The sequence below is a fragment of the Luteibacter sp. 3190 genome (assembly GCF_031456385.1).
Lineage (GTDB): Bacteria > Pseudomonadota > Gammaproteobacteria > Xanthomonadales > Rhodanobacteraceae > Luteibacter.
Map to the genome: position 1 here is coordinate 1 of NZ_JAVDUO010000004.1, position 112,865 is coordinate 112,865.

Sequence of the window (112,865 nt, forward strand, 5' to 3'; positions counted from 1 at the left end):
ATATAACCCCAAGACGCTTCACCGTCTTAATACAATCCTCCGGTCGACCCCGGACGCTTGTCACTCGTTTACAACCCTCTGTGGAGCCGGCGCACCTGCGCTGCTCCCACCCCTTCCCTGGCGGCCATAGCGGCGTGGTACCACCTGATCCCATCCCGAACTCAGAAGTGAAACGCGCATGCGCCGATGGTAGTGTGGCTCAAGCCATGCAAGAGTAGGTCACCGCCAGGGGCTTTATCCTAAAAACCCGGTCTCATTGAGGCCGGGTTTTTTCTTTTGCGCATCGCGCGACCCGCAACAGGTCACCGCCAGGGGCTTTATCCTAAAAACCCGGTCTCATTGAGGCCGGGTTTTTTCTTTTGCGCTGTGGGAGCGGACCTGGCCGCGACGGCTCCTCGCCGCACGCCACAGGTCCTGCAACACCTCGCGACAAGCCGTCGCGCCCCACAGGCCGCCGTGTCGCGCGCTTGTGTGGGAGCGGACCTGGCCGCGACCGCTTCTCGCCGCACGCCGCAGGTCCTGCAACACCTCGCGACAAGCCGTCGCGCCCAGGTGCGCTCCAACGGCCGCCGTGTCGCGCGCTTGTGTGGGAGCGGACCTGGCCGTGACGGCTCCTCGCCGCACGCCTCAGGCCCTGCGGCACCTCGCGACAAGCCGTCGCGCCCAGGTGCGCTCCCACAGGCCGCCGTGTCGCGCGCTCGTGTAGGAGCGGACCTGGCCGCGACCGCTTCTCGCCGCACGCCACAGGTCCTGCAACACCTCGCGACAAGCCGTCGCGCCCCGGTGCGCTCCAACGGCCGCCGTGTCGCGCGCTTGTGTGGGAGCGGACCTGGCCGCGACGGCTCCTCGCCGCACGCCTCAGGCCCTGCGGCACCTCGCGACAAGCCGTCGCGCCCCGGTGCGCTCCCACAGGCCGCCGTGTCGCGCGCTTGTGTGGGAGCGGACCTGGCCGCGACCGCTTCTCGCCGCACGCCACAGGTCCTGCGGTCACGGGTATCGCGACAGCCGTCGTACTCAACGCCGCGCCCACGGCGCTACCGTGCCGATCTTTCTCAGCGAATCCGCTACAGTAGGCCCATGTATCTACAGACATTCGGACTTCGCGAGCCGCCGTTCGGCGACGCACCGGATCCGCGCTTCGCGTGCCTGTTCGCACGTGAGCGGGAGATCCTGGCGCACGTGGAATACGAGGTGGGTGCGGGAGCCTCCAGTGTCACGCTGATCACCGGCGATGCTGGCGTGGGTAAGACGCTGTCGTGCCTGCTGATTGAAGCCGATGCGCCGAATCACGGTGTCCGCGCCGTGCGTCATGGCGCCGGCGACTATGCGCTCGAGACCGTCGCCTGGCTCCGTTCGCTGTACGCCGGTTTCGGGCTCCCGCTGCCCCTGAGCGCCGACGCCAACACGCGCGAGCATCTCGTCGATGGGCTCGCCGCGGGTCTGGCGCGCCTGTCAAACCACGTCAATCACCGCTACCTCTGGATTCTCGATGACGCCGAAGAACTTGGCGATGACGATCTGTCGCTGGTCGAGCGGATTCTCGTGGCCAGCGAGAAAGCGGGCGCTCCGTTCCATGTGGTTCTCGCAGGCGAGTCGACCCTGCTGGAGCGCTTGTCCACGGACGGCGCGCCCACGATTTCGGCGCACATCCAGCGTCGTCTGAGCCTGCCGCCCCTGACCGATGAGGAAAGCGAGCGCTACGTCCGGCACCGCCTGCATGTCGCTGGCACGACGCAGATGCCCTTCAGCCGCCTCGGGCTGCGTAGCCTGCGCGACGACGGCAGAGGTAATCCCCGTCGTCTGAATACCCTGGCTCAGCGCGCCCTCGAGCGAGCGGCCGAGCGGGGCGAACAATCGATCGGCGAGCGCGCGCTGGGGTTCGTCGTGCGCGAAGCGTTGCCCGAGCACGCGCTCTACTGGATCCGGCGCTATCGCAAGGCGTTGCTGGCGGCCGCCGTGCTGGTCGCGATCATCGTCATCGGCGGCGCGGCGACCTGGTTCTTCACGGGCCACAGTCCTTCGCGGCCGAAGAGTCTCGTGACCGCCACACCCGAGCAGGCACTCGCGAAGTTCCACGATGCGCTCCCCTTGCCCGACGTCGGCAAACTCCGTGTCTGGGGCGAGCTCCTCGCGCGCTGGCAGGTCTCGTCCAAGGAGACGTCCGTCGCCAACGCCATCAACTGCGACGCCGTGATCTTCCCGGGCTTCGCATGCGTCAGCGGTCGGGGCTCGCTCGACCAGCTTCGGCGATTCGACCGGCCGATCGTGCTGGAGCTCGACGACGCCAACGCGAAGCAACAGGTGTTGCTGGTAGGCGCGGGCGATGAGGCGGTCCGGCTCTACCTCGGCGGGAAGTACGTCGAACTGACGCGCGAGGCCTTCGAACAGGTCTGGAACGGCCGCTTCTACGCCGTTTTCCGGGTGGATCCCGACATGCCCGGCAAGCTGTCGCGCGGCAGCAGTGGCGACGGGCTGGCATGGGCACTCGAGCGTTTGCCTCCGGACCCGGCGGCGGCACCCGGCACATCGCCGACGACGTTCGACCGGTCCGTGGAAACGCGCGTGCTGACGCTGCAGCGCCGTTTCGGCATCGCCGCCGATGGCGTGATCGGGCCGGAAACCATGTTCGCGTTGTCGTCCCTCGACACGAACGGACCACACCTCGCGCGCGGCGTGCCCTGAGCATGTTCGTTCACGTCGACACGCGCCGGCGCTCGCGGTTGTGCTGGGCGACGATACTCGTGGTGATCGTCTGCGTGGTCAGCTTCGTCGCGCTCGCACTGAGCAGTCGCGACGAGCGAACCGCGTTCATGCTCCGATGGGGCACCGTGCCCGCCCATCTGTTCGGAACGGGCTTGCCTTTGTGGGAGCAGATCAGCGACCCAGCCCTGCTGCGGCTGTTCACGGCGACATTCATCCATGCCGGCTGGCTGCACCTGCTCAGCAACCTTCTCTTCCTCGTCATCTTCAGCCTTCCGGCCGAGCGTAGCCTCGGCTCGCCGCGCTTCCTGCTCCTGTTCCTGCTTGGCGGCGTGGTGGGCAACCTGATCGGTGCGATTTCCCTGACCGGCGCGCGCGTCGCGATCATCGGTTGCAGCGGCGCGGTGTCGGCGGTGGTCGGGGCCTACGTGACCCTGTTCCCACGCACGCGCCTCGGTCTCGTGCTGCCGCTCGGGTTGTATCTCGAGTTCGTGCGCGTCCCCGCCTTCGTACTCATCGGCATCTGGGCGCTGGTGCAGTTGCTCTTCAGCTACGCGGGAGCCAGCTATGGCGCCGTCGTCTGGTGGACGCACATCGGCGGCTTCGTCTTCGGCATCGTCTTCGCGTTGTTCTCGCGCGGGGCGATCGCCCGGCGGCTACGCGGCTGACGTCTCGCGCCGCGCGAGCAGGTGCTCGCGAACGAAAAAGCGCAGAAGGCTCGTCGCGACCGGCGTCGGCGTGACGCTCGCGAGCAAGGTATCGGGGCATTGGCCTTCGTCACGCAACGCATCGTGCTTGCGGCGGATGTATGCACGCATGACCTCGGCGGAAAACTCCGGATGAAACTGCGTGCTCAGCGCATGGTTCCCGTATCGCACGAGATGATGCGGATCGCGATCCGAGCCGGCGAGGGTGCGTGCGCCGGGAGGCAGTTCCAGCACGCTCTGCTCGTGCGTCGCGTGGGCAGCGAACGTCGCCGGCAGGCCGGCACCCAGCACATCCGAGCTGGCGGCATCCTGTGTCGTAAGTGTCACCGTACCCATCTCGCGGCCGCCGCTCAGGTAGTCGACGCGGCCACCGAGGGCGTGCGACATCAGCTGGTGGCCGTAGCAGACCCCCAGCATCGGCAGGTCGACGTCCATCGCGTCGCGGATCCATCCCGCGGTGCGCTCGCTCCATGGGAGCTTTTCCGTGACCATCGAGGCCGACCCCGTGATCACCGCGCCGGCGCATTCGTCCGGATCGGGGAGGGGGTCGCCGTGCTGCACATCCACCACGCGCAGGTGAACGTCGCGAAGGCGAAGGCCGAGCCGGAACCAGCGGGGAAAATCACCGTGGCGTCCCGCGATGACGTCGGGTGCGCGACCGGTGCGAACGATCAGGACGGGCTTCATGACGTACTGTTTTCTTCGATCTCGGTGGGCGGGAGCACGTTGAGGACTTCGCGCACGGTGGTCAGTCCGGCGGCGACCTGCATCGCCGCCGATATCCGCAGCGGCTTCATGCCTTCCTTCAGGGCGGCGGCACCAAAGCGTCCGAGGTCGAGGTCCGCGGCGATCAGCGCACGCAGACGTCCCGACATCGGCATCATCTCGTACACGCCCGTGCGGCCGAGGAAACCGGTCTTGCGACACTCCAGGCATCCGACGGCCTCGAACACGCGGTCGGGTACCGGCACGTCCCACCCATGCGTGAGCACGCGCCATGCCTCCGGGTCCTGCGTCGCTACCGTCTTGCAGTGCGGACACAGCGTGCGCACCAGGCGCTGGGCCACCACGCCGGTCAGCGTCGACTGGATGAGGTAATGCGGCACTCCCAGGTCGAGCAGGCGGGTGACCGCGCTCGGCGAATCGTTGGTGTGCAGCGTCGACAGCACGAGGTGACCGGTGAGCGACGCCTGGACCGCCATCTGCGCGGTCTCGAGATCGCGGATCTCGCCGATCATGATGATGTCCGGATCCTGGCGCAGAAGCGTGCGGACGCCCGCGGCGAAGTCGAGGTCGATCGCCGGCTGCACCTGCATCTGGTTGAGGTCCGGGGACACCATTTCGATGGGGTCTTCCACGGTGCAGACGTTGAGTTCCGGCCGCGCCAGGTGCTTCAGCGTGGAGTACAGCGTGGTCGTCTTACCGGAGCCTGTCGGCCCGGTGACCAGCACGATGCCGTGCGGCCGCTCGACCATGCCGCGCCAGACCGCATCCTCGTCGGGCGAGAAGCCGAGCTGGGCGAAATCCTTCATCACGAGGTCGGGATCGAAGATACGCATCACGACCTTCTCCCCGAACGCCGTCGGCATCGTGGAGATACGCAGCTCGACCTCGCGCCCGCCGGCCGAACGCGTCTTGATGCGGCCATCCTGCGGCCGGCGCTTCTCGGCGACGTCCATGCGCGCGAGGATCTTCACGCGCGCCGTGACCGCCGCCATCACCGGCGGCGGCAGTTCGAACACCTTCTGCATCACGCCGTCGATGCGGAAGCGCATCTGTCCGGCATCGCGGCGCGGTTCGAGGTGGATGTCCGACGCGCGCTGTTCGAACGCGTACTGCAGCAACCAGTCGACGATGTGGACGACATGGCGATCGTCCGCGCCGACTTCGCCGGTCTTGCCCAGTTCGACGAGCTGTTCGAAGTTGATGATCTTCGATGGTTCGTTGCCCTTCGCGTCCTGCGCGAGCTGGATCGATCGCTGCACCCCGTAGAACTCGAGCAGGTAGCGATTGATGTCGATCGGATTCGAGACCACGCGGCGGACGTCGCGGCGGAGCATGTGCGCGAGGTCGTTCGCCCAGCCGGTGTCGAAGGGCTCCGCGGTGGCGAAGGTGACCTCGGAGGGCGACGCCGCCACGGGCAGGATCCGGTGCCGCTGCGCGTATGCGCTGCTGACGGCCTGGGTCGCCTGCGCGACGTTCACCTTCATCGGGTCGATCTTCAGGTACGGCAGGCCGGCCTTGCCGGCGAGCCACTCCACGAGGGTCTCGAGGCTGAGCGGCCGGCCCGGATCGCGCCCGTTCTCCACCTTGCCGTTGGCGATGAGCACGAGGGGATGCAGCTCGATCGCCGATTTCCCGCTGCGCGAACCCAGGCGGACGCGCTTGGCGTCCTCGCCCGTGAGGTATCCGTCGACCACCAGCGAGGCAAGCACCTCGTCCAGTTCCAACCTGCCGCGGCGGCCCAGTAGCGCGCCGTTCTGCGGATTGACTGCCATTGACGTCCGACCCCGTGTGAATCCCACGCCGCTATACTAGCCCGCTTTCCAAAGGACCCGGGAACCATGTCCGCGCCCACTTTCCAAGACGTGATCCAGACCCTGAACCGCTACTGGGCGGAGCAGGGCTGCGTGCTGGTGCAGCCCCTCGACACCGAGGTCGGCGCGGGCACGTTCCACCCGGCAACCTTCCTGCGCGCTCTCGGACCGGAACCCTGGGCCGCCGCCTACGTGCAGCCCTGCCGCCGCCCGACCGACGGCCGCTACGGCGACAACCCCAACCGCCTGCAGCACTACTACCAGTACCAGGTGGTGCTGAAGCCGAACCCGGACGACATCCTGGAGCGCTACATCGGCTCCCTGAAGGCGCTCGGCATCGATCCGCTGGTGCACGACCTCCGCTTCGTGGAAGACAACTGGGAATCGCCGACGCTCGGCGCCTGGGGTCTCGGCTGGGAGGTCTGGCTCAACGGCATGGAGGTGACCCAGTTCACCTATTTCCAGCAGGCCGGCGGCCTGGAATGCCGGCCCGTCACGGGCGAGATCACGTACGGCCTCGAACGCCTCGTGATGTACCTGCAGAACGTCGACAGCATCTACGACATCGTCTGGACGCACGCGCCCCACGGCGTGGTGACCTATGGCGACGTGTTCCACCAGAACGAGGTGGAGCAGAGCACCTACAACTTCGAGTACGCCAACGTTCCGGAGCTCTTCCACTGGTTCGACGTGTGCGAAGGCGAGGCCGTGAAGCTCATCGGCGCGGGCCTGCCGCTTCCCGCGTACGAGCAGGTCTGCAAGGCCAGCCATGCGTTCAACCTGCTCGACGCGCGCCGCGCCATCAGCGTGACGGAGCGCCAGCGCTTCATCCTGCGCGTGCGCACCCTGGCGCGCAGCGTCGCGGAGGCCTACGTCGCCCAGCGCGAGAAACTCGGGTTCCCCGGCCTGAAGAAAGACAAGGAGGCCGTCCATGGCCGATAAGCGACTGCCGCTCGTCATCGAGCTCGGCACCGAAGAACTGCCGCCGAAGGCGCTCGACGATCTCGCCGCCGCGTTCGCGCGCGGCGTCGTGGAAGGGCTGGAAAAGCGCGGCGTGGCCGGCGATTTCGCGGCGGCGAAGGCGTATGCCTCGCCGCGTCGCCTCGCCGTGCACATTCCCGACGTCGCGACCGCGCAGCCCGAACAGACGGTCGAGCGTCGCGGCCCCGCCGTCGCCGCCAGCGTCGGTCCCGACGGTGAGCCGGGCAAGGCGCTCGTGGGCTTCGCGCAATCCTGCGGGGTCGACGTCGCGGCGCTCGAGACGCTGGAAACCGACAAGGGCGCGTGGTTCGTGTACCGCGCCGTGAAGGCGGGGCAGCCGACCGCCGCGTTGCTGCCCGAGATCGTCACCGAGTCCCTCAAGTCCCTGCCGATCCCGAAGGCCATGCGCTGGGGCGACCGCGACGACACCTTCGTGCGTCCGGTGCACACGCTCCTGATGCTCCACGGTGCCGACATCGTCGAGGGCGAGATCCTCGGCCTGAAGAGCGGCCGGATCAGCAACGGCCACCGCTTCCACCATCCGCAGCCGGTGCATGTCGCCGATGCCGACAGCTGGCTCGACGCGCTGCGTGGCGCGCACGTCATCGCCGATCCGGCGGAGCGGCGCCGGCGCGTGCGCGACGAGGTGGCCCGCGTGGCCACTGGCGGGGTGCCGCGACTGTCGGAAGCGCTGCTCGATGAAATCGCCAACCTCACCGAGTGGCCGGTCGCCATCGCCTGCACCTTCGAGCGCGAGTTCCTCGACGTGCCGCCGGAGGCGCTCGTGACCACGATGGAAACGAACCAGAAGTTCGTGCCCGTGTTCGATGCCGATGGCCGCCTGACGGAACATTTCATCGGTGTGGCCAACATCGAGAGCCGCGACCCGGCCGAGATCCGCAAGGGCTACGAGCGCGTGATCCGTCCGCGCTTCGCCGACGCGAAGTTCTTCTGGGACGCCGACCTCAAGACGCCGCTGGCCGACCTGCAGGAGGGCCTGAAGACGGTCACCTACCAGCAGTCGCTCGGCAGCCTGTGGGACAAGACCGTTCGCGTCGCCGAACTCGCGCGCGTGGTTGCCAACCGCGTGGGCGTCGACGCCGGGCAGGCCACTCACGCGGCCGCCCTCGCGAAGTGCGACCTGCTCACGCGCATGGTCGGTGAATTCCCGGAGCTGCAGGGCGTGATGGGTCGCTACTACGCGACGCGCCAGGGTATCGCGACGGAGGTCGCCGACGCCCTCGACAGCTTCTACCAGCCGCGCTTTGGTGGCGACGCGATCGCCGCGGGCAAGGTTGGCCAGGTGCTGGCCGTGGCCGAACGCCTCGACACGCTGGCAGGCATCTTCGCCGTGGGCCTGAAGCCCAGCGGCAACAAGGACCCCTTCGCGCTGCGCCGCGCCGCGCTCGGCCTGGCCCGCACGCTGATCGAGGGCGGCATCGACATCGACCTGCGCGCCGCACTCACCGAGGCCTTCGATCTCGTGCCGGAGGCCGCCCTCGTGGCCGGCGTGAAGCCGGGCAAGGACGGCAAGGCGCCGCCCGTCGACATCGGCGCCCGCCGCCGCGAACTGGGCGACGAAGTGCACGGTTTCGTGCTCGAGCGCCTGCGTGGTTATTACGCCGATCAGGGCTTCTCGCCCGATCAGTTCGAATCGGTGCTGGCCGTGGCGCCCGCTACGCTGCCCGACTTCGACCAGCGGCTTCGCGCCGTGGGCGAGTTCGCTCGCCGCCCGGAGGCGGCGAGCCTCGCGGCCGCGAACAAGCGCGTCGCCAACATCCTGCGCAAGCAGGCCGAGGAAGCCGGCGCGTCCGCCATTCCTGCCAACGTCGATCCGGCGCACTTCGAAGTCGAAGCCGAGCGCGAACTGCATGCCGCGCTGGACGCCGCCCGTGCGGAGACGCGGGCCCTGCTGGCCGCGCGCGACTACACCGGCACGCTGGCCCGTCTCGCGGCGCTACAGGCGCCCGTGGATCGCTTCTTCGACGACGTGCTGGTCAACGCGGAGAACCCGGCGGTGCGTTCGAACCGCCTGGCGCTGCTGGCGCAGCTGAAGGCCAGCTTCGGCGCCATCGCGGATATTTCGCGGCTTTGAAAGGCGAGCGGTGCCGGTTGTCCCGGCACCGCGGCTTCGCGGAAACCTTCAGGCCGCCGCCGCGCCCGGCTCGCTCTGGACGCGGCCGACGACCGTGCGCCGGAACGCGACAATGCGGTCCGCGTAGTCGGCGTCGCCCGAGCGCCCGAGGATCGCATACATCTCCGCCACGAGGTCCGCATGCCGGACGGGCGAGAACCGGCTTCCCGCCATCTCGATGTCGGACTGCAGCAGCTTCATCGCGGCCGCGAGACGCGACGCGTCGAGCGTGCCGGCCTGCGCCGGGCCGCCGCTACGGTCACGCGATTCGGACGTATCGGTACGCGCGACATCTTCGCTCGTACCATCGAGGATCATTGGCCCCTCGCCGGCGGCGAGCCAGACCAGCGACAGGCCCAGGGTCTTCGCCATCGTGACGCAACGGCCGCGCGACGGATCGGTGTTGCCGTCGCGCCAGCTGCGGACCACGCCCTCCGAGAAACCGCAGCGGCGGGCGATCTCGCTGACGCTGCCGGACATCTTGATCACCGCCCGTACGCGGGTCGCGAACGATGAAGGCTGGGCGGAGCCATCGTGGGGCCGGACGTCCATGCCGCCGCTGGCGGCGTCGGCCAGGATGGAGCCCCGTGAGTTGTCATTCATGCGATGGAACCTCGTCATTCGGAAAACCGCCCCCCGGCGTCTCGCGCACAACGCGCGACCCATGGCTTCGGTGTACAGGAATTTCCCTTCGAAAGCCTTTCGCTTGAGAAGTTTCGCAAACTTGCGGTGCGCCGCTTGCGATGAGGCTCGAAATTCATTCGATTGCGGCAGCTTCAGGGCTGATTTCGTTAGGAATGTTTCCTAGGTCGAATTCCCAGATGTGCCAGAAGTCATGGTGGGTCGCCGCATAAGTGGCTGCCCTGGCGCACAATTTTGCGCGGCGTCATGAACCTGCCGCGTAAGTCATTGCGAAAGCAGGTTATCGGGGCGTGAAATTCGTGGTTGCCGAACCGCGAAACCTTACGTATATGTGAAGGCATCCGCGCGCGATCGCGGTGTGAGGGGGTGTCGTCGTCCTGCCGGGACGGCGCATTGCAAGGGGGAAACGCAAAGACCGTTCACGCGAATCCTGGCTCTGCCGGGACGGGATCGGCTTGCCATAAAAGGCATCGCATTTTGTTGCGATTCGTGATTTTTTCTAGGGGAGAGGTATTTGATGAACTCGCGTAACCATCGGGCGACGACCTTCGGTCGCCGCACCGCACTGGCCCTCGCCATCAGCATGGGCGCCATGTCGGGCGGCGCGCTTGCCCAGTCGAACGTGACCGGTTCGATCTTCGGCCAGGCCAACCCGCAGCCGGGCACGACCGTCACCGTGACGAATCCGGAAACCGGCTTCTCGCGTTCGATTCCGGTCGATTCGAGCGGCCGCTATCGCTTCAGCTCGCTGCAGCCGGGCACCTACAAGGTGACGCTGGAAAACAACGGCACCGTCGTCAGCACGCGCGACAATGTCGCGGTCACCATTTCCCAGGGTTCCGAAGTCTCGTTCGCCGCGCCGGCGTCGGCGACGGAGGCCAGCACGCTCGAAGGCGTGTCGGTCAGCGCCACGGCCATGCCGTCGATCGACGTGTCGTCGGTCGATACGCGCACGGTGCTCACGGCCGAGCAGCTCAACAAGCTGCCGATCACGCGCGACGTGCTCGCCGCCGCGCTGCTGGCGCCGGGCGTCATCGCCAACTCGAGCTACAAGGATGCCCTCGGCAATCCCGTGCCGAGCTTCGGCGGCTCCGCGTCGTCGGAGAACGCGTACTTCATCAACGGTTACGCGGTGACGAACCCGCTCACGTCGATCGGCCTGACCCAGCTGCCGTTCGATGCGATCGACCAGCAGCAGGTGCTCACCGGCGGCTACGGCGCCGAATTCGGCCGTTCCACCGGCGGCGTCATCAACATCGTGACGAAGCGCGGTACGAACGAGTGGCACGGCGGCATCTACACGATCTGGGAGCCGTCGGGCACGCGTTCGGACCAGCGCAACTCGAACTACCCGAATACCGGGTTCTATCCGTCGACCGACGGCACCATCTACCAGTACTACAAGAAGAACAAGTTCTGGCGCTCCACCGTCGGCGCCTACGCCAGCGGTCCGCTGATCAAGGACAAGCTGTTCTTCTACGTCGACGCGGAAATGAATCGTCGCGAAGGCCAGGGCATCGCCAGCAGCACGGCGGCCGGTGCGGTCACCTCGGCGACGGTCGGCCGTAACGGCTGGAACGAGTACAAGTACAAGATTCCCCGCTGGTTGGCGAAGATCGACTGGAACATCACCGAGGACCACCACCTCGAGCTGACGGGCGTCTCGGACAAGACCGAGTACACGTCGGATACCTACGGCTTCAACTACAGCGACAAGACGCACGGCTCGACCAAGAACGGCGGCCTGTACCAGAAGGACGGCGGTGAGCTCTACGTCGGCAAGTACACCGGCTACATCACGGACAATCTGACGGTCTCGGCGTTGTACGGCGAACAAAAGCTGCAGCACGTGTACACCCCGGCCGGCTACAACGCGGCCTGCCCGCTCATCACCGTCGCCACCGCCCAGGCTCGCGCGCCGGGCCTGACCTACGGCAGCTGCCAGACGGCGGGTGCCGCCATCCGTCAGCCGGGTTCGTACGACAAGACGCATGGCTGGCGCCTCGACGTCGAGTACCGCCTCGGCGACCACGACATCGGCATCGGTGCCGATCGTCAGGAAGCCACGTCGTTCACCGGTTCGGTCCTGCCGGGCGGCTACAACTGGCAGTACAACTTCCAGAACGTGCCGACCGCCGCGATCGACGCGGGTCACGGCGTGGGCTCGCCGGCCGCCGCCGGCGGCCTCGGTAACCGTGGTTACTACGTCACCCGGATCACCACCACCACCTCGGCCAAGGTGAAGACGGTCCAGGAATCGCAGTACATCGAAGACCACTGGCAGGTCACCGACCGCTGGCTGGTCTACGCCGGCCTGCGCAACGAGCAGTTCAGCAACTACAACCGCAATGGCGACGTGTACGCCAAGCAGCGTCATCAGCTCGCGCCGCGCCTCGGCGTTTCGTGGGACGTGTATGGCGACTCGACGCTGAAGCTGTACGCCAACGCCGGTCGTTACCACCTGGCGATGCCCAACAACGTCGCCGTCCGCGCGGCCTCGGGTTCGCTGGGTACGAGCGAGTACTTCACCTACACCGGTGTGGATCCGGCGACGGGTGTGCCGACGGGCCTGTCCCCCGTCCCGGTCAGCCAGGCGGCGGGCTACACCTGTAACGGCTCGAACGCCGTGTCGGCCAACCTCGAGTGCGGCCAGGTGCCCAACCCGAAGACCGTGGCCGCGCGTGGCCTGAAGTCGCACTTCCAGGACGAGTACATCGCGGGTCTGGACCAGGCGATCACCCCGACCCTGAACTGGGGCGTCAAGCTGACGTGGCGTCAGCTGCGCAGCGCGATCGACGATACCTGCACCCCGGCACTCGGCGGCGCCTGCTACCTGTTCAACCCGGGTCGCGGCAACACCTTCCTGCAGGAGAACGAGGACGGTTCGCTCGAGGCAGTCCACTACTCGAAGGACGAGCTGCTCCTGCCGGACCTGAAGCGCAAGTACTACGCCGTCGACCTGTACCTCGAGCATCCGTTCGCCGACAAGTGGTACGGCCGCATCGACTACACCTGGTCGCGCAGCTACGGCAACACGGAAGGCCAGCTCGCCTCGGACCTCGATACGGGTAACGGCGGTCAGGCCGACGTGTCGGTCACGCAGGACTGGGATCTGCCGCAGCTCATGGTCGGTGCCAACGGCCGCCTGCCGAACGATCGTAAGCATCAGATCAAGGCGTTCGGCTACTACCAGCTGACCGACGACCTGCGCTTCGGTGCGAACCTCAACATTTCCTCGGGCCGCCCGAAGAACTGCACGAGCTTCTACCCGACCGCCGACCGCGGCCTGTACAACGGCTCGTTCTACTACTGGTGCGGCCTGCCGGGTACACCGGGTTACTCGTTCTCGCCGCGCGGTTCGCACGGTTCGACGCCCTGGACGTACATCGTCAACCTCAACGCCGCCTACACCCCGTCGTGGCTGGACAAGCACCTGACCTTCCAGCTCGACGTGCTGAACGTGTTCAACAAGCAGACGCCCACGTCGTACAACTTCCGTTACGCGCAGTCGCGCACGACGGTCAGCCCGCTGTATGACCGTGAGCTCAACTACCTCGATCCGCGTACGGTCCGCTTCACGGCCCGCTACGACTTCTGATCGGGCAAGAAAGACACGAAAGTTCGTAAAACAAGAAGAGTCCCGGGGTGGTGTTCCACCCCGCGGGCGACAAAAAAGCTCTCCCCAGATCGCCCTCGGCCGCCCGGCCGGGGGCTTTTTTTCTAGGAATGATTCCTAGGCCGAATTCACTCTCTCGTGCGGACCCGAAACGTGTCGCACGCCTAAGTGGTTGTGACGAGAGGCGATTCGAACGCGGCGTGACGATGCTGTCGCGCGAACAACTGCGTCGACAAGTAAAATTTCGGTGAAAAATGCGTATTGCGGAGACGCGACCGCCTTTCGTATATGTGATCCAGGCCACGTTACCCGTGGCATTTCGGGGGCGGGATCCTTTCGCGGATACCGTTGTTTTGAGGGACCTTTCAGTACCGAACCGTGCATAAACCTGGCGCAGGCCGGGGCGGGTTCGGCTTGCCGGAAATCGCTCGTTTGGCGATGCGGTATTTTTCTCGGGGAGAAGCAACATGAGTTCGCGTCAATATCGATCCGCGCTGGGGCGCCGGACTGCTCTGGCCATGGCCATCGGCCTCGTCACCATGTCGGGCGCGGTGTTCGCGCAGTCCACGGTCGGTCGCATCACCGGTCAGGCCCAGTCGGGCGACACCGTCACCGTGACGAGCAACACCGGCGTGACCCGCTCGACCACCGTCGATCCGTCGGGCAAGTACACGGTCGACAACCTGCAGACGGGTACCTACAAGGTTTCGGTCAGCCGCGGCGGCGCCGTGGTCGACTCGCGTGACAACGTCGGCATCGTCGTCGGCGCCGGTACCACCGTGAATTTCGCTGGCGCCACCACGGCCGCCGATACGTCCAATCTCGAAGGCGTGACCGTTTCGGCCAACGCGCTGCCGTCGATCGACGTGTCCACCGTCGATTCGCGCACCGTCATCACGTCCGAGCAGCTCGCCAAGCTGCCGCTGGCGCGCACTGCCGAAGCCATCGCGCTGCTGGCGCCGGGCGCCGTGGCCGGCAGCTCGTTCTTCGTCGGCCCGACCGGCAACCCGCTCGTTTCGATCGCGGGTAGCGCGGTGACCGAGAATGCTTACTACATCAACGGCTTCAACACGACCGATCCGCTCAGCGGTTTCGGCGGCATCACGCTGCCGTACGGCGCGATCGACCAGCAGGAAGTGCTGGCCGGCGGCTACGGCGCGGCGTACGGACGTTCATCGGGTGGCGTCATCAGCCAGGTGGGTAAGCGCGGCACGAACGAATGGCACTTCGGTGGCCAGGTGCTGTGGGAGCCGAAGGGCACGAAGGCCAGCCCGAACAATTTCTACCGTCGGATCGGACCGCTTGCTGGCCAGATCTATGACGACAACAAGGACGACAAGTTCTGGCGCACGACGTACTCGGCCTACGCCGGTGGTCCGCTGATCAAGGACACGTTGTACGTCTTCCTTGCCGCCGAGCAGGAACGCCGCCAGGGCGACGTGACCACCAGCGTCGCCGCGCCGTTCGTGTACAAGCAGAACTACCGCAATCCGAAGTACTACGGAAAGATCGACTGGAACATCACCGACAGTAATATCCTCGAACTGACCGGCGCGTCGAACAAGCAGAACTACGATGCATCGATCTACGATTTCGACTACGCCACGCACACCCGCGGCGATTATGTCGGCAAGGACACGGCGGGCGCTCCGCAGAACAAGTCCGGTGCGGACGTGTACAGCGCGAAGTTCACGAGCTACATCACCGACGACCTGACGCTGACCGCCCTCTACGGCAAGATGAAGGGCACCTACTACACTGCTCCTGCAGGCGAGACGGCGCTTCCCTCGATCCTCGGTTCAACGTTCCAGAATCCCGCCTATACCGGCGGCTCGCCCATCACGAATGCGAACCCGTCGGCGCAGGTCGCCGATCCGCGGCACAAGTCGACCAACACCAATCTGCGTATCGACCTTAGCTACCGCGCCGGTGATCACACGATCACGGCGGGTATCGACAACCAGAAGGTGCTCGACAAGAACGACGGTATTACAACGTCGGGTCCGGGCTACGCGTGGGAATACGATCAGATCGCTCCCGGCACGCCGATCATCGGCCGGTCGCCGACCGACGCCGCCTATGTCGCACCGCCCGGCGGCCAGGGCTATTACGTCGCCCGCTACGTCTACAGCACCGCGGCGTCGGTGCGCACGACGCAGCGCGCGCAGTACATTGAAGACTCCTGGCAGGTCAACGACCGCTGGTTGGTCAAGCTCGGTCTGCGCAACGACCAGTTCACGAACTACAACCAGAACGGTCAGGCTTACCTGCGTCTGACGACGCCGCAGTGGGCCCCGCGCCTCGGCGCGACCTGGGACGTCAATGGCGATTCCAGCCTGAAGATCTATGCCAACGCGGGTCGTTATTTCCTCGCGCTGCCGGCATCGGTCGCGCTCCGGTCGGCCGGCGCGTCGCTCTACACCCGCGAGTACTTCAACTACACGGGCATCGATGCCAACGGCGTGCCTCAGGGGCTGACGCCCATCTTCAGCAGCACGGGCGGCCCGATCTCGGCCAACCGCGAGTACGGCATCCCCCGCGATCCAAAGACCGCCGCCGGTACCAACATCAAGTCGCAGTACCAGGATGAGTTCATCCTCGGTTTCGACGCGGCGCTGACCGACAAGTGGACCTACGGCGCGAAGGCGACCGTGCGCAAGCTGCGCAACGCGATCGACGACGTCGGCGATGCCGGCGCCATCGAAGCGAAGATGATCCGTCAGGGTATCGATCCCGACACCATCGGCGACATCCAGGGCAGCTACCTGTTCAATCCGGGTCGCGCCAATACGTTCCTCGTCCCGAACACCAACGGCGGCTACTACAGCGTCGACATGAACAACGAGGACTTCGGGTTCCCGCACAGCAAGCGTAATTACTACGGCCTCGAGCTGTACCTCGATCACGCGTGGGACGGCAAGTACCAGGTCCGCTTCGACTACGTCTACTCGAAGAGCTACGGCAACTCGGAAGGCCAGGTCCGTTCGGACATCCGTCAGGACACGGTCTCGGCGACGGTCGACTGGGACTACGCGGAAGTCATGCAGTACGCCAACGGCGAACTGGCCAACAGCCGCAAGCACCAGTTCAAGGTCTACGGATCCTACCAGATCGCACCGGAGTGGCTGGCCTCGGCCAACATCCTGATCTCGTCGGGTGCGCCGAAGAGCTGCCTCGGTTTCTACGGGCCGGATCAGACGAATCCCAACCTGGGCTATGGCTCCTTCTACCACTGGTGCGAAGGCACGCCGTCGCCGCCGGGCAAAGCGGGCCACAACCCCTGGACCTACATCGCGACCGGCTCCATCGAGTACCGCCCGACGTGGGCCGACAGCAAGCTGGGCTTCAACGTCACGGTGTTCAACATCTTCAACCAGCGGAAAGCGACGCAGATCTATCCAATCCGCGGCAGTACGGACGAACCGAACGCGCGCTACGGAGTGCCCATCTATCAGACGACCCCGCGTTATGCCCGCGTCGGCATCACGTACGACTTCTGATCGAGAAGCGCACAGAGCGAAGGTAAGCAGCTACAAGAAGAAACGTCGGCGGCGGGGAAGGGAGGCCTCCCGCCGGCAAAGGCATCCATGCCTCCCCAGATCGCCCTCGCCCCTGCGGACGAGGGCGCTTTTTTGACGGAACTGTTTCAATTCTAAGTAAAAATCCCTGAGATTCAGGGAATTGCTCCCGCCGCTGGAGCCGATATGGCGTTAGAAAAAACGCCGATCCCGTGTAAATAATTTGTTGACACGGTGGTCGGCGTACGCCTATGTTCGGCGTCGACGATGCTGAGTTCCCCTTTCCTGCACCACTTGAAAGGCTGGCGTTCAGCGAGTCCAAGGCTTGTCGGGAGCGTTTCCTGAAGGGTGGTGCCGCGACTCTGGGAGGAGTCGGTCGCCGGTTGGTCCCCCAAGAACACGCGAACCGAGGAAGCCACTTTTTTTCCGGCCTCGGTCGGTTTTGCTTGTTTTTTTGGGCCCGGTTCGGGCCGATCTGGGGAGATTTGCATGAGTTCTCGCAGCATCCGGCAGGCATCCGTCCTGCGTCGTTCCTCGCTGGCGCTCGCGCTGGCGATGGGCATGGGCCTCACGGGTAACGTGTTCGCCCAGGCCACCACCGGTAGCCTGTTCGGCACGGCCGAACCGGGCGACACCGTTCAGATCCAGAGCTCCACCGGCGCGACCCGCTCGACGACTGTCGGCGAAAACGGCCGTTACTCGTTCGGCAACCTGCCGCTGGGTAGCTACAAGGTCAGCCTGATGAAGGGCGGCGCCGTCGTCGACTCGCGCGACAACGTCGAGCTGCGCGTCAACGCCGGTACGGACGTCTCGTTCTCCGCCGCGGCCAGCGCCTCCAGCGCGTCGAACCTCGAAGGCGTGACCGTCGTCGGTACCGCGCTGCCGCCGATCGACGTCTCTTCGGTCGACTCGCGCACCGTCATCACGCAGACCCAGCTCAAGCAGCTGCCGCTCGGCCGCAGCGCCGAAGCGATCGCGCTGCTCGCCCCGGGCGTGTCGCCGGGCGTGACGGGCACCGGCCTGCAGAGCCCGACGGGCCAGGCCCTCGTTTCGTTCGCCGGTTCGTCGGTCAACGAAAACGCTTACTACGTCAACGGCATGAACACCACCGACCCGATCAACGGTTACGGCGGTATCGTCCTGCCGTACGGCGCGATCGACCAGCAGGAAATCCTGACCGGTGGTTACGGCGCGCAGTACGGTCGCTCGGCCGGTGGCGTCATCAACGTCGTGGGTCGTCGCGGTACGAACGAATTCCACTTCGGCGGCCAGCTGCTCTTCACCCCGAAGTGGGCGAAGGCTGATCCGCGCAACATCAATTACGCGAAGGGTTCGCCGGACGAAGGCGAGCTGTACCAGTACCGTCGCGACAACAAGGACTGGGAAGCGATCGCTTCGGCCTATGCCGGCGGCCCGCTGATCAAGGACACGCTGTTCGCGTTCGTCGCCGTCGAAGGCGCGCGCCGCGAAGGCCGTAACGTCGGTTCCGTGTCGACGACCCGCGTGACGGATTACCGTTACGACGATCCGAAGCTGTACGGCAAGATCGACTGGAACATCAACGACAGCAACATCCTCGAGCTGACCGGTGCGTCCTACAAGGACGAGTACTCGGGTGGCATCTACGGCTACGACAACGACACGAACACCCGTGGCGCGTACCGTAACGCCGCGACGATCGCGAACACCAAGCAGACCATGTGGCTGGCGAAGTACACCAGCTACATCACCGACACCCTGACGTTGACGGCGCAGTACGGCAAGCAGAAGACCGCTTTCTACACCCAGCCGGCCGCGACCGATCCGAACCTGATCTACATCACGGGCGCGGGCAACCAGAATCCGGCACTCAACGGCGGCGTCGCCGGCGGTATCGCGAACGCGCAGAACCTGCGCGACATCGAAGATCCGCAGCACGAGAGCAAGGGCACGAACTACCGCGTCGACCTGGCGTGGACGCTCGGCGACCACACCCTTTCGTTCGGTATCGACAACCAGAACACCCGTGACAACAACGACGGCACGTACGTCTACGGCAACGCCGGTTACTCGTGGTCGTACGGCACCGTGCAGGAAGGCCGCACCACCATCGCGGGTGGCCAGGTCGCCGCGCCGGTCGGCACGCCGTACTACGTCTCGCAGTACCGCATGGTCACGGCGGCGAGCGTCCGCGTGAAGCAGCGCGCGCAGTACGTGGAAGACAAGTGGCAGGTCAGCGACAACATCCTGCTGTCGCTCGGCATCCGCAACGATCAGTTCACCAACTACAACAGCGGCGGTCAGGCCTACATTTCGCAGATCAAGCCGCAGTGGGCCCCGCGTCTGGGCGGTAGCTGGGACGTCTACGGCGACAGCACCTTCAAGGTGTACGCCAACGCCGGTCGTTACTACCTCGCGCTGCCGGCCGCCCCGGCCCTGCGCGGTGCCTCGGCTTCGTACTACACGAACACGTACTTCTCGTACACGGGCATCGATCCGGCCACGGGTTACCCGACCGGCCTGACCCCGCTCAACACCGTTCGCGGCGTGGGCGCTCCGATCTCGACCAACAACGAATACGGCCAGACGCCGGATCCGAAGGTCGTGACGGCGAAGGGCGTGAAGGCCGAGTACCAGGACGAGTTCATCGCCGGTTTCGACAAGGCGCTGGGCGCGAACTGGACCTACGGTGCGAAGCTGACCTTCCGCAAGCTCGGCAACGCGATCGACGACTATTGCGACACCGGCGTGGTGCAGGACGCGTTCGCGGCCAAGGGCTACGACGTCGATTCGCAGAACTGGGACGCCGTGGGCTGCTACCTGTTCAACCCGGGTCGCGCCAATACGTTCTCGGTCGGTAACGCCGCCGGCGGCTACGATTCGATCACGCTGTCGAACAAGGACCTCGGGTTCCCGCACCTGAAGCGCAAGTACTACTCCGCCGAGTTCCACCTCGAGCGTCAGAAGGGCGACGGCAACTGGTGGGGCAACATCAGCTACACCTACTCGAAGCTGTACGGCAACTCGGAAGGCCAGGTCGACACGGATGCCGGTACGCGCAGCGATCCGTCGGTCACCCAGGCGTGGGATAACGCCCCGCTGATGGTGTACTCGAACGGCAAGCTCGCCAACGACCACACCCATGCGCTGAAGGCGTACGGTGCCTACCAGATCACCCCGGAGTGGATGGTCGCGGGCAACATCGCCATCGTCTCGGGTGCGCCGCGTAACTGCTACGGCGGTTTCGGTCCGGAGCAGGAAGACGCGGGCTACGGTGTCGATTCGTACCACTGGTGCAACGGCCTGCCGTCGCCCCCGGGTTCGGGCAGCCGCCTGCCGTTCACGCACACGGTCTCGCTGAGCACGGAATACCGTCCGTCCTTCGCCGACCACAAGCTGGCCTTCAGCGTGGAAGTCTTCAACCTGCTCAACGAGCAGCAGAAGCTCCAGTCGTCGCCGTACTACGGTGTGTCGTCGGCTCCGGATCCGGAGTACCGCCGCGCCCTGCAGTACCAGACCCCGCGCTCGGTCCGCTTCGGTGTGACCTACGACTTCTGATCGAGGAAGTCGCGATCGATCGCCCGCGTAGGCGGGCGCATCGATCGGGTAAGAAAAACGCCACCTTCGGGTGGCGTTTTTTTTGCCCGCCGCCAAGGAACGCGTTTGGTGGCAAGAAGTTACGTGTATTCGGCAAACCTGAGCGGAAGCTTGCCGACCCGTTCGCGAAACGCGAGGTCTGTCCGGTCCGTCACTTGACTTTTACAGCGGCGCATTTGCCGGTATGCTCCAAGGTTCCCCCCGGAAGTCCTTGCGGCCATGCGCCGGCGTATCTTCCGTGACCCACGACCGTTCCGCTCCTTAACGAGGTTCGACCATGCGCAGGATTATCTTGTCGCTCGCATCCGTGGCCGCACTGGCGGCCCTCGCCGGCTGCAGCGGCTCCGACAACAATGGCCAGTCCACGGCCGCGTCCGCCAGCACCAGCGGCGGCGATGCCGCCCCGGCCGCGCCGGCCAATGCCGTCACCGGCACGGTGACGCTGCGCGACGCGGGCGCACAGCTCAGCCCGGACGCCAAGCTGGAGCTCAAGCTCCTCGACGTCTCGGCCGAAGGCTCGCAGCCGCTCGCCACCAAGACGTTCGCGCCGGTCACGATTCCGCAGCAGTTCCAGCTGGACTTCAACCCGTCGGACCTCAACCCGAACGACATGTACATCCTCGAGGCCTCGCTGCAGGACGGCGAGCGCCACTACTCCTCGCCGCTGAAGACCCCGGTCCTCACCAAGGGCGCGAAGAACGTCGCCAACATCCAGCTCGTCGGTGAAGCCACCCCGGGCGAGAAGGAACTGGCGGGCTTCAATAGCGTCAAGAAGAACATCGGCGGCATGAAGGTCACCCAGGGCACCGCGCTGAAGGAAGGCGAATCGCGCGGCTGGCAGATCTTCAAGAAGGGCAACGACGTCGTGTTCGTGATCGAGCTCGTCGACTACGGCGACAAGGGCTTCACCTCGACGAACTACGCCTACAAGGACGGCAAGGCCTGGGTGATCGTGCAGGAGAAGAAGTCCAGCAAGGACGCGAAGCCGAACTCGATCGAGCGCGCGGGCTGGAACGATGCCGGCGAACTCGTGCTGAAGCAGAACGAAGCGGGCGGCAAGGTCGACACGCTCTCCGACGACGACGCCAACAACCTGCGCAAGCAGGCCGAGGCGATGTACTCGAAGGCCGGCGGCAAGAAGTAAGCGCCATTCGCGGTGCAAGAAAAAGCCGGCCAAGTGCCGGCTTTTTTTGTGGGAGCCGATCGTATCGACGATCCCGCGGCAGTGGGCCATCTCGCCGCAAGCACCCATCGCGGATGCGATCCGTTCCCACCCTCCGGTAGGGGCGGAACGAAAAACGCCGGCACATGGCCGGCGTTTTTCATCGTGCGAAGCGCGTTGGATCAGAACGCCATCTTCAGCCCGAGGTTGAGGCCGTTGTAGCGCTGCGTGTCGTCCGCGAAGCGACCCGTGTAGCTGACCCAGCCGCTCCAGGTCTGGTTGAAGTCGGCCGTGACGCCCACGTCGGCGGTCGCCCAGGTCTTGTCCGGGGTGAAGCCCTGGATGCTGAAACGGCCCGCCATGTTGACCAGGCCGGCGGTGACGAAGCGATCGTCGGCGCGGCCGTCGTGGTTGTAGGCGACTTCGACGAACGGATGCAGCGTCGTGTTGCCCGACTGCCATGCACCCTGCAGGCGCCAGCCGGCGGTCTCGATGCGGGCATTGCGGGTCTGCTTGTCGAAACGCATCGCCGTGCTGGCGTTGCTGCGCTCCGTGTAGCCGAACACGCGCAGCTGCTCCCACTCGACCGACACGTACGGGCCGGTCTTCAGCGTGTCGCTGCCGAACCACCAGCCACCCGTGAGGCCCGCACCGACGTGCGAGCCGTCGGTCTTGCCGGTCTCGGTGCGGCGAGCGGCGCCGAGGTCGATGCGGCGATCGATGTCGGTGAAGCTCAGCTGGCCGAAGCTGACGTAGCTGCCGACGTAGCCGCCGCCCGCATGGTAGAACGCGTAGCCCGAGCCGGCGATGTCCTGCATCTTGTAGCCGCCGCCGCCCTGGAAGTCCGCCTTCGACTGGGCGATGCCCATCGCGACGCCCACGGAGACGTTGTCGTTGACGCGCGCGTCGGCGCCGATCGTCAGGTTGACGTTGTCGCTGTCGGTCTTGGGCGAGGTGTCGGTGGTCTTGAATTTCTGCTGGCCGTAGTCGACCGCCGCGAACACGCGCGACTCGGCGCCGAAGTTGTCGGCCATCATCTGGTTGCGCAGCGTGCGCACGTGCGCGGCGTTCGACGCCAGGCCGGCTTCGCCGAGCAGCGAGATCTGCTGCGGCGCCGTGATCACGGCGATCGCGTACTGGCCGAGCAGCGCGTGCGCCGCGTTGGTCGGATGGATGCCGTCGGCGAACAGGTAGGTCGCGGCCGCGTTCGGATCGCGCAGCGTGGCCGGCGAGCAGGTGATCGAGCTGGCCGTCGTGCACGCCGGGACGGTGACGTTGGTGAAGCCGTACGTGCTGGGGCTCGCGATCACTTCGTTGAGCAGGCCGTACGTGTCGATCGGCACGATGCCCTTGTTCGCCTGCGCGAGGCCACCCGACAGGACGCCGTTGTACACCTGCGCCAGCTGCGTGATGCCCGCCGACGCGGCGGCGCCCTGCGAGCGAGCCGCCGGGGTCTTGCCGACATCGGGCAGATTGAACACGACGATCGTCTTCGCGCCGGCGGCCTGCAGCGCCTTGATCTGGCCCACCTCGTTCGTCGCCGCGGTGGCGACGACGGTCTGCGCCGTGGCCGGGTTGCCGGCGGCGGCGAGCAGGTCGTTGGCGCCGATCCACATCGTGTACAGCGCGTTCGGGTTCGCCTTGCCACCGTTGGCGGCCAGGTACTGCTGGACCTGCGTGGAGGTCGCCGGCACCGGGTTGGCGATCGCCGCGCGGGCGCCGCCGAACGCGTAGTCGGTGCCGCCAGCGAGCGACGGGGTCAGCGTCAGGTTGAAGTGCTTCGCGATGTTCTCCACGGCGACGGTGCCGGGATTCGTGGTGAAGCGCGAGACGACCGGCGAACCGGACAGGATCGCGACGTTGCCGTTGTCGCTCAGGCTGTCGCCGAACGAGACGATCTGCTGATACCCGTCGGCGTGCGCCCCGGCACTGAAGAGAAGGGCGGCACCGATGGCACCGGCGAGATGGCGAATACGCATGTGTTTCACTCCGTGTGGGGCGTTAGAGAATCGTTACGGTAATGGAAAGCCATACGGCAGCGCATGCTGCGCCGCCGCAGGTCGTGCCTTGCGGTGTCGGATGGTGTCTTTGAGGCCTGTCGGCCCGGGCGGACTGCGTCGCCGCCGTGTCTGTCCCCTGAGGAAAATCGGGGGCTGCTCGCCCCCGATGGCCGGATCCGCTTATTTCTTCAGGGCGCGCGAGAACGCGTCGGCGAAGGCGCTGTTGGCGGGTGCCGGCGTCGCCTTGGGCGGCTGCGGACCGCGACCGCCCTGGCCGCCTCCGCGACGGTTGCCGCCGGGGGCGTCGTCGCGCTGTGCCGGGCGACCCGTGCGGGCTTCGCCGGGGACGTCGTCGAGGCGCATGCTGAGGGCGATGCGCTTGCGCGGCAGGTCGACCTCCATGACCTTCACCTTGACGATGTCGCCCGCCTTCACCGCGTCGCGCGGATCCTTGACGAACGTGTGCGAGAGCGCGGAGACGTGCACGAGGCCGTCCTGGTGCACGCCGATGTCGACGAACGCGCCGAAGGCGGCGACGTTGGTCACGCGGCCTTCCAGCACCATGCCCACGGTCAGGTCCTTCAGATCCTCGACGCCTTCGGCGAAGCTCGGCGCGACGAACTCGGGGCGCGGATCGCGGCCGGGCTTTTCCAGTTCCTTGAGGATGTCGCGTACGGTCGGCACGCCGAACGTCTCGTCGGTGAAGTCCTCGGGCTTGAGGGAGCGCAGGAACGCGGTGTCGCCGATGACCTGTTTCACCTCGCGGCCGCACTGCTTGAGGATGCGTTCGACGACGGGGTAGGCCTCGGGATGCACCGAGCTGGCATCGAGCGGGTTGCTGCCGTCGCGGATGCGCAGGAAGCCCGCGCACTGTTCGAACGCCTTGTCGCCGAGGCGCGGCACCTTGAGCAGGTCCTTGCGGCTGGGGAAGGGGCCGTTCGCGTCGCGATGCTTCACGACGTTTTCCGCCACGCCCGACGACAGGCCGGCGACGCGCGCGAGCAGCGGGGCGGACGCCGTGTTGACGTCGACGCCGACCGCGTTCACGCAGTCCTCGACGCGCGCGTCGAGCGCGCGGGCGAGCTTCACCTGGTTCACGTCGTGCTGGTACTGGCCCACGCCGATCGCCTTGGGCTCGATCTTCACCAGCTCGGCGAGCGGATCCTGCAGGCGTCGCGCGATGGACACCGCGCCGCGGATCGACACGTCGAGTTCGGGGAATTCCTTCGACGCCAGTTCGGAAGCCGAATACACCGATGCGCCCGCTTCGCTGACGACGACCTTCGACAGCTGGAGGTCCGGATGCTTGCGGATCACTTCACCGACGAGCTTGTCGGTCTCGCGCGAGGCGGTGCCGTTGCCGATCGCGACGAGATTGACGCCGTGCTGCTTCGACAGCTGCGCGAGGCGCGCGATGGACTGGTCCCACTGGTTGCGTGGCTCGTGCGGATAGATCGTGTCGTAGGCGAGCAGCTTGCCGGTGGCGTCGACGATCGCGAGCTTGCAGCCGGTGCGGATGCCCGGGTCGAGGCCCATGACCGTCTTGGTGCCGGCGGGCGCGGCGAGCAGCAGGTCCTTCAGGTTCTCGCCGAACACGCGGATCGCTTCGTCCTCCGCGCCTTCGCGCACGCGGCCGAACAGGTCGAGCGTGAGGTGCAGGTGCAGCTTGACGCGCCACGCGAGGCGCACCGTCTCGCGCAGCCAGGCATCGGCGGCGCGGCCGCGATCGTGGATGCCCGCGCGCGCCGCGACGCGGCCCTCGCCCTCGGCGTGGCCCTGTTCGGGATCGAGGCCGGGGTTGAGGTCGATCTCGAGCACGCCTTCGTTGCGCGCGCGCATCAGCGCGAGCAGGCGATGCGACGGAATCTTCGCCACCGGCTCCGCGTGGTCGAAGTAGTCGCGGAACTTCGCGCCTTCGTTCTCCTTGCCGGCGACGACCGTCGCGCGGATCTGCCCCTTCTCCCACAGCCAGTCGCGCAGCTCGCCCACGAGCGCGGCGTCCTCGGCGATGGTCTCCATCAGGATCGCGCGCGCGCCGTCCAGCGCGGCGCGCGTGTCGGCGACGCCCTTCTCCGTGTCGACGAAACCGGCGGCGAAGGCCTCGGGCTCGAGCGTCGGATCGTCGCGTAGACCCAGCGCGAGCGGCTCCAGGCCGGCTTCGCGCGCGATCTGCGCCTTGGTGCGGCGCTTGGGCTTGTACGGCAGGTAGAGGTCTTCCAGGCGCGCCTTGGTGTCGGCGGTGAGGATGTCGGCGCGCAGCGCATCGGTCATCTTGCCCTGCTCGACGATGCTGTCGAGGATCGCGGCGCGACGGTCTTCGAGTTCGCGCAGGTAGCGCAGGCGTTCTTCCAGCAGGCGAAGCTGCGTGTCGTCGAGACCGCCGGTAACTTCCTTGCGGTAGCGCGCGATGAACGGCACGGTGGCGCCGCCGTCGAGAAGCTCCACCGCCGCGCGCACCTGTTCGGTCTTCGCGGCGATGTCCTGGGCAATACGTTGTTCGATGCTCTGCATGTCGTTCCTGTGCGTTGCTCGGCCGGCCGGAGGTCGGGCCGGGCCGCCGATGATAGCAAGCACGGGTGACGCGCCGGCCGCGAGGCCGGCGCGCGCGTCGCCTCAGGCGTCGAACGAACCGCCCGGGCCGCCGCGCGGCGCGGGAGTGACTACCGGAGCCGCGTCGGCGCGGCCCATCAGCACATAGGTGCCCGCGAGGAGGTCGTGCACGCCCTGCTTGCGCTGGGTAAAGGCCGCGACGATGTAGAACACCATCGGAATGAGGAAGCTGAAGGCGTTCACGAGGCGCACCGCGTTGCGTCCCGCGGCGCGGCCCACGCTGATGCGCCGGCCGTCGCTGTCCGTGACGCGGATGCCGACGGCCATCTTGCCGGGCGTGGCCTGCCACTTCGAACTTTCGAAGAACGCGTAATAGATGAAGCCGAGCACGAGGAGCACGAGGGTGATCGGCTGCACCGCTTCGGCATACGCCGTGATCGCGGCGGAGCGATCGGTCTCCATCTGCTTGAAGAAGGTGTTCATCACCGCGCCAAGGCCCATGCTCAGGCTGATGATGGTGAACGGCACCATGAGGATCACGTAGTCGATCACCCAAGCGCCGAAGCGCAGCCAGAAACCCGCGTACTCCGGCTCCGCCACGTCGGTGATGCCCATGAACGGAGGCGACGCCGGCGGGACGGGCGGAATGCCGCCCGGTGCCGGCCGGTCGTCCGGAAACAGTTCGCCGAGCGGACGCCAGTCGGTCATGCCCTCGTACCAGCCGAGCTCTTCCGGGCGACACGTGCCGTCGCGCAGCCATTGCCGGATCTCGTCGTCCCGATAGGGGCCGAAGCGCTCGCCGTTTCGTCCGATCCAGACCTGCATGGTGTTCCTTCCGATAACCTGACTCGATGCCCGGCATGATGCCAGATGGCCCCGGCCGCCGCCGAGGGCAGGAAGGCAGGGGTTACGCCGCCCGGCGCTTCAGGTGCACCAGCAGGAGCGAGATCGCGGCCGGTGTCACGCCGCTGATGCGCGACGCCTGGCCGATCGTCGCGGGCAACGAGCGTTTCAGCTTGAGGAGCACCTCGGCCGACAGGCCGCGCACGCGGTCGTAGTCGAAGCCCTCGGGAATCGCCGTCGATTCGTGCCGGCGCTGGCGTTCGATCTCCTCGCGCTGGCGCTCGAGGTAGCCGGAATACTTCGCCTGCACCTCCACCTGCGTCGCGACCTCGGGATCGTCGACGGCCGGGCCGAGTTCCGGCATCGAGGTGAGCGTCGCGTAATCCATCTCGGGGCGGCGGAGCAGGTCGAGCGCATGGGTCTCGCGGCTGACGGCGATGCCGAGCGAGCGTTCGACGGCGGCGCCGAGCGCGTTCGTCGGCGCCGCCCATAGACCGCGCAGGCGCGCGGTCTCGCGCTCGCTGGCGTCGCGCTTCGCCTCGAGCCGGCGGAAGCGTTCGTCCGGCACGATGCCGCGCGCATGGCCCTGCGGCGTGAGACGGAGGTCCGCGTTGTCCTCGCGCAGGTGCAGCCGGAACTCGGCGCGCGAGGTGAACATGCGATACGGCTCGATCGTGCCGTTGGTGGTCAGGTCGTCGATCAGGACGCCGATGTAGGCCTCGTCGCGGCGCGGGCACCATGGCGCATCGCCGCGGACCGCCAGCGCGGCGTTCATGCCCGCGATAAGGCCCTGGGCGCCGGCTTCCTCGTAGCCCGTCGTGCCGTTGATCTGGCCCGCGAAATACAGCCCGGGGATGCCCTTGGTCTCCAGCGACGGATGCAGGCCGCGCGGGTCGAAGTAGTCGTATTCGATGGCATAACCGGGGCGCGTGATGTGCGCGCGTTCGAAGCCGGGAATGGAGCGCACCAGCGCGTACTGCACGTCGAAGGGGAGCGACGTCGAGATGCCGTTCGGGTAGATCTCGAAGGTGTCGAGCCCTTCGGGTTCGACGAAGATCTGATGAGAGGTCTTGTCGGCGAACCGCACCACCTTGTCTTCGATGGACGGGCAGTAGCGCGGCCCGACGCCTTCGATCTGGCCGCTGTAGAGCGGAGAGCGATCGAGGGCGCCACGGATCAGGTCGTGCGTCGCCTCGGTGGTCTGCGTGATCCAGCAACTGACCTGGCGCGGATGGTCCGCGGCCGATCCCATGAAGGAGAAATGCGGCATCGGATCGTCGCCCGGCTGCTCGTCGAGCACGGAGAAGTCGATCGTGCGGCTGTCGATGCGCGGCGGCGTGCCGGTCTTCAGCCGGTCGGCGGCGACGGGAAGCTCGCGCAGCTTCGCCGCGAGGGTGGACGCCGGCGGGTCGCCGGCACGGCCGCCCGCGTACTGGGCCTGTCCGATGTGGATCTTGCCGGCGAGGAAGGTGCCTGCCGTCAGCACGACGGCGGGCGCATGGAAATCGAGGCCCATCTGCGTCCGCACACCGGCGACGCGCCCATCGACGAGGATGAGGTCGTCCACCGCCTGCTGGAACAGCGACAGGTTGGCCTGCGTTTCGACGATCGAACGAATGGCCGCCTTGTAGAGGGCGCGGTCCGCCTGGCACCGCGTCGCCCGCACGGCCGGGCCCTTCGACGCGTTGAGCGTGCGCCATTGAATGCCCGCCCGGTCCGCCGCCATGCCCATGGCACCGCCCAGCGCATCGATCTCCTTGACCAGATGGCCCTTGCCGATCCCGCCGATCGCGGGATTGCAGCTCATCTGGCCGATCGTCTCGATGTTGTGGCTGAGCAGCAGCGTGCGTGCGCCCGCGCGGGCGGCGGCAAGCGCGGCCTCGGTGCCGGCGTGTCCGCCACCGACCACGATCACGTCGTAGGTTTCTTTATGCAGCATGGGAAGGGTGGGCTCGATGGGCCAGGATCGCGATTTTACGCCGGTCGGGCCGTGGCCGCTCGCGCCCGGATACGGCAACGGGAACCTCGGTGGCACGACTCATGCATCGGTATTCGTGCACTTCCACCGGGCAGACGCTGCGCGATCAGACGCGCGCCGAGGCCGAACGCAGGGGTTTGGCCGCGTGCCGGGGGAAGGAAGCGGGATGTGGGCAAGGATGCCCCATTCGGTTCGACGAATGAGATCTGGCGCCCGGCGGTCTCAGGAACAGGGGGAATCCAGGATGACCGTGCTGCCGGGCGCCAGAAACCGAGTGACTGGCACGAACAGCCGCGACCGATGTCGCGGCTTTTTTTCGTTGTGGCCAACATACACCGTTCGAATGAACCGTGTGTGACTTTTGCGTCAAAAAACTGCTCCGTTCCGGCAAACAGTGACGCAGTACGTCAGTTTCTAACGCTCGACGAGACCCGGCGTGACGCGCCGCACAATTTCAGCCGAGCGCGACGCGCGCCAGGATGTCGGTCAGGTCGCGCGAGAGGTCCTTCCGCGCAGCCAGTTCCGACACCACGGCGTGGGCGGCTTCGCGCCTCGCCGGTTCAAGGCGTTTCCAGCCGTTGAAGGCCGTGGCCACGCGGGCGGCGACCTGGGGATTCAGCCCGTCGATGGCGACGAGGCGGTCGGCGAGCCACCGGTACGCCGCGCCATCGGCGCGATGGAAGCCCGTGGGGTTCGCGCGGGCGAAGGTGCCGATGAGCGACTGCACCCGGTTCGGATTCTTCAGCGTGAAGGCATTGTCGGCCTCCAGCGCCTGGACCCGCGCCAGCGCGCCGTCGCCCGGCAGCGCCGCCTGCAGCGCGAACCACTTGTCCAGCGCGAGCGCGTTGCCGTCGTAGCGCTGGCGGAAGTGCGCGATGGTGGTGGCCGCGCGTGCCGGATCGTGCAGGGCGAGCGTGGACTGCGCCGCGAGGCGGTCGGTCATGCCCGGTGCCTCGGCGTACTGCGCGGCGGCGAGCGCGACGGCCGTGTCCTTGTCGACCAGCGCGATCAGGTCGAGGACGCGCCGCTTGAGCTGCCGGCGGGCCTGGCTCTTCGCGTCGAGCGCGGCGCTGGTGGCGGCGCGCAGCGTCTCGTAGCGGGCGCGGAGCGCGTCGGCGCCGATCCGCTGTGCGAGCGCGCGGAGCATCGCCTGGCGCGCCGCGCGGATGCGGTCCGGATCGCGCTCGGCCTGGCGCTCGACCAGCTCGATCTCGCCAGGCGGCGTCAGCAGTTCGGCAAGCAGCGCGTCGTCGAGCGACGGATCGGCGAAGAGGTCGGCGAGGGCCCGGGTCCACGCGTCCAGCGCGAGGCCGTCGGCGCGCCCGTCGCGGCAGTCGTCGTAGGCCAGGGCGGCGAGCTGCTGGCCGGCTTCCCAGCGATTGAAGCCGTCCGGATCGTGGCGAAGGAGCACCGCGAGCTCGGCCGGGGCGTAATCGCACTCGAGAATGACCGGCGCCGAGAAACCACGCAGCAGGGACGGCACCGGTACCGTATCGACGTCTTCGAACACGTAGCTGCGCTCGGCGGTGTCGAGCACGACGGTGCGTTCGGTTCCTTCCGCCGCCGGCTCGCCCTCGAGGCGCAGCGGCAACGCCCGGCCTTCGCGATCGAACAGCGAGAGGCGCACGGGGATCGGCAACGGCTGCTTGTTGACCTGACCCGCGGTGGCCGGCGTGCGCTGGCGCAACGTCAGCCGATAGCGCCGGGTCGCGGGATCGTGGCGGCCATCCGCCGTGAGGCGCGGGGTGCCGGCCTGGCCGTACCACGCGAGGTAGGGCGTGAGGTCGATGCCATTGGCTTCGCCGAGCGCGCCGAGGAAATCCTCGATCGTCGCGGCGCGACCGTCGTTGCGGTCGAAGTACAGGTCCATGCCCTTGCGAAAGCCTTCTTCCCCCAGCCGGCCGGCGAGCATCCGCACCAGCTCGGAGCCCTTCTCGTAGACGGTGGCGGTATAGAAGTTGTTGATCTCGCTGTACTGCGAGGGGCGCACCGGATGCGACAGCGGACCGGCGTCCTCGGGAAACTGCGCGCGGCGAAGCAGCGCGACGTCCTCGATGCGCTTGAGGGGCGCGGAATTCATGTCGGCCGAGAAGCTCTGCTCGCGGAAGACCGTGAGGCCTTCCTTCAGGCTGAGCTGGAACCAGTCGCGGCACGTGACGCGGTTGCCGCTCCAGTTGTGGAAATACTCATGGGCCACGACGGCCTCGACGTGACGGTACTCGTCGTCGGTGCTGGAGTCCGGATCGGCGAGCAGGTACTTCGCGTTGAAGATGTTGAGGCCCTTGTTCTCCATCGCGCCCATGTTGAAGTCGTGCGTGGCGACGACGTGGAACACGTCCAGGTCGTAGTTGCGTCCGTAGGTGCGCTCGTCCCACTGCATCGATCGGATCAGCGAGTCCATCGCGTAGCCGCAGCGGTCGATGACGTCGGCCTCCGCCCAGATGTGCAGGGCGACGGCACGCCCGTCGGCGGTGGTGTAGTCGTGGCTGATGCGCTCCAGGCGGCCGGCCACCAGCGCGAACAGGTAGCTCGGCTTCGGATGCGGATCGACGAAGCGGGCCCAGTGACGGCCGTCGGGAAGGTCGCCTTCGCCGTCAGGGTTGCCGCCGGCCAGCAGCACGGGAAAGCGCGCCTTGTCCGCGCGCAGCGTCACCGTGTAACGCGAAAGCACGTCCGGACGATCGGGGAAGAAGGTGATGTGACGGAAGCCCTCCGCCTCGCACTGCGTCAGCAGGAAACCTTTCTCGCGGCTGCCCGAAAGATAAAGCCCTTCGAACGCCGTGTTCTCAGCGGGCAGCAACGCCACGCGCGTGGTCACCGTGCATGCCGCGGCGGCGACGGCGAATTCGAGCGTCCCGTTGTTGAGGATGTACTCGCCTTCGGCCAGCGGTCGGCCGTCGACGTCGATCGACAGCAGTTCCATGCCCTCGCCCTGCAGGCGCACCGGTTCGTCGGCCTGGCGGACGAGATCGAGTGTCGCGAGTACCTCGGTGCGGTCGATGCCGAGGTCGAACTCGAGCGCGACGTGCTCGACGGTCCAGGCCGGAGGCCGATAGTCGGCGAGGCGGATGACGGCGGTGGGGGCGTCGGAACGATCGCTCATGGCGGCAGGCAACGTTTGTCTGGTGTGTCTGGCAGGCTAACATGCGGTCGAACCCGTCAAAAGGAAGTCCCACCATGTCCCGTTTCACCGTGACGCGCGCCTCGCTCGGGGCGCAGGAAATCGTGGTCCTGCGCGATCTCGACGACGACCGCGAGGTCCGCATCGCCCGAAGTGGCGCCACCGTGCTGTCGATCACCACCGAAACGGGCGGCAAAACGCACGACATCGTCGACGGATTCAGAAACGAGAAGGAACTCCTCGGCCACAAGGGCTCCCGTTTCGCCGTCATGACGCCCTTCGCCAACCGCGTCGACGATGCACGCTTTACCTTTGAAGGATCATCCTATGACTTGCAGCCGGGTGCCGTGGGCGCCGACCGCGCCGCGCGCCATGGTTTTCTTCGCGGTGTCATCTTCGATGTGACGGCCGAGCAAGGCGGCGAGAGCGCCGCGACGGTGACGTTCTCGACGAACATCGCTCCGGACGAGCATCCCGGTTATCCGTTCAGCCTCGCTTTCTCGATCTCCTACACGCTCGACGCCAACGGTCTCACGCTGGAAGCGACGACGACCAACACCGGTGACCGCGACGCCCCGACGTTCTTCGGCTGGCACCCGTACTTCCGGATCTCGTCCCATCCGATCGAAACATGGGAGCTGCATATCCCCGCCGACACGGTCATCGCCGCCCGGGAGGATTTCATCCCGCTGCCCGGGACGGCCGCGTGGATGTCGCTCGATCGCGCCGACCGCAAGCTCGACTTCCGGAAGCCAAGGCTCATCGGGGACACGGAACTCAACAACACCTACGCCGATCTCCGGTTCGATCCCGACGGGCGCGCGCGCACCCGCCTGCGCGATCCCGCGACGGGCCAGTGCATCGCCCTCTGGCAGGAGCGCGGCGTCATGCTTGCCTTCACGTCGGACACCGCCGAGCGCGACGCGCGCAAGTCGGTCGCCCTCGAGCCGATGGAATGCATGCCCAACGCCTTCAACCGCGAGGACTGCGCACCGCTGATCACGCTCAAGCCGCGCGAGAAGCGCAGCTTCGTCTGCGGCGTGGAGTTCGACGCATGACCCTGCCGACGTTCGCCGATGTGCGCGACGCGGCGGCGCGCATCGCACCCCATGCCCTGGTCACCCCGGTGCTGCGTAGCGACCGTATCGACGCGCTCCTCGGCGCCACCATCGTCTTCAAATGCGAGAACCTGCAGCGCGGCGGAGCGTTCAAGTTCCGCGGCGCGACGAACGCCGTATGGTCGCTCGGCGACGACGAGGCCGCGCGTGGCGTCGTCACGCATTCCTCGGGTAACCACGGCAACGCGCTGTCGATGGCCGCACGCACGCGTGGCATCCCCGCGCACGTCGTGATTCCGGAGGGCGCGGTCAAGGCGAAGGTCGATGCGATCGTCGCCGCTGGTGCGACGGTGCATCGTTGCGCCCCCACCACGGCCGCGCGCGAGGCCATGGCGGCGGAGGTGCAGGCGCGGACGGGCGCGCGACTCGTGCATCCCTACGCCGATCCCCTCGTCATGGCGGGGCAGGGCACGCTCGTGCCTGAACTCTTCCGCCAGGCGCCGGGACTCGACACGCTGCTGTTCCCGGTCGGTGGCGGCGGCCTCGGCTCGGGCTGTTCGATCGCCGCGCACGGCATCGACCCCGCGGTGAAGCTGTTCGGGGCGGAGCCCGAAGGGGCCGACGACGCGGCGCGCTCGCTCGAAGCCGACGCACGCGTCGGGCCCTTCACTCCCGACACCGTCTGCGACGGACTGCGCACGCTGATCGGCGAGCCGAACTTCCACGTGCTGCGCGAGCATGGTGTCCAGGTGCTGCGCATCAGCGATGCCGAGGCGATCGCCGCCATGCGCCTGCTCTGGAGCGAATTGCGGATCGTCGTCGAGGTGTCGAGCGCCACGGTGCTCGCGGCCGCGCTGCGTTATCCGGAGCACTTCGCCGGCCGTCGCATCGGCGCCGTTCTCACGGGCGGCAACGTCGATCTCGACGCGCTCCCCTGGTGACAGGAAAGCGTCGCTTATGTGAGCCGCGCCCATCGCGCTGACGGCAGGACACAGGTATCGCCGGTCGTGCGCACGGACAGCGCATCGCGAATTCAACGGACAGGCCGGCCGTTCCCGTAGCCCTATCCTCGCCGCTCCTACAGGACGACGGGGCGGGACATGCGTTGCAGCTGGGCAGAGCGAAGCGAAGTGGAGCGCGCTTACCACGATGACGAGTGGGGCGTGCCCGTGCATGACGACCGGACGCTGTTCGAGCGCCTGGCGCTGTCCACGGTGCAGGCGGGCCTCGCCCTGCGCACCGTGCTGGCGAAGCGGGCATCGTTGCGGGCGGCCTTTCACGAGTTCGACATCGACCGCGTGGCGGCGATGACCGATGCCGACATCGCCCTCGTCCTCGCCGATCGCGGTGTCATCCGGCACCGGCTGAAGGTGGAGTCGATCCGCAACAACGCCCGCGCCGCACGGCGGATCGTCGAAGCGACCGGCTCGTTTTCCGACTTCCTGTGGACGTTCGCGCGGCCCGACGAACCACCGAAGGCGCGTCCGGACAGCGAGCCGCTACCCGGTCGCAGCGACGCGTCGGATCTCATGAGCGAGGCCCTGCGGCAACGTGGCTTTCGCTTCGCGGGCACGGCGATCTGCCATGCCCTGATGCAGTCCGCGGGCATGGTGAACGATCACGCGGTCGAATGCTTCCGCTACCGATGACGCTCCGTTCACCGCCGATGCACCGTCACCGCGGTGCCATGGCCCGATGGCAAAGACGCGAATCGGCATTTCCGGCTGGCGCTACACGCCGTGGCGCGGCGTTTTCTATCCGAAGGATCTCGCGCAGCGGCGCGAGCTCGAGTTCGCATCGCGGCAGTTTCCGACGATCGAGCTCAATGGCTCGTTCTACTCGTTGCAACGACCGGAAAGCTACCAGGCGTGGTACGACGAGACGCCCAAGGGGTTCGTCTTCGCGGTGAAGGGGCCGCGATTCATCACGCACATGCTCCGGCTGAAGAACATCGACGCGCCACTGGCGAATTTCTTCGCCTCGGGCGTGCTCGCGCTGCGCGAGAAGCTCGGCCCGATGCTCTGGCAGTTTCCGCCGAATTTCCGTTTCGAGTCTGCCGCGTTCGAGGCGTTCCTCGCCATGTTGCCTTCTTCGATGGAGGCGGCCGCCAGGCTCGGGCGCGGCCACGACGCGCACCTGAAGCGCGAGCCCTGGTTGCAGGTGGAGACGAATCACCGCATGCGTCACGCGGTGGAGATCCGGCACGAGAGTTTCGTGGATCCGGCGTTCATCGCATTGCTGCGCAAGTATGGCGTGGGCTTCGTCGTCGCCGACACCGCCGGCAGATTTCCGCGCTACTTCGACGTCACCGCACCCTTCGTCTATGTGCGCCTGCACGGCGACAAGAAGCTGTACGCGAGCGGCTATGGCGATGCCGCGCTCGCCGACTGGGCACGCCGCATCCGCGCGTGGCGGCGTGGTGCGCAGCCATCGGGCGAGCCGCGCATCTCGCGCGTGGCTCCCGCGAAGCGTGCGAGTCGCGATGTCTATGTGTACTTCGATAACGACATGAAGGTGAAGGCGCCGCGCGATGCCCGGTCGCTCATCGCGTTGGTGTAGCGTTTTCGCGAGCACCCATTCGCGCGCGAGTGCGCTCCCACAGGCGAGCGGAGCGAAGGGTGCCGCGGCACCACGCTCATCAGAACGGTGTTTTCCGCCGCGAGCCGCGCAGGTTTTGGATCGGGAAGCTTGCGATTTCTCCGGCGCCTTCGCGCCGCGACTGTCCCGCAGGCGGGCCCCAGGCGTGACCCGTGACGACTTCCCACGTCGACGGAATGACACCGTCGCTGCGCATGGCCTCGTAGGCGTCGAGCATGCGCCGGTAATGCGTCTTGCCGGTGAGACCGCGCGGGCGCCCCGCATCGGCGTTGTTGGCGCCCAGGCCCTTCAACTCGTCGAGCAGCGCGCGCGGCGTCGGGTAGGTGAGGGTGTAGCGTTCGGCGAAGAGCACGGGATCCTTCAGGCCCTGTGCGAGCATCGCGTCGCCGACATCGTGCATGTCGAGAAAGCGCGCCACGTGCGCCTGCTGATCGGCCTCGGCCCAGGCGGCGCGAAGTTCTTTCAGCGTGTCCGGCCCGAAGGTGGAGAACAGCAGCAGGCCGCCGGGCTTCAGCACGCGGGCGCATTCGGCGAACAGGCGCGAGACGTCCTCGCACCACTGGAAGCAGAGGTTCGAGAACAGCACGTCGACGCTGCGATCGGGCACCGGCAGCGTATAGGCGTCGGCGACGACCCGGCTGAACGGCTTCAGCCAGCTCGCGTGCTGCTTCGCCTGTTTCAGCATGGGCAGCGCGAGATCCACGGCGATGACCTGCGCCTTCGGGTAACGCTTCTTCAGCGCGGCGCTGCCGCGGCCCGTGCCGGCGCCGACGTCCAGCACGACCTCGGGCACCTGCTCGTAGAGTTCGAGGCGCTCGACCAGCGTCGACTGCACTTCGCGCTGTAGCGCGTCGTGCTTTTCGTAGGTACCGGCCGCACGGCCGAAGTTGCGCCGCACCTGGCGCCGGTCGAAATGGAAGTCGCTCATGGGTTGCCGTCGGTGAACCGTGTCAGGACATCCGCCATGGCGGCGGCGTGTCCGATGAAGGGGGCATGCCCGGCGTGCGCGATCTCCTCGAAACGGCCGTGGGCGGCTTCGGCGGACCAGCGCATGGCCTCGGGATGGACAATGCGGTCGCGACGGCCGGCAATCCAGAGGCTGGGCTGACGGATGTCGTGCAGGCGCGGCCGCAGGTCGGCTGTCTCGAGCAGACGGATGCCTTCCATCAGCACGCGTGGATCGGGCTCGCCGCGCGAGAACGCGTCGGCCTTGAGCCGCCGCGTCTCCGCGACCGGATCGGGGCTGCCCATCGCTTCCAGCGCGATGAAGCGTTCCACCGTCGCCTTGTAGTCGGCTTCCAGATCGGCGGCGAGCTGGCGAACGACGGTGGCGTCGTTCCCCTGCGGCCAGTCGGCGGCACGGACGAAGCGCGGCGTGGAGCACACGGGAACCACGGCACCCACGGCCTCGGGGACGTCGAGCGCCGCGGTGAGGGCGACGAGCCCGCCGAGCGACCAGCCGAGCCATGTCGCGCGAGGCGTCGCGGCGGCGATGGCGCGGGCGCACGCGAGCGGGTCGAGTGGGATGTCGGACTGGCGGGAGTAGCCGTGACCCGGAAGGTCCACGACGTACATCGTGTAGCGCGAGGCGAGTTCGTCGACGAGCGGCTCGAGGATGCCGCCGTGCATGGCCCATCCATGGATCATGACGAGCGGTTCCGGCCCGTCGCCACGCGTTTCGATGTGCAGGCCCGTCATGCGGGCGTTCCCGGTGCGAGCGCGGGATCCACGGTCCCGCGACCGTCGAAGACGAAGCACTCGCCTCGCCAGTGCGCGCCACCCACTTCCTCGAAATACTTCAGGATGCCGCCTTCGAGCTGGAAGACGTTCTCGATGCCGATCTCGCGCATGTGGATGGCGGCCTTCTCGCAGCGGATGCCGCCCGTGCAGAACGACACGACGGTCTTGCCGTCGAAGCGCTCCCGGTCGGCGGCGACCGCCGCGGGGAATGCCGTGAAGCTGGTCAGGCCGTACTCCACCGTGCCCTCGAACGTGCCTTCGGCCACTTCGTAGTCGTTGCGGGTGTCCAGCAACACCACCGGCCGGCCGGCGTCGTCGTGGCCCTGATCCAGCCAGCGGCGCAGGTCGACGGGCAGCACGTGCGGCGCGCGTCCGTCGGCAGGACGGATCGCCGGCGCGTGCATCGTGATGATTTCCTTCTTCAGCCGCACGCGCATGCGTCCGAACGGTACGGTGTCGGACCAGCTCTCCTTCGGCGCGAGGTCCGCGAAGCGCGGGTCCTGTCGCAGCCAGGCGACGAACGTGTCGATCGCCTCCCGCGGCGCGGCCAGGAAGACGTTGATGCCTTCCGGAGCGAGCAGGATCGTGCCTTTCAGCGCCAGGGCCTCGCAGCGCTCCACGATCCGCGCGCGCAGGGCGTCCAGGTCGTCGAGGCCGACGAACTTGTAGGCGGAGATGTTGAGGATCGTCATGGCGGGGCCGGGGGAATGCGACCGCTCATTATACGACCGCGCCTTCCGCGGGGCGGGGCAGGCGGCCCAACGCATCCAGCAGGCCGTCGATCCGGTCGTCGGTGTGGACCGCCGACAGCGTGATGCGCAGGCGGGCGCCGCCCTGGGGGACGGTCGGTGGACGGATCGCGACGACCAGGTATCCCTCGGCCTCGAGGGCCGACGCGGCGGCGGCCGCCGCACGGGCGCCGACCATGGGCAGCGGCTGGATCGCCGTGGCCGAGGGAAGCAGCGGCAGGCCCAGCTGCGCCGCGCCCGCCCGGAAGCGGGCGATGTTGGCCGCGAGACGTTCCCGTCGACCTTCCGCATCCTTCCGTACCAGCCGGACGGCGGCACGCGTCGCCGCCGCGAGCGCGGCCGGCATCGCGGTGGTATAGATCGCCGTGCGCGCGAACTGGGCGATGGCGTCGATCACGCCGGCGTCGCCTGCGACGAAGGCGCCGGCGCAGCCCAGGGCTTTCCCCAGCGTACCCATCAGGACCGGCACGTCCGCGCTACCCAGTCCCGCTGCCGACACCGAGCCGGCGCCTTCCGGCCCCAGCACCCCCAGTCCGTGAGCGTCGTCGACATACAGGGTCGCGCGGTGGGTACGGCAGACGGCGGCGAGGTCCCGCAGCGGCGCCACGTCGCCGTCCATGCTGAAGACGCCATCGGTCGCCAGCAGGGCCGGCAGCGCCGGCCGCGTGTCGAGTTGCCGCCCCGCGGCCTCCACGTCGCCGTGTGGGTAGCGGCGCAGGTCCGCGCCCGCGAGTTGCGCACCGTCGATGAGGCTCGCGTGGTTGAGCTTGTCCTGCACGCACAGCGCCGTGGCGACGCCGCCGGCGGGCGGGGTGCCCGCGGCGAGCAGTGCCTGCAGCGCGCCCAGGTTGGCCATCACGCCGGTCGAGAACAGGAGCGCCCGCTCCCGGCCGGTCCATGCGGCTAGCTCTTCTTCTAGCGCGGCGTGTTCGCCGCGATGGCCGGAGACCAGGTGCGCGGCACCGCTGCCGACGCCTTCGGCGGCCGCGGCGCGCGTGAGCGCGCGGACGAGGTCCGGGTGGCTCGCCAGCCCAAGGTAGTCGTTGCCGCAGAAGTCGACGAGGGCGCGGCCCTGTACGAGGCGCTTCCCGTCGGCCAGCACGTCGCACGTCCGCGCTCGCCGGAGCAGGCCGGCGCGTTCACGCCCGGCCCGCGCCTGCTCCGCGCGGGCCAGCAGGTCCGGCCGGGTCACGCCGCAGCGTGCTCGACGATGTCCGCGTGGACCGTACCGGGCTCGATCTCGACCTCCATCGGCTTCAGGCCAAGGCGCGCGAAGAGCTGGCGGTCGTGCTCGACATCGGGATTGCCGGTCGTGAGCAGCTTCTCGCCGTAGAAGATCGAATTGGCACCGGCGGCGAAGCACAGCGCCTGCAGCGCGTCGTCCATCGTCTCGCGCCCGGCCGAGAGGCGCACGACCGAGGCCGGCATGAGGATGCGGGCGACCGCGATGCTGCGCACGAATTCGAACGGGTCGAGTGCCTCGGTGCCGGCGAGCGGCGTGCCGGCCACCTGGACCAGCCGGTTGATCGGCACGGACTCCGGATGCTCCGGCAGGTTCGCCAGCGTGGCCAGCAGGCCCGCGCGCTGGGCGCGGGATTCGCCCATGCCCACGATGCCGCCGCAGCAGGTCTTCAGGCCCGCCTCGCGCACGTGCTCCAGCGTGTCCAGGCGATCCTGGTACTCGCGGGTGTGGATGATCTCGCCATAGAAATCCGGCGAGGTGTCGAGGTTGTGGTTGTAGAAGTCGAGTCCCGCGGCCTTGAGCGTGTCGGCCTGCGGCTGGGAAAGCATGCCGAGCGTCGCGCAGGTCTGCAGGCCGAGCGACTTCACGGCGGTCACGATCTCGGCGACCTTCGCCACGTCGCGGTCTTTCGGCGAGCGCCAGGCCGCGCCCATGCAGAACCGGCTCGCACCGGCGTCCTTCGCGGCCTGCGCCTTCGCGAGCACGGCCTCGACGCTCATGAGCTTTTCGGCCTTGACGCCCGTGGCGTAGCGCGCCGCCTGCGGGCAGTAGGCGCAGTCCTCGGGGCAGCCACCGGTCTTGATGGACAGCAGCGTCGACACCTGCACGGCGTTCGGATCGTGGTGCGCGCGATGGACGGTCTGCGCCTGGAAGAGCAGGTCGTTGAAAGGCAGGGCGAAAAGGCTCTCGACCTCCTCGCGGGACCAGTCGTGGCGGATGGCTGCGGTCATGGTGGCGTTCCCGGGGCGAAGGCGCGCAGTGTGGAAACGACCGGCGCCACTGTCAACCTTAACGGCACTACGCAAGTTGACGGCTGCCTCGCGCTCCCTGCCGTAGGATGAAATCGTCCCCCAGCGGAGAAATCGCATGTCTACCGGACAAGGCAGTGCCGGCAACGTTCTTGCCGCGATCTGCAGCCTCTTCATCCCGGGCCTCGGCCAGCTCGTGCAGGGTCGCGTGTTCAAGGCCCTGATCATGTTCGTCCTGGCCGCGGTGCTGTGGATCATCTGGCTCGGCTGGATCATCCACCTGTGGTCGATCATCGACGCCGCGATGTTCCGTCGCGACTGACGCGAGCGCACGCATGGACGCGTTCGACCTCCGGCGGATGGCCGCCGCTGCAAGGGCATTCGCCCTCCCGTCCCGCTGCCTCGTCTGCGGTGGAGACGGGCAGGGCGATGTGGAACTCTGCGACGGCTGCCGGTCGTCGCTGGTGAGCAACCCCTCGCGATGCTCGCGTTGCGCGATCCCGCTGCCCCTGCCGGCGGCGGCCTGCGGGACGTGCCAGCGGCGGCCGCCGCCATGGCACGACATCTGGGTGCCGCTCGTCTACGCATGGCCGCTCGACCGGCTCGAGGCGCGCTTCAAGTTCTCGGGAAGCCTCGCCGCCGGACGCGCCCTGTCATCGTGCTGGATCGACGCGGGCCCACCACCGGCTATACCCGATGCCATCGTGCCGGTGCCGCTGCATCCGGCGCGACTGCGTGCGCGCGGATACAACCAGGCACTGGAGCTCGTGCGCCCGCTGGCGCGGCACCTCGGCGTGGCGGTGGCGCACGACGCGTTGCGGCGCGTCCGAGTCACCGAGGCGCAGTCGGACCTCGACGCGGTCGAGCGGCGGAAGAACGTGCGCGGCGCGTTCGCGATGCATCGTTCAACGGGAGCCGCGCACGTCGCGGTCGTCGACGACGTGATGACGACGGGTTCCACCCTGGCCGAGTGCGCGCGCGTGCTGCTCGCGTCGGGCGTGCGGCGCGTCGATGTCTGGGCGCTGGCGCGGACGCCGCGGTCGGGCTGACCGGCCGGGCGTCCGTTCGCGCTCAGTGGTTGACGTACAAGGGATTGCCGAGCACGAGCAGTCCTCCGTCCGGCGCGCGGACATCCACGCGGAGCCAGTGCCGGCCGCCGTCGCCCGGCCAGTCGAACGACGCCGCGCCATCGACGGGAATCGCCTTGCCGAACTGATCCATGCGCTTCCCGTCGACCGTCACCGTCAGGACGGCGCCGATGACGCCCGCCGTCTTCACGTCCACGTGCAGCGGCGCGCCCGCGGGCACCGCGATCGCATCGCCCATGGACGCACGTGCGCCGCCCGCCGTCGCGACGACATCGAGCAGGCGGTCACGCGTGCCTTCGGCGTCCACGAAGACGTGGCCAGCGCGGATGCCGTCGAGGATGCCTTCCATCGACTGTTCGCGGGCATGCACCACCGTCGTCGGCGTGCCGATCGCGCCGGCGTAGGCGTCGCGCGGATCGTCGCTGCCGTCATGGCTGTCGCTGCCGCCGATGGCCGTGATGCGCAGGCCCTCGTTGAGCTGCGCCTCCCAGAACGGCAGTCCCGAGTCGGCACGCTGCGCATCGCGGCCGTTCACGACTTCGATCGCCTGGAAGCCGCGCATGTCGACGGGGCGACGCGGCGTGAAACCGCAGCCCATGCAGGTCTCGTCGTTCGGTCGGCGCGGATGGTTGATCGAGATCACGCCTTGGGCACGCGCCACGTCCGCGAGCAGCGCGTTCCAGTCCGGGACGGCCTTGCCGCCGAGACGGAAGTCCACCGTGCGCGACACGCCGAACAGGTTGGCGTGCCCCTCGAAGGTCGTCACCTCGCGCGCGGGGATGAGTAGCATCGTATCGAAGTAGGGCTGCAGCTCGCGCAGCTCGGACACGTGCGACATCGTGTTGTGCTCCGACACCGCGATGAAGTCGAGCCCGCGCTTCGCCGCCGAGGCCACGGTGAGGAACAGCGGGCAACCGACCTTCCGCGTGCCCGAGGCGCTCGTGCAGTTACCGTCGCTGTGCGCGGAGTGCATGTGCAGGTCGCCGCGGTACCAACGATCCTGCGACGACAGCGCGGCGGTGAGTCCGTGCTCCGGACCGAACCCCTCGTCGTCCTTCGACAGCCACACTTTCGCCGTGAACGTGGCATTCGACGCGGGCCGGATGTTGGGGATGCCGAGAAGGATGCGCCATCGGCCGGGTTCGATCGCGCCCGGCAGATAGGACGCGGTGGCGTCGGTGGCGGACACGGTGAAGCGGTGCTTGCCGCCGCCGCTCCAGCCGCGGAAGCCATCCTGCGCCTCGAACCCGCCCGGGCCGAGGAGGCCCAGGTCGATCGTGGTCTTCTCGGCGCGGCCCGTGTAGTCGACATCGACCGTGATGCGCGACGTGCCCTTCGGCACGTCGAACGGCAGCTCGCGATACGTGTGCTGGTCGCGCCCGGACAGCGCACCCGTGAGCACGAGGTCCGGAGCGCGCTCCGCCGACACCGGGGCGGCGGCGAGGCAGGCCAGCGCGATGGCGATCAGCGCGCGCATCAGAAACGGTACATCGCGGCGGCGCGGAACGAGCGGCCGAGCAGCGGACGCGCGATGAACGTGTTCGCGCCGGCATCGGCACTGGCGATCTCGCCGGCACGCGGGTTGCCTTCCGTCAGGCCCAGCGAGTTGGTCAGGTTGTCCGCGTAGAGGAACAGGGACAGCTGGCGCGTCGCGTCGAAGCGTGCGCTGGCGCCGACGACGTGGTACGACGGCAGCATCACCGAGTTCGCGGTGTCGACGTAACGCTTGCCCTCGTGCTCGTACGACACCTGCAGGCGGAGGCGGCCGTCGAGCAGGTTCACGCCCGGCACCACGCGGTAGCTGACCTTGGGCACGCGGATGAGCTGGTTGCCGTCGTAGTCGCGCAGCACCGGCGCACCGGCCACCACGTCGGTGTAGCTAAGGCCCTTGTACTTCGGGTCCTGCAGCGTGGCGTTGAACTGCACGTCGAACCAGCGGCTCGGGTAGAGCGTGCCTTCGAGTTCGAGGCCGTAGGTCTTCGTGTTCGCGTAGCCGGTCTGCGGGGTGGACGTGTTGCCGTTGCGATCGAAGACGTTGTTGGTGAAGCTCACGTTGTCGTACTTCGTGTAGAACGCCGTCGCGTACAGGTCCATCGTGCGGTCGCTGTACTTCCAGCCGGCTTCCGCGAGGTCCATCGTCTGCAACAGCGGCGTCGCGCTCGGGTTGGTGATGTAGGTGCTCAGGTTGGGCAGCCGGAACGCCGAGGTCCAGCGCGCGAACACGCCCTGCCGCGGCGAGAACTGCCAGTTCGCGCCGAGCGTCCAGCCGGTCTTGTCGAACGACTGGTCGTAGTGCGTGAACTGGCCGTTGCCGGTCAGCACCTGCGCGGCCGCGGGCGAGCCGCCGAGGTTCACGGTCTGCTTGCCTTCGGTGTAGCCCTCCACGTTCACCTTTTCCCAGCGCACACCGCCGTCGATGCGAAGCTCCGGTGTGATCTGCCACTCGTCCGAGGCGTAGAAGGCGTTCGTTTTCGACTTGCCGCTCGCGTGCTCCCACTCGTAGCCGTAGCGGTAGAAGCCATGGTCGGTCAGCGAGCCGCGGACGTTGCCATTGGCGTCGACGCCGACGAGGTCGATCAGCCGTGCGTTGTCGCGCACGTCGGTGAGCACGGTGGAGGAGTAACGGTCGAAATCCTGTTCGAAGTTCGCGTGGTAGTAGCCGAACGTGACATCGTGCGTCTGGTCGCCGAACTCGAACTTGCGCAGGACGCGCGTGTCGTTGATGAATTCGTCCACCGGGGCCGTCACGCCGCGCAGGCCACCCGTCACGACGAGGCCGTTGCCGTTCTGGTTGGCCACGTCGTAGACCTGCGACGGGTTGTCGACGTAGCGGAACTGCAGCGCGGTGGCGCCGGGAATCAGGCCAAGTCGCTTGCTGTCCTGCGCGAGGAACGAGCTGGCGCTCTGCAGCGAGTTCGGGAAAACGCCATTGCGCTGCGTGTCGGTGGTGTCGTAACGCATCGACTCGGCGAGCTTCCAGTCGTCGCCGAGGTCGTGGTCGAACTTGAACGTCGCCTGCGTGCGCTTGACGTGCGTGCCTTCGGTGTTGTCGAAGTCGTAGAGGCCACCGCCGGCCTCGCGCATGTTCAGGTGCTGCGTCTCCGGTCCCGCCAGCGTGCCGTAATTTCCGTTGAAGCCGGGGACGGGGCGGATGTCGCCGTTGGCGTTGGTGCGCATCGGGATGCCGAGGTAGAGCGCGACCTTGTCGTCGAGGTGCTTCACGTCGAAGCTGATGTCGCCGTGCTCCAGGTCCTTCGACAGCGTGGCGCGCAGCTGCCCGCCATCGTCCGCATGGAAGCCCGGACGACGCACGCCGTCGTCGACGCGCCAGAAACCGCCGACGCCGAGCTTCCAGCCGCCGCCGACCGGCGTGCCGTACCAGAAGTCGAGCCGGTTAAGCGAGTAATTGCCGACGGTGTACTTGATCAGTCCCTCCGGCGTGTCGCCGGCCTTGCGCGGGATGAAGTTGATGGCGCCCGCCGGTGCGTTCGAATAGAACACCGACGACGGGCCGCCGCGCACCACTTCCACGCGCTCGATCGTTTCATCCAGGCGGAAGGCCTGGTCGGCGTTGAGGTAGCCCAGCGCCGGATCGTGCTGCACGGGGACGCCGTCCTCGAGCAGCGTGACCGAGCCGTAGCCGTCCACGGGAATGCCGCGCGCGCGAATATTGCCCGAGGCCTCGCCGCCCGACGATTCGACCCAGAAGCCGGGCACGGACTTCACGGCCTCCGTCACGCTCGTCGGCGCCTGCATGCGCAGGCGATCCTCGTCGATGGTGGTGATCGAATAGCTGGTCTCGGCCTTCGTGCGCGATTCGACGCCCGAGCGGGCCGTCACCACCACGTTGTCGAGGTCGGTGGTTTTCTTCTCGGGGGCGCTGTCCTGGCCATGGGCGGCGGCGGAAACGAGCAGCGCGCCGACGAGCGCCGCGCGCACGGCGCGGCTGAGCTGGGTATTTCGCATCGTTGTGTCATCCGGGGAAGGGGCCGCGCGAACCCTCCCCCCGGACCGTACGTGTGCGTCGGTCCGCGGCCTCTCCGTGGGTCCGCGACCCCCGAACGTTATGCGTCACCGATGACGGATCGACTCAACTTACGTTACGACCGCATTTCAATCGAGACAAATGGTCATCGACCGCTCACGGCGTGATCACGATCACAGTGCGGATGCGATCACGATGCCGAGCCACAACGCGAGCCCGACCCAGTTGTTGTGACGGAACGCGGTCAGGCAGGCGGCACGATCGTGGTGGCGGATGAGCCACTGCTGGTACGCGAACAGGCCCGCCGTGACGACGAGCGCGATCCAGTAAGGCCAGGCCAGCGCCGCGCGCGTGCCCACCAGGAGCATCGTGAGCAGGAAGGTCGCCATCAGGATGCCGAGGATCGGTAGGTCGGCGTCGCCGAACAGGATCGCGGTGGATTTCGCGCCGGCCCTGATGTCCTCCTCGCGATCGATGATGGCGTATTCGGTATCGTAGATGACCGACCACAGCACGTTGCCGATGAAGAGCAGCCAGGCGATGGGCGGCACCTCGTTCGTCACCGCCGCGAAGGCCATCGGGATCGACCAGCCGAACGCCGCGCCGAGCACCACCTGGGCCAGGTGCGTGTAGCGCTTCGAGAACGGATAGGCCGCCGCCAGGGCCGCGCCGACGAACGAAAGCCCGATGGTCAGCGGATTGGTGAACAGCACGAGGATGAACGCGAAGGCGAGCAAGGCGCCGAATACGTACAGCGCCTCGCGCGGCGTCACCCTCCCGCTGGCGATGGGACGGCCGGCGGTGCGCGCGACCTGGGGATCGAGCTTGCGATCGGCGTAGTCGTTGATCGCGCAACCGGCCGAGCGCATCGCGAACACGCCGAGCGTGAAGATGACCAGGGGCCCCACGGGCGGGAAATCCTTCGCCGCCAGCCACAGCGCCCACCAGGTGGGCCACAGCAGGAGCAGGGCGCCGATGGGCCGGTCCATGCGCGTGAGGACGAGATACGCATGGGCCTTTTCGCGCCAGCGCGGCGGCAGGCCCCGGACCAGGAAGGCGAGCACGCGCTCGGCGGTGGTCGAGGCGTCGGCGGGGCGGCTGGCGGGCGGCGGCGCGGCCGGTCGGCGCGGCGCCGGGGCGGGCGCCTTCCGCCGCGGGGCGGCTTTTCGGGACGTGGGGCTCATGGGCGGAAGTCTAATGGACGCCGGGGCCCCCGTTCATGGAATCATGACTCCCGCAGCGCAACACTGGGCGACATGCGCTTGTCCGGTGCCACCCCATGAGAACCCGCTACCGCCGCAGTCTCTGGATCGTCGGCGTCATCGCCATCGTGCTCATCGCGGCGCGCATCGCGATGCCGTACCTCGTCCTCGATTACCTCAACGGGCGCCTCGCGCGGATGGGCGCGTATTCCGGCCACATCGCCGACATCGACATCCACCTGTGGCGTGGCGCCTATTCGATCGACGGGCTGACCATCACCAAGGTCGACGGCAAGGTGCCCGTCCCGCTGTTCAACACCGCGCGTGCCGACATCTCGCTGAGCTGGCGTGCGCTCGCCCGGGGCCGTCTGCGCGGGAAGATCGATTTCTACGATCCCGTGCTCAACTTCGTCGACGGCCGCGGCGAGGGGGACACGCAGACGGGTAAGGGCGTCGACTGGCGCGCGCAGCTCAAGGCGCTCGCGCCCATCCGGCTCGACGAAGTCAACGTCATGAACGGCACGGTCACCTTCCACAACTTCGTCTCCCGTCCGAAGGTGGATCTGAAGATGACCGACGTGAACGCGGCGGCGAGCAATCTCACCAACGTACAGGGCGAGGGTGGCTCCCGCGTGGCCCATCTGCATGCCACCGCCAAGGTGCTCGGTGACGCGCCTCTGGAAACCAGGGCCGAATTCGATCCGCTGGAGCGTCTCGGCGATTTCCGTTACGAGTTGAGCGTCCGCAACATCAAGCTGGTGAAGGCCAACGACCTCGCCCGTGCCTACAGCGGGCTCGACTTCGCCGGCGGCGAAGGCGACTTCTTCATGGAGCTGCAGGCGAAGGACCGCCAGCTCAACGGTTATGCCAAGCCGCTGTTCCGCGGCCTGAAGATCTTCAGCTGGAAACAGGATGTCGTCGAGGAAAAGAAGAATCCGGTGAAGCTCGCCTACGAGGCCGTCGCCGAAGGGGTCACGAAGCTGTTCAAGAACCAGTCGAAGGACCAGTTCGCGACCCGGGTGCCGATCTCGGGCAGCATCGACGCGAAGAACGTCTCGGCCATGGAGGCCATCGTCGGTGTGCTTCGCAACGCGTTCGTCGAGGCATACAAGCCGAACCTCGAACACCTGACGACGCGGCCGAAAGACGAATAGCCGACTTGGCAGGGGCGGCCAAACGCGCGAAAGTGCGGGCCAGTTTTCCAGGCAGGCAGCCGATTCCATGACCGCGACACCTCTCCACGTCCTGATCCTCGCCGCTGGCGAGGGCAAGCGGATGAAGTCCGCCTCCGCCAAGGTGCTGATGCCGCTCGCGGGTCGGCCCCTGCTGGCGCACGTCGTCGCCGCCGCGCGGGCGCTCGATCCGCAGGGTGTGCATGTGGTCTACGGTCACAACGGCGAGCAGGTGCGCGAGGCGTTCGCCTCCGACACCGGGCTCGGCTGGATCGAGCAGCGCGAGCGCCATGGCACGGGGCACGCGGTACGAACCGCGCTGGAGGCGCTCCAGGCCGACGGCAAGCTGGAAGGGCGCGTGCTGGTGCTCTACGGCGACGTGCCGCTGATCCGCGCCGAAACGCTCGCCGCGCTCGTCGGCTCGGACCAGGGCCTTGCAATGCTCGCCACGCGGCTTGCCGATCCGAAAGGCTACGGGCGCGTCGTGCTCGACGCGTCGGGCCGCGTGCGTCACATCGTCGAGGAAAAGGACGCCAGCGCCGCGCAACGCGCGATCGACATCGTCAACACCGGCATCGTCGCCGCCGATGCGCATCGCCTGCTCGACTGGACGCGGCGCCTGCGCAACGAGAACGCCCAGGGCGAGTACTACCTCACCGACGTGTTCGAGATGGCCGCGGACGAAGGCGAGCCGGCGGCGTGCGTGGATTGCGATCCCGTCGAGGCGTCGGGCGCGAACGATCCCTGGCAGCTGGCCGGGCTCGAGGCGCTGTATCGCGAACGCAGCGCACGCGCGCTCGCGCTCGCCGGCGTGCGCCTGGCGGACCCGTCGCGCCTCGACGTGCGCGGCACGGTGACCACGGGCCGCGACGTCGAGATCGATGTCAACGTCATCTTCGAAGGCGACGTGACCCTCGGCGACGACGTGCGCATCGGCCCGTTCACTCGGGTGCGCAACGCGCGACTCGCGGCGGGCACCGTCGTGCTCGCCCATTGCGATCTCGATGGCGTCGTCACGCACGGCCCGTGCACCATCGGCCCGTTCGCGCGCCTGCGGCCCGGTACCGATCTCGCCGCCGGCGTGCACATCGGCAACTTCGTGGAAACGAAGAACGCGACGATCGCCGAAGGCTCCAAGGCGAACCACCTCACGTACCTCGGCGATGCCGTCATCGGCAGCAAGGTCAACATCGGCGCGGGCACGATCACCTGCAACTACGACGGCGTGAACAAGAGCCGCACCACGATCGGCGACCGCGTCTTCGTGGGCTCGAACAGCTCGCTCGTGGCCCCGGTGACGCTGCACGACGGCGCGACGATCGGCGCCGGCTCGGTGATCACCAAGGACGCCCCGGCGGACACCCTCACGCTGTCGCGCGCGCGCCAGGCGTCCATCGACGGCTGGCAGCGACCGGTGAAGAAATCCTGAGCGCCTAGCTCCGGTAACGCCAGCCGTCGATTTCCACCAGCAGTTCCTCGCGGCAGATATCGCCGTGGAGCAGGAGCATCGGCGCTCGCGGCAGGTGCTTCGCCGCGAAAGCGCGCACGGCCTCGGCGTGCGCCGGATGCCGCACGTACGCCTTCAGTGGCGCGTCCGCGTTGAAACCCGGCGGCAGGCCGCCCGCGACGAGCAGCGCTTCGAGGTTGCGCAGCGTTTCGGCAAGCTGGGCGTCGATGTCGCCGGCGTGTGCCGACGCATGGCCGACCACGGCGGCCGTGCCGGAAATCGCCAGCACGTCGTCGGCCGGCAGCAAGGTGGCGCGCGCGAAGCTCGGCGGCGTGCGGCCGTACTGGCGCGGATACTGCCACGCGCTCACCTGGCGGGGGTTCTCCACCCGCGTGCCCGGGCGGTCGGTGGCGAGCAGGTACACCTGCAGCACGTCGCGGTCCGCGTGGTGACCGATGGCGGTGGCCGCGGGAAAGCCCTGCGCGAAGACATCGCCCATGCCGCCGATGCGGCCCGTGCAGAAATGCTTGTAGCGCTCGTCGTCATCCTCACCGGCGTTGATCGCGCCGAGGTAGTTCCAGATCCGCTGGACATGACGCTCGGGGCCTCGGGCGACGAAGCGCGAGAGCAGCTCGTACGCGTGCCGGGCGGCACCTTCGATGCCGCCATAGGCCGATTCACGGCACTCGACCGCCGCGAAGAGCCATCCGCCGCCGCGCGACCAGCGCAGGTCGCCGTCGCGGCCATGGGTCACCTCCGCGTCGACGTCCCAGGTTTCGACCACCGCGTCGCCGAACGGCTCCAGCGCGACGCGGAACCAGCGCGGATCGTCGAGGGCGTCCGGGCCGTCGCCGAAGCCGAAGGCCGCCAGCGTCGTGGGGCCGGGCTCGACCGGTCCGGTGCGGTAGCGGACGCGTGGCGCCGCGGGGGCTGTCGACGGCGCGGACGCGCGCATGTCACTGGCTTCGAGCATGGAGTCTTCCGTTCTGACGCTTCGTCCCATCATATCGTCCCCTCGCCGGGCGGAAGCGTGAAGCCGCCCTTCAGGAGCCTGAACGCTCCGCGGAGGGCCGCGGAAGCCGTGTGATAAACTCCGCGGCCGCTGCCATCCGGGGGGAGGCAGGAACATCCAGGACCTGGAAACGAACATGGCAACGCAGACCGCAGCACAGCAAGAACTCGCAGAACTCATCGTCACCAGCCTCAACCTGGAGACGGTGAAGCCGGCCGACATCGACCCGGAGGCGCCCCTGTTCGGCGGCGACCTGGGCCTGGACTCCATCGATGCCCTCGAGATCGCCCTCGCCGTTTCCAAGCGCTACGGCTTCCAGCTGAAGTCCGACAACCCGGACAACCGCACGATCTTCACGAGCCTGCGCTCACTGTCCGAGCATATCGAGCAGCACCGCGCGGCCGCCTGAGCCTCGCGCGTGCGCCGGGGCGGAAGGTTTCGCCCCGAACCTCAACGGCGGACGTCGTCCGCCATGCTCGTGGGCCGTAGATGCCGATGACCGAATCCGTCGACACCGCATCCTTCGTGCGTCCGCTGCGCTTCGACGCCGCGCACCCGAGCTTCGCCGGTCACTTTCCCGGCCGTCCGATCGTCGCGGGCGTCCTGCTGCTCGAGGAAGCGGCCGCCGCGCTGCGTGAATGGCGTGGCGTCGGCATCCGCCAGGTCGTCGACGCGAAATTTCTCGCACCGCTGCTGCCGGGCGAGGACGCCGAGGTCGAGCTCGTCGCCCAGGACGCCGGCCGCGTCCGCTTCACGGTGCGGCGTGCCGGCGAGACGCTCGTGCGCGGCACGTTCGAGGCCGGCTGATGAGCCACTGGAAGCAGCGCGAAGGCGGCGGCATGTTCGCCATCTGGACGATCCGCACGATCGCCCTGGTGCTCGGCCGGTCGGTCGCGCGGCTGCTGCTCTATCCGATCACCCTGTATTTCTTCCTGCGCCGCGCGCACGAGCGCGCCGCGTCGCGGCTCTACCTCTCGCGCGTGCTCGGCCGTCCCGTGACCGGACGCGACGTGTTCCGGCACATCCACATGTTCGCCGCGACGCTGCTCGACCGGATGTTCTTCCTCGCGCGTGGCGAGAAGGACTTCCGGGTCGAGGTCGAAGGCCTCGCCGAGCTCGACCGCTGCATCGACGCCGGCCGTGGCGTGCTCCTGATCGGCTCGCACCAGGGCAGTTTCGAGGCCCTGCGCGCGCTCGGCGCGCGCCGCCCCGACGTGCCGCTGCGCGTGGTGCTCGACAAGCAGAAGACGCCCGCGCTCACGACGGTGCTCGAAGCGCTCGCGCCGGACGTCGGCGCCGCGGTCATCGACGCCTCGCTGGGTGGCGCGTCCGTCGCCCTGGCGATGGCCGAGGGTGCGGCGCAGGGCGGCATGGTGGCGCTGCTGGCGGATCGCGGGCATGCGGGCGAGGCGACGCTCGATGTGCCGTTCCTCGGCAAACCGGCGCCTTTCCCGGTCGGCCCCTGGCTGCTGGCGTCCGCGCTGAAGATTCCGGTGGTGCTGTGCATGGGCATCTACCTCGGCGGCAATCGCTACCGGCTGATCTTCGAGGCCTTCTCCGATGGCATCGAGATCCCGCGCGCCCAGCGCAAGGCCGTGCTCGAAGACATCGTCGCCCGTTACGCGGCCCGCGTGGAACACTACGCACGCGTCTATCCCTTCAACTGGTTCAATTTCTATGACTTCTGGCAAGAAATGGGTCCTGCTGCTGACGAGCCTGCTGCTTCCGCTCGCCTCCCTCGCCACTCCGACGCCTGATGCCGACGACGCGAACGCGCTGATCGCCAGCCTGCACCGGCCGGCGCCGGCACGCACGCCGTTCGCCGAGGCGCGCTTCATGCGCGTGCTGGACAAGCCGTTGGTGGTTTCCGGCGAACTCGGCTGGCTGGGTGGCGACAAGCTGGAGCGTCGCGTCGAGAAGCCGGCGAAGGAGGTCTCCACGATCGCCGACGGCGAGGTGACGCAGGAGCGCGAAGGCAAGAAGCCGCGCAGCTTCTCCCTCAATCGCGCGCCGCAGCTCAAGGTGCTGCTCGACAGCTTCGTGGCGCTGCTCGCCGGCGATCCGTCGCGGTTGTCCCAGTCGTTCGACGTCACCCTTGGTCGTGACGCGGATCGCTGGGCGCTCACGCTGACGCCGCGCGACGCGCGCGTCGCCAAGCAGATCGCGCGCATCCAGGTCTATGGCAGCGGCACGGTCGCGCGCTGCATGCGAATGGACGAGGCCGATGGCGACATGTCCATCGATCTCCTCGGCGAGCTTGCCGGGAGCATGCCCGCCGCGCCGACTCGCGAAGGCCTGATCGCCCAGTGCGGCGGCGCGATGTGAGGGGGCGTCGCCTCGGCATCCTCATCGGCTGGCTCGTCGCGCTCGCGCTGCTCGGCGCGGTCGTCGCCACGCACCTGAAGGTCGGCACCGACCTGCGCAGCTTCATGCCCGCGCCGACGACGCCCGATCAGAAACTGTTGATGGACCAGGTGGGTGAGGGCCCGGGCTCGCGATTGCTGCTCGTCGCCATCGACGGCGGCGACGACGCGACCAAGGCGGCGCTCAGCCGCGGCCTCGCGTCGGCGCTGCGCAAGGACGACGGCTTCACCCAGGTCGTCAACGGCGACTTCGACCTCGGCATGCTCGACAGTTCGCTGCTGCCGTACCGGTTCCTGCTCTCCCCGACGCTCGATCACGGCGCGCTCGACGAGACGTACCTCGCGGACGAACTGCACCAACGCCTCGACGACCTCGGCTCGCCCGCCGCGACGCTGCTGAAAGGCCTGCTGCCGCGCGATCCCACGCTCGAAACGCTGAAGCTCGCGGAGCGCTGGACGCCGGCGCGCTCGCCCGAGGTTCGCGAAGGCGTGTGGTTCTCGTCGAAGGGCGAGGCGCTGCTGCTCGCGCAGACGCGTGGCGCGGGTTTCGATCCTGGCGCGCAGGAGGCCGCGATCGGCCGGCTGCGCGCCGCGTTCGCCGCGCTCCCCGGCAGCGGCGACTCCCACCTCACGATCAGCGGACCCGGCTACTTCACCGTGCTGGTGAACGCCCAGACGCGCGACCAGGCCGACTGGATCGGCCGCATCTCGACCATCGGCTTCATCGTGCTGATGCTCGTGGCCTACCGCAGCATCGGTGCGCTGCTACTCGGCGCGCTGCCGGTGGCGACCGGTGCGCTGGTCGGCATCGTGGCGCTGACGCTGAGCTTCCCGGAGGTCCACGGCATCACGCTCGCGTTCGGCTTCACGCTGCTCGGCGTGGCGCAGGAATACCCCATCCGGCTGCTGAGCCATCGCCGCGCGGGCGAATCGGCCGTCGCCGCCGTGCGCGGCCTGTGGCCCCTGCTGCTCACGGCGATCGCCTCCGCGTGCATCGCCTACCTCGCGTTCTACGCATCCGGCGTCGGCGGCCTGAAGCAGCTGGCGGTGTTCACCATCGCAGGATTGCTCGCCGCGGGCTTCAGCACCCGCTACATGCTGCCGTACGTGCTGCCGGAGCGCGCGCGCGACGTGTCCGGCATGCCGTGGCTCGCGTCGTTCCGCGACTGGCTCGACGCGTTGCCGCGACCGCGCTGGCTACCGTTGCCGATCGTCGCCGCCGTGCTGGCGATGCTGTTCTTCGCGCCGGGTCCGTTCTGGCAGAACGATCTTTCCGCGCTGACGCCGCTTCCGCGCGACCTGCTGATGAGGGACGCGCAGCTGCGCGGCGAACTCGGCGCGCCCGACGTGCGCTATCTGCTTGTCGTGCAGGCACCGGATGCCGACGGCGTGCTCCGCGCCTCGGCGGCGCTCGAGCCACGGTTGCGCGAGCAGGTCGCGGCGAAGCACCTCGACGGGTTCGAGCTGGCCTCGATCTACCTGCCCGATCTCGCGACCCAGCGCGCGCGCCAGGCGAAGCTTCCCGACCGCGCCACCCTCGACGCGAGCCTCGACGCCGCGCTCGACGGCATGCCGTTCCGCAAGGACCTGTTCGCGCCGTTCGAGGACGACGTCGAAACGGCACGCCACGCCGCGTTGCTGACGCCGGAGATGTTCGCCCGTTCGCCCCTGGGCCAGCGCATCGCGTCGATGCTCGCGCACCGCGACGGTCACTGGGTCGGTTTGTCCACGCTGAGCGGCGTGCACGACGCGTCCGCCGTGGCCGCCGCCGTCGCATCGGCCGGCGTCGACGCGCGCCTGCTCGACCTGAAGGACGCGTCGGAATCGCTGGTCGCGGCGTACCGCACGCGCATTCTCCACGCCGTGCTGGCCGCCACGGCGTTGCTCTTCCTCACGATCACGCTCGCGCTGCGCAGCGTGCGACGCGCGTGGCACGTGCTGGCGCCGATGACGCTGGCCACGTTCCTCGTGCTCGCCGTCGAGCGCATGCTCGGCATTCCGATTTCGCTGTTCCACCTCGTGGCGCTGATCCTCGCCGCCGGTCTGGGACTGCATTACGCGCTGTTCTTCGAGCGCGACACCGGCGATCCGGCGGAGCAACGGCGCACGTTGCACGCCACCGTGGTCTGCGTGATCGCGGCCCTGCTGGTGTTCGGCATGCTGGCGTGGTCCTCGATCCCCGTGTTGCGCGCCATCGGCCTCACGGTGGCGCTCGGCGTCGGCTTCCATTTCTGCCTGTCGATCCTCATGGCCCCGCATGCTCGCAAAGACTGACTTCGTCGATCTCATCCCGCATGCCGGCGACATGTGCCTGCTGGATGCGGTCGTGGCATGGGACGAGGGATCCATCCATGCGCGCAGCACGAGCCACGTGCTCGCCGCGCACCCGCTTCGTGGCGCCGGCGGCATGCACGCGGTGCACCTCGCGGAATACGGTGCGCAGGCGATGGCCGTGCATGGCGCTTTGCGTGGTCGCGACGAGGGCCGCACGGCGCCGCGTCCCGGCATGCTCGTGAGCCTGCGCGGCGTGAGGCTGGCGGTGGATCGCGTCGATACGCTGGAAGGCGCGCTCGACGTGCACGCCGAATGCCTCATCGCCGATGCCTCCGGCGCGCAGTACGCGTTCCGCATCCTTCACGAAGGCCGGGAAATCGCCTCCGGCCGCGCCGCGGTGATCCATCCCGAAGGGTGAATCGCCGGCCCGGAGGGGCTTGAAAGGTGACTGATGAGGAGCCTGACCGCCACCCTCCGGACCGACGGAGAACAGTGTGGCCGCAGGGCGTCTCATGGATCGCGACAGGCTCGGCTCGCGCTGGCGGCACCACGGCTTCCGACGTTTCTCAGTCGCCATATCGATACACCTTCGGAATCGATCGCTGAAAGGCGGGTGCCTGACGCCGCCTCAGTGCGGATGACGAAGTGAATACAACGTCCGTTCATCGTCCCGCGACGACACTCCGCGCCTTTTCTGCACGGAGCGCAGAAGCATGGAAAGCCGTCGATGAACCAGGAGAAGCGAGATGCCGTCCAGCCGACCGGACCGGACGAACACTGGGTGGCCAGCATGCGGGCCTGGCAGGCCATGAGGTCCCCCTGGGCAAAGGAGCGCCCGGCTTTCGTGCGCTGCTATGTCTGCCACCCCTAGAACGACGAGGTCGATCCGGAAGATGGCTTGAGGCCGTCGCAACTGCGGCCGATCCATAAATGCACCTACGTCGATCCGGGGCAGGAACAGTACCTGCGCGCCACGGCCGAGCAGCTGCGCGAGAAGAAGGATGAGGACATCCACGAGTGGCCGGAGCCCGGGTACGACTTCGCGACCGGGTTGCGACGCAAGCCGATGTCGTCGACGACATTCGACCTAAGCAGAAAAACTCTTGAGGAGTCGACCGAGGACGATGAGATGAGAGGACGGAGTATGGCGATGGCCGCCGCACTGGCGGTCGGCGTGTCGATGCCTGCGGCGGCGATTCACGTCGAAATGAGCCCGGGGTTCGCCGCAACAGTACCGCGCAATGAGGCCGTCGCCGATCCAGTATGGCCGGATAACGGCGTCGCCCAGCGGGAGCTGGGCGACGGAACGAACTGGCTGGAGGATCTTTTCGTCGAGCACGTGGGCGACGAGTGGACCGCGTGGGCTGTCATGCGCCCGCCGAACGGTCAAACAGTGGGTAAGGCGATTGACTTCTTTTCGGGCAAGGTTCTGGACGTAACCGGAGACTTCGACAGCCAGTATGTCGAGTCCTTCGTGGATTCAGAGGGGGTCGAACACAAGCAGACGCTCGATCGAGTGTTTCACTTCAAGGATCCTCGGCCGGGTGGTCGTGTCCTAGGTGTCGATTTCGGTGCCTCTGAGCTCACGGTACCGCGCGGGAAAAAGCCCTCGATCGACCTGACGACCTACCGGCGAGAAAGCGAAGGTGGAACGGTTGCATGGAGCAAGGTGCCGATGTATCGCTGCGTGTCGTGTCCCCTCGGTTGTTGGGATGCCTTCTTCGGTACTGCTCTTGACCTCCGCGACGGCACGATGCTTGTCACCGGCGGCAGGTACGTCTTTCGGCTGCGCGCAGACGATTTCAGCCCGGTCGGCAAGGCGCCTGGGTTGCATGTCTTTGACGAAGCTGAGGTTCAGCGCGCCATCGAGGATGCAAAGGCGCGACAAGTGAACGATGTATTCGGCGATGTACTGAAGGCTTTGCATCTGGATTGATGCGTCTCGACCCAATTGAAGGAATGTGCGCGTGGTTGATCGTGAATCACTGAACGAGAGGGAGCTCAAGGCCATTGCGTATTTCGCGGTGGGTGTGGCCTCGGAGGGCACCGATCACGAAAAGGATGTTTCGGCGAAGCTCTCGTTCGCAGGACGCATCGTGAATGGCCTCATGCAGCCGGCGGCCAAGAGTGGGATATCCATCGGCACCCTGCAGAAAGACCTCGGGCAAGATGGACAGGTGACGGCCAAGGCGATGGTTGCGGCGTATCAGGCGTGGGCCGAACGATCGGCGAAGTGGCCAGCACTCAGTGATGCGGATGTCGTCGTGTCCGTCGATGATCTCTCCCGGGAAGGTGAGGTCATCAGGGAGCAAGGAGGCAGAAACCTTGATCCGTCGCTCCGAGCGCAACTGGATGCGTACCTTGCTTCGAAAGACGGTCGCGACTTTGTCCACGCGCGGGACATTGCTCAGACCGAGCTCCTTTACAAGCGCGCTCTGGTGAAAATGGCCGAATCGGCGGTATTCAAGAATGCCGACCTCAATGAAAAGATCATTCTCGCAACCGTTGTGGCGAAAGCCTATAACCAGAACCCGAGCGCGGGCAAAGCGCTCTTCCAGGCAATGATCGCCGGGCCTTCCGGGGCGAGCACGCTCGCTAATGTCGACGACGTCTTGGCATACGCCAAAGCGCATCACAGGAAATATCTCGCCTCTGGCCGCGACCACGCTCTCAAAGGCGCTGAAGTCCTCACCCGCCTGCACCATAGCGACGCGAACAGCCCGATCGGGCTTGCGTGGCGCGAAGTGCTCATCGACCCGCTGGTTCGCCCTACCGAGATCGGCACGGACGCCGCCCGCCCGGATCTCGCCGCGCACTACACGCTGATCAAGAACCTCTTTCACGCGCCGGGCAAGGCCAAGGCCTTTCTCGATGCACTCGAGCAGGGTCGCCCGCATCACGAAGCGCGGGCCGTGGGCTCCGGGTTCTACACCGACGGCACGCAGATCGTGCAGTGGAACGCCGACGGGAAAGGCGTGACCTTCATCGACGGAAGGTGGGCGACGGTGTCGCGGGACGATCTCGTGATCGGCCGGCCGATGGACGGCCGCATCGAGGTGGCGTTGCGGATCGACGGAGAGCTCCGTCCGTTGCTGCAGGTAGCGGCGTCGTCGCCCGACGTGGCGCGCTCCCTGCGCCCAGGCGCGCGTGGCGACGACGTCCGGCAATTTCAGGAGGAGCTATCGCGGCTCGGCTATACCGACGCGCGCGGTCGTCCACTGCATGCCGACGGCCACTACGGCCCGGGGACGCAGGCCGCGGTGCTGGCGTTCCAGCGTGAGCACGGGCTCGCCGCCGACGGCATCTGCGGCAAGACCACCCGGGCAGGCGTGCGGCAGGCGCTCGTCGCGGGCGAGGGCGCGATCGGCGTCGCGGAGGCGGCGTATCGCCAGCCGACCGAAGCCATGGCGACGTACAGGGCGCTCGGACCGACACCAACGCCGGCCGATGCCTCGCTCACACCCGCCGCGCAGCCAGTCGCGCGCGAGCGGGGTCCGGATGCTCCGCCTGTGGACGCCACGCCCACGACGGACGCGTTGGGTACCCCCGATGCCGACGGGCGGCCTCTGGCAATGCACGAGGAACTCGCGACGGCGGTATCTCCCTCGGCCGTCGCGCAAGATGGCCCCATGCGGCACAACCGCGGGCCGGCCCAGGTCGCGACGGCTTCGCCCGCGCCGTCCGACCCACGCCACGCGGACCATCCCCAAAACGGTCTCTACGAACTGCTGAAAACGCAGCTTCCGGATGCCTCCGAGAATCGGCTGTTGCAGACGGCGGCGGCCTGCCACCGCAGCCGTATCACGGCGGAGAATCTCTCGATGGTGCACATCAACGAAGAGACGATGACGCTGCATGTCTTCGGTCACGGGCCGATGACCCTGCCGGCTCGCGTGGACCTCAACCATCCGTCGCCCGCCCCGGAACAGAGCGTCGAGCGGATGGCGCAGTTCGACCTTCAGCAGGCGCAGGTGCTGGCGGAGATTCAGGCGCAGCTGGCGCAGATGTCCCGGGGCTTATCGCGCTGAGGCCGAGCGTCGTCCCGCTTTAAAAGAGAGCGACGCGTTCGCTCTCTGCGTCGGCCATGTGCCCATACCCTTCGCGCACGGAAGGATGATCCACCGCGGCACGTTCGACGATCGTCGCCGCCAGCGCGCGCATCATGCCCACGTTGCGTCGCAGGCGCGCGACCAGCGCCTCGTCGTCGAGGCGGTCGTGGAGCGTGCCGTTCATGTCGGCGAACCAGGCCAGGTCGCGCTGGTCGAGCATCGCGCGCGGGTTGCGTCGTTCCGACACCTCGTGCCAGCGCTGGAAGAACGCCTGCATCGTCGTGTTGAGCTCGGTGGCCTCCGCGAACTCCGGCCCCATGCGCGCGATGAAATCCGAGTCGCCGAGGCGGCCCTGGAACACGATCTGGCAGAGGACGCCCCAGTAATAGGCGTAATCCCAGATCACCTTGACCGGAAGCACCTCGGGATCGCCGAACAGGTTGTACTGCCCGCGGTACATGCGCAGCGTGCCTTCGTAGAACGAGAAGAACAGCCGTTCGTAGTGGCGCGCGTGGGGCGCGAGTTTCTCGCCACGGCGATCGAGTCCGACCAGCAGCGTGATGTACGTGTTCGCGATCGCGATGAAGTCGCTGCCGGGCGAATAGAAGGGGTCGAGGAACGCACCCGCTTCGCCCGTGAGCGCCCAGCGGTCCGGCGAGAACATCCGCGAGCAGCCGTACGAGAAGTGGCGGAAGAAGGCGAAGTCGAGCAGCTTCCCGCGCCGCGATTCGACGTGCCGCGCGACCAGCGGCTGATGTTCGCGCAGCCATTCCAGCGCGAGGTCGAACGTCTTCATGCCTTCGAGCGGATGCATCGCGGCGTCCGCGACGATGCCAACCGAATGCGCGCCCGAAGCCAGGGGAATCAGCCATACCCAATAGCCCGGGCCGACGAGATGGTTCGTGGAGCGCCAGCGTTCGGGCGGATGGCAACGGTCCTTCCATTCGGCGTCGTCGCACCAGTCGTCGATCGCGAGGCGGTCGTCGATGCGGAACCACACGGCGTTCGCGTGGTGACCGTTGTCGCGGGTGAGGTCGAGCTTGCGTCGCATCAGCCCTGCGCGGCCCGAGGCATCGAGCAGCCAGCGGGCGCGAAGCACGTCGTCGCCCTCGGCGGTCGACACGCGGATCGTATGGTCGGACTCGCCCGGTCCCACGTCGAAGCCGCGCACGGTCACGCCTTCGCGGAAGTCGATCCCGCGACGCCGGGCTTCCTCGCCGAGGAAGTTCTCGAGGATGCCGCGGTCGATCTGGTAACTGGGCGTGGGAAGCACCGCGCTGACGCCGAGTTCGGTGATGTCGGCGATGTCGTCGAGGCCTTCGGAGAAGAAGAATCGGAAGCCGAACTTGCGGATGTGCCGGGTCTCGAGATGGTCGCGCAGGCCGATCACGTCGGCGAAGTAATGCGCGGCGATCTCGACGGTCGACTCGCCGACCTTGTGCGCGGCCTCGGGCAGGGGACGGCCCTGGCGTTCGAGCACGACGATATCCATGTCCGGATACGCGCCCTTGAGCTGCATCGCGAGGGAGAGCCCCGCGAGTCCACCGCCAAGTACCACCGCGTCGTGCGTCTTCCCATCCATTCGATGCAACCCCTGCTGCGATTGGTCCGGATCAGTGGCCGTTGCGGCCGCCACCGATGATCGTCGGCGCGCCGAGCGAACGGCGGTAACTGCCCACCACGCTCCCGTAATGAAAAATGCGGCCGATCGTGTAGAGGGTGATGCGCGACACGTCGCGCACCGGCTTGAAGTGGCTCATGCGGAAGTCGCCCTGGTAGCGCGAGGCGATCGGCACGGAAACGACGCCGATGCCGCGCTCGCGGCAGGCGGTGATCAGGACGGCGGCCTCGAAGACGAAATGCTCCGCGGGCACGTCGACGAGATCGAGCACCGCGCGTGGATAGAAACGCTGGCCGCTCTGCGTGTCCGCGACGGGGCGCCCGCATGCCCACGAGATGCCCCAGTCGGCGACCGCGTTCGCGCGGCGCCGCCCGTTGGGCTGCTGCTCGCGTTCCAGCAGCCGGGCGCCGATGACGATGCTGCCGGGATGCCGCTCGGCCGCGGCGAGGATGGCGGGTATGTCGGAAGCGAGGTGCTGGCCGTCGCCGTCCATGGTGACCACGCCGTCGTAGCCCTGGCGGATGACCTCGCGAAAGCCCGTGCGCAGCGCTTCGCCCTTGCCTCGCCGCGTGTCGTGGCGAAGCAGCGTCACGGGAAGAGAGCGCACGATCGCCGGCGTGCCATCGTCCGATCCGTCGTCCACCACGATGACCGGAAGGCCGAGCGCCACCGCCTCGCCGACCACGCGCCCGATGGCCCGTTCCTCGTTGAGGCAGGGAATCAGGATGCAGTAGCGAGGGGTCGCGGCGCTCATCCTGCGACTCCGACGTCGATGTGCAGATCGAGGCCTTGGGCGGCCGCGACGCGGAGCGCCGTCGGGCGCGTCAACGCCAGCGCCCGCATCAACGGTATCGCGCGAGCCGACGGGTTGCTGGCGGCGATGCCGTCCAGCCATGCGTCGCCCAGCGGTTCGCTGCCGCTGTTCCCGGGCTCGGGGGTGATGTCGAGCCGGACGGCCGCGCCATCGGCGCGGGGCGACAGCACGAGCGCCACGGCGAACGGGCCGGTGGTCGTGGTCATCTCGCCGAGCGGTCCGCTGCCCGCGATGTCGTAGCTGGCCAGAAGCACGTCGCGATCGTCGGCGACCGCCAGCGTCGCCGCTTCCAGCAAGCCCGCGCCGAAGGCGTACTCGCCACCGGAGACGGCGCTCGAACTCGCATGGCAGTGCGTGGCGATCGTCCAGTAACCGGCGGGCGCGTTGTGCACCGAGTTGTGGAATTTCGTGGGCGAGAGCTCGGCCGGCGCGGTGGCCAGCGTCTGGCACATGTAGTCGGTGATCACCTGGTCGCCGTGCGCGGACGCAAAGACGCACGGCAGCGTGTCGGCCTCGCGGCCGCTCATGCGGACGGCCTGACCGGCGGCGGCCGCCGCCAGCAGCACGCTTTCCGGCGCGCGACGGCGCTCGTTGGGCGGCAGCACGTCCGCGGCGGGCCGTGCCGTTTCGCCGGGCGTCGCGGCACCGCTCACGATCTCGCGGAAGGCGTGCCAATCGCCGGCGCCGGGCGCCCATAGGCCGATGCCGCCGACCCAGACGGAGAGTGCCGCGCTCATGCGAGATACCCCGCGCGGGCGAAGGCGAGGCAGGCGTTGTTGCCGCCGAAGCCGAACGAGTTGCTCAGGGCGATGCGGATGTCGCGCTCCTCGCGCGTCCATGCCATCTGCGGCCCGCAGAGTGGATCGGGCGCGTCGGCGCCGAGGTTGCCCGGCACGCTGCCGTCGCGCATCGCGAGCAGGGTGATCGCCGTCTCCAGGATGCCGGCGGCGCCGAGCGTGTGCCCGGTGAAGCCCTTGGTCGAGCTCGCCCGCGTGGACGCCGGGAACGCGCGGGCGACCAGGGCCGCCTCCACCTCGTCGTTCTTCTGGCTCGCCGTGCCGTGCAGATTGATGTAGTCGACGTCGCCCGGCTCGATGCCCGCGCGCGCCAGCGCGTCGCGGAGGGCGAGCTCGGCGCCGAGGCCTTCGGGATGCGGCGTCGACATGTGGTGCGCGTCGCTCGCCTCGCCGTAGCCGATCAGCAGCGGCGCATCGTCGTCGTCGCCGGCGACGCGCTCGAGCAGCGCGAAACCGGCGGCCTCGCCGATGGAGATGCCGCTGCGCCGCGCGTCGAAGGGACGGCACGGTTCGGGCGACACGAGCTCCAGCGCGTTGAAGCCGAAGAGCACGCTGTCGCAGAGGGTGTCGGTGCCGCCGACCACGGCGGCGTCGATGAGGCCGAGGCGGATCATGCGCTCGGCGTTGGCGAAGACCTTCGCGCTCGACGAACAGGCGGTGGCCACCGTGAGGCAGGGGCCGTCCAGATCGAACGCGGCGGCGACGAAACCCGCCAGCGAATGCGGCGTGTGGATCACCGCCCGGTGCAGGTCGGCCGGCATCCGGCCGTCCTCGAGGCGGCGGTAGCCTTCCTCGGTGGAGCCGATGCTCGCGGTGGACGTACCGAGCAGCACCGCCACGCGTGCCGAACCGTAGCGTTCGCGCGCGGCGTGGACCGCGTCGGCGAAGCCGTCCTGCTGAAGAGCCAGCCAGGCGAGGCGGTTGTTGCGGCATTCCCACTCGGCGAAGCGGGCGGGCAGCGGTTCGTCCTCGACCCCGGCGATGCGGCCGATCCAGCACGCGAGCGGGGCGACGCTGAAGTCGTTCGGGGCGAGGCCACCGCGCGAGGCGGCGAGGGCGTCGGCGTGGGCGTCGAGGCCCCGGCCGAGGGCGGATGTGGCGGTGTATGCGCGGATGGCGAGAGGAGGCATGGGATGGGGCATGCCGCGAGCCTATCCTTTTTGCTCCGTAGCGTCGCGTGAACGCAAATCGTCGTTCAGCGATTGCACCCCGGAGCGACAGTACGCAGACTGCGCGTCTTCCCGCGGACCCGAGCGATGTCCGGTATCCAGGCACCGAAAATCCTGCGCCGAGGCGTATGGCGATACCTCAGCGACCGCGACATCCTCGTGGCGGCGTTCGTCACCGCGATCGCGTTCGCCGCCACGGCCGGACTGCTCTACGTGGCCCATGTCGCCCGGGTGGTGTGGCTGGCCACGCGTAGCCCGGCGAGCGCGCCGTCACGCCGCACGTTGCTGGTGTTCGGCCGCCGTCTGGTGGACGACCGGCCCGAGGCCGATTTTCGCCAGCGTCTGGCACGCGCGCGGGACGATGCGCTGGCGGGTCTCGCCTCGCGGGTCTATCTCCTCGGCGGTTTCAGCGGCGGGTCGGTAAGCGAGGCCGAGGCGGGGCGGCGCTGGCTGCTGGGCGAAGGCTGGCCGCGGGCGGTGCCGCTGGCGCTGGAACAGATGTCGATCGACTCGCTGGAGAACCTGCGCCATGCGCGCGTGCTGCTGCGCGAGCGCGACGACGACCCGTTGCCGCCGGTGTGGCTCGTGACCAGCCGCTACCACCTGGCGCGATGCCTGTACCTGGCCCGGCGGCTGGGTTTCGACGCCGGGCCGGTCGCCGCCGAACCGCATGTTCCGTGGACCCCGCGCTACGCGATCCGTCTCGCGATGGAGGCCGGGTATCTGATGTGGATCGACACGGGCATGCGCTGGGCCGCGCTCACGGGGAACCATCGGATGGCGGCGCGCATCACCTGACCGTGGCGGCTTGCCGCAGCGGTGCCGCCGCGTCCACTTGCTAAGCTCCCCGCCAGTTCCCTCACGAAGCGGCGCCGCCCATGTCCGACCAAGCCGATCTCGCCGAAGCCTACCTGCGCGGACTCCAGGACCGGATCTGCGCCGCCATCGAGTCCATCGACGGCAAGGCACGGTTCGAGGAAGACGCGTGGACCCGTCCCGCAGGTGGTGGCGGACGCACCCGCGTGCTTCGCGACGGCGGCATCTTCGAGCAAGCCGGCGTCAATTTCTCGCGGGTGTCGGGATCGCCGTTGCCGCCGAGCGCCACGGCGCACCGGCCCGATCTCGTCGGCGGCAGCTTCGTGGCCACCGGCGTCTCGCTGGTGCTGCATCCGCGCAACCCTTACATCCCGACCACGCACGCCAACGTGCGCTACTTCGAAGCCTCAAAGGAAGGCGTGGAGCCGGTCTGGTGGTTCGGCGGCGGTTTCGACCTGACCCCGTACTACCCGTTCGACGAGGACGTGCGCCACTGGCACCGTGTGGCGAGGGACCTCTGCGAGCCTTACGGCGACGACGTCTACGACCGCTACAAGCGCTGGTGCGACGAGTACTTCTACCTGAAGCACCGTGGCGAGACGCGCGGCGTGGGCGGGCTGTTCTACGACGACGTCAACGAGGGCGGCTTCGACCGCTGCCTCGACTTCACCCGCGACGTCGGCGACGGATTCCTCGAGGCCTACCTGCCGATCGTCGAGCGTCGCCGCGACATGCGCTACGGCGAACGCGAGCGGGAGTTCCAGCTGTACCGCCGCGGCCGCTACGTGGAGTTCAACCTCGTCTACGACCGCGGCACCCTCTTCGGGCTGCAGTCCGGCGGACGCACGGAGTCGATCCTGATGAGCCTGCCGCCCCGCGTGCGCTTCGAATACGCCTATACCCCGGAACCGGACAGCCCCGAGGCGAAGCTGTCCGAATACCTCAAGCCGCGCGAGTGGCTGTGAGGCGAAACGCCGATCAGGGCGAGGCGCCCGAGAACTTCTTCGCGGTCGCGCCATCGATGCGGCCGACGGTGGCCGAGTCGCTGACGTAGAGCTCGACCTCGCGTTCGAACCGGAGCGTGCCCTGCACGACGGCATGCGGACCGATCACCACCCTGGGCACGCGGCTGTTGCCGTTGAACCAGCTCATGCTCGGCTTCTTGACGACGATGCCGCCATCGATCCGCGCGCCCTCGCCGATGGTGATGTCCGAGTTGGTCGTCTCGATCCCGCCGCCGACGTGCGCCCCCTCGACGGTGATGTCACCGTTGACGTTCGACAGCTGGCCCTTTACGTCGGCCCCCTTCTCCAGCTTCAGACGGCCGTTGACGGTTTCCACCGTGCCCGAGACCTGGGCCTTCTCGTGCAGCGTCACCGCGCCGTTGACCGTCTCCGCCTTGGTGGCCGACGCGCCTTCGCCCAGCTCCACGGCGCCGTTCACGGTGCTGGCTTCCTTCACGATGGCACGGTCGCCGATACGGACGGAGCCGTTCACCGAACTGACGTCCCCGGCCCGCTGTCCGGCCTCGACCGAGGCGGTGCCGTTGACCTTGCTGACATCGCCATCGTCCGCGAAGGCGGCGCCGGAGACGGACAGGGCGATGAGGATCGAGAGAAGCGTGCGGCGCATGGGTCGGACTCCACGGGTGACTGAGCCCCTAGGATGCACCCCTCCGGCGCAAGGTTTAGCGTGACTGACGGCAGGGGGCCAGGCCGGAGGCAGCCAAGTTGACGCGACCGACCCCTCGCCCCACCATGGCTTTTTCCCTCGTATCGAAACGAACGCCATGTACAAGCTCGTCATGATTCGCCACGGCCAGTCGGCCTGGAACCTCGAAAACCGCTTCAGCGGCTGGGCCGACGTCGACCTCAGCGAGCAGGGTATCGCCGAAGCCCGCGAGGCCGGCCGTCTCCTGAAGGAAGCCGGCTTTACCTTCGACCTGGCCCACACGTCGTACCTGAAGCGCGCCGTGCGCACGCTGTGGCACGTGCAGGACGAGATGGACCTGATGTGGGTGCCAGTGGTGACCGACTGGCGCCTCAACGAGCGTCACTACGGCGCACTGACCGGCCTCAACAAGGCCGAGACGGCCGCGAAGTACGGCAACGAGCAGGTGCACATCTGGCGTCGCAGCTACGACACGCCGCCGCCGGCGCTCGAGGCCGGCGCGAAGTCGTTCGCGGACGACGCGCGCTACGAGGGCATCGACGTGCCGCTGACCGAGTGCCTCAAGGACACCGTGGCCCGTGTGCTCCCATACTGGCACGAGGTGCTGGCGCCGGCGATCCGGTCGGGCAAGAACGTCGTCATGGCGGCCCACGGCAATTCCATGCGCGCGCTGGTGAAGTTCTTCGACGACATCTCCGACGACGACATCGCCGACCTCAACATCCCCAACGGCATCCCGCTCGTCTATGAATTCGACGCCGGGCTGAAGCCGGTGAAGCACTACTACCTGGGCGACCAGGCGGAAATCGAGGCGAAGATGGCCGCCGTGGCCAACCAGGGCAAGGCGAAGTAATCGCAGGGCGGGGTGACATCCGTCATCCCCGATGCCTCACAACCGCCCCTCGTACCGAAGGGCGGTTCGCGCGAATCTGGCACCACACCGTCCACGAGGCCATCGCCATGCTCGCCCCATCCGCCCTCCCGCTGCTCGTCGCCCCGCTCATGGCCTTCGCCGTCTACCGCCGCGTCCGCGGCAGCTTCGGGCGGCAGCCGATCCGGACGACGCGGATGAAGGTCCGCATCGGGATCTTCGCCGTGGTGATCGCCCTGGCGATGCTCTCGGGCCTGCAGGACATCCGTCTGGCCGAGGGCGTTCTCGGGGGTGCCCTCACGGGCGCGGCGCTCGCCACCTTCGTCGGCCTGCGCCTGACGCGCTTCGAGGCGGGCGCCGGCGGCACCGACTTCTATATCCCGAACCCCTGGATGGGCGGCGCGCTGACCGCGCTGCTGGTGGGGCGGCTCGCCTGGCGCTTCCTGATGTTCGCTCCCGCGCTGGCCGGCGGCACGGTCGCCGCGGCGCATGGCCCGGCCCCCGGCAACAGCCCGCTGACGATGACCGTGATCGGCCTCACGCTGGGGTATTACCTCGCCTATTACGCGGGCATCCTCGTCCACCATCGCCGCTTCCTGCGCTCCCGGGCGCAGCCGGCCTGACCGGAGCGACGGCGTCCGTCAGAGGGCGTCGTTGTCCAGTTCGCCCGTACGGATGCGCACCACCTGCTCCAGCGGGCTGACGAAGATCTTGCCGTCGCCGATCTTGCCCGTACGGGCCGCCTGCTGGATTGCTTCGACGACGCGCTCGATCTGATCGTCGGCCACGGCGACCTCGAGCTTGATCTTGGGCAGGAAGTCGACCACGTACTCGGCGCCGCGATAGAGCTCCGTGTGGCCCTTCTGGCGGCCGAAGCCCTTCACCTCGGTCACTGTCACCCCCTGGACGCCCACATCGGCAAGGGCCTCGCGGACGTCGTCCAGCTTGAAGGGCTTGATGATGGCGACGACCAGCTTCATGTAGACCTCCTCGGGGACGCGCCGGTTGCCGGCGCGCGGACGAGCATTGTGCCATTCGGCCGCGGGATCGTGTCCATACGGTGGTCTGTAGGAAAACCCCTACAACACGTGTAGGCAACGACCTATAGCGCCTACAATCCCATCACTCTAAATTCATTCCACGACATCGAGGTGCGCAAGATGGATGTGCAGGGTATCGATCAACTCGCACAGCGATTGGCATCGTTGGTTCCGCCAGGGTTGGCGCAAGCGCGTGAGGATATGCATGCCAACTTCAAAGATATTCTGGCGCAGGGACTACGCCGCCTCGATCTCGTAACCCGCGAAGAATTCGATGTACAGAGTCAGGTCCTGGCGCGCACGCGCGACCGGCTCGAGCAGTTGGAAAAGCGCCTCGCCGATCTCGAAATCAGCGCGGCGCACCGCGGCCAGTAAGGACGGCTGCACAGCCCGGGACCGCCCCCGATCCGTCACCCTCACCCCGAGAGCGGTCGGGGGCGGTTATTTTCCCAGCGACCGCAAGGGAGTGCGTATGCGGAACGGAGCCCGCGAACACCTCGTCGGCGCCCTTTGGCGCCCGATCCGTTACCGGTTACGATTCCCGGCACCATGAGCCTCGCCGTCACCCTCTCTCGCGCGCAGGAAGGTGTCACCGCGCCGCAGGTCGTCGTCGAGGTCCACCTGTCCGGCGGCCTGCCATCCACCTCCATCGTCGGCCTGCCCGAAGCGGCCGTGCGCGAGGCGCGCGACCGCGTGCGCGTGGCCATCCAGAGCACCGCCTTCGACTACCCGAACCGGCGCGTCACCGTGAACCTCGCGCCGGCGGAGCTGCCGAAGGACGGCGGCCGCTTCGATCTCGCGATCGCCCTGGGCATCCTCGCCGCCGGCTCCCAGGTGCCGCGCGAACGTCTCGACGACTGCGAGTTCCTCGGCGAGCTGGCGCTCTCGGGCGAACTGCGCGCCGTGCCCGGCATCCTGCCCGCGCTGATACGCGCCCGGCGTAGCGGCCGGCGAATCGTCGTCCCGATGGCCAACGCCGCCGAAGCGGCGCTGATCGGCGAGGGCGACGTCCTCCTGGCCGAAAGCCTGGCCGAGGTCTGCGCCTGGCTGCGCGGTCAGGCCGAACTGACGAGCCCCGCGGCGGCCGACTTCTACCAGATGCCGACCTGCGGCCCGGACATGCGCGACATCCGTGGCCAGCACCAGGCGCGTCGCGCGCTGGAAATCGCGGCCGCCGGCGGTCACCACATCCTCCTCGTCGGCCCACCCGGTACCGGCAAGACGATGCTGGCCGAGCGCCTGCCGGGCATCCTGCCGCCGATGAGCGAAACCGAAGCGCTGGCCAGCTGCGCCGTGCGCTCCCTGTCCGGCGAGGACATCGATCCGCGTTGCTGGCGCCGGCGCCCGTTCCGCGCGCCGCACCACACGGCGTCCGGTGCCGCGCTCGTCGGTGGCGGATCCTCGCCGCGCCCGGGCGAGATATCGCTGGCGCACAACGGCGTGCTCTTTCTCGACGAACTGCCCGAGTTCACCCGCCACGTGCTCGAGGTCCTGCGCGAGCCGCTCGAGTCGGGACAGATCGTCATCTCGCGCGCGGCGCGGCAATCGACGTTTCCGGCGGAGTTCCAGCTCGTCGCCGCGATGAATCCCTGCCCGTGCGGCTACGCCGGCGACCCTCTCCACGAGTGCCGCTGCACGCCCGACCAGGTGCAGCGCTACCGCGCACGCATCTCCGGTCCACTCCTTGATCGCATCGACCTCTGCGTGCACGTGCCGCGCGTACCGATCTCCGAACTTTCGGCTCCACGCGGACCGCACGATGACGACAGCGCCACGGTGCGCGAGCGCGTCATGCACGCGCGCGATAAGGCGTTGGCGAGGGCAGGGCAACCGAACGCCGAACTCAGCGTCGTCAACCTCGAGCGCGACTGCGCGCTGCTCTCCGACGAACGCGAATGGCTCGAAGCCGCCCTCGACAAGCTCGGCGCATCGGCGCGCGCCTACCACCGCATCCTCCGCGTCGCCCGCACCATCGCCGACCTCGAAGGCGGCAGCGGTTGCGTCGAGCAATCGCACCTCGCCGAGGCGCTGCACTACAGGCGCTTCTGACCGATCTTCGGATCACCGCGAACGTCGACCTATTCCTCCGACGTCGACGCCGGCCATTCCGGCGCATCGGGGTCGAAGACGAGGATGTCGCCCGGCTGGCATTGCAGGTACTCGCAGATGGCCGCGAGGGTGCCGAAACGGATGCCGCGCACTTTTCCCGATTTCAACAGCGACAGATTGCTTTCGGTGATGCCGACGTGGGCGGCGAGGTCGCGCGATCGCACTTTGCGCAGCGCCAGCATGACATCGAGGCGAACAACGATTCCCATGCGTGGTCTCAGACGAAGCCGCGGTTGTCGTCTTCGAGGCGTCGTGCCTCGTCGAACAGGCGCGCGATGAAGAACAGGAGGGCGGCGACGATGAGGGCGAGCACGCGCCCGTCGTCGAAGCCGACGGTGATGAGTCCATGCCCACCATGCGCGACGAACAGGCTCAGCTGCATGATCGGCGGGAGGAGCAGGTCGGCGACGACGGACAGCAGGTAGAGCAGCGCGAAGCGCCGGAAGCTCCGCGTCATCGAGCGACCGAACGGATCGCCCGCCTCAACGGCGCGTAACGTCGTGGCGAGGGATAGCAGGCTCAGCACGGCCAGCGCGATCACGACGCCGCTGGCGACCAGGCGCCACGTGCGCGGCAACGCCTGCCCGGTGACCTGGATCACGCTGTTGTCCGACACCACGGATACGCCGAGCAGCATCAGGACAAGCAATGTGCTCGCCGCGAGCGTTAGCCAGCGTAGTTGCCGAGCCCGGCGTTGCACGAATTGCGATCTCATTGTTGAACGGCCATTGTTTTCTGTATTACAGTAAATAAAGTCGGTTTAACGAAGATTACCGAACGCATGGCGGCAGCGCAACCGTCGGTGCGACGTAGCGCCGTGCCCGACGAATTCAGCTGCGCCGCCCGCGGCGCGAACCCCGACCCTGACGACAGGTTCCTCTCATGAAAACACGTTATGTCCGGCACTTCGTGGCCTTGCTCGCATGCGCGGGCTCGCTCGGTGCCATGGCTCATCAGTCCGATCCCACCCGCCGCGCCGAGGCGGCGCTCGACGCATGGCGAATGAACGAGGTGAGCGCGCTGTTGCCGACGCTACCCGAGACGGCCGCGGCCGATTACGTGCGCGGGGTCGCCGCGAACCGCGTGAACGACATCGAGGGGTCGAAGCGCTATCTGCTGCGTGCGTTGCCACGGCTGGAGCAGGCGCATTCTCCGCTGGCGCTGAATACGCTGTTCGCCCTCGCCGACGACTACCAGAAGAGTTACGCCTACGCCGACCAGGCACGCGTCCTGCGCGACGTGTTGCAGGACCACGGTGCCGAACTCACGCCTGGGAACGTCCCGGGGGTGAAGAGCGTCCTGGCGCTGGCAAGCGCGCTGGCCGGCTCGCCGCCGCAGACCGTCACCTTCTCCGGGCCGTCGCAGGTGCCCATCCGGCGCAATCCCCTGGGCACGCTGGACGTCGATGCCGTGGCGAACGGGGTCAGCGGGTCGTGGATGCTCGACTCCGGCGCCAACTACTCCGTCGTCAGCGAGAGCTTCGCCAGGCAGCTCGGGCTTTCCGCGACGGGCGCGATCGACGGACTTGCGAGTAGTACGGATGCCACGTTCCAGAGCAAGGTGGCCGTCGTCGACGAGATTCGTCTCGGCAGCGCGACGCTCCGTCACGTCGCCGTGCTCGTCGTTCCCGACGAGCAATTGATGATGAAGCTGCCGACGGCCCAGCATCAGATTTCGGCGGCCTTCGGATTCCCCGTCTTTCAAGGCCTGGGCCGGATCCGCTTCATCGGCGACAAGGCGATCGCGATCGGTTCGGAGGCCGATGCCGTCGACGACGGCACGCCGCTCTTCATGGCCGACCTGAGTCCGGCCGTCCTGCTGCGCGTGGAGGGGGACATGCTTCCCTTCATCCTCGACACGGGTGCCAGCGCGACGGGTCTGACGTATCCGTACTGGAAGAGGGTGAAAGCACGCGCGAAAGACTGGCCGCACGCCCAGCATGCGACGGCGGGCGCGGGAGGAACGCGCAGCTACGACACGGTCAGGCAGCCGGAATGGAAGGTCGCCGTCGGCGGCGGCGACGTGGTGCTGAAGAACGTGCGCGTCGAGACGGTCAGTCGCGCCGGCGTGGGCAGCGCCCCGATGTTCGGCATCCTGGGGCAGGATCTCTGGGCGAACGCCGCCGGCTTCACGCTCGACTTCCGGTCGATGCGCTTCCGCATCGACAAGACCACGGCCGGGTCTACGACCGCGCTGCGGTGACCAGCGGCCACGCCGCCATGGCGGAGGCGACGACGGAATGCAGTTCGTCCGTCGTCGTTCCGCCTCGCGCGCTGAGGCTCAGGCCCCTGTAGACGGTGGCGTAGAACGCGGCCACGGCCGCGATGTCGGTTCCGGCGAGGACGTCACCGTCGGCGATGCCCTTGCGCAGCCGCGCCGAGAAGTTCTCGTTGTTGGCCTCGCGCAAGGCGCGGAGACCGGCCTCGACATCGGGAGGCAGGTCGCCCGCCTCGCCCGCCGTCTGCTCGACCATGCAGCCGCTCGGGAAGTCGGTGCGGGAAAAGACGGTCACGGCGTTTCGCAACAACGCCTCGACGCTATCGCGCGCGGTGGGCAGGGCCATGGCGCCCGATACGAGGTCCGCGTGGAGCGCGACGTAGCGATCGACGGCCGCCCGGTAGAGGCCCGCCTTCGAACCGAACGCCGCGTAGAGGCTGGGCGAGGCGATCTCCATGGCGCCGATGAGGTCGTTCATGGACGTCGCCGCGAAGCCCTTCGCCCAGAACACGCGCATGGCCCGTTCGAGCACGGCGTCCCGATCGAAGGTGACGGGGCGGCCGCGCCTCGCGGCGGGGGACTTCGGTTGACGGGGCATCGTCCTGCTCCTGATTTGTTTGTCGATCATTACATAAATTGCTTGCGGCCGGAAAACAACGCCGGTAGGATTTATGTATCGATCGACACATAAATCAACCAGAGGCCCTGACCATGACTTCTTCGACCCTCCCTCTCGCCAGAAAACGGGCGCTCGTTACCGGCGCGGCCCGCGGCATCGGCGCGGCCATTGCCTTGAAGCTCGCCGAGGACGGCGCCGATGTCGCGATCACTTACGAGAAGTCGGCCGCCAGGGCCGAGGCGCTGGTGGCCGAGATTCGTCGCCTCGGGCGCCAGGCCGTCGCGATCCAGGCCGACGCGGCGAGCCCGGATGCACCCGTCGCCGCGGTGCACCGTACCGTCACGGAACTCGGTGGCCTGGACATCCTGGTGAATAACGCCGGCGTGCTGGTGGCGGGTGCGTTCGCGGACCTGACGCTGGAACAGATGGACATGCAGCTGAACGTCAACGTGCGCGGCGTGTTCGTGATCACCCAGGCGGCACTCAACCATATTCCGGACGGCGGTCGCATCATCACCATCGGCAGCAACGCCGGGCTGTCGGTGCCATTCCCCGGCATCGCCGTCTACGCGGCGACCAAGTCCGCCATGGAGAGCTTCACGCGAGGACTCGCTCGCGAGCTCGGCCCGCGCCACATCACCGTCAATCTCGTCCGGCCCGGCCCGATCGATACCGACATGAATCCGGCGGAAGGTCCGCTCGCGGCGTCGATCCTGCCGAGCCTTTCCATCGCCCGCTACGGCAAGACGCGCGAAGTCGCCGAGGCCGTGGCTTTCCTCGCCGGACCGGGCGCCGCCTATGTCACGGGCTCCGGCATCCTCGTCGACGGCGGCATCAGCGCCTGAGCGTCCGAAAGCATCGAAGGAGATAAGACATGACGAAGATGATCGTGGTCTGCACCGGCGACGAAGGCACCCGATTCGATCGCGACTACTACGCCACGGAGCACTTCCGCGTGGCGATGGCATCGTGGGGCAAGTACGGCCTTCAGTCCGCCGAGGCGTTCTTCCCCTACGCCGGCTCCGCCGAATGGATCTCCATCGGCGTCTACACCTTCGCTTCCGAACAGGGTGTGCACGACGCTCTGGCGAGTCCCGAAACCCAGCAGGTGATGGACGACGTGACGAACTTCACCGACGCGACCGTGGTGCTCAGAAGTCTGTTCACGCCGTTCTGAGCGACGCGATCAGCGTTCCGCGAGCGGCTCGTCGGCAAGCATGCGGTCGGCGAGATCGAGCATCGCGCGCAGTCGATCCATGTGCCTCAGGTCCTGGTGGTAACCGACCCAGATGTCGCGCGACGGGGGCGGCGTCTCGGTGTCGATGCGCTGCAACCCCGTCACGGCGTCGCCCAGCGGTCGCGGCAGCACCGCGAGGCCCATGCCGCGCAGGCACATCCGCGATTGCACGCTGCGGCTCGTGCTGGTGAAGGCGCGACGCGCGCGCGGGAAACGGTCGAGCAGCCACGCGACATCGGGGAAGTGCGCCTGCGCCGTGTTCATGAGGATGAGGCCGACGGATGCCGGATCGTCATGCATGGCGCGCACGGTCTCCGCCGAACCGTAGAGGCCGTAAGGCATCGTCATCAGCCGGCGCTGCACGATGTCCGGTTCGCTGAAGGGCACGATGCGGAACGCGACGTCGGCGTCGCGACGAGAGAGATCCAGCAACCGATAGCTCGCGATGACCTCGGGCACGACGGCCGGATGCAGCCGGCTCATCTCGCTAAGGACGGGTGCGAGGACGTAGCCAGCGAACCACTCCGCGGACGATATCCGCAGGATGCCCTCGAGGCGTTCCTGGTTACCGGCGAGGCGCCGCTCCATGGACAGGGCGGCGTTCTCCATGGACTCGGCGAGCGCCATGACGGCGTCGCCCGCGTCCGTGAGCAGAAGCCCGTCGCGCGTGCGGCGGAAGAGGGGCTGTCCCGCTTCGTCCTCCAGCGCCTTCACCCGTCGGCCGACGGTCGGATGACTGACGCCGAGGCGTCGCGCCGCTTCGCCAAGGGACCCACCGCGGGTCACCGCGAGGAAGATCCGGACATCGCTCCATTCCATCTCGTCGGCCGTTCAAAAGTGAACGGTGAATATGCAGCAATGGCAGTGCCCGGACAATCCTGCACGCGCCAACATGGTTCGCACCGTTTCTTTCCCCGAGGTCACCATGCCATCCCCATCGAATGCCGGACGTCCTCCGGCGCGGCCACATCCGGATTCGCCGACCACACCGGTCTGGGCCGACGTGCCCGCGCGCACGTCGCGCCGCGGCGACTTCTGGATCACGGGCGATCGCGTCGAGAAGGACGGGGCGCACTACCAGGCGGGCCCGATGTACGTCGCCTGGGAGGCGCCCGTCGATGTCACGCAGGCACTGCCGATCGTGCTCGTCCACGGCGGCACGCTGCAGGGAACCGAATGGGGCGACACGCCCGACGGGCGTCCGGGCTGGGCGCAGCGATTCGTCGAAGCGGGTCATGCCGTGTTCGTCGTCGACCGGCCCGGCCACGGCCGCTCGCCGTACCATCCGGACATCCTCGGGCCGACCAGTCCGCCGTTCTCCTACGAGCGCGGCCGTGCCGTGTATTTTCCCGAGGGCGGTGGCGAAACGCAGTGGCCGTTCGATCCGTCCGACGCGGACGCCTTCGACGCGTTCATCGCGGCCTACGGTCCGATGCCCGCCGATCTCGCGCACGCGCAAAGCCTCGACGCGGATCGCCTCTCGCGTCTGCTCGATCGCATCGGTCCGGCCATCGTCGTGACGCATTCCGCATCGGGGCCCGATGGCTGGCTGCTGGTGGATCGGCGCCCGGATCTCGTCCGCGCGATCGTCACCGTCGAGCCCATGGGGCCGGCTTTCGGACACACGCCCGGTATCGGCACGCTCACCTGGGGCCTGACCGCGGCGCCCATGCGCTTCGATCCTCCGCGCGCCACGCCGGACGAGGTGCGCGCGGCCGCGGCGGAGACACTGCGCATCCCGTCGCTCGCCGGGCTGCCCGTCGCGCTCGTCACCGGGGAAACGTCGGTGTTCGCGACCTTCGCCCCTTCCATCATCGGTTTCCTGGAGCACGCGGGCGCGCGTGTCGACCATCTGCACATGCCCGCGCATGGCATCCACGGGAACGGGCACGGGATGATCTACGAAAAGAATTCCGACGACGTGCTCGCCGTCGTGCTCGCGTGGCTCGACGGTCTTCGCACCCGCTGACCGGTTCATTCCACGGCGCAGAGATCGAAGATCGTTTCGCGCAGCCAGCGATGCGCGGCATCCGCATGGAGGCGGGGATGCCAGATGGCGACTGGGCTTCGAGATCGTTAGCGCGGGTGCACCGCTGCTGGCGGCGAAGGTGGGTAAGGCCGGGACGATTGCGCGGGCAGCGGATGAGGCGGCTGCGGCGGCTGATGCGGCGCGTGTGGGTGAGGAAGCTGCGGCGGTGGGCGCGCGTGGTAACTTGGCAGGTAGTGGCGCCGCTCCTAGCAGTAGGGGAGCGAGCTTTGGTCAAGCGACATCAAATAATTATCGTGCGACTTTCTTCGCAGCTAATCCCGAGCTAGACGGGCAAGTAGTAGTTCATCATGCTGTTGAGCAAGGTGTGCTCACCAAGTTCCCGGGTGTCGTGTCTGAAACAGAGATTCATTCGCTTGAGAACTTGCGTGGAATACCTAAAGAAATCAACGCTGATGTTCACTTGAGCAAAATCCGTGTCGAGTGGAATCGCTTCTATAAGCCGTTCCTCGAAAGTGGTACACGTCCTACGCAAGAACAGTTGCTACAAAAAGCGACGGAAATCGATAACAAGTTTGGTTCGCAATTTAGACCACGAGTAAGGTAGGAAAGACAATGATCTATTATGTTGTTGAGCCAGAGGTTGCTGGCGGCTTCGGTGAGAACACCAAGATCGATCACTCGTCGGGCAGGATGGAAGTCGAAAGACTGCACTACAAGTTTGATGGTTGGCTAGGTGACCAACTTTTGGAAAGCACACCCTGCTATATCGCATCTGAGCAGTTGGCAGAAGCGATTAGCCGAGAAGGACTGTCAGGCGTTCAATTCGCGGAAGTAGAAATTTCAGTCTCAGATCAGTTCAGCGAGATGTACCCCAATCGGAAACTGCCAAGATTTGTCTGGTTAAAAGTATCTGGTAGCCCGGGAGACGACGATTTCGGAATTGCTTCTGGCCTGAGGCTCGTTGTCTCAGAGCGCGCACTCAATTTGCTCAAGAGAATGGGTATTTCGCATGCGGCATCGATCATACCCTTCTGATGTGGTGGCTAACTTGAACTAAGTGTGACGCAGACAGAAAATTTAGAGAGAACTGTAGAGCTCTACCAAGCCGAGACCTAGACGGTCGATACTGGTCTTCCAAGTATCAGTGATCTGATCGATCGCGCCGTTCGGACATGACGACGGCATAGTCGGGGGAGCGACCGGGAGATGGAAGTCGCTTTGTCTAAAGAAGAATGCATGCTCATGCGGGCGTTCTTCTTTGGCGGCTCACACAAGCTTGGCCGGCCGGTCCGATTCAGGATTGCGTTGGCGCTGAAGGACACTCTGGCAGCCATATCCGAACGGGAATGCCATCAGCGGCACGCCGGAGCAGAGGGAGATCGCGCAGCGCGCACTGTCCATCTACGACGCCGCCACGCGCGAGGGTGCACGCACCACCTACTACGATGTCTCGCAGATCCAGGTGGCCCAGGACGCGGTGAGCGCTGCGCTCAATGGCAGCGCGCTGCCAGCCAGCAGCGACCTCATCACGGCGCCGACGCTGCTCACACCCTCGGCCATCAACACGGTCGATCTGGCTCCCGTCAACGTGACCGCGAATGTTCCGGCCGATGACAGCTTCTTCGGCGGCATCGGCAGCCAGCTCGCGCAGAACTATCGCGCCAGCCGGCAGGTGATCGATAACGTCCTTCAGGGTGCGAACCACCTGATCGATCACGCAGACGCCACCATCGATACCGCGCGCGGTGCGCTTCGCGACTGGTCCAGCCAGCACGGTGGCGTGATCGGTGGAGCGATCGGCAAGTACGTTTCCGATCAGATCGGTGCGGCGCAGGGCTTCGGTCTGGCGGCAGCGAAAGCCGTCACGGGCACGGCGAGCCTGGCGGTGTCGGTCTCTGACGTCACCAACCCCGCCAGCTGGGTGCTGGATACCGAGCGCAACATCGACCACGTGATGAGCACGTACCGGACGCTGGACACGATCGATTCGGTGACCAGCCTGGGCCGGTGGGCAGCCGATCCGCAGCAGTCGCTGCACAACGCGACGGCGCTATGGGATGGCGTGACGGCGGAGTATCGGAAGGACCTGGCGGCGGGAGACGCGTCGAAGGCGGTTGGTCGGTTGAGCTTCGAGGTCGTTAGCGCGGGTGCACCGCTGCTGGCGGCGAAGGTGGGTAAGGCCGGGACGATTGCGCGGGCAGCGGATGAGGCGGCTGCGGCGGCTGCGGCGGCTGATGCGGCGCGTGTGGGTGAGGAAGCTGCGGCGGCGGCTGCGCGGGGTGGGGATGTTTCTGCGGCCGGGGTGGGGCGTGGTAGCGCCACGAAAAATACCGTTGAAAGGACTGTCGCTGGTGAGACTACTTCGACTGCGATTGGCAAGTCGGTCCATGCTCAACTGGCTGCAGCACGACGTGCGTCTGGTGACTTCGATTTAGTTAATCAAGCGATCGTTGATTCGGCGGGAAATCCTGTCGAAGTGGTCCGACGAGTTGATCTGTCAACTGGAAAGCCGGTACTTCAGTCTGGATCACAGGTGTCTAAGCCTGATGCGATACAATTCAAGAATGAAGTGATTATTGACGACAAGCCGCTGGGTCGTTTTGCTTCGACGTAGTACTTAAATTGAGTGATATAGCCAGCCGGTCCAGGACGCAGTAAGCGCCGCGCTCGACGGCAGCGACCTCATCACGGCGCCGACGCTGCTCACACCGTCGGCCATCAACACGGTCAATCTGGCCCCTGTCACGGTGACCGCGAATGTTCCAGCCGATGACAGCTTCTTCGGCGGCATCGGCAGCCAGCTTGCGCAGAACTATCGTGCCAGCCGGCAGGTGATCGATAACGTCCTTCAGGGCGCGAACCACCTGATCGATCGCGCCGACGCCACCATCGATAGCGCCCGCGGTGCGCTTCGCGACTGGTCAGCACGGCGGCGTGATCGGAGGAGCGATCGGCAAGTACGTCTCCGACCAGATCGGCGTGGCGCAAGGTTTCGGTCTGGGCGCGGCACGCGCCGCCACCGGCACGGCGAGCCTGGCGGTGTCGGTCTTCGACGTCACCAACCCGGTCAGCTGGGTGCTGGATACCGAGCGCAACATCGACCACGTGATGAGCACGTACCGGACGCTGGACACGATCGATTCGGTGACCAGCCTTGGCCGGTGGGCGGCCGATCCGCAGCAGTCGCTGCACAACGCGACGGCGCTGTGGGATGGGGTTACGGCGGAGTATCGGAAGGACCTGGCGGCGGGCGACGCGTCGAAGGCGGTTGGTCGGTTGGGCCTCGAGGTCGTTAGCGCGGGCGCACCGTTGTTGGCGGCGAAGGTGGGCAAGGCCGGGACGATTGCGCGGGCAGCGGATGAGGCGGCAGCGGCGGCGGCTGCGCGGGGTGGGGATGTTTCTGCGGTGGGGGTGGGGCGTGGTAGCGATCCGATCGATGCGCTCAGAGGCCCAGTCGCGTTCCGAGCACCTCCTGGGGCTACACCTGAAGAGATCGCTCAGCTTCAGGCATATGTAAAGGGGAGTAATGAGGCACTTCAGGCAGGCGCGCTATCACCGACTGGGCGCGTCACTACAAAGGGTAGTCTGAGAATCGATGCGTCGGCTGCCGCCGGGGAAAAACGCGCGCGAGCCTTGGCTAACGGGAGGCCATATCAGGGAGATGCGGGCCACGTTCCGGACACGACTTGGACAGGAAACGCACAACCCCACTCGTGGCTCGACCTGTCGCCACGTGTAAGCTCTAGCCTCGGTGGCCAAGCGACAAGGTATCCGGTTGGGTATCGATCAACACTATTCATATTTGAAGGGCCCGAGTGATGATTGATTGGAAGGCCGAAATCTCCCGCATCGTTTCTTGGAAGCAAGTGATTGCGGAAAACGATAATCAGAAGGCATATCCGTGGCATCTTCCGAGCGTTGCCGCGGCGGCTCAAGACATTGCTGCAGCCGAGAACGCGGCCGGGATGGCATTTTCCACACAGCACAAGGAGTTCCTTCGGTACGCGGATGGTTGGCAGGGCTTTCTGATCACGATCGATTTGTTCGGAACAAAAGATTTCCTTGATGGTCGTGCTGAGAAAGTAATGCAGCGCGAAGAAATCAGAAGCTTCACTAAGAAGTTAGGCCTTCACGAGGGAGAATTTGTGCCTATCGGCGCCTCTGAAGCAGAGCTCGACATCTTCTTGCATATCTCACCAAGTGCGGAAGGTCTTCCGGGGGGCGTTGTTTGGTTTGCAAGCGAGGAAGTCGACCGATTTGAGTCGTTCGTGGATTTTTTCGCAGCCATGGTCAACTACAACGCCAGAATTGCGCATCGCGTTGCGGGAGGCGTTTCTCTGCCTGATATGCCCTAATTATCGGGCAGAAGAATCCCGAGTCTGCCGTGACTGACCCCGGAAACAAAGGAGCTTGTCAAAAACTCGTATGAAGTGCTCCGTTTTCGCTCTCCGAAGCGCAGGCGCCTTCTACTCCGTCGTCACACTTAACTCAATCGAGATATTTCAGTCTGCCCAGGACGCGGTAAGCGCCGACGGCAGGGCCCTGCCAGCCAGCAGCGACTATCTGAAGCGCGCCGCCGACATCGTGGGCACCGACCGCCTGCTGTTCTCGACGGACTTCCCGTATCAGTATCGCGAAGGCAGCGATGCGGGATCGTTCGTCGAGCGCTGCGGCCTCGCCCCTGAGGACATGGCCGCGTTCGCCTCCGGCAACTGGGAGCGCCTGACGGCGGCGATGGTGCGGTGATCCGGCATGCCCCGAAAGAGTTAATACTTATTTCATGTACTGGATAGTTGACAAATAGGGGGTCGGGGCGGAGAATTCTGTACCAGGCGGTTCTCTAAAGGGCTGCCCGCCCCGCTCCGGTGCTGGATACCCCTCCCTCCCCCCGCTCCAGCACCGGAGCCCGGCCTTCTTCGAGCGGCCACCCCTTCGCCCGCATATCGGCCCGCCATCCTTGGCGCCGGCCGATTTTTCCTTTTGGGGCACCGGATCACGCCGCCGAGGCGGGGTGGAACTGGTCTTCCTCGGTCGAACCCGTGAGTGCCGACAGCGAGCTCAGCGAACCGGCGATCACCTGATTGACCGTGTCGAAGTAGCCCGTGCCCACCTCGCGCTGGTGCTTGGCCGCGGTGTAGCCGTCCTTCTCGGCCGCGAACTCCGCTTCCTGCAGTTCGACGTAGGCCGCCATCTGGCGGTCGCGGTAGCCGCGCGCGAGCTGGAACATCGAGTAGTTCAGCGCGTGGAAGCCGGCGAGGGTGATGAACTGGAACGCGTAGCCCATCTCGCCCAGGCGCTTCTGGAACTGGGCGATCGTGGTTTCGTCCAGGTTCTTCTTCCAGTTGAAGCTCGGCGAGCAGTTGTACGCGAGCTTCTTGCCCGGATACTTCGCGTGGATCGCCTCGGCGAAGCGGCGCGCCTCGTCCATGTCCGGCGTGGAGGTCTCGCACCAGATCAGGTCCGCGTAGGGCGCATAGGCGAGGCCGCGGCTGATGGCCTGGTCGATGCCCTGGCGCGATTCGTAAAAGCCTTCCACCGTGCGCTTGCCGGTAAGGAACGGCTTGTCGTGATCGTCGACGTCGGAGGTGACGAGGCCGGCGCCCATCGCGTCCGTGCGCGCCACGATCAGCGTCGGCACGCCGGCGACGTCGGCGGCGAGACGCGCGGCGACCAGTTTCTGCACCGCTTCCTGCGTCGGCACCAGCACCTTGCCGCCCATGTGGCCGCACTTCTTCGCACTCGCGAGCTGGTCTTCGAAATGCACGCCTGCCGCGCCGGCTTCGATCATGTGCGACATCAGCTCGTACGCGTTGAGCACGCCGCCGAAGCCGGCCTCCGCGTCGGCCACGATCGGCACGAGCCAGTCGATGCCGTCCTTGCCTTCCGCGTGATGGATCTGGTCGGCGCGAAGCAGCGTCTTGTTGATCTTGCGCACGACGTTCGGCACGGAGTCGACCGGATACAACGACTGATCGGGGTACATCGTGCCAGCGGTATTGGCGTCGGCGGCCACCTGCCAGCCCGAGAGATAGATGGCCTGAAGGCCGGCCTTCACCTGCTGCATGGCCTGGTTGCCCGTCAATGCGCCCAGCGCGTTGACGTACGGTTTGTCGTGGATCGAGCGCCACAGACGTTCGGCGCCGCGGCGGGCGAGCGTGTATTCCACCTGCACCGTGCCGCGCAGACGGACGACGTCCTCGGCGGTGTAAGGGCGCTCGACGCCGCTCCAGCGGTCGTTGTTGGTCCAGTCGAGCGTGATCTGTTCGGCGGTATGCGTCTTCATCGAAGGCTCCTTGGGAGACGGGTGATCAGGCGAGGTATTCGTAGGCGGGCAGGGTGAGGAAGTCGCGGAACTCGTCGGCGTGCGTGAGCGCGGCGATCAGTTCCGCCGCCTCCTTCGCCCGGGCCGCACCGGGGTGCGTGCTGCCGGCGAGCAGGTGTGTGTGTCGCGCGAGCGCGTGGTCGAAGAGGCTGCGCGTGACCGGCGCGTGGTCGCTGAATTCCACCGGGCCGTGATGCAGCCATTGCCACAGCTGCGCGCGCGCGATCTCCGCCGTGGCGGCATCCTCCATGAGGTTGTGGATCGGCACGCAGCCGAGGCCGTCGAGCCACGCGGCCGTGTAGCGCAGGCAGACTTCCACGTTGTTGTCGAAGCCCTGGCGAGTGATCGTGCCGATGGCCGGCGCGATCAGCTGGTCGCGGCCGACCTCCACGTCGTCGCGTGTGACGTGCAACTGGTTCGGCGTCGGCATGTGCGCGTCGAAGATCGCCTGCGCGATGGGAACGAGCGCGGGGTGGGCGACCCAGGTGCCGTCGTGGCCCGCCGTGACCTCGCGCAGCTTGTCCGCGCGAACCTTGGCCATCGCGGCGTCGTTCGCCGAGTCGTCGCCCTTGATGGGAATCTGCGCCGCCATGCCACCCATCGCGAAGGCGCCACGGCGGTGGCACGTACGGATGAGCAGTTCGGAGTACGCCTTGAGGAAGGGCACCGTCATCACCACCTGGCCGCGCTCGGGAAGCAGGCGGTCGGCGTGCGCGCGGAACGTTTTCAGGTACGAGAAGATGTAATCCCAGCGCCCGCAGTTGAGGCCGACGACGCGTTCGCGCAGCGCATGCAGGATCTCGTGCATCTGGAACACGGCCGGCAGCGTCTCGATGAGCACCGTCACCTTCATCGTTCCGCGCGGCAGCCCGAGCACGCTTTCCGCGTGCGCCATCACGTCGTTCCACAGCGCCGCCTCTTCCATGCTCTGCAGCTTGGGTAGGTAGAAGTAGGGGCCCCGGTCGCGCTCGTGCAGCTTCTTCGCGTTGTGGAACGCGAAGAAGCCGAAGTCGACCAGCGAGCCGGACATCGTGTCGCCATCCACCTCGGCGTGGCGCTCCGGCAGGTGCCACCCGCGCGGGCGCACCACCAACACGGCCGGATTGTCGCCCACGCGGTATCGCCTGCCGTCGGCATTGACGAATTGGATGCTGCCGCCGACCGCGTCGCGCAGGTTGCGCTGGCCCTCCATCTGGTTCGCCCAGGTCGGCGCGCTGGAATCCTCGAAGTCGGCCATGAACACTTTCGCGCCCGAATTCAGCGCGTTGATGATCATCTTGCGCTCGACGGGACCGGTGATCTCCACGCGACGATCCTGCAGGGCCGCCGGAATGGGGGCGACGGTCCAGTCGCCCTCGCGGATCGCGACGGTGTCCGTGCGGAAGTCCGGGAGGTCGCCAGCGTCGTAGCGCTGCTGGCGGGCGGCGCGCTCGGCGAGCAGGGCGAGGCGACGGCGTTCGAAGCGACGGTGGAGGTCGGCGACGAAGCCCACCGCGCCCGGCGTCAGGATGTCGGCATAGGCGTCGGTCCCATCGCCGAAGCGGGTGCCGGCCAGCGGATCGATCGCGCTCTGGGGAACTGCCATGGACGTGTCTCCGGATCGGGTCTGGAGGTCACGCTAGGACCGGCGCTATGCTTTTGACAAAGCATATGTTTCAAAGCGATGCATTAACGAAATAAATAACTAGTGCAAGCCATTGTCTTAGTTGCGGAAAAAGAATGGTCCGAAAGGTGAATCCAGCCAGAAAGAGTGCCTCGCGGCCACCGACAGCGACGCCGGCGCCGCGCGGCGCCGGGGACGAGGCTGGCCGGTTCTACTACAAGGGCAACCGCCTCAAGCAGCTCAGGGCGTTCGTCTACACCACCCGCCTGGGCACCTTGAGCCGCGCCGCCGAGGCGCTGTTCCTGTCCCAGCCGTCCATCAGCCTTCAGATCAAGGCGCTCGAGCGCGAGCTCGGCGCGGTCCTCCTCGAGCGCACCCGGCGGCGCGTGACGCTGACGGACGCCGGCGAGGCGCTCTACGAGATGGCACGCCCGCTGGTGGAAGGATTCGAGGGGCTCGACCGGGAGTTCCACACGAAAACGCGCGGCGCACAGGCGGGTAAGCTCACCGTGGCGGCGGGATCGTCGACGATCCAGTACCTGCTTCCGGAGCTGGTGAAGGCGTACCGCGAACGGTATCCCACGGTCCACCTGCAACTCGCCAACGTGACGGGCAAGGACGGGCTGGCGCTGCTACGTGCCGACGAAGCGGACATCGCCATCGGCTCGATGCTCGACGTGCCGAACGACATCGCATGGGCGCCCGTCTACCACTACGACCCGATGCTCATCATGCCGCCCGACCATCCGCTGGCCGCGCGCGACGACATCCGCCTCGAAGATCTTTCACCCTACGGCCTGATCCTTCCGCCGCAACGCCTCACCACGTTCCGTCTCGTCGACATGGTCTTTCAGCAACGCCGTGTGCCGTACACGGTCGCGATCGAGGTCGGCGGATGGGATGTGATCAAGCAATACGTGGCGATGGGCCTCGGCATCTCGATCGTCACCGGCATCTGCATCACCGATGCCGATCGCGAGCGGCTCGCCGTGCGCAACCTGCGCCGCTACTTTCCCCAGCGCAGCTACGGCGTTGTGATGCGCAAGGGAAAGTTCCTCAGCCCCGAAGCACGCGCGTTCATCGACCTGATCCGCCCGGGACTCCTGACACACCGCGACTACGACGAGCCGGGGCACTCGGAACGGTGAGGCTCAGGCACGAATATCGATGGCTTTCACGCCCTTGATGGCAGCCGCAAGATAGTTGAGCCCGCGAGCGCTCATGCTGAATTCCGCGTAGATCTTTTCGGGCTGAAGGCTGCCGATCCTTCGAGCCATCGCGCGCACCTGTCGCGTGCCGTCCCGCACCTCGCGCAGAAAGTCGAACGGTATCTCGGCACGCGGTCTTCCGTCGGAGTCCCTCGTCGCATCACGGAACCGATAGTACACGTCGAGCGACATCGCTCCGTCCTTGCACAGAGCTCTCGCCAGTTTCTCGAGTTCCGATGGGAGAACCCTTGTCAGATCGACATCACGGAGGAGGCTCCTCACACCGGGGGACACGTCCTGTGCAAGGCGCGCCACATCAGCGCGACGTTGGCCGACCTTTCCCAATGCGTCGACCTTCGCTGGTGGTGTCTCGAATCGACCTAACCAGGAGGGGACGATCATGGATCCTTACCCTTCGCGGAATTCTCGACAGGATTCCTTCAGCGGCGAGCGGCGTCTGTCGGTCATCGCGATGAGTACGTGTCATCCCGTCGCGTGGAGATGCGGGCGCCCCGATGTCGGCGGACGCACGCATTCGAAGCGACGTTTCCTGCCCCGGTCCGTCAGGCTCCGCTATGTGGGCCACGGGGGCACGCGTCGTAATGTGACCGCGCGCAATCGAGCGCGATAGGGACACTGAAAATGAAATACATCATTCCCATGATGGTCGCGGTGGCGGGTCTTTATGCTTTCCCAGAGCCGGTGCGATCAGAGCCGAACAGTTCCGGGCGTGGAAGGTGCATCGGTTATGTGCCGGAGCTGAAGCTGTCAGGTCGTATAGAAGCGCTACAGGAGGAAGAAGTACTGCGATGGACGACTACATGCACAAGCTCGGCGTATGCCTCCACGTCGGCTGGCGTGTTAGCCATTATTCAGGAGAAGGTGCCGGGCGGATGGAGGACTCTCGCATCGGGCACCTACGCCAGCATCCCCACCGTTCCCGGAACGTACCGCGTCGTCCTGAAGAGTATCTCGGCTTACTCGACCACCTACACTCTCAGGCACCGGAGAGGCCTGGGATAGCCTGGAGTCGTGGTCGTAGGGCGTTATGGGGCATGTCGCGCGGAGGCAGTAGGGACACTTCGATGCAGACCTGCTCAGGCGCCGCGGTGTTTGCCGGTGTAGCCGACGAACATCGCGCGGATGCGCGACATGTCGGCGTCTGGCGTGTCGGTGGCGTGGATCAGCGGGCCGACCGTGAACGTCTTCGACGGGTAATCGATGAAGATGGGGAGGATGGGGACGCCGGCTGCGCGGGCGATGCGGAGGAAGCCCGACTTCCACTGCTTCACCGGTTTGCGCGTGCCTTCGGGTGCGATGCCGAGCCACATGCGGTCGTGGGTCGCGAAGCGGTCCACCATCTGCGCGACGACGTCCGTCGCGGCCTCGCGGTCGATCGGCACCATGCCGAGGCGGCGGACGATCGGGCCGAAGGGGCCGTTGAGTACCTCGCGTTTGATCATCACGCCGAGGTCCAGGCCCATCGCGGACTTCATCAGCAGGCCCCACACGCCGTCCCAATAGGACGAATGCGGCGCGCCGATCACCACCACTTTCGGCAGGTTCGGCAGTTCGCCGACGAGCCGCCAGCCGCTGCGCCGGATCGCCCAGCGGCTGAAGCGCTTCCACCACGAATCGTGAAGCGACGGAATCTCCGGACCGAGCCGTTCGGGGTACGGAGTCAATCGTGGCTCCAGTCGCGCGAGCGCGCGCGCTTGGTCTGACCGCGTTGCGCCTTCCCGGTCAGGCGGCGCTCCTTCGAAGCGCGCGTGGGCTTGGTGGCGACGCGCTTCTTCGCCACCACGGTGCCCTCCCGGAGGATCTCCGCGAGGCGGTCGCGCGCGTCGTCGCGGTTGCGCGCCTGGTCGCGGAAGCGCCGTGCCTGGATCACCAGCACGCCGGCATCCGTCATGCGCCGGTCCTTGCGCGCGAGCAGGCGCGCGCGCACGTCGTCCGGCAGCGACGGCGATCCGGCGACGTCGAGGCGTAGTTCTACCGCGCTCTCCGTCCGGTTCACGTGCTGGCCGCCGGGGCCATCGGCGCGCGTGAAGCGTTCGACGAGTTCGCTGTCGGGAATCGCGATGGTGGCGGTCACGATGAGCATGTGGCGCGGATTCTAGCAGCGAGGGGCGGACAGGCGGCGTGACCGTCGCTGCGCACCGCTGTTGGAGCGCACCTGGGCGCGATTAGGAATGCTTGCCGCGAGCACCCCTATCGCGCCCGGGTGCGCTCCAACGGGGGAAGGACCTTTCTCAGGCCTTGTCGTGCCAACGGTCGTATGCCTCGCGCCAGCCAAACTGGTCGAGCAGGCGCGTCCACGTGGCATCGGGTCCGGCGCGCACGATCATCCGCTCCGCAGTCGCCGGGTGCTCGAACGAGAGCGACGCCGCGTGCAGCAGGAGTCGGTGCGACGCGAAGTGGATCTTGAACAGACGGTTGTGGTCGCCGCGCCCGTGCTGGCTGTCGCCGACGATCGGGTGATGGATATGCGCGAAGTGCTTGCGGATCTGCCGGAAGCGCCCCGTCCGGGGCTCGGCGGCGACCAGCGAGTAGCGTTGCTTCTCGTAGCGGCCGAGCGGGATGTCGACTTCGACGGTGCCGAGGCGCTCGTAGTCGGTGGTCGCGTCACGCCGCGGTCCGGTTTCGCGCGAGCCCGGCAGGGGATAGTCGATCGTCCCCTCGGTGGGCTCGGGCCAGCCGCGCACGACCGCGGCATAGCGTTTGTGCACGGTGCGGCCCATGAACTGCTCGCCGAGACGGCCCGCGATGTCGGCCGAGCGCGCGACGAGCAGGACGCCCGACGTCGCACGATCCAGCCGATGCGCGAGGTGCAGTGGCCCCTCCACCTGCTCGCGCAGCAGGTCGATCAGGAAGGCGTCGTCGGGACCGACGAACTTCGACCGGTGAACGGCGAGATTCGCGGGCTTGTCGACGGCGACGATGTCGCCGTCCTGATAGAGGATGCCGAGCACCGGTCAGGACGCGCGGCGCGGCCAGCCCGCGACGAACGCGAGCACGCCGGCGATCGCGGTGACGGCGGCGGGCCAGGTGCCTCGCGGTGCGAGCGTGCCGATGAGCGCCGCGCACACGAGCAACGACGCACCCAGCAGGCCGCACGCGACGAGCCGGCGCATGCGCCGCGCGTCGTCCCGCGCGAGGGCGATCGCCAGCGGATCGGCCACCTGGCGATGCTCGCCGCGTGCGACCTGGCGAAGGGCGTCGCGTACGAGCTCCGGCATCCGCGGCGCCGACTGCACCCACTCGGGCAGGCGCCGACGCACGTCGCGGAGCGTCGCGCGCATGCTGTAGCGCTCGCGCAGGATCCGGCGCAGCACGGGATGCGCGACGGCCCAGATGTCGATGTCCGGATCGAGCATGCGACCGACGCCTTCGATGTTCAGCAGCGTCTTCTGCAGCAGGATCAGCTGCGGCTGCAGCGTGAGCTCGAAGCGGCGCGCGGTCTGGAACAGCTTCACCACCAGCTCCGCGATCGAGATCTGCGAGAGCGGGCGCGTGAAGTACGGTTCGCACACGGTGCGCACGGCGGCTTCGAGCTCGTCGAGGCGGATCGTCGCGGGCATCCAGCCGGCCGCGACGTGCAGCTGCGCGATGCGCGCGTAGTCGCGTTCGAACAGCGCGATGAAGTTCTCCGCGAGCCAGAACTGATCCGCCTCGGGCAGCGAACCCATGATGCCGAAGTCGAGCGCGATGAAGCGCGGTTCCTCGATGCGCGACGTGTCCACCCAGATGTTCCCGGGATGCGCGTCGGCGTGGAAGAAGTTGTCGCGGAACACCTGCTCGTAGAAGAGGCGCACGCCCTTCTCGGCGAGTTGCTTGCGGTCGAGGCCGGCGGCGTCGATCGCCGCGATGTCGTCGGCGCTGACGCCGCGCACGCGTTCGAGGGTGAGCACGCGCTCGGTACTGAAGTCCCAGTGGACCTCGGGAACGTACAGGTCGACGCCGCTCGCGAAATTGCGCCGCAGCAGGCTCGCGCTGGCGCCTTCGCGCTGGAGGTCGAGCTCGTTGGAGAGCATCTTCTCCACTTCCGCCACAACTTCGAGCGGCCGGATCTTGTCGGCGTTCGGATGCCAGCGCTGCGCGAGCTCGCCGAGCGCATGCAGCAGGTCGATGTCGCGCGCGATGCGCTTGTCGATGCCGGGACGCAGCACCTTCACCACGACCTCGCGGCCATCGTGGAGCGTGGCGGCGTGCACCTGCGCGATGGATGCGGAAGCGAGCGCGACTTCATCGAACGTCGCGTAGAGCGTCGTCACCGGCGCCTTGAGTTCGCGTTCGACGATGGCCCGCGCCTCGGCGCCGGGGAACGGCGGTACCTGGTCCTGCAGCAGCGCCAGCTCGTCCGCGACGTCCGCCGGAACGAGATCGCGCCGCGTCGAAAGCACCTGGCCCGCCTTGACGAAGATGGGGCCGAGCTCCGTGAGAGCGAGGCGCAACCGCGCGCCGCGCGACAGTCCGCGCGTGTCGGCCGGTGCGCCAGGAAAGAACGGGCGGACGAGTTTCAGCGGGCGATAGAGGTGCGCGCCGTCGACGAGTTCGTCGAGCTGATACTTGAGCAGGACGGCCGCGACGCGGAGGAGGCGCGGGGCGAGGCGCAGCGACGTCATGCGCCGCCTCCCTTCAGCGTGCGCTCCAGTCGGGCGAGGCGTGCCTCCGCGCGTTCGGTGCGTTCGCGCAGCGCGTCGACGCCGTCGAGGAAGATGTCCATCTCGCCCGGCGCCACGGCCACGCGCGCTTCGTCGCGAAGCCAGTCGGCCGTGTCGCCCGTGAGATGGGACGCGGTCTCCTTCGCATGGCCGAGCCCCTCGCGGAACGCTTTCGCCAGCGGCACGCCGATCACATCGCCGAACGTCTTCGCGAAGGCTTCCTCGACATCGGGCGCGTACTGCCGGGCGAGGCGTTCGAGGCGCCGCGCCAGTTCGGCATCGCCCGCGATATCCACCTTTCCCGGGGCCACGCTCTCGTCGTCGCCGCGCAACGCCATGGCGAGCAGGCTGCCGGGCGACGCCGTGACGCGCAGGCTGCCGCCTTCCTCGGTCGGGCCGACGCGCAGGCGCCCCTTTTCGACCGAGATCCGGATGGCGAGCTCCGGTCCGCTCAGGTGCACCTGCACGCTGCGGCCGTCGAGCGCGTCGAGGCGGGCACGGGTGTCGGGGTCGAGGTCGACGGCGCGGTTCAGCGCGGCTTCCATCGCCCGGCCCGCGAGGACGCGTAGCGGGCGGGGCAGGAACGAGGTGGGGCCGGCGTCGGCCTTCGGGCGATCGGGAGTCATGCCCGGATTGTAGCTTGGCGGGTCCGCTCCCATGCGTGGACGCGGTGTGCACGGTGTCGCGGGTCTAGGGCGCGGCGCCTTCGAAGCCGTTCTGCCGCCATGCCTCGAACACCGCCACGGCCACCGCGTTGGACAGGTTGAGGCTGCGGTTGTCGGGCCGCATCGGCAGGCGGATGCGCTGGTCCTCGGGCAGGGCGTCGATCACCTCATCGGGCAGGCCCGCGGTCTCGCAGCCGAACAGGAAGGCGTCGTTGTCGCTGTAGACGGGCGCCGTATGCAGCCGGCGGCCGCGGGTCGAAAAGGCGAAGACGCGTGGGTGACCGATCGCGGCGAGGCAGGCGTCGAGGTCGTCGTGCACGGCGACGCGGGCGAACTCGTGGTAATCCAGTCCGGCGCGGCGCAGGCGGGTGTCGTCCAGCTCGAATCCAAGCGGTCGTACCAGGTGCAAAGCCGCGCCGGTATTGGCGCACAGGCGAATCACGTTGCCCGTATTGGGCGGTATCTCGGGGCGGAAAAGGATGACGTGGGGCATGCCCCCATTATGACGCCGAGCGCGGGCAGACGATGCCGTCGGGCGGCAGGGCGCAGCTCGTCGCCGTCAGCGTGGCCGTCTGGCCGACGCCGGCCAGCTGGATGGGCTCGCCGGCGTACGTGAGCATGTTGCCCAGGATCAGGCCGCAGACCAGCAGCGAGGCGACGAGCAGGCTGCGGAGCATCAGGAGTTCGTGTTTCATGGTGTCGGTTCCTTGATCGAAGATTCTTGGAGGTCAGAACATCTGGCCGAGGGTCAGGCCGCAGACGAGCATCGAGGTCACGAGCAGGCTGCGCAGCATCAGCATTTCGTACTTCATGGCGTTCTCCTCATCGTGTGCCGGGTCGAGAGCCGACCGGCTTGGCACGGTTAGTAACGCAAACGCCGTGCCAGCCTTTAAGAGGCTGCAATCAGCTGATTCGCATGAGGTTTGTCAGGTCGGTCCGCGTGCGCGGGCTGTCCGCGGACACTGACCACGCGTCAACGGACACCGTCCGTACACCTGCCATGACGCCGATTGCGTCCGGAGGACCGGGCGGGCTAGCCTCCGACGATCGGGACCACGAGGGTCCCTCGAGGAGTGCTACATGAAGAAACGCTATGCCCTGCTCGCGGCAGGGCTCATGTCCCTGGTCGGCAACGCTTTCGCCGCACCCGCATCCTCCGATGCCATCCCCGATATCCCCTTTACCCGCTTTCAGCTGCCGAACGGACTCACCGTGGTGGTCCACGAGGACCACAAGGCCCCGGTCGTCGCGGTCAGCATCTGGTATCACGTCGGCTCGGCCGACGAGCCGGCCGGCAAGACCGGCTTCGCGCACCTGTTCGAGCACCTGATGTTCTCCGGCTCGGAAAACCGCAAGGGCACCTACTTCCAGCCGTTCGAGCTCGCCGGCGCCACCGACATGAACGGCACCACCTGGTTCGATCGCACCAACTACTTCGAGACCGTGCCCACCACCGCGCTCGACATGGCGCTGTGGATGGAATCCGATCGCATGGGCCACCTGCTCGGCGCCATCGGCCAGAAGGAACTCGACACGCAGCGCGGCGTGGTGCAGAACGAGAAGCGCCAGGGCGAGAACCGACCCTACGGCCGCGTGGACGAGAACATCCTCGTCAACACCTATCCGGCCAACCATCCCTACCACCACGACACCATCGGTTCGATGGCCGACCTCGACGCGGCCTCGCTGGCGGACGTGAAGAAGTGGTTCCACGACTACTACGGCGCCGCGAACACCACGCTCGTGCTCGCCGGCGACATCACCGTCGCCGAGGCGAAGGCCAAGGCCGAGAAATACTTCGGCGACATCCCCGCCGGCCCGCCGGTGCCGCGCCAGCAGGCGTGGATCACGCCGCTGCAGACGTCGACGCGCGGCACCCAGCACGATCAGGTCGCGCAGACGCGCATCCTGCGCACGTGGGTCGTGCCGCAGCTCGGCACCGACGACGCCATCCAGCTCGACCTGGCCACGACCGTGCTCGGCGGCGGCAAGACTTCCCGTCTCTATCAGCGGCTCGTCTATCAGGACAAGCTCGCCGACGACGTCAGCATGGGCATCTCGCCCTTCGCGCTCGCCAGCCAGGTGCAGCTGAGCGTCGACGTGCGCAACGGCGTCGACCCCGCGAAGGTGGAAGCCGCCATCGCGGATGTCTGGAGGGACTACCTCGCCAAGGGCCCCACGGACGACGAGCTCGCTCGCGCCAAGGTCGTCAACCGCGCCGGGTTCGTGCGCGGGCTGGAAAAGGTGGGCGGCTCGGGCAAGGCGGCGATCCTGGCCGAGGGCCAGGTCTACCGGAACGACCCCGCGGCGTACAAGAAAGACCTCGCCCGCGCGCAGGCCGCCACGGTCGGCTCGGTGCTTGCGGCCTCGAAGACCTGGCTCGCGAAGGGCGACTACACCCTCACCGTGCTGCCCGCCGCACCCGGGTTCGACCCGGCGGCCGAGGACAAGGCGGTCAAGGGTCTGGGACCGTCGGACCATCGCCCGGACGCCGTCATGCCGAAGCCAGCCGACTACACGGTGGCGAAATCCACCGTGGATCGCTCGAAGGGCGTGCCGTCGGTCGACACCTTCCCCGACCTCGTCTTTCCCAAGCTGCAGCGCGGCAAGCTGAAGAACGGCATCGAGGTGATCCTCGCCGAGCGGCATACGGTGCCGATCACGCAGGTACAGCTCCTCTTCGACGCCGGCTACGCGGCGGACCAGGGCCGCAAGCTCGGCACCGCCAGCTTCACGTCGACCCTGCTCGAGGAAAGCACGACCTCGCTCGATTCGGTGGAAGTCGCCCGCCGCAAGGAGCGCCTCGGCGCCTTCGTCAGCGCGAACTGCACGCTCGACACCTGCGGCGTCGGCCTCAACGCGCTGAACGAGCAGCTGACGCCGTCGCTCGAACTGTTCGCGGACATCGTCCGCAACCCCGCGTTCAAGGCGGACGACATCGAGCGCATCCGCGGCCAGTGGCTCGCGGGCATCGCGCAGGAAAAGACGGAGCCTACCGGCCTCGCGCTGCGTTCGTTGCCGCCGCTGCTTTACGGCAAGGATCACGCGTACGGCATTCCGTTCACGGGTAGCGGCACGGAATCGGCGATCAAGTCGCTGAAGGCCGCCGACCTCGTCGCTTTCCAGCGCGATTACCTGCGGCCCGACAATCTGCGCATCCTGGTCGCGGGCGACACGACGCTGGAAGCGATCCTGCCGCGACTCGACGCCGTGTTCGGCGACTGGACGCCGCCCGCGACACCGGTGCCGAAGAAGAACATCGGTCAGGTCGCCGTCCAGCCGAAGCCGCGCGTGTTCCTCATCAACCGCACGGACGCGCCGCAGTCGCTGATCCTCGCGGGCCTGCTCGCGCCGTCGACCAAGGCGCCGAACGCGCTCGACCTCGGCATCGCCAACGGCGCCTTCGGCGGCACGTTCACGTCGCGACTGAACATGAACCTGCGTGAGGAGAAGCGCTGGGCATACGGCGCGGGCAGCATGCTCTCCGATGCCAAGGGCCAGCGCCCGATGCTCTTCTACGCTCCGGTGCAGACCGACAAGACCGCCGAATCCGCTGCGGAAATCCTCAAGGAATCGAAGGACGTCATCGGCACGAAGCCGCTGACGGACGATGAGATCGCGAAGATCCGTGCGCAGCGCGTGCGCGCCTTGCCCGGCAGCTACGAGACCACCAGCGCCGTGCTGAGCGCGCTTTCCGGCATCGTGATCTACGACCGTCCGGACGACTACGTGCAGACGCTGAAGTCGCGCATCGAAGGCGTGGACCGCAAGGATGCCGAGGCCGCGCTGTCCGCGGTGATCCGGCCGGACGCGATGACGTGGGTGATCGTCGGCGACCTGCGCAAGATCGAGGCGCCGGTGCGCGCGCTGAACCTCGGCGAGGTGCACGTGATCGACGCAGACGGCAATCCGGCGAAGCCGGTCAAGGCACCCGCCGGCTCGAAGGCGGCGGCGAAGCACACGCCGTCGACGCCCGCCGCGGGAGAGTGAGCGACACGGTGGCGCGATCGCAAGCGTCGCGCCACCGCCGTCATCCCGTTAGCATTAGCGCCGATCGATTTCCCCGGAGTTCCGCCATGCGCAAGTACCTCGTCTTCCTCGCCCTTCCGTTCGCACTCTCCGCCTGTAACTGGGGCATCAAGCTCGACGACAACGCACGCAACATCCGCACGGCATGGAACGGCGACGTCGGCAGCTGCCGTGAGCAGGGCAAGGTCACGGTGTCGGTGATGAACCGCGTCGGCCCCGTCGATCGCAGCGACCTCAAGGTGCGCGACGAACTCGAAGTCCTTGCGCGCAACGAAGCCGCGAAGATGGGCGCCGACACGATCAAGCCCCTCGGCGAGCCGCGCGACGGCTCGCAGGACTGGGCGGCCTACACCTGTGGCACCCGTAGCCTGCCGGCGTCCCCGTCGGCGGCACCGGCAACGCAGCCCGCCAATCCGGCACCGCAGGGCGGTTTCGAAACGGTTCCGCTCAAGAACTGATTCCGGAGCGCTTGGCTCGCGACCCGGCGCGTCAGCGTGACGCGCCGGCCGCCGAACAACCCTGCACCAGGCCTTCGTCGAACCATTCGCGCAGCAGCGTGCCGGCCTCGGCCGCCACGTCGATGGCCGGTACCTGGGTGCCGAGCCAGGCGCATACCTCGCCAAACGTCGCCCCCGACATGGCCAGCGACAGGCAGATGGCATCGCGCGACGGCAGCGTGGCGAAACGTGGCGCGAGGTGCCGGCGCCAGACGCGTACCGTGGAGGGCTCCGTCAGCGTCACCGCATCCGGAACGGGCGACGACGCGGCGAGCGCGGCCCATATCGTCGCGGCGTTCGTGTGCAGTCGGTGGAGGCGTACCGACGGTACGAAGCGGAACGTCGCCTCGCTCCAGTCATCCACGGGGCAGTCGCGCAGTGCGATGGACGTTACATCGGGGCCATAGAAGGCATCCCTGAGTGCCTCGTCGATCCAGGCCACCTCGGCGACCGCTTGCGGAACCCTGGCGAGGCGCTGGAGGAAATCCGGGAACGTGGCGCCATAGCCGTTGAGGCTCCACGCGTGCGAGGGATGGCCTTCGGCGTACGCATGGGCCATGGCGGCGAACCGCTCGTGGCCAAGCAGGCGTTCGGTGCGTTCGAAGGTGTCGCGCAGGGCTTCCACGAGGCCGCCGCGGTAATTGCCGAGATGCACGCGCCATCCGCGCGCATCGGCGACCGGCGGCTCGCCACCGTCGAGGAGCGAGCCGACGAACCGGCGCTGCAGCAGGGCGAGGGTCATGCCGCGACGCGGGCCGACGCGCCGGCGATGCGACGTGCTTCGTCGAGCTCGTCGAGTAGTGTTGCCAGGGGCGGAATGTTTCCGTCTCGCTCGATCATGGTCGCGACGGGGCCGAGGCGTTCCATGAAGCGGGCATACAGATCCCACACCGGTGACGGGACGGGCGCATCGTGCGTGTCCACGAGGAGATCCTCTCCCCGACTGTGCCCCGCGAGATGGATCTGCCGGATCCGGTCGACGGGCAGCGTATCGAGCCAGTCCTCCACACGCTGGCCATGGTTCGTCGCGCTGACCACGATGTTGTTGACGTCGAGCAACAGGTAGCAGCCTGTGCGGGCGCAGAGTTCGGCGAGGAACGACGCTTCGGTCATCGCGCCGTCGAACGAAAGATAGGTCGATGGGTTCTCGACGACGAGGGGCCGGCCGAGCGCCTCCTGCGCCACCATGATGTTGCGTGCGACGACCTCCAGCGCCTCGTCGGTGTACGGCAGGGGAAGGAGGTCGTGCGTGTGGATGCCATCGACGCCGGTCCAGCACACGTGGTCGGAGACCCAAAGGGGATCGAACCGGTCCGCGAGGAGGCGCAGGCGGCGAAGGTAGGTCGCGTCGAGCCCGTCGACGGCGCCGAGATTCATCGACACACCGTGCAGCGCGAGGCGGTAGCGCGCACGCACCTGCTCGAGTACGTGCAGCGGCTTGCCGCCGTCGACCATGAAGTTTTCCGAGATGATCTCGACGAAATCGAGCGGCTGCCGGGCTTCGAGCACGTCCGCGTAGTGCGGCACGCGCAAGCCGAGGCCGAAACCGGCGAAGGAAGGAAGTGCGGACGGTGCCATCGTGCTCTCCTCGAAGGCCCGGCCGACGAGCGGCCGGGCCGGGTCCATCAACCCGCCGGCGGCGTGGTGCTGCCACCCTGCGCCTTGCACTCCTGCACGGAAACCTCCTTGAAACCCTGGCCCTTGCAGCTGTTCTGGCCCTTGCACTCGTGGCTGCCGGACTTGCAGTCCGACGTGCCCTTGCACGAATTGATGCCGTAACAGTGGACGGTCTTGCCGGCCGCCTGTTCGGCCGCCTGCGCGGGCGCGACGATGGCGGCGGTGGAGACGGCGAACAGCGCCGCGGCGGCAGCGATACTTTGCGAAGCGGTATGCATGGTGATACTCCATCATGTGAAGGAATGCCGGACCGGCACACATCAGTTCGTCCGGCGACGGCACCCGGTTACAACGCGATGAGATGTCGTCAGCGCACGCCGATGGCGCGATCCACCGACCAGCGCCCCGCGCCGCGGGCGATCAGGTAGAGCAGGATGGCCGCCCATGACAGATGCGTCGGCCACGCGTCGGGGTAGACGAAGATTTCGATGATCGTCGTCATGCCGAGCAGCACGAACGCCGACAGGCGCGTGAAGATCCCGAGCACCAGCAGCACGGGCACGAACGTCTCGACCGCGGCGGCGGCGTGCGCCGCTATCTCGGGCGGAACGAGGGGCAGCGCGTATTCGCTGCGGAACAGCTCGTAGGTGCTGGCGGTGATCGTCAGGAAGCCTTCGACCTTGGTGCGTCCGGACTGGAAGAAGATCGCCGCGATGGCGACTCGTCCGGTCAGCGCGATGAGGTCGCCACCGATCCATCGTTCGAGGTGCGCGGTCAGATGATTCCAGCGATCCCTGAGAGAGCGGGGGCGGGCGGCGAGGGCGGTGGCAGGGTTCATGGACGTTTCCTTCAGGCGGTCGTCAGTGCGCGCGTCTGGAGCAGGTGGGAGAAGACCCGATCGGCGGGGACCGCCGGGTGCAGTGAGGCGACACGATCGATGGAGTGCGCCAGCGTGGCGCCCCCACGGCACGCGTCGAGGAAGTCGAGCGCCGCGCTTTCCGTGGTCGTCACCTCGACCTCGTGCAGCGGACGGGTGATCAGCGTGACCTGCGGTATCCATGCGAGGTCGTCACCCACGGCGCGCCCCTGTCGACTCGCCTCCCAGATGGCGAAGGCGGGCGTCGCCGCGGCAAGCACGCGCGTCGCGGGATGGGGGGCGACGACCAGCTCAGCGAGTGCGCTGGCGTCGAGCGCGCGCACGGCCGCGACATCGAGGGACCGCGCATCGGCGGCGAACTGGCTTTCCAGGAAGAGGCGATCGAGCCGGGCGACATCGGCCAGGTAAGGCAGATGCCGCGCGGCGGGTGCCGCGGCGAGGAAGGCCGGAAACGCATCGCCGTAGGTGTTCGACCGAGGGTCGCCCGGCGGGCAGGCCACGGCATAGGCGGCCGCGGCGGAGCGAAACCACTCGGCGCCGACCAGGCAGGCGACGGCGGGATAGTTGGCCTCGAGCGCATCGATCGCGGCCTGTCGCGCGGTGCCGTAATGCACGGCGAAGCCGCGTACGCCGTCCCACGGCGCCGCGGGCGCCTCGCCCACCAGCGCCGCCTGGAACGAGCGCTGGAAACGCGACAGGGAGGCCGCCGGGCGAGGCATGGCGACTCTCAGCCCGTCTTGGTCAGCGAGCCGTTGCCCTTGGGCGTCCTGATCGACGTGCAGGTACCGGCGGGTACGTTCTTCCATGCGTTCTTCTGGTAATCCGCCTTCGCGGTGCCGGCGCACGTGGTGCCCGGACCGGCCGCGCAATCGTTCTGGCCCGCCTTCGCGACGCCCCAGCATTTTTCGACGGCCGGCTGCTTGCCGCTTTGCTTCTCATCGGCATGCGCCACGCCTGCGACGAGGGCGGCGACGGAGAAAGCGAGCGACGTGACGTAACGGTGTGACATGGGAACTCCCGTCATGCCGGACCCGGGTGGCCGGCTTCATGGACGAGTTCGTCGGTCGGGTCGCGACGGTTACAACCGTGCATCCAGAAAAAATTTTTCGTCGCGCTGTAACCGCCGGGCGGCGCCGGACGAACTCGGGATCATGGACGCCATGCCGATCACGCGACTCATGCCTCGCCATACGGATCGTCGCGTCGCCTGGTCTACACTGCCGGGCGCCGTGAACCGCATGGCGCGCACCCCCCTGGACGGAGCGTCAATGATCCCCGAGCGGACATGCGACCCAGCGGCCGAACGACGCGCGCAGGTCGAGGACGAACTACGCGTTCGCCTCATCGCCGGCATGGCTGGCGACGGCGTCGCGTATCGCGGCTTCCTCGATCGGCTGGCCTCCTACCTGCGCGCCTATCTGCGCCGGCGCCTTCCTCGGGCGCTCGAAGACGTCGAGGACATCCTCCAGGACACCTTGCTGGCCGTGCACAACGCGCGGCATACCTACCGGGCGGGCGAGCCGGTCACCGCGTGGATCCATGCGATCGCCCGCTACAAGCTCGTCGATTTCTTCCGGGCGCACGCCCGGCGCGAAGCGCTGCACGATCCGATCGCCGACGACGACCTGTTCGTCGCCTCCGACGACGAGCCGGCCGACGCGCGGCGCGACGTGGGACACTTGCTGCGGATGCTTCCGGACCGTCATCGCTTGCCCATCCAGCTGGTCAAACTGCAGGGACTCACCGTCGCGGAAGCCGCGGCACGCAGCGGCCTTTCCGAATCCGCCATCAAGGTCGGCATTCATCGCGGCCTGAAGGCGCTGGCCGCCCGCATCCGGGGTGGCGCATGAAGACCGACGATCTGGTCGCCCTCCTGGCGCGCGAACCGTCGCCCGCGCCGGCTCGCCGCGACGCGCGGCGCCGCTTCGTCCTGGGTCTCGTGGCCGGTACGGCCGCATCCACCGCGCTGATGTTCGTGCTGCTCGGCGTGCGCCCCGATCTGTCGACCGTGATCCACGACCCCGTGTTCTGGGTGCGCCTCGCGCTCCCTTCCGCGGTCGCCGTCGCCGCCCTGCTGGTGAGCCTGCGCCTGTCCCGCCCGGCGGCGCGGATCGGCACGCCCCGATGGGTCGCGCTCGGCCTGCCTTTCCTGCTCGCGTGGATGCTCGCCGCCATCGTTCTGGGCGGCGCCGAGGCCGCGCAGCGCGGCGCGCTCGTCCTGGGACACACGTGGAAAGTCTGCTCGGTGCTGATCACGTTGCTGTCGCTGCCCTCGATCGTCGCCGTGTTCTGGGGTATCCGCGGCATGGCGCCTGTCCGGCTGCGTCTCGCCGGCGCCGCCGCGGGGCTCCTCGCCGGCGCGATCGCTGCGATGGGTTACTGCTTCCACTGCCCCGAAATGGCCCCGCCGTTCTGGGCGATCTGGTACGTCGTCGGCATGCTGGCGGCGGCGGGCATCGGCGCGCTCGCCGGACCGCGCTGGCTGCGCTGGTGATCGTGCCGCCGTTCCCGGTCTGACCCGTCACCGCGTGTCGCGATCATCGGCCATGCACGGCATGGCCCTCAGGATGCATCCGGAAGGGGCGGTCATGCGTATGCATGGCGACGAACCGATACCCGGAGCCGATCATGCACCTCCTACGACGGATCGCCGTCGCGCTTGCCTGTCTCTCGGCCAGCGCGTGCTATCCGGTACGCGATACCTCGAAGCCGCCGGCGGTGCGCCGCCTTGCCGCCGAGCAGGCGCCGCGTCGCGTCGTCCTCGTCTTGCCGGGGATCGGGGACAACCTGGACTCCCTTCAGGCGGGTGGCGTCGGTGACGCGATTCGTTCGGCGTGGCCCGACGCGGACGTGGTGTTCGTCGAGATGACCATCGGTTACTACAAGGACGAGCGCGCGATGCCCGATCTGCACGCGCTGGTGGAGCAGGAGCGCGCCCGGCACGCGGAGGTATGGCTCGTGGGCGCCTCGCTGGGCGGCATGGGTGCGCTGCTTTACGACACGGCGTATCCCTGCGACGTCGACGGCATCGTGCTGCTCGCGCCGTACCTGGGCGACGACGCGATGCTTCGTCGGATCCGCGACGCCGGCGGTCTCGCGCGTTGGCAGGCGCCCGTCGCCGCGCCGCCCGACGCGGCGAACTGGCAGGAGCAACTGTGGCGCCGCGCGAAGGCGTGGTCGATGGAGGGCGGCGATCCGCGCGTCTGGCTGGCTTGGGGCGCGGACGACAAATTCGCCCGCAACATGCCGCTGCTGCGACCCGCGGTGCCCGACGCTCACGTGATCAGCGGGGATGGCGTGCACGCCTGGCGCTCATGGACCCCGCTGGCGGCGCAGGTGTTCGCCAGGGCGGGCGACGCGCCGCGAACGACGCCGGCGGCGTGCCCGAAGTCCTGATTCCCGGCCCGGTCAGGCGCGGCTGCTGAGGAAATCGTCCAGCTGCGAGAATTGCCCGGGAAGCCCTTCGGCCGAGCCGGCGAGAGCGTCTTCCAGCGCTTCGCTGCTCGGATAGCGTTCGTGGTACGTCACGAGCGTCTTCCCGTCGCGCTCCACGAACGTCACCGTGGTGAGCGCGCCATCGTCGCTTTCCTCGTTCGTCCAGACGATGCGCTCGTTCGGGATCACCTCCTTGTACGTGCCGAAGAAGGCCATCGGCTCGCCTGATTCCGGGTTGCGGAACTCGAGGCGATACGAGCCGCCCTCGCGCACGTCGAGCCGGTGCGAGAGCAGGGCGGAAGCGAAGGCCTTCGGAACCCACCAGCTGATGAACGCATCGGGATCGCGCCAGGCCTCGAACACGTGACGGGCGGGTGCGGCGAACGTGCGCCGGACCACGAGCGCGCGATCGGACTCGCGTTCCACGGTCGTGGCGGCGGACTGGGCGGGCGTCGTCTCAGGCATCGGTGGCTCCCTTGCGTTGCAGGTGATTGGGTTTTGCTCATTTCGCACGTTCGAACGGGCGCATCGCTGGATTGGTGGCGCCATGCCCTTTCTGCAACGCGGCTTTCTCCCTTGCGTCCCTGTAGCCCTCCGTCACGTCGGCGATCGTCGGCTCCATCGGCGTGCAGTCCTCATCCTTGCAGACTATGAGATTGACCCGTCCCGACGCCGGTACCAGGGCTCATAAGACGTTTGATCGGAAATCAAGCACACAACGTCTGCAAGAGCAACGCATTTTCTCTCGTCAAAGAGGTCGGTCACCGGTCTCCGTCGTGCCCTCGAACGGGCGACTGGTTGGACTTCCGCCCGGAAGGCTCGTCCACTGGACCTTTCCCCACATGCCGCCGAGGCCGAAGTACAGCCTCGACCGGGCGAAGCACTCCTCCCCGCCCGCTTCCATCGCGAACATCGCCGCCGTGATGAGGGCGGCTGAATTGCCGTATTCGGCAACGCGCTGATACTCACCGAAGGCCTCTTTGAGGCGCCCGGCCGCCTGGTACTCGTGGCCGCGCTTCCAGATCATGTCGATGTTCTCGTCAATGGGTACGCTCGTGTTGGCGGCGGCCTTGGTTCCATCGACGTAAACGTCGAGAAGAAGCGCACGCGAAGGCTTTTCCCGTCCTAAGGTCACCTTCCACGCAGCCATCTTCTTACCCAGGCGATCCATGGTCGGTCGAGGGACCGATTCGAAGCTCTTCTTCTGGGTTCGATAGATGAGATAGAGAATGGATCGAGCCGGATCGCCACCAGCTTCGAAAAGCTTCTCGAGGTCCGCTTTGGCGAAGACAGAGCGTGCCGACGATTCGTGACGGTAGGCGTACCAAAGACCGAGCTGGATCATGGAGGGCTCGTCTGGCGATTCCAGCAACTTCGCCACCTCCGCGTCATTACCCTCTCGTAGCGTAATCGCATCGAGAGCGGAGTACCGGAACCAAGGCAGGTCGAGCTCGCATCGAACCTGGTCACCGAAAGCAACGCCAGGGAGAAACGAAAGAACGGCGAACACGAGCTTCATCCGGCTAATCGTTCCTAGACGCATCATCGGCTGTCCTGGTGATGTAGCAGCAGTGCAGAAACGCAAGCACGCTTGATGGTTGTCAGTGGCTGCCGATGCAGCGACAGGAGCTTTGACGACTGTCGCGCTGATCTTTCCGACCTTCGTGTCCTTGAAATTGAAGCTAAGCCCGTTTGTGCAGAGCAAATGAGCCGGCTGGCCGCGGCGCCTATCGGCGTAAAAGCCATCTTTGGGCTTAGTTTCCCAGGAGAACTCCGGTTTCGTCAGGACCAAGCTTATGCCGGGGCGATGATCCTATCAGTGCTTCGGACTGATGAATTGCTCATACTGGCGCGTAACGTCAGCGATTGTCGGCGCGTTAGGCGTGCAATCCGCGTCCTTGCATGCAGAGATCATCAAGCGTCCAGCTCTGAAACCCCAATCGGATGGATCGCGATCTGGTGGCAGCACGAGAAGCCTCAGATCACAGCTTCCGTCCTGCCTAAGCCGCACGGACATTGCATGCCATGATCTGCCGCTCCAAGGAACATTGGCTTGATGTCCGATCGGCTCAACCGTGTCAGCAAGGCCCTTGCGGCAGCCTACCGGCTCGAATATCACCAGTAAAGACGTGGGGCGATGCATTTCCTGAAGCACCCATGTGTGGTCCGAAGTGTAACTTTGGCCCATCGCTTGTTTGCTTGTTATCTCGACGCTGCCTTGATGGATACACCAAGCTTTCTGCCGGACTTCGCATGCTAAAGGGAAGGATGCCGCAGAGGCTGGCTCCTTGCGCTCCGCCGACGCTGGGATTCTCCCGGAGTTGAGACTTGCATAGGCGAGCAGTAAAGTGAATGCGGCGATCATTTAGCACCTCCATTCGCAGCTTTGGCGCCAGGCGCGCATGTATTCGTACGCGCCGGCTAATCCTCCGCCTCGCCCCCTTGGGTCTGCTCCTGCGATCAGCGGGACGTTGACTCCACGAATTTACGCCGAAGAGCGAGCCAAGGGTGAACTGCTAAGCGCGTCTTAGTGATTGGCCTTGTCGGCCAGCTCCTCGGGAACATTCGCCCCAATCTGGTCGCTTAGATCAAGCTTGATGGCAGGCAGGGCCATGGCATCCTCAAGCACACGCGGAAGTGCGCGTATCTCGTCGAAGTTCTTGATGACATCTTCAGCCGGGACGCGCACCTCAGCCCGCATGATGGTGGGGTGTCTAACGAACGCCATCCATGCCTTGTCAAATGCGGCTCTGGGATCTTTGTCGAGATAGAGGGAGTTTCGCATCCACCAATCACGTATCTCGTTCCCGACATCGAGATGGTCAGCTTCGGCAGCGAAAACGGTCTGGAGCATGCGCATCGAAAGCCGGTAGGCGTCCTGGTGCACCTCGAGTCGCTTCTCCAGTGCAGCGGACCGCATTGAGTAGTGCGCACGCAGCTCTTCGGTGAGCTTGGTGAGGCCGCGGGCGTTCCCGTCTTTGATGTTCTCGACGATCTCGGTCAGCTCCTCCAAGTCCTCTTTCGTCGCAAGGTTCTTGGCCTTCTCGCCGGTGTAGGTGCGAAGCATGGACAAACCGAGGCCGCAAAGGAAAGAGATAACGGCTATCGCCGCAGCATACGCAAGGTCCATGTACATCCCCTATCGATCCCGAATCCCGTAACGCGCGCGTGCCCGTGCCAGCGCACCGTCTATACCCTGCGACCTTCGGCGAGCCCGCACAGCCGCGATGCCGCCGACCAGCATACCGATCAGCACCACAACGCCTACGGCGAAGAACGCAAGGTCGATCCAGTCATCCAGTTCTGTGTGCTGGTGATAGCGCCGCGGCCGGAAGGCCAACTCGGCAAGGCCTGCGATGTTCATGTGTCATTTCCCCTGTACAACGTTTCCCTTATCCCTGCGATACGCGTACGTGCTCGCGCCCAGTGTAATCCAACCGCAGCACGGCTCAGGGGCCAAGCATGTCCACCTTCGACTATTCCCGCCGATCGTTCCTGGGTTCGACGGGAACAACGAGGGCGACGAGTACAGCGCGACTCAGTTCCTCGTTGACGAGATGGGTAGATTCGGCAGCTACAAGGGCAGAGCGATGTAGCAATCGCATGCTCGCGGTCTTCGGGCCGATCCGGAACAGCATGGCCATGCGCCATCCGGTCCTGCTTACGGATCAGGAAATCATCGCTGTCATGAATGCCTGATCGCTTCACAACGTTCTAGCCCGCGCAAGAATCCCATCATCGCATTGATGTGTCCTTCGGGCGCAGCGCAAGAGCAGTGCCCTTAGAAGTGGTGGAGAAGGCAGGGGTCGAATAACTCCGATTGACCCCATGCGCCAAGGCTTGAAAAGCAAGCCACTTCAGCATTCCAGTTTTGAGCGAGGCGCGACGGCGCCGGCAGGCCCTCCAAGCCAGGCACGAAGGGTTCGAGTCCCTTGCTTCGCTCCACTTTTTTGCTGTGTGGGACCGGTGCTTACGGTTCAGCGAGATTGGCCAATGAGAACTCGGCAGCGCAGCGACGGTACCGGCTGCGAGGTTCGATACCTTGATGGATGCAGGACACCCGGATCGGGCGCCCCTCCCAGTCGTTGCCGCGCAAGGCGGCCGTCCTGTACCCAAAACCATTGAGCCCTCCGTCGCTCACGCGACGGAGGGAGGGGCCAGATCTCGAGTCGCCCGGCGAGACCCGGGACCTTATTCAATTACAGATATTGAATATTCACAACTGAACTATATACTTATGGAGTAACTACTGCCGGAGCGCCGCCATGCGCGATTTCGCCACCACCGAAGCCCGTCTCGACATCACGATCGACAAGTACCCCGCCTTCCCGCGGCAGCCTGCGATCGTGACGCGCCTGGTAAAGCATCTCTTCAAGGAGATCAACGACGACGCGAACGCGGCGATGCGCCGGTACGGCCTGAACCACCCCGAGTACAACATCCTGATGATGCTGTACGGCACGCCTGACAACAGCCTGCATCCGTCCGAGCTGGCCGACGTCGCCGGGGAAAAGTCGGCGAACGTCACGCGCCTGACCGGTCAGCTCTGCGACAAGGGTTACATCGTCCGCTCCGGCAGCGAGGACGACCGGCGCAAGGTCACCCTCACGCTCACGCCCGAAGGCGTGGAGGCGATCGAGGGCTTCCTTCCCGACATCGTCACGCTCCTTCACCGGCAGACCCGTAACCTGACCTCCGACGAGCAGGGCCAGCTCGAGGTCCTGCTGAAGAAGATGCTTGGTGGGTTCGGGGAGTAAGCGAGCGCGCCATGTCCGCATCGACGGCCTCAACCAGGGTTCCGCTCACCCGCGACGTTCTCGCGAACACGCTGCGCGAGGAAGCGTCGGTGTGGCTGTTCGTCGCCAAGACGCTGACGGCCCTCTTCGTCGCGGGCTGGATCGCGATGCGCGTGGACCTTCCCGCGCCTTCCACCGCGATGATCACGACCCTGATCGTCGCCAATCGCCAGTCCGGCCTCGTGCTCGCGAAGAGCTTCTATCGCACGCTCGGCACGTTCGCCGGCGCGTTCGGCGCGATCGCCATCATGGCCACGTTTCCGCAGCAGCGCGACCTCCTGCTCGTCGCGCTGTCGCTCTGGATCGGCCTCTGCGCCGGCGGGGCGACGCTCTACCGCAACTTCAAGGCCTACGCGTTCGTGCTGGCGGGTTACACCGCCGCCATCGTGGCGATACCGGTCATCGACAACCCGCCGGGTGTCTTCGATTCCGCCGTCGCGCGCCTGAGCGAAGTGCTGCTCGGCGTCCTCGTCAGCGGCGTGATCAGTGACGTGGTCTTTCCCAGCCGCATGCGCGACGTGCTGCGGCGCACGGCTCGCGATCAGTTCGCGCACTTCCTCGGCTTCGTCCGCGACAGCGTCGGCGGCGCCATCCCGCGCGAATCGATGGAAAAGGCCCACCTGCGCTTCGTGCGCGCGTCCGTCACGCTGGAAGACCTGCGCAGCTCGGTCATCTTCGCCGACGCGGATGCTCGCGCCCGCAGCAACCAGATGCGTCTGTTCAACCAGCGGTTCATGGCCGCCTCGACGAGTTTCCAGTCGCTGCACCACCTGATCAACCGCCTCAAGCGCGCGCGTCGCGACCGCGCGGCCGACACGCTCATCCAGCTGTACAGGCCGATCGGCGAGGCGCTGGACGCGCCGATCGAGGCCGGTTCGGCCGCGCGCATCCTGTTGCCTCGCCTGACGGCCGCACGCGACGCGATCGCCTCGTCGCGCGCCGCGTTGCGCGCCACCCTCGACGACGCGCACGACCTGCGCGACTTCGACACCGGCGCGTCGCTGCTGCGGCGCTTCGTCGACGAACTGCACGACTACGTCGACACTGCCGTGGCGCTGCAGGCGCCGCGCGTCATCGCCGGGTCCGCCGAACGCGTGCGTTTCGATCGCGGCAACGACTTCGTAGGCGCCGGCATCGCGACGCTGCGCACGACGCTGGCGATGCTCGCGCTCGGTGTGTACTGGATCGAGAGCGCCTGGCCGCAGGGCGGGGGAGCCATGCTCAACGCGACGATCTTCGCCGGCCTGTTCGCGACCATCCCGAATCCCACGCGCGCCACCTGGGAGCTTACGTGGGGCTATTTCATCGGCATGGTGCTCGGCTTCGTCTGCAACTTCTTCGTGCTGACGCAGCTCGAGGGTTATGGGCTGCTGGTCGCCGGCGTCTTCCCGTTCATCGTGGTGGGCGTGATGCTCATGGCGAGCCCGCGCTGGGCGGGCCTCGGCCTGGGCTGGGCGCTCGGCCTCGTCTATATCCTGGCGTTCAAGAACACGCAGACCTACGACCCCGCGCACTTCATCAACGACGCGGTCGCGCAGATCGTGGGCCTGCTGGCGGCGGCGGTGTCGTTCATCGTGATCCCGCCGGCGATCGGCAGCGCCTGGCTGCGGCGCCGCCAGCTCGCGCGCCTGCGCGCGCAGGTGGCGCTCGCCGCGGAGGCGCCGTTGCCCGGCCTGCGCCACCGCTTCGAAAGCGTCAACCACGATCTCGTCAGTCAGATCGCCGCCCAGACCGAGCCCGGCAGCAGCGACTCGCGCGCGTTGTTCGCCTGGGCCCTCGCGGTGCATGAGACGGGACGCGCGCTGATCGAACTGCGCCACGACATGGTCCGTCGCGGCGTGCCGTCGACACTCAAGCCCTATCTGGACGCGGCGTTGCGCAGCCTCGCGCGCTTCTACGAGAAGCCCGAAGCGCCGGGCTACCTGCTGGCGCGCGACGCGGTCGCCACGGCGATCGCGAGCGTGGGCGAGCACGACGGCAGCGCGCACCTCATCGAACACCTGCACCTCGTCCGCATGGCGCTGCTCGATGGCGAGTCCATCCTCGCCGCGTACATGCCGGACACCCCGCTGAGCAAGGAGATCGTCCATGCCACGTGAGATCGTTCTGGGCGACGCGCTCGTCCCGGGCCTGCTGATCCTGTTCGTCCTCGCGATCGCGGTCATCTGGCTGCTGGACGCGATCGCGGGACGCTTCAGTCTCTATCGCTTCGTATGGCACCCGCCGCTCTTCCGCCTCGCCGTCTTCGTCTGTGTCTTCGGCGCCTTCGCGCTGCTCCTGAACTAGAGTGATGCCGTCATGAAACTCGCCTCCCTTGTCCGTTTCGCCATCACCGCGCTCGTCGTGGTCATCGGTGTCGTCGTCGGGTTAGCCCTGTGGAAGCACTACATGTATTCGCCATGGACGCGCGACGGCCGCGTGCGCGCCGAGATCGTGCGCATCGCGCCCGACGTGTCCGGCCTCGTCACCGATGTCCGCGTGATCGACAACCAGACGGTGAAGAAGGGCGACCTGCTCTTCGTCGTCGACCGCGCGCGCTACGAGAACGCGGTGGCGCAGGCGAAGGCGAACCTCAACGCCGCCGAGGCCGCCGCGCGCGCCGCCGGTGCCAACATCAACGCGGCCTTCGCCGGCGCGGAGCAGAGCCGCTCCAACTACGAGATGTACGAGGCGCAGTCGGAGCGTCGCCAGAAGCTGATCAACAACGTCATCTCCGCCGAAGACAAGGCCAACGCGGTGGCGGCGGCGAACGCGGCCCGTGCCGGATGGCAGCAGGCGCAGGCGAGCACGAAGCAGGCCAGCGCGTCGCAGCAGCAGGCGCTGGCGGCGGTCGCGCAGGCCCAGGTCGAACTGGCGTCGGCGCAGCTCAATCTCGATCGCACCGAGGTGCGCGCCCCGGTGGACGGCTACGTCACCAACCTCGACGTGCGCATCGGCGACTATGCCAGCGCGGGCACGGCGCGCATGGCGCTGATCGACAGCGGCTCCTACTGGATCTACGGGTATTTCGAGGAGACGAAACTCCCGGGCCTGCGCATCGGCGATCCCGTCGACATCCGCCTGATGAGCGGCGGCGTCCGTCTGCAGGGCCGCGTCGAAAGCATCGCCCGCGGCATCACGGACGCCGACAATCCCACCGGCAGCGATCTGCTGGCCGACGTGAACCCGACCTTCAACTGGGTGCGGCTGGCGCAGCGTGTGCCGGTGCGCGTGAAGATCGACACGGCGCACATGCCGCAGGGCACCGTGCTGGCGGCGGGCATGACCGCGACGCTCGTGGTGCATCCGGCGGGCGTGGCGGCCCGCTGAGGGGGTGTCAGGCTTCCGCTGGCGCCAGCCGCCGCAGGCGGTGCTGCAGCCAGCGGTCGACATCCGGCCATTCGGTGGCGAGGATGCTGTAGCACACCGTGTCGCGCAGGGAGCCGTCGTTGCGGCGCTTGTGCGCGCGCAGGATGCCTTCCCGCTTCGCGCCGAGCCGCTCGATCGCCCGCTGCGAATCCTGGTTGTAGGCGTCGGTGTGGAATTCCACCGCCACCGCGCCGACCTCCTGGAACGCGTTCGAGAGCAGCAGGTGCTTGGTGGCCGTGTTGACGTGGCTGCGCTGCCAGCGCCGCGCGTACCACGTGTATCCGATGGCCAGGCGGGACGGGTCGGGCACGATGTCGTAGTACCGCGTGCAACCCACGATCTGCCCGCTGCCGTTCTCTCGCACCACCCAGGGCGACATCCGGCCTTCTTCCTGCCCGCGCAGGGCGGCCTCGACGTAGTCGGTCATTCGGCCCGGGGCGGGCACCGAGGTGAACCAGAGGTCCCAGAGGTTGCCGTCGGCCGCGGCGCTCTCCAGCGCGGCCACATGGTTCAGCCCGAGCGGCTCCAGCGTGACCCAGCGGTTCTCGAGGCGGACCGTATCCATGGGATTCAGGCGTCCAGGTCCGGGATCAGCCGGCTCTCGATCCGCGCGATGGCGTCCTTCAGCAGCAATTTGCGCTTCTTCAGGCGCGTCAGCTGAAGTTCGTCGCGGCTGATGGCGGCCGCCAGGTGGTCGATGGCGGCGTCGAGGTCGCGGTGCTCGACCTTCAGTTCGGCCAGGCGCTGGGAGAGCTGCATCGGATCCTGGACCTGCATGGCGTTCGGCCGGTCGGGGGGAAGGGGCGATTGTAACCCCCGGCGCGCCCGGCCGCAGCGGCTACAATAGGCGACTCGCCCGTCCCGAAGTGCCACCCTCATGTCCGCCTCCCCCGACGCCACCCGCAAGCAGACCTTCGAAGCCGGCAAGCTGGCCAAACGGCTGCGCCGCCAGGTCGGCCAGGCGATCGCCGACTACGGCATGATCGAGGAGGGCGACAAGGTCATGGTCTGCCTGTCGGGCGGCAAGGACTCCTACACCCTGCTCGACATGCTGCTCTCGCTGCAGGCGAAGGCTCCCGTGCGCTTCGAGATCGTCGCGGTCAACCTCGACCAGAAGCAGCCGGATTTCCCCGCGCACGTGCTGCCGGAGTACCTCACGGCCCGCGGCGTGCCGTTCCACGTGATCGAACAGGACACCTACAGCGTCGTCACCCGCGTCATCCCGCAGGGCAAGACGATGTGCAGCCTGTGCTCGCGCATGCGCCGCGGCGCGCTCTACCAGTGGGCGGCGGACAACGGCGTCACGCGCATCGCGCTGGGCCATCACCGTGACGACATCCTCGGCACGTTCTTCCTCAACATGTTCTACCAGGGCAGCCTGAAGGCGATGCCGCCGAAGCTGCTCTCCGACGACGGCCGTCATGTCGTGATCCGTCCGCTCGCGTATTGCCGCGAAGACGACATCGCGGCGTACGCCGAGTCGCGCGCGTTCCCGATCATTCCCTGCAACCTGTGCGGTTCGCAGGAGAACATGCAGCGCAAGGTCGTCAAGCGCATGCTCGCCGACTGGGAGAAGGCGCATCCCGGCCGCAGCGAAACCATCTTCCGCGCGATGGGCAACATCGCGCCGTCGCAGCTGACCGACCGCTCGCTCTTCGACTTCGCCTCGCTCGGCGCACGCGACGACGCGTCGCGGCCCGACGCGCACGCGTGGCTCGCCGGCGGCGACGGTCGCGACGAAACCGACTGATCATTCCCCTAACGTCTACAAGGCCCTCCGATCATGACCCTGTTCTCTTCCGTCGAACTCGCGCCGCGCGATCCGATCCTCGGCCTCAACGAAGCCTTCGGCGCCGATACGCGCGCCGACAAGGTGAACCTCGGCGTCGGCGTGTACTACGACGAGAACGGCCACGTGCCGCTCCTGCGCGCCGTGCGCGAAGCCGAGAAGGCGCGCCTCGAGGCGCAGCTGCCGCGCGGTTACCTGCCGATCGACGGCATCGCCCTCTACGACACCGCGGTGCAGAAGCTGCTCTTCGGCGCGGATTCCGCGCTGCTCGCCGATCGCCGCGTGGTCACCGCGCAGGCCCTCGGTGGCACGGGCGCGCTGAAGGTCGGCGCCGATTTCCTCAAGCGCCTGAATCCGAACGTGCCGGTCGCGATCAGCAATCCGAGCTGGGAGAACCACCGCGCACTGTTCGAGAACGCGGGCTTCGAGGTCGTGGAATACCGCTACTACGACGCCACCACGCACGGCGTCGACGTGGACGGCATGCTCGCCGACCTCGCGAAGCTGCCGAAGGGCGCCGTCGTCGTGCTGCACGCGTGCTGCCACAACCCCACGGGCGTGGACCTCGGCACCGACGACTGGAAGCGCGTGATCGAGACGGTGCGCGAGCACGACCTCGTGCCGTTCCTCGACATCGCCTACCAGGGCTTCGGTGATGGCATCGAGGCGGACGCCACCGCGGTGCGCCAGTTCGCCGACGCGGGTCTGCCGTTCTTCGTCGCCAGCTCGTTCTCGAAGTCGTTCTCGCTGTACGGCGAACGCGTCGGCGCGCTGTCGATCGTCACGGGTTCGCACGACGAAGCCACGCGCGTGCAGTCGCAGGTCAAGCGCGTCATCCGCACGAACTACTCCAATCCGCCGACGCATGGCGCGGCCGTGGTGGCCGCCGTGCTCAACCACGACGACCTGCGCGCGACGTGGGAAGCCGAACTGGGCGAGATGCGCGAGCGCATCCGTCGCATGCGCAGCGAACTGACGCAGCGCCTGGCGAAGGCCGGCGATTTCGGTTTCATCGAGCGACAGCGCGGCATGTTCTCGTATTCGGGACTCTCCGTCGCCCAGGTCGAGCGCCTGCGCAGCGAGTTCGGCATCTACGCCGTCGGCACGGGCCGCATCTGCGTCGCCGCGCTCAACGGTGGCAACATCGAGCGCGTGGCCGACGCCATCGCCCGCGTGGTCTGACCTCGCACCCATCGTGTTTCGCCGGCGGACGCAGGCGCGTCCGTCATGGCCACCCCTTCGCAAGAGATTTGTCGATACATGTTCTTTCGCAACCTGACGCTTTTCCGTTTTTCCGAACCCGTCGCCGCCGATCTCGACCGTCTCGACGAGGCGCTGCCGGAACACCGTCTGCGTCCCGTCGGTCCGATGGAGCTCTCGACGCGCGGTTTCGTCTCGCCGCTCGGCCGCAACGAGGAAGCGCTCACGCATACGGTCGGCCGCAACACGATGGTCACGGTGGGCAGCGAGGATAAGCTCCTGCCGTCGGCCGTCGTGAACGACGAGCTGGCCAATCGCATCGAGAAGATCGTCGAGGAAGAGGGACGCAAGGTCGGCGGCCGCGAGCGCAAGAAGCTCAAGGACGACGTCATGAACGAGCTCCTGCCGCGCGCCTTCGTGCGCAGCTCGCGCATGAAGGCCTACGCGGACAAGAAGAACGGCTGGCTCGTGCTGGATACCTCCAGTCGCAAGTCGGCTGAGAATACGCTGAGCCAGATCCGCGAAGCCCTGGGCAGCTTCCCGGCCGCCCCGCTGGCGCCGGAAGAGTCCCCGCGCATCCTCATGACCCACTGGGTCGCCTCGGGCGAGCTGCCGGCCGGCCTGGTCCTCGGCGACGAATGCGAACTCCGCGACCCGGCGACGGCCTCGGGCGCCATCGCACGCTGCCGCCGCCAGGATCTCGACACCGATGAGATTCGGGAGCACCTCCGAACCGGCAAGCAGGTGTTCCAGTTGGGTCTGGTGTTCGACGACCGCATATCGTTCGTGCTGGGCGAGGACCTGATCCTGCGTAAAATCAAGTTCACGGAC

103 protein-coding genes, 1 tRNA gene and 1 rRNA gene (1 of these 105 running past the window's edge) are annotated in these 112,865 nt (G+C 67.2%); 55 read left to right on the plus strand and 50 right to left on the minus strand.

Annotated features, from left to right (window positions below; translation table 11 throughout):
• Positions 1-116 precede the first annotated feature (116 nt).
• From rrf to J2X58_RS15685, 3 genes are all read left to right on the plus strand, one after another.
• Positions 117-231, plus strand: a 5S ribosomal RNA gene (rrf, locus tag J2X58_RS15675).
• Positions 232-783: 552 nt separating this feature from the next.
• Positions 784-2,682 (plus strand): AAA family ATPase, encoded by a 1,899-nt coding sequence (locus J2X58_RS15680; RefSeq protein WP_310049231.1) that lies wholly within the window; start codon positions 784-786, stop codon positions 2,680-2,682.
• Positions 2,683-2,684: 2 nt separating this feature from the next.
• Entirely contained in the window at positions 2,685-3,368 is a 684-nt protein-coding gene (locus J2X58_RS15685; protein ID WP_090057817.1) for a rhomboid family intramembrane serine protease, read from the plus strand.
• Here the strand turns inward: J2X58_RS15685 and J2X58_RS15690 are convergent.
• Positions 3,357-4,094, minus strand: coding sequence for a glutamine amidotransferase (locus tag J2X58_RS15690; protein WP_310049232.1), 738 nt, complete (start codon positions 4,092-4,094; stop codon positions 3,357-3,359). The genes J2X58_RS15685 and J2X58_RS15690 overlap by 12 nt on opposite strands.
• Positions 4,091-5,905 (minus strand): GspE/PulE family protein, encoded by a 1,815-nt coding sequence (locus tag J2X58_RS15695; RefSeq protein WP_310049233.1) that lies wholly within the window; start codon positions 5,903-5,905, stop codon positions 4,091-4,093. Before J2X58_RS15695 ends, J2X58_RS15690 begins: the two co-directional genes overlap by 4 nt.
• A gap of 66 nt (positions 5,906-5,971) precedes the next feature.
• Between J2X58_RS15695 and glyQ the strand changes: the two genes are divergently transcribed.
• Positions 5,972-6,886, plus strand: coding sequence for a glycine--tRNA ligase subunit alpha (gene glyQ, locus J2X58_RS15700; RefSeq protein ID WP_090057809.1), 915 nt, complete (start codon positions 5,972-5,974; stop codon positions 6,884-6,886).
• Positions 6,876-9,020: a glycine--tRNA ligase subunit beta gene (gene glyS / locus J2X58_RS15705; RefSeq protein WP_310049235.1), complete on the plus strand. Its 2,145-nt coding sequence runs from the start codon at positions 6,876-6,878 to the stop codon at positions 9,018-9,020. The genes glyQ and glyS overlap by 11 nt, the downstream gene beginning before the upstream one ends.
• Positions 9,021-9,068: 48 nt before the next feature.
• On the opposite strand, the gene J2X58_RS15710 is transcribed toward glyS, so the two are convergent.
• Positions 9,069-9,662, minus strand: a complete 594-nt coding sequence (locus tag J2X58_RS15710; protein WP_310049236.1) for a helix-turn-helix transcriptional regulator — start codon at positions 9,660-9,662, stop codon at positions 9,069-9,071.
• A 556-nt stretch (positions 9,663-10,218) separates the two neighbouring features.
• Here J2X58_RS15710 and J2X58_RS15715 point away from each other — a divergent pair.
• From J2X58_RS15715 to J2X58_RS15730, 4 genes are all read left to right on the plus strand, one after another.
• Entirely contained in the window at positions 10,219-13,299 is a 3,081-nt protein-coding gene (locus J2X58_RS15715) for a TonB-dependent receptor (protein ID WP_310049237.1), read from the plus strand.
• Between the two features lie 485 nt (positions 13,300-13,784).
• Entirely contained in the window at positions 13,785-16,817 is a 3,033-nt protein-coding gene (locus tag J2X58_RS15720) for a TonB-dependent receptor (protein ID WP_310049238.1), read from the plus strand.
• Between the two features lie 507 nt (positions 16,818-17,324).
• Positions 17,325-20,372 carry a TonB-dependent receptor gene (locus tag J2X58_RS15725; RefSeq protein ID WP_090057800.1) on the plus strand — a complete coding sequence of 1,016 codons (3,048 nt, stop codon included), beginning with the start codon at positions 17,325-17,327 and terminating at the stop codon, positions 20,370-20,372.
• 316 nt (positions 20,373-20,688) lie between these two features.
• Positions 20,689-21,555, plus strand: coding sequence for a DUF1481 domain-containing protein (locus J2X58_RS15730; RefSeq protein ID WP_090057797.1), 867 nt, complete (start codon positions 20,689-20,691; stop codon positions 21,553-21,555).
• A gap of 200 nt (positions 21,556-21,755) precedes the next feature.
• Here J2X58_RS15730 and J2X58_RS15735 read toward each other — a convergent pair whose 3' ends face one another.
• From J2X58_RS15735 to pepN, 5 genes are all read right to left on the minus strand, one after another.
• The gene (locus tag J2X58_RS15735; RefSeq protein ID WP_090179977.1) at positions 21,756-23,552 is read right to left on the minus strand and encodes an autotransporter domain-containing protein; all 1,797 of its coding nucleotides are present in this window, start codon (positions 23,550-23,552) and stop codon (positions 21,756-21,758) included.
• A gap of 201 nt (positions 23,553-23,753) precedes the next feature.
• On the minus strand, positions 23,754-26,084 hold the full coding sequence (locus J2X58_RS15740) for a Tex family protein (protein ID WP_310049240.1): 2,331 nt from the start codon (positions 26,082-26,084) through the stop codon (positions 23,754-23,756).
• A 102-nt stretch (positions 26,085-26,186) separates the two neighbouring features.
• Entirely contained in the window at positions 26,187-26,948 is a 762-nt protein-coding gene (locus J2X58_RS15745) for an RDD family protein (protein ID WP_310049241.1), read from the minus strand.
• Between the two features lie 82 nt (positions 26,949-27,030).
• Positions 27,031-28,905: a tRNA uridine-5-carboxymethylaminomethyl(34) synthesis enzyme MnmG gene (gene mnmG / locus J2X58_RS15750; protein WP_090179971.1), complete on the minus strand. Its 1,875-nt coding sequence runs from the start codon at positions 28,903-28,905 to the stop codon at positions 27,031-27,033.
• A 493-nt stretch (positions 28,906-29,398) separates the two neighbouring features.
• Complete coding sequence (pepN, locus tag J2X58_RS15755; RefSeq protein ID WP_310049242.1) at positions 29,399-32,047, minus strand: aminopeptidase N; 2,649 nt, start codon at positions 32,045-32,047, stop codon at positions 29,399-29,401.
• 74 nt (positions 32,048-32,121) lie between these two features.
• Here pepN and J2X58_RS15760 point away from each other — a divergent pair, with 74 nt between their 5' ends.
• The 4 genes from J2X58_RS15760 to J2X58_RS15775 all read left to right on the plus strand — a co-directional run bounded on the left by J2X58_RS15760 (position 32,122) and on the right by J2X58_RS15775 (position 35,682).
• Entirely contained in the window at positions 32,122-33,123 is a 1,002-nt protein-coding gene (locus J2X58_RS15760) for an aldose epimerase (RefSeq protein ID WP_310049243.1), read from the plus strand.
• Positions 33,120-34,064 carry a pyridoxal-phosphate dependent enzyme gene (locus tag J2X58_RS15765; RefSeq protein ID WP_090179961.1) on the plus strand — a complete coding sequence of 315 codons (945 nt, stop codon included), beginning with the start codon at positions 33,120-33,122 and terminating at the stop codon, positions 34,062-34,064. Before J2X58_RS15760 ends, J2X58_RS15765 begins: the two co-directional genes overlap by 4 nt.
• A gap of 159 nt (positions 34,065-34,223) precedes the next feature.
• A complete protein-coding gene (locus tag J2X58_RS15770; RefSeq protein WP_310049244.1) occupies positions 34,224-34,772 on the plus strand; it encodes a DNA-3-methyladenine glycosylase I in 549 nt (182 codons plus the stop codon).
• A gap of 46 nt (positions 34,773-34,818) precedes the next feature.
• Positions 34,819-35,682: a DUF72 domain-containing protein gene (locus tag J2X58_RS15775; protein ID WP_310049246.1), complete on the plus strand. Its 864-nt coding sequence runs from the start codon at positions 34,819-34,821 to the stop codon at positions 35,680-35,682.
• A 79-nt stretch (positions 35,683-35,761) separates the two neighbouring features.
• On the opposite strand, the gene bioC is transcribed toward J2X58_RS15775, so the two are convergent.
• From bioC to bioB, 5 genes are read right to left on the minus strand one after another with little or no spacing between them, the layout of a single operon-like run.
• Positions 35,762-36,649, minus strand: coding sequence for a malonyl-ACP O-methyltransferase BioC (gene bioC / locus J2X58_RS15780; protein ID WP_310049247.1), 888 nt, complete (start codon positions 36,647-36,649; stop codon positions 35,762-35,764).
• The gene (gene bioH / locus J2X58_RS15785) at positions 36,646-37,419 is read right to left on the minus strand and encodes a pimeloyl-ACP methyl ester esterase BioH (RefSeq protein ID WP_310049248.1); all 774 of its coding nucleotides are present in this window, start codon (positions 37,417-37,419) and stop codon (positions 36,646-36,648) included. Before bioH ends, bioC begins: the two co-directional genes overlap by 4 nt.
• On the minus strand, positions 37,416-38,153 hold the full coding sequence (locus tag J2X58_RS15790; RefSeq protein WP_090057770.1) for a sulfurtransferase: 738 nt from the start codon (positions 38,151-38,153) through the stop codon (positions 37,416-37,418). The genes bioH and J2X58_RS15790 overlap by 4 nt, the downstream gene beginning before the upstream one ends.
• Before the next feature lie 28 nt (positions 38,154-38,181).
• Positions 38,182-39,402 (minus strand): 8-amino-7-oxononanoate synthase, encoded by a 1,221-nt coding sequence (locus J2X58_RS15795; RefSeq protein WP_310049249.1) that lies wholly within the window; start codon positions 39,400-39,402, stop codon positions 38,182-38,184.
• Positions 39,399-40,403 carry a biotin synthase BioB gene (gene bioB / locus J2X58_RS15800; protein WP_310049250.1) on the minus strand — a complete coding sequence of 335 codons (1,005 nt, stop codon included), beginning with the start codon at positions 40,401-40,403 and terminating at the stop codon, positions 39,399-39,401. Before bioB ends, J2X58_RS15795 begins: the two co-directional genes overlap by 4 nt.
• Positions 40,404-40,539: 136 nt before the next feature.
• Between bioB and J2X58_RS15805 the strand changes: the two genes are divergently transcribed.
• Both J2X58_RS15805 and J2X58_RS15810 read left to right on the plus strand, forming a co-directional pair.
• Entirely contained in the window at positions 40,540-40,743 is a 204-nt protein-coding gene (locus J2X58_RS15805; protein WP_090057763.1) for a hypothetical protein, read from the plus strand.
• Positions 40,744-40,756: 13 nt separating this feature from the next.
• Positions 40,757-41,470: a ComF family protein gene (locus J2X58_RS15810; protein ID WP_310049251.1), complete on the plus strand. Its 714-nt coding sequence runs from the start codon at positions 40,757-40,759 to the stop codon at positions 41,468-41,470.
• A gap of 22 nt (positions 41,471-41,492) precedes the next feature.
• On the opposite strand, the gene J2X58_RS15815 is transcribed toward J2X58_RS15810, so the two are convergent.
• The 3 genes from J2X58_RS15815 to ubiA all read right to left on the minus strand — a co-directional run bounded on the left by J2X58_RS15815 (position 41,493) and on the right by ubiA (position 46,558).
• Positions 41,493-42,986: a CehA/McbA family metallohydrolase gene (locus J2X58_RS15815; RefSeq protein WP_310049252.1), complete on the minus strand. Its 1,494-nt coding sequence runs from the start codon at positions 42,984-42,986 to the stop codon at positions 41,493-41,495.
• Positions 42,986-45,475, minus strand: coding sequence for a TonB-dependent receptor (locus J2X58_RS15820; protein WP_310049254.1), 2,490 nt, complete (start codon positions 45,473-45,475; stop codon positions 42,986-42,988). The genes J2X58_RS15815 and J2X58_RS15820 overlap by 1 nt, the downstream gene beginning before the upstream one ends.
• A 192-nt stretch (positions 45,476-45,667) precedes the next feature.
• Positions 45,668-46,558, minus strand: a complete 891-nt coding sequence (gene ubiA / locus J2X58_RS15825; protein ID WP_310049813.1) for a 4-hydroxybenzoate octaprenyltransferase — start codon at positions 46,556-46,558, stop codon at positions 45,668-45,670.
• A gap of 215 nt (positions 46,559-46,773) precedes the next feature.
• Between ubiA and J2X58_RS15830 the strand changes: the two genes are divergently transcribed.
• Positions 46,774-47,850, plus strand: a complete 1,077-nt coding sequence (locus J2X58_RS15830; protein WP_310049255.1) for a DUF748 domain-containing protein — start codon at positions 46,774-46,776, stop codon at positions 47,848-47,850.
• Between the two features lie 67 nt (positions 47,851-47,917).
• Complete coding sequence (glmU, locus tag J2X58_RS15835; RefSeq protein WP_310049257.1) at positions 47,918-49,297, plus strand: bifunctional UDP-N-acetylglucosamine diphosphorylase/glucosamine-1-phosphate N-acetyltransferase GlmU; 1,380 nt, start codon at positions 47,918-47,920, stop codon at positions 49,295-49,297.
• 4 nt (positions 49,298-49,301) lie between these two features.
• Here glmU and J2X58_RS15840 read toward each other — a convergent pair whose 3' ends face one another.
• The gene (locus J2X58_RS15840; RefSeq protein ID WP_310049258.1) at positions 49,302-50,288 is read right to left on the minus strand and encodes a pteridine-dependent deoxygenase; all 987 of its coding nucleotides are present in this window, start codon (positions 50,286-50,288) and stop codon (positions 49,302-49,304) included.
• A 175-nt stretch (positions 50,289-50,463) separates the two neighbouring features.
• Between J2X58_RS15840 and J2X58_RS15845 the strand changes: the two genes are divergently transcribed.
• The 8 genes from J2X58_RS15845 to J2X58_RS15880 all read left to right on the plus strand — a co-directional run bounded on the left by J2X58_RS15845 (position 50,464) and on the right by J2X58_RS15880 (position 58,992).
• Entirely contained in the window at positions 50,464-50,736 is a 273-nt protein-coding gene (locus J2X58_RS15845) for a phosphopantetheine-binding protein (protein WP_090057743.1), read from the plus strand.
• Positions 50,737-50,822: 86 nt separating this feature from the next.
• A complete protein-coding gene (locus J2X58_RS15850) occupies positions 50,823-51,134 on the plus strand; it encodes a hydroxymyristoyl-ACP dehydratase (protein WP_090057867.1) in 312 nt (103 codons plus the stop codon).
• Positions 51,134-52,084 carry an acyltransferase gene (locus J2X58_RS15855; protein WP_090057741.1) on the plus strand — a complete coding sequence of 317 codons (951 nt, stop codon included), beginning with the start codon at positions 51,134-51,136 and terminating at the stop codon, positions 52,082-52,084. The genes J2X58_RS15850 and J2X58_RS15855 overlap by 1 nt, the downstream gene beginning before the upstream one ends.
• Positions 52,005-52,652 (plus strand): LolA-related protein, encoded by a 648-nt coding sequence (locus J2X58_RS15860; protein WP_090179930.1) that lies wholly within the window; start codon positions 52,005-52,007, stop codon positions 52,650-52,652. The genes J2X58_RS15855 and J2X58_RS15860 overlap by 80 nt, the downstream gene beginning before the upstream one ends.
• On the plus strand, positions 52,649-54,964 hold the full coding sequence (locus tag J2X58_RS15865; protein ID WP_310049261.1) for an MMPL family transporter: 2,316 nt from the start codon (positions 52,649-52,651) through the stop codon (positions 54,962-54,964). The genes J2X58_RS15860 and J2X58_RS15865 overlap by 4 nt, the downstream gene beginning before the upstream one ends.
• Positions 54,948-55,382, plus strand: coding sequence for a phosphotransferase (locus J2X58_RS15870; RefSeq protein WP_310049263.1), 435 nt, complete (start codon positions 54,948-54,950; stop codon positions 55,380-55,382). The genes J2X58_RS15865 and J2X58_RS15870 overlap by 17 nt, the downstream gene beginning before the upstream one ends.
• A gap of 480 nt (positions 55,383-55,862) precedes the next feature.
• Positions 55,863-56,900 carry a hypothetical protein gene (locus J2X58_RS15875; protein ID WP_310049266.1) on the plus strand — a complete coding sequence of 346 codons (1,038 nt, stop codon included), beginning with the start codon at positions 55,863-55,865 and terminating at the stop codon, positions 56,898-56,900.
• A 31-nt stretch (positions 56,901-56,931) separates the two neighbouring features.
• Complete coding sequence (locus J2X58_RS15880; RefSeq protein WP_310049270.1) at positions 56,932-58,992, plus strand: peptidoglycan-binding protein; 2,061 nt, start codon at positions 56,932-56,934, stop codon at positions 58,990-58,992.
• Positions 58,993-59,011: 19 nt separating this feature from the next.
• Here the strand turns inward: J2X58_RS15880 and J2X58_RS15885 are convergent, their stop codons facing one another.
• The 4 genes from J2X58_RS15885 to J2X58_RS15900 are packed head-to-tail and all read right to left on the minus strand — an operon-like array spanning position 59,012 to position 63,375.
• Complete coding sequence (locus J2X58_RS15885) at positions 59,012-60,595, minus strand: tryptophan 7-halogenase (protein WP_310049273.1); 1,584 nt, start codon at positions 60,593-60,595, stop codon at positions 59,012-59,014.
• Between the two features lie 31 nt (positions 60,596-60,626).
• The gene (locus J2X58_RS15890; protein ID WP_090057729.1) at positions 60,627-61,388 is read right to left on the minus strand and encodes a glycosyltransferase family 2 protein; all 762 of its coding nucleotides are present in this window, start codon (positions 61,386-61,388) and stop codon (positions 60,627-60,629) included.
• A complete protein-coding gene (locus tag J2X58_RS15895; protein ID WP_310049276.1) occupies positions 61,385-62,185 on the minus strand; it encodes a beta-ketoacyl synthase chain length factor in 801 nt (266 codons plus the stop codon). Before J2X58_RS15895 ends, J2X58_RS15890 begins: the two co-directional genes overlap by 4 nt.
• Positions 62,182-63,375: a beta-ketoacyl-[acyl-carrier-protein] synthase family protein gene (locus tag J2X58_RS15900; protein WP_310049815.1), complete on the minus strand. Its 1,194-nt coding sequence runs from the start codon at positions 63,373-63,375 to the stop codon at positions 62,182-62,184. Before J2X58_RS15900 ends, J2X58_RS15895 begins: the two co-directional genes overlap by 4 nt.
• Before the next feature lie 126 nt (positions 63,376-63,501).
• Here J2X58_RS15900 and J2X58_RS15905 point away from each other — a divergent pair, with 126 nt between their 5' ends.
• Together J2X58_RS15905 and hemF are read left to right on the plus strand one after the other, a co-directional pair.
• The gene (locus tag J2X58_RS15905) at positions 63,502-64,212 is read left to right on the plus strand and encodes a YdcF family protein (RefSeq protein ID WP_310049280.1); all 711 of its coding nucleotides are present in this window, start codon (positions 63,502-63,504) and stop codon (positions 64,210-64,212) included.
• An 80-nt stretch (positions 64,213-64,292) separates the two neighbouring features.
• Positions 64,293-65,195, plus strand: coding sequence for an oxygen-dependent coproporphyrinogen oxidase (gene hemF, locus J2X58_RS15910; protein WP_090057721.1), 903 nt, complete (start codon positions 64,293-64,295; stop codon positions 65,193-65,195).
• A gap of 13 nt (positions 65,196-65,208) precedes the next feature.
• Here the strand turns inward: hemF and J2X58_RS15915 are convergent, their stop codons facing one another.
• Positions 65,209-65,862, minus strand: coding sequence for a hypothetical protein (locus J2X58_RS15915; protein ID WP_310049283.1), 654 nt, complete (start codon positions 65,860-65,862; stop codon positions 65,209-65,211).
• A gap of 157 nt (positions 65,863-66,019) precedes the next feature.
• Between J2X58_RS15915 and gpmA the strand changes: the two genes are divergently transcribed.
• Positions 66,020-66,754, plus strand: a complete 735-nt coding sequence (gene gpmA, locus J2X58_RS15920) for a 2,3-diphosphoglycerate-dependent phosphoglycerate mutase (protein ID WP_310049284.1) — start codon at positions 66,020-66,022, stop codon at positions 66,752-66,754.
• 107 nt (positions 66,755-66,861) lie between these two features.
• Positions 66,862-67,395, plus strand: coding sequence for a DUF1453 domain-containing protein (locus tag J2X58_RS15925; RefSeq protein ID WP_310049286.1), 534 nt, complete (start codon positions 66,862-66,864; stop codon positions 67,393-67,395).
• 18 nt (positions 67,396-67,413) lie between these two features.
• Here the strand turns inward: J2X58_RS15925 and glnK are convergent, their stop codons facing one another.
• Positions 67,414-67,752, minus strand: a complete 339-nt coding sequence (glnK, locus tag J2X58_RS15930; protein ID WP_089981492.1) for a P-II family nitrogen regulator — start codon at positions 67,750-67,752, stop codon at positions 67,414-67,416.
• Positions 67,753-67,932: 180 nt separating this feature from the next.
• Between glnK and J2X58_RS15935 the strand changes: the two genes are divergently transcribed.
• Both J2X58_RS15935 and J2X58_RS15940 read left to right on the plus strand, forming a co-directional pair.
• Complete coding sequence (locus tag J2X58_RS15935) at positions 67,933-68,187, plus strand: accessory factor UbiK family protein (RefSeq protein ID WP_090057710.1); 255 nt, start codon at positions 67,933-67,935, stop codon at positions 68,185-68,187.
• A 174-nt stretch (positions 68,188-68,361) separates the two neighbouring features.
• Positions 68,362-69,861 (plus strand): YifB family Mg chelatase-like AAA ATPase, encoded by a 1,500-nt coding sequence (locus tag J2X58_RS15940; RefSeq protein WP_090057706.1) that lies wholly within the window; start codon positions 68,362-68,364, stop codon positions 69,859-69,861.
• A 29-nt stretch (positions 69,862-69,890) separates the two neighbouring features.
• Here the strand turns inward: J2X58_RS15940 and J2X58_RS15945 are convergent, their stop codons facing one another.
• A complete protein-coding gene (locus J2X58_RS15945) occupies positions 69,891-70,130 on the minus strand; it encodes a helix-turn-helix transcriptional regulator (protein ID WP_090057704.1) in 240 nt (79 codons plus the stop codon).
• An 8-nt stretch (positions 70,131-70,138) separates the two neighbouring features.
• The gene (locus tag J2X58_RS15950) at positions 70,139-70,570 is read right to left on the minus strand and encodes a DUF2975 domain-containing protein (protein WP_310049291.1); all 432 of its coding nucleotides are present in this window, start codon (positions 70,568-70,570) and stop codon (positions 70,139-70,141) included.
• Between the two features lie 233 nt (positions 70,571-70,803).
• Between J2X58_RS15950 and J2X58_RS15955 the strand changes: the two genes are divergently transcribed.
• Positions 70,804-72,123 carry a retropepsin-like aspartic protease gene (locus tag J2X58_RS15955; protein WP_310049293.1) on the plus strand — a complete coding sequence of 440 codons (1,320 nt, stop codon included), beginning with the start codon at positions 70,804-70,806 and terminating at the stop codon, positions 72,121-72,123.
• On the opposite strand, the gene J2X58_RS15960 is transcribed toward J2X58_RS15955, so the two are convergent.
• The gene (locus J2X58_RS15960) at positions 72,104-72,736 is read right to left on the minus strand and encodes a TetR/AcrR family transcriptional regulator (protein WP_310049295.1); all 633 of its coding nucleotides are present in this window, start codon (positions 72,734-72,736) and stop codon (positions 72,104-72,106) included. The two genes, J2X58_RS15955 and J2X58_RS15960, sit on opposite strands and share 20 nt — an antisense overlap.
• Before the next feature lie 113 nt (positions 72,737-72,849).
• On the opposite strand from J2X58_RS15960, the gene J2X58_RS15965 reads away from it, so the two are divergent.
• A complete protein-coding gene (locus J2X58_RS15965) occupies positions 72,850-73,602 on the plus strand; it encodes an SDR family oxidoreductase (RefSeq protein WP_310049297.1) in 753 nt (250 codons plus the stop codon).
• Between the two features lie 29 nt (positions 73,603-73,631).
• Positions 73,632-73,934: an EthD family reductase gene (locus tag J2X58_RS15970; protein ID WP_090057691.1), complete on the plus strand. Its 303-nt coding sequence runs from the start codon at positions 73,632-73,634 to the stop codon at positions 73,932-73,934.
• A gap of 9 nt (positions 73,935-73,943) precedes the next feature.
• On the opposite strand, the gene J2X58_RS15975 is transcribed toward J2X58_RS15970, so the two are convergent.
• Positions 73,944-74,813 (minus strand): LysR family transcriptional regulator, encoded by an 870-nt coding sequence (locus J2X58_RS15975; protein WP_310049298.1) that lies wholly within the window; start codon positions 74,811-74,813, stop codon positions 73,944-73,946.
• 106 nt (positions 74,814-74,919) lie between these two features.
• Between J2X58_RS15975 and J2X58_RS15980 the strand changes: the two genes are divergently transcribed.
• From J2X58_RS15980 to J2X58_RS16010, 7 genes are all read left to right on the plus strand, one after another.
• Entirely contained in the window at positions 74,920-75,963 is a 1,044-nt protein-coding gene (locus tag J2X58_RS15980; RefSeq protein ID WP_310049299.1) for an alpha/beta fold hydrolase, read from the plus strand.
• A gap of 139 nt (positions 75,964-76,102) precedes the next feature.
• Positions 76,103-76,588 carry a hypothetical protein gene (locus tag J2X58_RS15985; protein WP_310049300.1) on the plus strand — a complete coding sequence of 162 codons (486 nt, stop codon included), beginning with the start codon at positions 76,103-76,105 and terminating at the stop codon, positions 76,586-76,588.
• An 8-nt stretch (positions 76,589-76,596) separates the two neighbouring features.
• Positions 76,597-77,019, plus strand: coding sequence for a hypothetical protein (locus J2X58_RS15990; RefSeq protein ID WP_310049301.1), 423 nt, complete (start codon positions 76,597-76,599; stop codon positions 77,017-77,019).
• Positions 77,020-77,461: 442 nt separating this feature from the next.
• Positions 77,462-78,598 carry a hypothetical protein gene (locus J2X58_RS15995; RefSeq protein WP_310049305.1) on the plus strand — a complete coding sequence of 379 codons (1,137 nt, stop codon included), beginning with the start codon at positions 77,462-77,464 and terminating at the stop codon, positions 78,596-78,598.
• A 290-nt stretch (positions 78,599-78,888) separates the two neighbouring features.
• Positions 78,889-79,803 carry a hypothetical protein gene (locus J2X58_RS16000; protein WP_310049307.1) on the plus strand — a complete coding sequence of 305 codons (915 nt, stop codon included), beginning with the start codon at positions 78,889-78,891 and terminating at the stop codon, positions 79,801-79,803.
• Entirely contained in the window at positions 79,803-80,339 is a 537-nt protein-coding gene (locus J2X58_RS16005) for an SMI1/KNR4 family protein (RefSeq protein WP_310049310.1), read from the plus strand. Before J2X58_RS16000 ends, J2X58_RS16005 begins: the two co-directional genes overlap by 1 nt.
• Positions 80,340-80,409: 70 nt before the next feature.
• The gene (locus J2X58_RS16010; protein ID WP_310049313.1) at positions 80,410-80,730 is read left to right on the plus strand and encodes a hypothetical protein; all 321 of its coding nucleotides are present in this window, start codon (positions 80,410-80,412) and stop codon (positions 80,728-80,730) included.
• Positions 80,731-80,977: 247 nt separating this feature from the next.
• Here the strand turns inward: J2X58_RS16010 and aceA are convergent, their stop codons facing one another.
• Together aceA and aceB are read right to left on the minus strand one after the other, a co-directional pair.
• Entirely contained in the window at positions 80,978-82,267 is a 1,290-nt protein-coding gene (gene aceA, locus J2X58_RS16015) for an isocitrate lyase (protein WP_310049315.1), read from the minus strand.
• A gap of 25 nt (positions 82,268-82,292) precedes the next feature.
• A complete protein-coding gene (gene aceB / locus J2X58_RS16020; protein WP_310049317.1) occupies positions 82,293-83,891 on the minus strand; it encodes a malate synthase A in 1,599 nt (532 codons plus the stop codon).
• A 146-nt stretch (positions 83,892-84,037) separates the two neighbouring features.
• Here aceB and J2X58_RS16025 point away from each other — a divergent pair, with 146 nt between their 5' ends.
• The gene (locus tag J2X58_RS16025) at positions 84,038-85,057 is read left to right on the plus strand and encodes a LysR family transcriptional regulator (RefSeq protein WP_177191199.1); all 1,020 of its coding nucleotides are present in this window, start codon (positions 84,038-84,040) and stop codon (positions 85,055-85,057) included.
• A gap of 3 nt (positions 85,058-85,060) precedes the next feature.
• On the opposite strand, the gene J2X58_RS16030 is transcribed toward J2X58_RS16025, so the two are convergent.
• The 9 genes from J2X58_RS16030 to J2X58_RS16070 form a co-directional block, all read right to left on the minus strand.
• Entirely contained in the window at positions 85,061-85,309 is a 249-nt protein-coding gene (locus J2X58_RS16030) for a hypothetical protein (RefSeq protein ID WP_310049320.1), read from the minus strand.
• A gap of 905 nt (positions 85,310-86,214) precedes the next feature.
• The gene (locus tag J2X58_RS16035) at positions 86,215-86,802 is read right to left on the minus strand and encodes a 1-acyl-sn-glycerol-3-phosphate acyltransferase (RefSeq protein ID WP_310049322.1); all 588 of its coding nucleotides are present in this window, start codon (positions 86,800-86,802) and stop codon (positions 86,215-86,217) included.
• Positions 86,799-87,221, minus strand: a complete 423-nt coding sequence (gene arfB / locus J2X58_RS16040) for an alternative ribosome rescue aminoacyl-tRNA hydrolase ArfB (RefSeq protein ID WP_310049325.1) — start codon at positions 87,219-87,221, stop codon at positions 86,799-86,801. Before arfB ends, J2X58_RS16035 begins: the two co-directional genes overlap by 4 nt.
• 148 nt (positions 87,222-87,369) lie before the next feature.
• The gene (locus J2X58_RS16045) at positions 87,370-88,089 is read right to left on the minus strand and encodes a pseudouridine synthase (protein ID WP_310049327.1); all 720 of its coding nucleotides are present in this window, start codon (positions 88,087-88,089) and stop codon (positions 87,370-87,372) included.
• Between the two features lie 3 nt (positions 88,090-88,092).
• Positions 88,093-89,742, minus strand: a complete 1,650-nt coding sequence (ubiB, locus tag J2X58_RS16050; RefSeq protein WP_310049330.1) for a ubiquinone biosynthesis regulatory protein kinase UbiB — start codon at positions 89,740-89,742, stop codon at positions 88,093-88,095.
• Entirely contained in the window at positions 89,739-90,407 is a 669-nt protein-coding gene (locus tag J2X58_RS16055; protein ID WP_310049332.1) for an SCP2 sterol-binding domain-containing protein, read from the minus strand. The genes ubiB and J2X58_RS16055 overlap by 4 nt, the downstream gene beginning before the upstream one ends.
• A 64-nt stretch (positions 90,408-90,471) precedes the next feature.
• Positions 90,472-90,939, minus strand: coding sequence for a tRNA (cytidine(34)-2'-O)-methyltransferase (locus tag J2X58_RS16060; protein ID WP_090057663.1), 468 nt, complete (start codon positions 90,937-90,939; stop codon positions 90,472-90,474).
• Positions 90,940-90,946: 7 nt separating this feature from the next.
• Positions 90,947-91,141: a hypothetical protein gene (locus tag J2X58_RS16065; protein WP_090057661.1), complete on the minus strand. Its 195-nt coding sequence runs from the start codon at positions 91,139-91,141 to the stop codon at positions 90,947-90,949.
• Positions 91,142-91,174: 33 nt separating this feature from the next.
• Entirely contained in the window at positions 91,175-91,306 is a 132-nt protein-coding gene (locus J2X58_RS16070) for a hypothetical protein (protein ID WP_255364576.1), read from the minus strand.
• 220 nt (positions 91,307-91,526) lie between these two features.
• On the opposite strand from J2X58_RS16070, the gene J2X58_RS16075 reads away from it, so the two are divergent.
• Entirely contained in the window at positions 91,527-94,436 is a 2,910-nt protein-coding gene (locus J2X58_RS16075) for a pitrilysin family protein (protein ID WP_310049339.1), read from the plus strand.
• A gap of 86 nt (positions 94,437-94,522) precedes the next feature.
• Positions 94,523-94,933: a DUF4156 domain-containing protein gene (locus J2X58_RS16080; protein ID WP_090179848.1), complete on the plus strand. Its 411-nt coding sequence runs from the start codon at positions 94,523-94,525 to the stop codon at positions 94,931-94,933.
• Between the two features lie 31 nt (positions 94,934-94,964).
• On the opposite strand, the gene J2X58_RS16085 is transcribed toward J2X58_RS16080, so the two are convergent.
• The 6 genes from J2X58_RS16085 to J2X58_RS16110 form a co-directional block, all read right to left on the minus strand.
• Positions 94,965-95,714: a DNA-binding domain-containing protein gene (locus tag J2X58_RS16085; RefSeq protein WP_310049344.1), complete on the minus strand. Its 750-nt coding sequence runs from the start codon at positions 95,712-95,714 to the stop codon at positions 94,965-94,967.
• Positions 95,711-96,550 carry a DUF692 domain-containing protein gene (locus J2X58_RS16090; RefSeq protein WP_310049347.1) on the minus strand — a complete coding sequence of 280 codons (840 nt, stop codon included), beginning with the start codon at positions 96,548-96,550 and terminating at the stop codon, positions 95,711-95,713. The genes J2X58_RS16085 and J2X58_RS16090 overlap by 4 nt, the downstream gene beginning before the upstream one ends.
• Before the next feature lie 47 nt (positions 96,551-96,597).
• Positions 96,598-96,867 (minus strand): hypothetical protein, encoded by a 270-nt coding sequence (locus J2X58_RS16095; protein WP_090057651.1) that lies wholly within the window; start codon positions 96,865-96,867, stop codon positions 96,598-96,600.
• 89 nt (positions 96,868-96,956) lie between these two features.
• Positions 96,957-97,427 (minus strand): DoxX family protein, encoded by a 471-nt coding sequence (locus tag J2X58_RS16100; protein WP_310049349.1) that lies wholly within the window; start codon positions 97,425-97,427, stop codon positions 96,957-96,959.
• A gap of 11 nt (positions 97,428-97,438) precedes the next feature.
• Positions 97,439-98,185 (minus strand): putative DNA-binding domain-containing protein, encoded by a 747-nt coding sequence (locus J2X58_RS16105; protein WP_310049351.1) that lies wholly within the window; start codon positions 98,183-98,185, stop codon positions 97,439-97,441.
• 8 nt (positions 98,186-98,193) lie between these two features.
• Complete coding sequence (locus tag J2X58_RS16110) at positions 98,194-98,475, minus strand: DUF2282 domain-containing protein (protein ID WP_090057644.1); 282 nt, start codon at positions 98,473-98,475, stop codon at positions 98,194-98,196.
• A 259-nt stretch (positions 98,476-98,734) separates the two neighbouring features.
• Between J2X58_RS16110 and J2X58_RS16115 the strand changes: the two genes are divergently transcribed.
• The 3 genes from J2X58_RS16115 to J2X58_RS16125 all read left to right on the plus strand — a co-directional run bounded on the left by J2X58_RS16115 (position 98,735) and on the right by J2X58_RS16125 (position 100,862).
• On the plus strand, positions 98,735-99,316 hold the full coding sequence (locus J2X58_RS16115) for a sigma-70 family RNA polymerase sigma factor (RefSeq protein ID WP_310049355.1): 582 nt from the start codon (positions 98,735-98,737) through the stop codon (positions 99,314-99,316).
• Positions 99,313-99,960, plus strand: a complete 648-nt coding sequence (locus tag J2X58_RS16120) for a DUF1109 domain-containing protein (RefSeq protein ID WP_310049358.1) — start codon at positions 99,313-99,315, stop codon at positions 99,958-99,960. Before J2X58_RS16115 ends, J2X58_RS16120 begins: the two co-directional genes overlap by 4 nt.
• A gap of 134 nt (positions 99,961-100,094) precedes the next feature.
• The gene (locus J2X58_RS16125) at positions 100,095-100,862 is read left to right on the plus strand and encodes an alpha/beta fold hydrolase (protein ID WP_310049360.1); all 768 of its coding nucleotides are present in this window, start codon (positions 100,095-100,097) and stop codon (positions 100,860-100,862) included.
• Between the two features lie 12 nt (positions 100,863-100,874).
• Here the strand turns inward: J2X58_RS16125 and J2X58_RS16130 are convergent, their stop codons facing one another.
• The 4 genes from J2X58_RS16130 to J2X58_RS16145 all read right to left on the minus strand — a co-directional run bounded on the left by J2X58_RS16130 (position 100,875) and on the right by J2X58_RS16145 (position 104,265).
• On the minus strand, positions 100,875-101,366 hold the full coding sequence (locus J2X58_RS16130; RefSeq protein WP_310049363.1) for an SRPBCC domain-containing protein: 492 nt from the start codon (positions 101,364-101,366) through the stop codon (positions 100,875-100,877).
• Between the two features lie 283 nt (positions 101,367-101,649).
• Complete coding sequence (locus J2X58_RS16135; protein WP_310049366.1) at positions 101,650-102,420, minus strand: hypothetical protein; 771 nt, start codon at positions 102,418-102,420, stop codon at positions 101,650-101,652.
• A gap of 1,008 nt (positions 102,421-103,428) precedes the next feature.
• Positions 103,429-104,031, minus strand: a complete 603-nt coding sequence (locus tag J2X58_RS16140) for a hypothetical protein (protein WP_310049369.1) — start codon at positions 104,029-104,031, stop codon at positions 103,429-103,431.
• A gap of 9 nt (positions 104,032-104,040) precedes the next feature.
• A complete protein-coding gene (locus tag J2X58_RS16145; RefSeq protein WP_310049374.1) occupies positions 104,041-104,265 on the minus strand; it encodes a hypothetical protein in 225 nt (74 codons plus the stop codon).
• A 511-nt stretch (positions 104,266-104,776) separates the two neighbouring features.
• On the opposite strand from J2X58_RS16145, the gene J2X58_RS16150 reads away from it, so the two are divergent.
• The 5 genes from J2X58_RS16150 to J2X58_RS16170 all read left to right on the plus strand — a co-directional run bounded on the left by J2X58_RS16150 (position 104,777) and on the right by J2X58_RS16170 (position 109,006).
• Positions 104,777-104,846 (plus strand) — tRNA-Gly (locus tag J2X58_RS16150).
• A gap of 320 nt (positions 104,847-105,166) precedes the next feature.
• Positions 105,167-105,658, plus strand: a complete 492-nt coding sequence (locus J2X58_RS16155) for a MarR family transcriptional regulator (RefSeq protein WP_310049376.1) — start codon at positions 105,167-105,169, stop codon at positions 105,656-105,658.
• Positions 105,659-105,669: 11 nt separating this feature from the next.
• A complete protein-coding gene (locus tag J2X58_RS16160; RefSeq protein WP_310049379.1) occupies positions 105,670-107,796 on the plus strand; it encodes an FUSC family protein in 2,127 nt (708 codons plus the stop codon).
• Positions 107,786-107,983, plus strand: a complete 198-nt coding sequence (locus J2X58_RS16165) for a DUF1656 domain-containing protein (RefSeq protein ID WP_090057619.1) — start codon at positions 107,786-107,788, stop codon at positions 107,981-107,983. Before J2X58_RS16160 ends, J2X58_RS16165 begins: the two co-directional genes overlap by 11 nt.
• Positions 107,984-107,995: 12 nt before the next feature.
• The gene (locus tag J2X58_RS16170; protein ID WP_310049382.1) at positions 107,996-109,006 is read left to right on the plus strand and encodes an HlyD family secretion protein; all 1,011 of its coding nucleotides are present in this window, start codon (positions 107,996-107,998) and stop codon (positions 109,004-109,006) included.
• A gap of 7 nt (positions 109,007-109,013) precedes the next feature.
• Here J2X58_RS16170 and J2X58_RS16175 read toward each other — a convergent pair whose 3' ends face one another.
• The gene (locus J2X58_RS16175; RefSeq protein WP_090057614.1) at positions 109,014-109,610 is read right to left on the minus strand and encodes a GNAT family protein; all 597 of its coding nucleotides are present in this window, start codon (positions 109,608-109,610) and stop codon (positions 109,014-109,016) included.
• 5 nt (positions 109,611-109,615) lie between these two features.
• The gene (locus J2X58_RS16180; protein WP_090057611.1) at positions 109,616-109,822 is read right to left on the minus strand and encodes a DUF465 domain-containing protein; all 207 of its coding nucleotides are present in this window, start codon (positions 109,820-109,822) and stop codon (positions 109,616-109,618) included.
• 100 nt (positions 109,823-109,922) lie between these two features.
• Here J2X58_RS16180 and ttcA point away from each other — a divergent pair, with 100 nt between their 5' ends.
• The 3 genes from ttcA to J2X58_RS16195 all read left to right on the plus strand — a co-directional run.
• Complete coding sequence (gene ttcA, locus J2X58_RS16185; RefSeq protein ID WP_310049386.1) at positions 109,923-110,795, plus strand: tRNA 2-thiocytidine(32) synthetase TtcA; 873 nt, start codon at positions 109,923-109,925, stop codon at positions 110,793-110,795.
• A gap of 33 nt (positions 110,796-110,828) precedes the next feature.
• A complete protein-coding gene (locus J2X58_RS16190) occupies positions 110,829-112,016 on the plus strand; it encodes an amino acid aminotransferase (RefSeq protein WP_310049389.1) in 1,188 nt (395 codons plus the stop codon).
• 78 nt (positions 112,017-112,094) lie between these two features.
• Positions 112,095-112,865, plus strand: partial view of a recombination-associated protein RdgC gene (locus J2X58_RS16195; protein WP_310049392.1) — the 5' portion only. The gene runs 138 nt beyond the window's last position; 771 of the gene's 909 nt are visible here — the first part of the coding sequence; the start codon lies at positions 112,095-112,097; its stop codon lies off the right edge, out of view.

What these genes read in the sequence shown, in the direction of transcription:
- J2X58_RS16100 (WP_310049349.1), bottom strand. Translation starts at nt 97,427, where the DNA reads ATGAACCCTGCCACCGCCCTCGCCGCCCGCCCCCGCTCTCTCAGGGAT.
- J2X58_RS15725 (WP_090057800.1), top strand. Translation starts at nt 17,325, where the DNA reads ATGAGTTCTCGCAGCATCCGGCAGGCATCCGTCCTGCGTCGTTCCTCG.
- J2X58_RS16010 (WP_310049313.1), top strand. Translation starts at nt 80,410, where the DNA reads ATGAAGTGCTCCGTTTTCGCTCTCCGAAGCGCAGGCGCCTTCTACTCC.
- hemF (WP_090057721.1), top strand. Translation starts at nt 64,293, where the DNA reads ATGTCCGACCAAGCCGATCTCGCCGAAGCCTACCTGCGCGGACTCCAG.
- J2X58_RS16005 (WP_310049310.1), top strand. Translation starts at nt 79,803, where the DNA reads ATGATTGATTGGAAGGCCGAAATCTCCCGCATCGTTTCTTGGAAGCAA.
- J2X58_RS16060 (WP_090057663.1), bottom strand. Translation starts at nt 90,939, where the DNA reads ATGCCCCACGTCATCCTTTTCCGCCCCGAGATACCGCCCAATACGGGC.
- J2X58_RS16075 (WP_310049339.1), top strand. Translation starts at nt 91,527, where the DNA reads ATGAAGAAACGCTATGCCCTGCTCGCGGCAGGGCTCATGTCCCTGGTC.
- J2X58_RS15810 (WP_310049251.1), top strand. Translation starts at nt 40,757, where the DNA reads ATGGACGCGTTCGACCTCCGGCGGATGGCCGCCGCTGCAAGGGCATTC.
- bioC (WP_310049247.1), bottom strand. Translation starts at nt 36,649, where the DNA reads ATGAGCGACTTCCATTTCGACCGGCGCCAGGTGCGGCGCAACTTCGGC.
- pepN (WP_310049242.1), bottom strand. Translation starts at nt 32,047, where the DNA reads ATGAGCGATCGTTCCGACGCCCCCACCGCCGTCATCCGCCTCGCCGAC.
- J2X58_RS16110 (WP_090057644.1), bottom strand. Translation starts at nt 98,475, where the DNA reads ATGTCACACCGTTACGTCACGTCGCTCGCTTTCTCCGTCGCCGCCCTC.
- J2X58_RS16165 (WP_090057619.1), top strand. Translation starts at nt 107,786, where the DNA reads ATGCCACGTGAGATCGTTCTGGGCGACGCGCTCGTCCCGGGCCTGCTG.
- J2X58_RS16135 (WP_310049366.1), bottom strand. Translation starts at nt 102,420, where the DNA reads ATGAAGCTCGTGTTCGCCGTTCTTTCGTTTCTCCCTGGCGTTGCTTTC.
- J2X58_RS15845 (WP_090057743.1), top strand. Translation starts at nt 50,464, where the DNA reads ATGGCAACGCAGACCGCAGCACAGCAAGAACTCGCAGAACTCATCGTC.
- J2X58_RS15980 (WP_310049299.1), top strand. Translation starts at nt 74,920, where the DNA reads ATGCCATCCCCATCGAATGCCGGACGTCCTCCGGCGCGGCCACATCCG.
- J2X58_RS16140 (WP_310049369.1), bottom strand. Translation starts at nt 104,031, where the DNA reads ATGGACCTTGCGTATGCTGCGGCGATAGCCGTTATCTCTTTCCTTTGC.
- J2X58_RS15925 (WP_310049286.1), top strand. Translation starts at nt 66,862, where the DNA reads ATGCTCGCCCCATCCGCCCTCCCGCTGCTCGTCGCCCCGCTCATGGCC.
- J2X58_RS15855 (WP_090057741.1), top strand. Translation starts at nt 51,134, where the DNA reads ATGAGCCACTGGAAGCAGCGCGAAGGCGGCGGCATGTTCGCCATCTGG.
- J2X58_RS15895 (WP_310049276.1), bottom strand. Translation starts at nt 62,185, where the DNA reads ATGAGCGCGGCACTCTCCGTCTGGGTCGGCGGCATCGGCCTATGGGCG.
- J2X58_RS16095 (WP_090057651.1), bottom strand. Translation starts at nt 96,867, where the DNA reads ATGCATACCGCTTCGCAAAGTATCGCTGCCGCCGCGGCGCTGTTCGCC.
- J2X58_RS15715 (WP_310049237.1), top strand. Translation starts at nt 10,219, where the DNA reads ATGAACTCGCGTAACCATCGGGCGACGACCTTCGGTCGCCGCACCGCA.
- J2X58_RS15885 (WP_310049273.1), bottom strand. Translation starts at nt 60,595, where the DNA reads ATGGATGGGAAGACGCACGACGCGGTGGTACTTGGCGGTGGACTCGCG.
- J2X58_RS15850 (WP_090057867.1), top strand. Translation starts at nt 50,823, where the DNA reads ATGACCGAATCCGTCGACACCGCATCCTTCGTGCGTCCGCTGCGCTTC.
- aceA (WP_310049315.1), bottom strand. Translation starts at nt 82,267, where the DNA reads ATGAAGACGCATACCGCCGAACAGATCACGCTCGACTGGACCAACAAC.
- J2X58_RS15975 (WP_310049298.1), bottom strand. Translation starts at nt 74,813, where the DNA reads ATGGAATGGAGCGATGTCCGGATCTTCCTCGCGGTGACCCGCGGTGGG.
- J2X58_RS15815 (WP_310049252.1), bottom strand. Translation starts at nt 42,986, where the DNA reads ATGCGCGCGCTGATCGCCATCGCGCTGGCCTGCCTCGCCGCCGCCCCG.
- J2X58_RS16155 (WP_310049376.1), top strand. Translation starts at nt 105,167, where the DNA reads ATGCGCGATTTCGCCACCACCGAAGCCCGTCTCGACATCACGATCGAC.
- J2X58_RS15745 (WP_310049241.1), bottom strand. Translation starts at nt 26,948, where the DNA reads ATGCAGGTCTGGATCGGACGAAACGGCGAGCGCTTCGGCCCCTATCGG.
- J2X58_RS16120 (WP_310049358.1), top strand. Translation starts at nt 99,313, where the DNA reads ATGAAGACCGACGATCTGGTCGCCCTCCTGGCGCGCGAACCGTCGCCC.
- gpmA (WP_310049284.1), top strand. Translation starts at nt 66,020, where the DNA reads ATGTACAAGCTCGTCATGATTCGCCACGGCCAGTCGGCCTGGAACCTC.
- J2X58_RS16170 (WP_310049382.1), top strand. Translation starts at nt 107,996, where the DNA reads ATGAAACTCGCCTCCCTTGTCCGTTTCGCCATCACCGCGCTCGTCGTG.
- J2X58_RS15940 (WP_090057706.1), top strand. Translation starts at nt 68,362, where the DNA reads ATGAGCCTCGCCGTCACCCTCTCTCGCGCGCAGGAAGGTGTCACCGCG.
- J2X58_RS16055 (WP_310049332.1), bottom strand. Translation starts at nt 90,407, where the DNA reads ATGACTCCCGATCGCCCGAAGGCCGACGCCGGCCCCACCTCGTTCCTG.
- glyS (WP_310049235.1), top strand. Translation starts at nt 6,876, where the DNA reads ATGGCCGATAAGCGACTGCCGCTCGTCATCGAGCTCGGCACCGAAGAA.
- J2X58_RS15900 (WP_310049815.1), bottom strand. Translation starts at nt 63,375, where the DNA reads ATGCCTCCTCTCGCCATCCGCGCATACACCGCCACATCCGCCCTCGGC.
- bioH (WP_310049248.1), bottom strand. Translation starts at nt 37,419, where the DNA reads ATGACGGGCCTGCACATCGAAACGCGTGGCGACGGGCCGGAACCGCTC.
- J2X58_RS15805 (WP_090057763.1), top strand. Translation starts at nt 40,540, where the DNA reads ATGTCTACCGGACAAGGCAGTGCCGGCAACGTTCTTGCCGCGATCTGC.
- J2X58_RS16145 (WP_310049374.1), bottom strand. Translation starts at nt 104,265, where the DNA reads ATGAACATCGCAGGCCTTGCCGAGTTGGCCTTCCGGCCGCGGCGCTAT.
- J2X58_RS15870 (WP_310049263.1), top strand. Translation starts at nt 54,948, where the DNA reads ATGCTCGCAAAGACTGACTTCGTCGATCTCATCCCGCATGCCGGCGAC.
- J2X58_RS15905 (WP_310049280.1), top strand. Translation starts at nt 63,502, where the DNA reads ATGTCCGGTATCCAGGCACCGAAAATCCTGCGCCGAGGCGTATGGCGA.
- J2X58_RS15840 (WP_310049258.1), bottom strand. Translation starts at nt 50,288, where the DNA reads ATGCTCGAAGCCAGTGACATGCGCGCGTCCGCGCCGTCGACAGCCCCC.
- J2X58_RS15860 (WP_090179930.1), top strand. Translation starts at nt 52,005, where the DNA reads ATGACTTCTGGCAAGAAATGGGTCCTGCTGCTGACGAGCCTGCTGCTT.
- J2X58_RS15935 (WP_090057710.1), top strand. Translation starts at nt 67,933, where the DNA reads ATGGATGTGCAGGGTATCGATCAACTCGCACAGCGATTGGCATCGTTG.
- J2X58_RS16160 (WP_310049379.1), top strand. Translation starts at nt 105,670, where the DNA reads ATGTCCGCATCGACGGCCTCAACCAGGGTTCCGCTCACCCGCGACGTT.
- J2X58_RS15830 (WP_310049255.1), top strand. Translation starts at nt 46,774, where the DNA reads ATGAGAACCCGCTACCGCCGCAGTCTCTGGATCGTCGGCGTCATCGCC.
- bioB (WP_310049250.1), bottom strand. Translation starts at nt 40,403, where the DNA reads ATGACCGCAGCCATCCGCCACGACTGGTCCCGCGAGGAGGTCGAGAGC.
- J2X58_RS16080 (WP_090179848.1), top strand. Translation starts at nt 94,523, where the DNA reads ATGCGCAAGTACCTCGTCTTCCTCGCCCTTCCGTTCGCACTCTCCGCC.
- J2X58_RS15890 (WP_090057729.1), bottom strand. Translation starts at nt 61,388, where the DNA reads ATGAGCGCCGCGACCCCTCGCTACTGCATCCTGATTCCCTGCCTCAAC.
- J2X58_RS15735 (WP_090179977.1), bottom strand. Translation starts at nt 23,552, where the DNA reads ATGCGTATTCGCCATCTCGCCGGTGCCATCGGTGCCGCCCTTCTCTTC.
- J2X58_RS15765 (WP_090179961.1), top strand. Translation starts at nt 33,120, where the DNA reads ATGACCCTGCCGACGTTCGCCGATGTGCGCGACGCGGCGGCGCGCATC.
- J2X58_RS15775 (WP_310049246.1), top strand. Translation starts at nt 34,819, where the DNA reads ATGGCAAAGACGCGAATCGGCATTTCCGGCTGGCGCTACACGCCGTGG.
- J2X58_RS15960 (WP_310049295.1), bottom strand. Translation starts at nt 72,736, where the DNA reads ATGCCCCGTCAACCGAAGTCCCCCGCCGCGAGGCGCGGCCGCCCCGTC.
- J2X58_RS16125 (WP_310049360.1), top strand. Translation starts at nt 100,095, where the DNA reads ATGCACCTCCTACGACGGATCGCCGTCGCGCTTGCCTGTCTCTCGGCC.
- J2X58_RS15945 (WP_090057704.1), bottom strand. Translation starts at nt 70,130, where the DNA reads ATGGGAATCGTTGTTCGCCTCGATGTCATGCTGGCGCTGCGCAAAGTG.
- J2X58_RS15820 (WP_310049254.1), bottom strand. Translation starts at nt 45,475, where the DNA reads ATGCGAAATACCCAGCTCAGCCGCGCCGTGCGCGCGGCGCTCGTCGGC.
- J2X58_RS16175 (WP_090057614.1), bottom strand. Translation starts at nt 109,610, where the DNA reads ATGGATACGGTCCGCCTCGAGAACCGCTGGGTCACGCTGGAGCCGCTC.
- glyQ (WP_090057809.1), top strand. Translation starts at nt 5,972, where the DNA reads ATGTCCGCGCCCACTTTCCAAGACGTGATCCAGACCCTGAACCGCTAC.
- J2X58_RS15760 (WP_310049243.1), top strand. Translation starts at nt 32,122, where the DNA reads ATGTCCCGTTTCACCGTGACGCGCGCCTCGCTCGGGGCGCAGGAAATC.
- J2X58_RS15955 (WP_310049293.1), top strand. Translation starts at nt 70,804, where the DNA reads ATGAAAACACGTTATGTCCGGCACTTCGTGGCCTTGCTCGCATGCGCG.
- J2X58_RS15695 (WP_310049233.1), bottom strand. Translation starts at nt 5,905, where the DNA reads ATGGCAGTCAATCCGCAGAACGGCGCGCTACTGGGCCGCCGCGGCAGG.
- J2X58_RS15965 (WP_310049297.1), top strand. Translation starts at nt 72,850, where the DNA reads ATGACTTCTTCGACCCTCCCTCTCGCCAGAAAACGGGCGCTCGTTACC.
- J2X58_RS16065 (WP_090057661.1), bottom strand. Translation starts at nt 91,141, where the DNA reads ATGAAACACGAACTCCTGATGCTCCGCAGCCTGCTCGTCGCCTCGCTG.
- J2X58_RS16190 (WP_310049389.1), top strand. Translation starts at nt 110,829, where the DNA reads ATGACCCTGTTCTCTTCCGTCGAACTCGCGCCGCGCGATCCGATCCTC.
- J2X58_RS15790 (WP_090057770.1), bottom strand. Translation starts at nt 38,153, where the DNA reads ATGACGATCCTCAACATCTCCGCCTACAAGTTCGTCGGCCTCGACGAC.
- mnmG (WP_090179971.1), bottom strand. Translation starts at nt 28,905, where the DNA reads ATGCTGCATAAAGAAACCTACGACGTGATCGTGGTCGGTGGCGGACAC.
- J2X58_RS16030 (WP_310049320.1), bottom strand. Translation starts at nt 85,309, where the DNA reads ATGTCGCTCGACGTGTACTATCGGTTCCGTGATGCGACGAGGGACTCC.
- J2X58_RS16130 (WP_310049363.1), bottom strand. Translation starts at nt 101,366, where the DNA reads ATGCCTGAGACGACGCCCGCCCAGTCCGCCGCCACGACCGTGGAACGC.
- ttcA (WP_310049386.1), top strand. Translation starts at nt 109,923, where the DNA reads ATGTCCGCCTCCCCCGACGCCACCCGCAAGCAGACCTTCGAAGCCGGC.
- glnK (WP_089981492.1), bottom strand. Translation starts at nt 67,752, where the DNA reads ATGAAGCTGGTCGTCGCCATCATCAAGCCCTTCAAGCTGGACGACGTC.
- J2X58_RS15710 (WP_310049236.1), bottom strand. Translation starts at nt 9,662, where the DNA reads ATGAATGACAACTCACGGGGCTCCATCCTGGCCGACGCCGCCAGCGGC.
- J2X58_RS15970 (WP_090057691.1), top strand. Translation starts at nt 73,632, where the DNA reads ATGACGAAGATGATCGTGGTCTGCACCGGCGACGAAGGCACCCGATTC.
- J2X58_RS16115 (WP_310049355.1), top strand. Translation starts at nt 98,735, where the DNA reads ATGATCCCCGAGCGGACATGCGACCCAGCGGCCGAACGACGCGCGCAG.
- J2X58_RS16180 (WP_090057611.1), bottom strand. Translation starts at nt 109,822, where the DNA reads ATGCAGGTCCAGGATCCGATGCAGCTCTCCCAGCGCCTGGCCGAACTG.
- J2X58_RS15770 (WP_310049244.1), top strand. Translation starts at nt 34,224, where the DNA reads ATGCGTTGCAGCTGGGCAGAGCGAAGCGAAGTGGAGCGCGCTTACCAC.
- J2X58_RS15740 (WP_310049240.1), bottom strand. Translation starts at nt 26,084, where the DNA reads ATGCAGAGCATCGAACAACGTATTGCCCAGGACATCGCCGCGAAGACC.
- J2X58_RS15990 (WP_310049301.1), top strand. Translation starts at nt 76,597, where the DNA reads ATGATCTATTATGTTGTTGAGCCAGAGGTTGCTGGCGGCTTCGGTGAG.
- J2X58_RS15685 (WP_090057817.1), top strand. Translation starts at nt 2,685, where the DNA reads ATGTTCGTTCACGTCGACACGCGCCGGCGCTCGCGGTTGTGCTGGGCG.
- arfB (WP_310049325.1), bottom strand. Translation starts at nt 87,221, where the DNA reads ATGCTCATCGTGACCGCCACCATCGCGATTCCCGACAGCGAACTCGTC.
- J2X58_RS16085 (WP_310049344.1), bottom strand. Translation starts at nt 95,714, where the DNA reads ATGACCCTCGCCCTGCTGCAGCGCCGGTTCGTCGGCTCGCTCCTCGAC.
- J2X58_RS15730 (WP_090057797.1), top strand. Translation starts at nt 20,689, where the DNA reads ATGCGCAGGATTATCTTGTCGCTCGCATCCGTGGCCGCACTGGCGGCC.
- J2X58_RS15690 (WP_310049232.1), bottom strand. Translation starts at nt 4,094, where the DNA reads ATGAAGCCCGTCCTGATCGTTCGCACCGGTCGCGCACCCGACGTCATC.
- J2X58_RS16090 (WP_310049347.1), bottom strand. Translation starts at nt 96,550, where the DNA reads ATGGCACCGTCCGCACTTCCTTCCTTCGCCGGTTTCGGCCTCGGCTTG.
- J2X58_RS15720 (WP_310049238.1), top strand. Translation starts at nt 13,785, where the DNA reads ATGAGTTCGCGTCAATATCGATCCGCGCTGGGGCGCCGGACTGCTCTG.
- glmU (WP_310049257.1), top strand. Translation starts at nt 47,918, where the DNA reads ATGACCGCGACACCTCTCCACGTCCTGATCCTCGCCGCTGGCGAGGGC.
- J2X58_RS15915 (WP_310049283.1), bottom strand. Translation starts at nt 65,862, where the DNA reads ATGCGCCGCACGCTTCTCTCGATCCTCATCGCCCTGTCCGTCTCCGGC.
- J2X58_RS16105 (WP_310049351.1), bottom strand. Translation starts at nt 98,185, where the DNA reads ATGCCTCGCCCGGCGGCCTCCCTGTCGCGTTTCCAGCGCTCGTTCCAG.
- ubiB (WP_310049330.1), bottom strand. Translation starts at nt 89,742, where the DNA reads ATGACGTCGCTGCGCCTCGCCCCGCGCCTCCTCCGCGTCGCGGCCGTC.
- aceB (WP_310049317.1), bottom strand. Translation starts at nt 83,891, where the DNA reads ATGGCAGTTCCCCAGAGCGCGATCGATCCGCTGGCCGGCACCCGCTTC.